We start from the raw sequence: 115,343 nt of genomic DNA, 5'->3' as shown, positions 1-115,343 counted from the left end.
GCAACATCACGGTCCGCAGCCTCACGGTCGGTCAAAGCTCCCAAGAAGCGCTTGCGCGATGTGCCGATGAGAATTGGCAACCCAAGGGCGTGCAATTTCTCGACACGGGCCAGGATCGGAACATCGTGATCAATGGTCGGGGAAAAGCCGAAACCCGGATCGATTGTAACAGCCTCCCGCGAGACGCCTGCTTCGTCAGTTATTTCCAGCGTGCGGTTTAAGAAGCTGATGGCATCTGCGATAAGATCATCATCAACCGCTCTTTCCCGCCGATTGTTCATAACCACCAGTCCCGCGCCCGTATCAGCAGCAACGCGGGCAATATCAGGCTCACGCTGGCAACCCCAGATATCGTTGACGATATGCGCTCCTGCTTCAACAGCAGCTCGTGCCGTCTCGGCACGATAAGTATCCACCGAAATGATGGCATCTGTGTCACGCGCTAACCGTTCAATGATGTGCAGCACGCGCGCGCGCTCGGTCTCTCCATCCACACTCGCTGCGCCCGGCCGTGTGCTTTCGCCGCCTATGTCGATAATGGTCGCACCCTCAGCCATCATCGTCCTAGCGCGGGCAAGCGCATCATCCACCGCAACGAAGTCGCCACCGTCTGAAAATGAGTCGGGCGTCACGTTCAACACACCCATGATAATGGCGCTTGGCCCCAGTATCAGGCTCCTGCCATTGGCAAGCGGCCAACGGCGCGGCGCAAACCAGTCTGCGTTCACGCCTTACGGTCCCGAAACTTGTTGGTGATCGGATAGCGCCGCTCTCGACCGAAAGCACGGCGGGTTATTTTCACCCCCGGTGCTGCCTGACGGCGCTTGTATTCCGCAATGTAAAGCAAATGCTCCATCCGCTCGACGGTCTCCCGCGCAAATCCGTGCTTCTCGACGATCTCATCGACTGACATTTCGTTTTCCACGAGACCTTCCAAAATGGCATCCAGAACCGGATATTCCGGCAATGAATCCTGATCGGTTTGGTTTTCGCGCAATTCAGCCGTGGGGGCTTTATCGATGATGTTTTGCGGGATCACCTCGCCCGATGGCCCAAGACAATCCGGCGGTACATTCCCGTTGCGCCAAGCGGAAAGGCCGTAAACCTGCATCTTGTAAAGATCTTTGATCGGATTGAACCCGCCATTCATATCGCCATAGATCGTGGCATAGCCGACCGACATTTCAGACTTGTTGCCGGTGGTAACGACCATCGAGCCGAACTTGTTGGAAATCGCCATCAGCAAAGTGCCCCGTGTGCGGCTTTGCAGGTTTTCTTCCGTGACGCCCTCTTTGGTGTCTTCAAATGTGGTCGACAAGGCGGACAGGAAACCCTCCACCGGCTCGGAAATCGGCACGATTTCATAGCGCACGCCCAGCGCACGAGCGCAGTCTTCGGCGTCCTTGAGCGATTCCTTCGACGTATAGCGATACGGCATCATCACACAGCGCACCCGCTCTTCGCCCAGCGCATCGACAGCAAGCGCCGCGCAAATGGCGGAATCGATGCCGCCGGACAAGCCCAGCACCACATTCGAAAAGCCGTTCTTGTTCACGTAGTCGCGCAGGCCCAAAACGCAGGCGCGCCAATCGGCTTCCTGGACGTCCGGCAAGCGCGTTCGCACGCCCTCGTCACAGGCCCAGCCATCATCCCCACGTCGCCATGTCGTCAACGTCACCGATGTTTCAAACTGGTTCATCTGAATGGGGATCGTTTTGTCCGCGTTCACGACAAAAGACGCGCCGTCGAACACGAGTTCGTCCTGCCCGCCCATCTGATTGATATACAGCATCGGCAGGCCGCTGGAGATCACCTCTTTCAGCGCAACTTGGTGCCGCACGTCCATCTTGTTGCGATAATAGGGTGAACCGTTGGGAACGATGAGCATTTCCGCGCCGCTTTCAGCCAGCGTTTCACAAACATCCAGATCGCCCCAAATATCCTCACAAATCGGAATGCCAAGGCGAACACCGCGATAATTCACCGGACCGGGCATCGGCCCTGCATCAAACACCCGCTTTTCGTCAAAAACGCCATAATTCGGCAGATCGACCTTCAATCTTGTAGTGCTGATTTCACCGCCATCGAGCACCGCCACCGCGTTGTACAAACCTGCTTGATTGCCCTTTTCGATGCGCCAAGGCGTGCCGATAATGACGCCGGGGCCATCATCAGCGGTGTCCTTGGCCAGTTCTTCGATGGCAGCCATGCACGACGCCACAAAAGCGGGCTTGAGCACCAGATCTTCCGGCGAATAGCCTGAGATGAACAGTTCCGTGAAAACGACAAGATCGGCACCTTGGCGCGCAGCATCGCGCCTTGCTTCGCGGGCAAGCGCAAGATTGCCTTTCACGTCACCAACGGTGGGATTGAGTTGCGCGGCCGCGATGCGCAGCGTGTCGGGAGTTTTGGTCATTTGCAGGGTTTAGCTTGCGCCAAAGCGCGGAGCAATCGCCTTTGCTGTCACAGTGAAAGGGGCGCTTTAGTCTGCTTGCGGAAATTGATCCAGACCATCGACGATTTCGTAATAATCGCCTTTGTCGGCGCAAAAAATGTGACGCTCCAGCTTGACCCCGCCCGTGTCGTCCAAAGTGCCAGCAAGGATTGAGGTTTCCGTTCCGCCATCGCGGCGCCAGAACAGTGCTGAACCGCAGACGCCACAAAACCCTCGTTTGGCGAAGTCGGACGCTTCATACCATTTGAGCGTTTCATCCGTGATCAGCTCAAGATCATCGCTGCTGCACGATGTGGCCGCGAAGAAATGCCCGCTTTGCTTGCGGCACTGCTGGCAATGGCAAGCTACAACCGGCCGCATTGGCCCTTTGACCTTATAACGAACACCACCACAAAGGCAGGAACCTGCCCCGCCCTTGCCAGCTGGTTCCAGCCGTCCGCTCACGCAGCTTTTTCGCTGTTTGAGGCAGTTGCCGACTTGTTGGCTTTCAAACGTTCCGCAACCAGGAAGGCCAGTTCGATAGATTGGTCAGCGTTAAGTCGCGGGTCGCAATGTGTGTGGTAGCGCGATGCCAAATCGTCGTCGGAGATAGCCCGCGCGCCGCCAGTGCATTCGGTCACGTCCTTGCCCGTCATTTCCACATGAACACCACCGGGATAGGTGCCTTCAGCATCATGAACATCGAAAAACGCACTCACTTCACCCATCACTCGGTCAAACGGCCGTGTTTTATAGCCACCGGCAGAAACTGTGTTGCCGTGCATGGGGTCACAAGACCAAACCACATTTTTGCCCTCGCGCTGCACTGCACGAATGAGCTTCGGCAGGTGCTCGCCCACTTTGTCGTGGCCGAAACGGGCGATCAGCGTTAAACGACCGGCCTCATTTTCAGGCGACAGAATATCGATGAGTTCCAGCAATCCATCTTCGGTGGTCGACGGGCCGCATTTCAAGCCAATCGGGTTTTTCACGCCACGGCAATATTCAACATGGGCATGGTCGGGCTGGCGGGTACGGTCACCAATCCAGATCATGTGGCCAGACGTTGCATAAGGCTCGCCCGTGATCGAATCTTCGCGCGTCAACGCTTCTTCGTATCCCAACAACAGCGCCTCATGGGACGTATAAAAATCAGTCTCGCGAAGGCTGGAATTGCGCTCACCGTCAATGCCGATGGCTTTCATGAAGCCCAGCGTCTCGCTAATGCGGTCCGCCAATTCCTGATAGCGCTCCCCCTGCGGCGAATTCTCGACGAAACCCAGCATCCATTCATGAACGTGGTTGAGGTTGGCATAGCCGCCCTGCGCGAAGGCACGAAGCAGGTTCAGCGTAGCAGCAGACTGGCGGTAAGCCATGATTTGCCGCTCCGGGTCAGGAATGCGCGCCTCAGAGTTGAATTCGATGCCGTTGACCACGTCACCGCGGTAAGATGGCAATTCCACGTCGCCTTGGCTTTCCATATCGGAAGAGCGCGGCTTGGCGAATTGTCCGGCAATGCGCCCCACTTTGACCACAGGCTTAGACGCGCCAAAGGTCAGAACAACCGCCATTTGCAGGAACACACGGAAGAAGTCACGAATGTTGTCGGCGCCATGCTCGGCAAAACTCTCGGCGCAATCGCCACCCTGCATCAAGAAGGCTTCGCCACGGCAAACGCGGGCAAGCTCGTCTTTCAGCGCGCGTGCTTCGCCAGCGAAGACCAGAGGCGGAAACGATGCCAAACGCTCTTCAGTGGCCTTCAGAAAGGCTGCATCGGGATAGTTCGGCATCTGCAGTGCCGGTTTGCTACGCCACGAAGATTTCGACCAATTCTGTGCCATTTTCGGCTCCCTTCGGGCTTTAAGCAGGCCCATTCAAACTCAAAACCGTTTTAGGTCCGCTCAAAGCCAAGTGCAACACCGAAGCTACCGGGCATTAAAGCCCAGCGCACTCGCGGTTAACGGCGAACTGTGATGATTCTGCTTTTGGGACGCCAGCCACAATGCACACGGTCACGGGTGTTTCCGCCACAAACCTTCACTTTGTTGCCTTTCACCGCCGTAGCCACTGCAACATGACGGCCCGAACGTGAATAACCGCTGCGAAAAACAATGACATCGCCGCGGCGGATGGAGCTTTTGGAGACGCGGCGGCCCCAGCTTTCCCAAGAACGAGCGGCTGCGTAATGCTTGGCTGGCTTTTTGCCAGCCTTTTGAACTGCATATTTCACAGCATGGCCGCACCACGGCACCCGCCGCGTGTTGACGCCCATCAAACGATTGGCGCGGCGCGTACCTTCTTTCAAACCTTCCAATCGCTCCAACGCTCGTGCAGCACCGGCGCCAGCATGGCTTTGATCAATCGTGGAAAATGTAAAAAGCGCACAAGCGCCAATAACGGCCAAAGCCGCTGGGAAAATCGATTTCATTTGAAATAGCCTTTTTGGGGCTGCCAGCCACACTCCCCGCCTTGGGAGGGCAAAACAACCTTCGATACACAAACTGGTTGGCAATAGACCAACGACAAAAGCGACCCGTGACAGATCGCTCCGCGTAACTGATTTAGGATAACGTCAAAATTGGGGCAAGTCGGCGCATCTGCATGGAATTGAAACGCTAAATTCGCGTGATGTGCCAAATGCCACAGATGGGCGCGTCTGGAAACATTAAACAAAACTATCGGCATTATGCTGAGAGGAAGATACAATGTTCGAGACACTTACCGGCCCAGCCATTTTCGTTCACCTAGCTGCCATTATGTATGTCATTGCCATGCTGATAAGGGAGCAGTTGATCCTTCGATTGTTCATTCTGGCGGGCACTGGCCTCTACATCGTCTACTATTTCACCATCGGAGACGTGCCGCTTTGGGAGGCAATCTTTTGGTCCGTGATGATCGGCCTCACGAACATTTATAGCATTATCGTGATGTCGCTAGAGCGTACGACGTTCAATATGACTGATGAGGAAAAGGTCATTCTGGGCAAGTTCTCATCTCTCAATCCTGGTCAGTTTAGAAAACTGATGAAGGTTGGCCAAGCACAGGATGCCAACGCAGAAACGCTCATGACAATTGAGGGCAAGCACTCAGATTATCTCTATTTTCTCGTATCCGGCACCTGCCGGGCAAAGCGCGGCGATGTCACCTTTGACATCAACGAAAGCTGCTTCATTGGCGAAATTTCAATGCTGCTCAACATTCCAGCGACAGCAACGACACTTTTGGAAACTGGCGGCCGCTATATCGTGTGGTCGAAAGAAGACATCGAAAAACTACAGCGCAAAAACCCCAATATCGGCATTGCACTCTCATCAATTATGAAACTGGATTTGGCCGAAAAGGTTTCCAAGAGCGTCCGCGTGGCATGAACGCCTAGACCAGCCTGCTCTGCTCTTTTGCGGCTGCGATGAAACTTGCAAACAGCGGGTGAGGTTCAAACGGGCGCGATTTCAGTTCAGGGTGATACTGAACCCCGATAAACCACGGATGCTCATCGCGGGGATACTCCACCGTCTCAGGCAACAGACCGTCCGGCGACATGCCGGAGAACACCAGCCCCGCTTCTTCCAGCCGATCCTTGTAGTCTATGTTCACTTCGTAACGGTGACGATGGCGTTCGCTCACCTCGTTCGAACCGTAAATTTCCGCTATGTGGCTGCCCTCTTTGAGCGGATGCGGATAGGCACCCAGCCGCATCGTACCGCCCAAATCGCCAGCCGCCTCGCGCTTTTCAAGCTGATTGCCCTTTAGCCATTCGGTCATCAGGCCAACGACATGGTTTTTCGACGTATTCTTTTCGTCGAGTTCGCTTGACGTAGCGTCAGCTATACCTGCGAGGTTGCGGGCAGCATCCAGCACGGCCATCTGCATGCCGAAGCAAATGCCGAAATACGGTATTTTGTGCTCCCGGGCATAGGTTGCCGCCACGATTTTGCCCTCAGAGCCCCGCTCGCCGAAGCCGCCGGGAACCAAAATCGCGTCCACATCGCTCAAGTGATCTTCCGGTTGATCGTTTTCCAGATCAGAACTGTCGATCCATTTCAGGTTCACGCGCACGCCATTGGCCAGACCGCCATGAACCAGCGCTTCCATAAGGCTTTTATAAGCGTCTTTCAGAACCGTATATTTCCCCACAATGGCAACCGACACTTCGCCTTCGGGATTGTGCAGACGGCGGGAAATATCTTCCCAAACCTGCATTTGCGGCTTTGGAGCAGGGTCAATGCCAAACGCATCGAGAACCTGCTGGTCCAGTCCTTCACGGTGATAGGCCATAGGAACGTCGTAGATCGATTTTGCATCCAGCGCCTGAATGACAGCCTCCGGGCGCACATTGCAAAATAGAGCCAGCTTGCGCCGCTCTTCCAAGGGAATTTCGCGATCAGCCCGCACGAGTAAAATATCCGGCTGAATGCCGATAGAGCGCAGCTCTTTCACCGAATGCTGCGTCGGCTTCGTCTTCAACTCTCCAGCAGCGGCAATATAGGGCATGTAGGAGAGATGTAGGTAGATCGCCCCGCCCTTTGGCAAATCGTTGCCCAATTGACGGATGGATTCAAAGAACGGCAGGCCTTCAATGTCGCCCACCGTGCCGCCGATTTCCATCAACACGAAGTCGTAGTCATCGTTCCCGTCCAGAACGAATTCCTTGATGGCATTGGTGACGTGGGGAATGACCTGAACCGTTGCGCCCAAATAGTCACCACGGCGTTCCTTCGCCAGAATGTCGGAATAGATACGGCCCGTTGTGATGTTATCGCTCTGGTTCGCGGGTCGCCCAGTAAAACGTTCATAATGGCCGAGATCGAGATCAGTCTCCGCTCCGTCGTCAGTCACAAAGCATTCGCCGTGCTGATAGGGTGACATCGTGCCGGGGTCGACGTTCAAATAAGGGTCGAGCTTGCGCAGACGCACCTTATAGCCACGCGCCTGCAGCAGCGCACCGAGTGCTGCCGAAGCCAAACCTTTTCCGAGCGAGGAGACCACGCCGCCAGTGATAAAAACATATCGCGCCATGGGAGCAGACGGCTAACACCGATTCTGCGATTCCCAAAACAAAAAGTTCATCGCGCGGGAACATTTGTGGGGAGAAAGCTCATCCAAGGTTCCTGACCAGCACCTCAAACAAAAAAGGCGGCTGAAAATAGCCGCCTTCTCCAAAAGCACTGCTGGCCGGATTAGTTGCCGGTCGGCACGCCTGTGCTTGGGGCGTTGCCCTGGCCTTCGCGCTGCAGGCCTTCCAGCAAGTTGCCGCCGCCAGCAGGCTGATCTCCGCCTTCTGTTGGTACACCGGTACTTTGGTTTTGCTCGGCACGATCAATGATTGAGTTGGTGCCAGCACCCTGATTGGCTGATACACCCAGCAAGATGGATGTCGCAAAAAATGCGGCTGCAACAATCGAGGTGGTTTTTGTCAGAGCATTGGCCGCGCCGCGTGCCGACATAAAGCCACCACCGCCGCCGCCTCCACCGCCGCCGATGCCAAGTGCACCGCCTTCGGATTTCTGAAGAAGAACGAGGACAATAAGCGTCAGCACAAGCATGATGTGAACGACGATGAGAATGGTATCGAAAACTTCCGACATGGTGACAATCCAGCTGGTTTGCGCGGATACGCATATGAGTTAGCGGCCTTCTAAACGAAGCATTCGCGAATGAAAAGTCTCCCCCACAGCGCCCATCTGGCGGCGTTAGAGACTGCGATAGACTTCGCATATGGCGAGGAAGTCCTGCGCCTTCAAGCTCGCGCCACCAACAAGTGCACCATCAACGTTCACGACCGACATCAATTCAGCAGCATTGTCAGGCTTGACGGAGCCGCCATACAAGATCGCCATACGTTCACCCGGCCCGCCAAAGCGCTCCACCAGCCGGTCGCGCAAGAAAGCGTGGATGTTTGCAACATCGTCCGGGCTGGGTGTCTTACCCGTGCCAATGGCCCAAACGGGTTCGTATGCGATCACTGTGGTGTTTTCGTTTGCCCCATCCGGCACGCTTTCCATCAATTGACGCCCCAGCACAGCTTCGGCCTCACCCGCATCGTATTGCGTCTCGGTTTCACCGATACAAACGATGGCCGTCAACTCTGCCCGCCAGCACGCTTCCACCTTGGCGCGGATGGTCGCATCGCTTTCTCCATGCTCGGTGCGCCGTTCGCTATGGCCCACAATACAAAACTCCGCTTCGCAATCCGCAATCATTTCCGCAGAAATATCGCCGGTATGAGCGCCCTTCTCTTGCGCATGGCAATTCTGGGCGCCGACCAGCAAGTTGGTATCTTCCACCAACGTGGTCGTTACGTAAGTGAGTGTCGCCGGTGGGCACAGCGCAACATCAACACGCTCGGACAGATCGTCGTCCAACCCCCGGGCTGTTAGTGCCAATTGGTCCAGCATCGAACGGTCACCGTTCATTTTCCAGTTCCCAACGACGAGCGGCTTGATATCCGGTGTCATATGCATCTCCAATTTGCGGCTGTCAGTCAGGCCTATCGTGCGCAGTGTTACAAATCAACGCGATTGGATCACCAGCCGCTTGCCGCCAAGGGTCTGCATCCATATGTTGCGCATTCAGCGGCCTGATTTGCGGCCAAACAACCATGTTATGAATGGGTGACACGTGCTTGCTTCCCTGCGCAATTTTGTTGGCGGCTGGACCGCTAAAATCCTGCTTGTTCTTTTGGTGGCATCGTTCGCCGTCTGGGGAATTTCCGGCTCCATCTTGGGCGATGCAAATTCAAACACCGTGGCATCCGTCGGCGATACCGATGTGCCAGTGGCCGACTATGTGGCAACCTATAACCGCAACCTGAACCTGACGTCCCGCCAAATCGGCCGCGCGCTGACACAAGAGCAGGCACGAATGTTCGGCGTGGAGCAGCGTACACTAACCGACGTCATAACCGCCGCGACACTGGACGAATTTTCCCGCGAGATGAACATGTCGCTTTCCGATGACATGCTGGCGAAAATGCTGGCGGAAAACGAAGCCTTCCAGTCCGCCGACGGCCGCTTCGACCGTTTCGCTTTCCAAAACGCAGTGCGCCAAGCTGGATTGCGTGAGGCAGACTATATTCGCCTGCAAAACGGCAACGCCATTCGCTCGCAAGTTATGGCAGGCATCGCAGAAGGCCAATTGTTGCCCAAAGTCTTCGCCAACGCACTCGCTGCCTATGCGGAGGAAGAGCGAAAGTTCAACTACATCGAAATCACATCGGCACTGGCTGGCGAGCCAGCCGCCCCCACCGACGCGCAGATTGAAGAATATTTCACCGCAAACAAAAGCAACTACGCAGCACCGGAATACCGCAAAATCGCGATTTTGCCGCTGGAGCCTCAAAGCATAACGGACGAGGCGGCCATTACCGATGAACAGATCAAGGCTGACTACGAAGCGCGTATTGCGGCTTACTCAACGCCCGAAAAGCGTCGGGTTCAGCAAATTGTGTTGAGCCAAGAGAAAGCCGAGGAAGCCAAGAAGTCGCTCGGTGAAGGAGCAACCTTTGAGACGGTATTGGCAGACAACAACGTCAAACCAGAAGACGCGGATCTGGGTTTGGTGGAGAAAGCGACACTGCCTCAGGCTTTCCAAGACATCGCCTTTTCGCTGGAGCCAAATGAAGTGAGCGACATAATTGCTGGCCCATTCGGCCCCAGCCTGCTACGGGTAACAGAAATCCAAAAGGCAAACACGCGCCCGTTGGAAGAAGTCTCCGCAGATATAAGAAAAGAACTCGCGCTGAGTGCGGCTGCGGACCGCGTGGTGCAAGTCCAGACGGAAATGGAAGACATACGCGCTGGAGGCGCAACACTGGAAGAGGCAGCAAACCAACTGCAATTGACCTTCCGCGTTGTTGAAACCGTTGACGCTCGCGGACGCGATGGCGACGGCAACCTCATCAGCGATTTGCCAATCTCAAGCCAGTTGCTGCGCCGTTCGTTCAGCACGGAAGTCGGCGAACAAACAAGCCCTCTGGAATACAAGGACATCGGTTCGGTTTGGTATGACGTTCTGGAAATCACCCCCGCCCGCGACCGCACGCTGGATGAAGTGAAGGATCGGGTACGCAACGACTGGCTTGCTGTGGAGCGCTCGAAACAAGCCCAAACCAAGGCTGATAGCCTGAAAGCACGCCTGGAAGGCGGCGCTACAATGGCGGACTTGGCAGCAGAGCTTGGCACGGAAGCCAAAACGACCGCTTTCCTGAAGCGCTTGGGCAAAGAACCCAGTTTTCCCGAAGCCGCAACAATCGCTGGATTTAGCGGCGACGATAAAACCATCGCCATAGCTGATGGCGTTGCCGAAGGATCAAAAATCCTGTTGCAGGTAGCAAGTGTAAAACGTCCTGAAGCGCAGATCAGCCAGCCGATCCAAAACGAAGTCGAACAAGCCAATTTGGGCGCTGCAAACGATCTGTTGGAGCAGTTGATCGCCAACCTTCAAACCAGTTACACCGTCACCTTCAACCCCGAACTGATGCAGCGTGCACTAACTCAGCGCTGATCATTAGGGACAAAAGCCGAGCAAGGGGACGCTACGGGTCGATGAACGCTTTCAAACACTATATTGCGCTCGCAGCCTCTGGCACGCCGCTCACCCGCGAAGAAGCGACAGCTGCATTCGACATCATGATGTCCGGCGAAGCAACGCCGAGCCAGATCGGCGGCTTTCTGATGGCCCTGCGCACCCGCGGCGAGACGATTGATGAAATCACCGGCGCTGTCACCACAATGCGCAACAAGATGACGCCCGCCAAAGCGCCAGCCGACGCCATCGATATCGTGGGCACGGGCGGCGACCAATCCGGCTCCTATAACATCTCGACCGCCTCTGCCATCGTAGCTGCCGCCGCTGGCGCAACAATCGCCAAACACGGCAACCGCGGGCTGTCGTCGAAAAGCGGCACAGCCGACACGCTGGAAGTCTTAGGCGTCAATCTGGGCGCAGACGTCGCCACCATTGAGCGCTGTATCGAAGAAGTCGGGCTGGGCTTCATGTTCGCCCCTGCCCACCATTCCGCCATGCGCCATGTCGGCCCAACACGCTCTGAACTCGGCACACGCACGATTTATAACCTGCTTGGCCCCCTTTCCAACCCGGCAGGCGTCAAGCGCCAGACCACCGGCGTATTTGCGCAACAGTGGGTGGAACCGCTGGCCCACGCGCTGAAGGACTTGGGCTCTGATCACGTATGGATTTTACACGGCGATGGTATGGATGAAATCACTGTAACGGGCCCAACGACCGTCGCGGAGTTGAAAGACGGCCAAGTGACCACATTCGAAATCTCGCCCTCTGACGGCGGTGTCTCCGAACACAAGATGGAAGCCATTCTGGGCGGCGATTCACACTACAACGCAGCCGCTCTCACCCGTCTGCTTGACGGCGAAGAAGGCGGATACCGCGATATGGTTCGCCTCAATGCAGGCGCTGGCCTGCTGGTAGCCGGATTGGCGGACACCCTGCTTCGGGCTTCTGAAATGGCAGCAGGGGCCATCGACAGCGGCAAAGCCAAGCAAACCCTCGCCCACCTCGTTGAAGTCTCCAATTCCAGTGCGAAGGTTGCCAAGGCATGAGCGATATTCTGGCGAAAATCGAAGCCTATAAGCGCGAAGAAATCGCAGCCGCAAAAGCTGCTATCCCGCTGGTTGAACTTAAGGCAAAAGCGGCAGATGCAGACACCCCACGCGGCTTTGAAACAGCGTTGCGGGCCAAATTGTCGGCAGGCGATTACGCGCTCATTGCAGAAATCAAAAAAGCCAGCCCGTCCAAAGGTATGATCCGGGAAGACTTCGACCCGCCAAGCCTCGCCAAAGCCTACGAGCAAGGCGGTGCAGCCTGTTTGTCAGTGCTTACCGACACGCCTTCTTTCCAAGGTGCGCCGGAATACCTGATGCAAGCCCGAAAGACGACGTCCCTGCCCTGTCTGCGCAAAGATTTCCTCTACGAGCCATACCAAGTCTATGAAGCCCGCGCGTGGAACGCTGATTGCATTCTCATCATCATGGCCGCACTAGCCGACGACGAAGCCAAGGCGATTGAAGAGACGGCATTCGAGCTTGGCATGGATGTGCTGCTGGAAGTGCACAACCGCGAGGAATTGGACCGGGCGCTGAATCTCACATCCCCCCTGCTCGGCATAAACAACCGCAACCTCAAGACCTTTGATGTAAGCCTGACAACGACCGAAACGCTGGCCCCGCTGGTGCCGGAAGACCGCATAATTGTTGGCGAAAGCGGCCTGTTTACGCCCGTCGATCTCACCCGAATGGCTGCATGCGGCGTGGAAACGTTCCTCATCGGGGAAAGCCTGATGCGCCAAAACGACGTAGCCGCAGCCACAAAGGCCCTGCTTGATCGTAAAGCCAGTCGCACGGACGCGGCCTGACCCGATGACCGACCTCACCCACCTCAATCAGGAAGGGGAAGCTCATATGGTTGATGTGGGCGACAAAGCCCATAGCAGCCGCACCGCGATTGCAGAAAGCTGCATCAAAATGCTGCCCGCGACGCTTGAAATGATCCTCTCTGGCGACGCCAAAAAGGGCGACGTGATCGGCACCGCAAGGTTGGCCGGAATAATGGCGGCAAAGAAAACGTCTGACCTCATTCCCCTGTGCCACCCGCTGGCTCTGACCAAGGTTGAAATCAGGCTGGAAGCGGACGCAGCTTTGCCGGGCATTCGCATACAGGCTCTGGCGAAGGTCAATGGTCAAACGGGCGTAGAAATGGAAGCGCTCACCGCTGCATCCGTTGCGGCACTCACGATTTACGACATGGCGAAAGCCGTTGACCGCGCTATGGAAATTGGCCCCACCCGCTTGCTCAAAAAGAGCGGCGGCAAATCGGGCGAGTGGAGCGCGTCGTGAGCGCTTTGATGCCGGTTGCCGATGCCTTGGCGGCCATTCTTAAAACCAGTGAAGTTTTGGCATCTGAAGATGTAGCGCTGCGTCAGGCTGCTGGCCGCGTGTTGGCACAAAATATAAGCGCGCTGCGCACACAACCGCCCTTTCCTGCCTCTGCAATGGATGGCTATGCGGTTCGGGCGGATGATATTGCCTCTGCGCCTGCAAACCTCACATTGGTTGGCGAAAGCGCGGCTGGCCACCCCTTCCACGGCTCCATCAGCACGAACGAATGCGTGCGCATTTTCACAGGCGCGCCCGTGCCAGAGGGCGCAGATACGATACTGATCCAAGAAAACGCGCAGACAACCGGCGACTCCGTCACCGCATTGCAAGCTGAAGAAAGAGGCCGGTATGTCCGGCCAGCTGCACTGGATTTCGCCGAAGGTGATGAATTGCTGTCAGCGGGTGAAATTCTCGACGCCGGCAGCCTTTCCCTCGCCGCAGCCATGAACCACCCGGCCCTGCCCGTGCGCCGCAGGCCGCTGGTAGCAATCATCGCCACGGGTGACGAATTGCGCGTGCCAGGATCGAAGCTGGAGCCGGGGCAGATTATCGCGTCCAACACGTTTGGTGTGGCCGCTTTGGTGGAGAAAGCCGGTGGCAAGGTTCTCGATCTGGGTATCGCATCCGACACGATGAAATCGCTGGAGGAAAAATTCAAAGCAGCACAAGGCGCAGACATAGTGGTTACACTTGGCGGCGCGTCCGTGGGCGATCACGATCTGGTGCAGGATGCGCTGGAAACACGCGGTGTCACGCTGGATTTCTGGAAGCTCGCCATGCGCCCCGGCAAGCCTGTAACTTTCGGAACCGCGCCCTCAGGACAGCGCTATCTCGGGCTGCCCGGCAACCCCGTATCATCGCTCGTTTGCACCACCATTTTCCTCGCCCCGCTGATAAAATCCATGCTCGGGCTGCCCGCACAAACGCATCACCAAACCGCACGCTTGGCTGTGGATCTGCCACAGAACAATGAGCGCGAGGAGTATGCCCGGGCGACATACGAATTAATGGACGGCGATTGGTGGGTAACACCGGCTGCTAGCCAGGACTCGTCGATAATCCGGCTCTACCACCAATCAAATTGCCTGCTCATTCGGCCTGCCAACGCACCCGCTCTGAAGCGTGGCGCAACATGCCATGTGGTCCCTCTTTAGATCAGTCTTTGCAAACAGGGTTGCAGAACGAAGAAAGAACATGTAACGATGTTCACGCTTTGTATTTTCTGAATCGCGCATGTCAGTTCAGCTGATGTCCGCGCAGACGGCCAGCACGAAAGGCCCACACCATGCTTACGCGCAAACAGCACGAATTGTTGATGTTCATCCACAACCGTCTCCAGGAAGACGGTGTTCCCCCGTCTTTTGACGAGATGAAGGATGCGCTGGAATTGAAATCCAAATCCGGCATCCACCGCCTGATTACCGCTCTGGAAGAACGCGGGTTTATCCGGCGCCTTGCAAACCGCGCGCGCGCCTTGGAAGTTTTGAAGATGCCGGAAGGTTTTGCACCTGTTTCCGCTGATGCCGAAAAGGCTAAATCATTTATGCCAAGCGTTATCGAAGGCGGCTTAAGCAAAGCTGCGGCGTCGGTTTCTGAATCGAGCACGGTTCCTGTCATGGGCCGCATTGCTGCCGGCACGCCGATCTCGGCAATCCAGGAGCATACCCACGATATAGCAGTGTCCCCCGACATGCTCGGCATGGGCGAACACTACGCTTTGGAAGTGAACGGAGACTCGATGATCGAAGCCGGTATTTTTGATGGCGACACGGTCGTCATCCGCCATGCCAACTCGGCCGAACCCGGTGATATCGTCGTCGCTCTTGTTGATGACGAAGAAGCAACGTTGAAAACATTCCGAAGAGAGAATGGGCAAATTGCTCTGGTCGCAGCCAACCCCGCCTATGAAACGCGGCTGCTCGATGCCAATCGGGTGAATGTTCAAGGCAAACTCGTCGGACTGATCAGGCGCTATCACTGATAACGTCTGCGCTTAATCCACAGCAAAGCGGTGCCGCGTCCAAAGTCGCGGCGCGGCGCTGAAAGATTTTTCGACGCGCAATTTTATAGCTCGCGTCGAACCTTTTGATGCTGAATTTGCAGAACCACCGATGTGCAGAGCATGAGCACCATGTCGACGCAGGTTTTTTTGGTCGATGATCAAGGGGCGCTCAATTTCAGCCATATCAGAACACAATCCATCGGCAGCAAACGGCACGATCAAAATATCCGCCATATGACAATCATCGCCCAATCCGTGACGTGCTGAAATGTGGGCAATCACGAGCCCCTGCGTCTCGAATGAACACCCGCCCAGATCACAGGCAAAACGCTCTGCAACCTCGTTGCCCCCAGAAAACGGATAGGCACGTTGCCAGATTCCGACTGAAAACTTCTCCGCCCTTGGACGCAACAGTGCCATGTTCCCTTGGCTGCCAAACACCGCTACCTGCCGGCCATTCTCCAAAATTAAAACGTCAGGCCGAGCGCTTTTCCCCGCCATAAGCCCAGCCAGAATGAAGAATCCGACGCCGATCAGACGCAGGCGTGTCTTTAACAAGCACAACACCAACAACCCTAGTGTTGCGAAAATCAAAGTGGATACCGTCAAACGTCCAGTAGCTCCGCTCGGGCCGTGCTCCGCAACCCATTTTGCGACACCCACAACCCCTTCCACCCCCATAGCCATCACCCAAAGCGGGTAAGATTCGAGCCCGAATGGCATCGCCAAAACAGATATCAAAGCCAGCGGCATCACAATCACTGAAACCAACGGCATCGCTGCCAGATTGGCGATCAAACCAAGCGCTGCAACCCTGTGGAAATGATAGGCAGCAAACAACCCGGTAGCGAGCCCCGCGACCAAGCTCGTCATCGCCAGTCCGCCAACATCGCGCACGATAAACCGGCGCAATACTGAATGTCGCTGCCATTGCGATGCTTTGCGTTTCTCGCGGGTGCGTTTGGTTAGCACCTCATAACTCGCCACCAAGGCGGCAACCGCTGCAAAAGACATCTGAAACCCGGGCATCAAGACGGCTTCCGGCGTTATCAGCAAAACGATCAAAGCGGCAATCGCCACATTACGCATCGTGAGCGCACGCTGGTCCAACATCACCGCCACCAACATGATTGCCACCATGATCCAAGCTCTTTGGGTTGCAACGCTACCACCCGACAGAACGAGATAGATCGTCGCTGCGAGCAACGCTGTCGCAGCCGCCCACTTTTTCACAGGTCGCGTCAGCGCAACCGAGGGCGCGCAGGCAAACCCAACCCGCATGAGCGCGATTACAGTTGCTGATAAAAGCGCCATGTGTAGACCGGAAATTGCGAGAATGTGGGCCAATCCCGATAACCGCAATGCCTCCGCCGTTTCCTCGTCTATGCCGCTCCTGTCGCCCACAATGAGAGCGGAAGCCAAGGCACCGCTTTGCCCAGGAAGCGCTGTGCGAATAACGCTGACAATCGACTCGCGCACCCCGTTGACGCTCGGCCAGCCGCCATCTTCAGCGCTTCCCAATCGCTGAGGCTTGCCCAAGAAAAAGCCAGAGGCTCCAATGCCGTCAAACCAGGATTGAAACGCAAACGAATAACCGCCCGGATAAGAAGGCCCGGATGGCGGCGCCAGCCGTGCTTTGCCCGCAATGCGTTCACCAGTCGCTATATTTGGCCCTCCCTTGCGTGCGGTAACACGAACGAGCGCGTTGAAGTTTTCCGGCAGAGCGCCGCGCCCTCCTGCCGAAGCATCTGGCAAGACGGTATAGCGCACACGTCCGTCGCTGCGCCGCTCGACACGCTCCACCGTCCCCTTCAGGTCAATCACATATGCACGCGAAAGCATGGTTGTGTTCAGGCTCGCCGTGCGCCAATGCGCCGCACTCGCACCGAGCGCAAATATGCACAGCGCCAATGCCCCACCACGCAACAAGCTGCGTCCCCGGCTGTGCAAAGCCGGGCCGCCACGCAGTGTATACGTGGAAAACGCGCAGATCAGAGCCAAAACCGGAAAGGCAAATGCCAGCGGTTCGCGGGGAACGTTGAAATATGTGATACAGCCGATCGCGAAAAACACTGGCGACCACAAAAAGAACACACCGGCCGCCTGCTCTCGCGTCAAAGCATTGCTCAGATCGTCCAAAACAGTTCGCGTAACCTGCGCAAGCCGCAATTTCAGCCTTTGCGGCGCTGCGGCAGGTAGATGAAACTGCTCGGGAAGCGCGGGGCTCGCATCGCTCCACAGAGCCGTTGGCAGCAGCGCATCCTCCCCAGGCTCGTGCACATCGAAGCTAACCGAAGGATCGGCGTAGAGGTCCACAGCCTCGGTTACCGGCAGCCACTCTTCTTGTCTATTTGACCGCCGCTCCGACACGCAAAACCACTCTGATACAACACCACAAACCTGCGCGCCGACGGCCAGCAAAAGCCAAAGCGCACCTTGCATGATTGCAACACTGTGCTAGAGGGGCAACGTCTCCTTTTGTTCTCATTCACCAATGCCCCGCTGCCTTTCGGGCGTGGCCCAAAAGCGGCCAAGGAAAATTGATATGTCTGATCTCGTCGTCACCCGCTTTGCCCCTTCGCCAACCGGCTTTCTGCATATCGGCGGCGCACGCACAGCATTGTTTAACTGGCTCTATGCCCGCGCCAATGGTGGTAAAATGCTGTTGCGCATTGAAGACACCGACCGCGAACGCAGCACGCAAGAAGCGGTCGATGCCATAATCGACGGCCTCACCTGGCTTGGTATCGAATGGGAATGCGACCCGGTGTCACAAGCCTCTCGCGTTGAACGTCACCGTGAGGCAGTTGAGCAACTGTTGGAAACAGGCCACGCCTATCGCTGCTACGCTTCTCAGGAAGAGCTGGAAGAGATGCGTGAAAAGGCCCGCGCTGAGAAGCGCCCGCCGCGCTACGATGGGCGATGGCGTGACCGTGATGCGTCGGAAGCACCGGAGGGCATCGCCCCCGTCATCCGCATAAAATCTCCGCAAGAAGGCGAGACAGTAATCCACGATGCCATTCAGGGCGAGGTTCGTTTTCCCAACAAAGACCTCGATGACCTTGTTCTACTGCGTTCCGACGGCACGCCAACCTACATGCTGGCCGTTGTGGTGGACGATCACGACATGGGCATCACCGACATTATTCGGGGCGACGATCACCTGACAAACGCCGCACGGCAGAAGATCATCTACGAAGCGCTGGGCTGGCCAGTGCCGAAAATGGCTCATATTCCGCTCATCCATGGCGCAGACGGCGCAAAACTATCCAAGCGCCACGGTGCACTTGGTGCAGAAGCATATCGCGCAATGGGCTATCTGCCGGAAGCGTTGCGCAACTATTTGCTGCGCTTGGGTTGGGCGCACGGCGATGAAGAATATTTCAACACCGAAGAACTCAACGCCGTGTTTGGCCTCTCAGGCATGGGAAAAAGTCCATCCCGGTTCGATTTTGCGAAACTCGAAAATATGAACGGCCATTACATACGCGCAGCAGATAACGCTTATCTCGTCTCGCGCATGAAAGATCTGCTCGTTGAGATGGAGAACGGCGCTTGGTTTCAAGAACGCTGGAACGAGACGATAGAACGACAATTGGTTGACGCTATGCCCGGCCTGAAGGAACGCGCCAAAACGCTGCTGGAACTGTTCGACGGCGCACGCTTCCTGTTCGACGCCCGTCCTCTTCCCATGGAAGACAAAGCAAAAGCCATTCTCGACGCCGACGATGGCGCAGGACGGACCGTACTGGCAGAATTAGCACAGAAACTCGACGAAATTCCGCTTTGGTCGCTGGAGGAAATCGAACAGACCGTTCGCGCTTTCACCGATGCCAAAGAGCTGAAGCTGGGCAAGGTTGCCCAACCGCTTCGTGCCGCGATGACAGGACGCACAACATCGCCCGGCATTTTCGATGTTGTTTGGGTTTTGGGCAAAGAAGAAGCGTTGGCCCGTATCCACGATCAAGCTGTCTGATACCGCTTGCGCCCATTAGACCAATTGCCCAGCCGGAACAGCGAGCAAGAAACGCTCGCTAGCTTGTGGCACAACGGCAAATCGACTAACACACACTCACGTTATTTTGCGCCATTTCAACGGGTGGGCGATGCGGGGCGACTGGCATCTGCAAGCACAGGCAAATTGATTTAAGCCTGTCTAATTTCCGTTGGAAAACGCGCGTTCGGCAAGTCTGAGCCTAACAGCTCCGAGTTGCCCGAAAGCACCAACGAAAAGGGAGCCACACATGGCAGACGACAAGGCAACACTCACAATCGGCAGCGAAACCTACGACTTGCCCATTCACAAAGCCTCTGTCGGACCGGACGTGATTGATATCGGTGCGCTGTACAAACACAGCGACCGCTTCACCTACGATCCAGGCTTCACTTCAACCGCCGCTTGTGAAAGCGCGATCACGTATATCGATGGCGATGCCGGCGTGCTTTTGCATCGCGGCTATCCTATCGACCAACTCGCCGAAAAAGGCGACTTTCTGGAAACTTGCTATCTGCTGCTGTATGGCGAATTGCCGACAGCAGAGCAAAAAGCGAAATTTGACCGCGACGTAACCTATCACACCATGCTGCACGATCAGATGGCGAAGCTGTTTACCGGCTTCCGCCGCGACGCGCATCCAATGGCGGTTATGGTCGGCGTCGTCGGCGCATTGTCGGCTTTTTATCACGATTCTACCGACATCACTGACCCCAACCAACGCATGATCGCCTCCATGCGCATGATCGCCAAGATGCCAACAATCGCAGCAATGGCTTATAAATACACGGTTGGTCAGCCCTTCGTGTATCCGCGCAACGATCTCGACTACGCAGCAAACTTTCTCAACATGTGCTTTGCCGTACCAACGGAAGAATACGAAGTGAACCCGGTTCTTGCCCGTGCGATGGACCGCATCTTCACCCTGCACGCAGACCACGAGCAGAATGCCTCGACATCGACTGTGCGTCTGGCCGGTTCGTCCGGCGCCAACCCCTTCGCATGTGTTGCCGCTGGTATTGCCTGCCTCTGGGGCCCTGCTCACGGCGGCGCGAACGAAGCCGCGCTGAATATGCTCACGCAGATCGGCACGCCTGACCGGATCCCCGAATTCATCGCACGCGCAAAAGACAAGGAAGACCCCTTCCGCCTCATGGGCTTTGGCCACCGCGTTTACAAAAACTACGATCCGCGCGCCAAGATCATGCAGAAGACCACGCACGAAGTTTTGGCCGAACTGGGTATCACGGATGATCCGGTTTTGGATGTGGCAATGGAACTGGAAAAAATCGCTCTTGAGGACGAGTATTTCAAGGAGCGCGGTCTCTACCCGAACATCGACTTCTATTCTGGCATTACGCTGAAGGCTCTCGGCTTCCCGCCGGAAATGTTCACCGTGCTGTTCGCTCTCGCTCGTACAGTCGGCTGGATTGCTCAATGGAAAGAGATGATCGAGGATCCAAAACAAAAAATTGGTCGCCCAAGACAGCTTTATCTCGGCCAGACGCATCGGGATTACAAGCCGATGGACAAGCGCTAGATTGCTTCAATCCCAAACGAACTCAACGATCAAACCCCGGTCAGCAGACCGGGGTTTTTCGTTTCTATCACAGAAAAAATAGCTTTCGCCGCGGCTTGCGCGGTGGGAGTATCCGTTTCCAGCTTCTCCGCAACGACATCAAAACCCGCCAGTTGCGCAGCCCGCTCCGGCGTATCAGTGAGCAGCCGCTCCAACTCACGCGACAGTTTTTCTGCGTTCACATAGCCGTTGTAATATTCGCTCACCAAGGGCCATCCGGCGATAAGGTTCGGTAGCGCCGCAGACCATGCTTTGACCAAATAAAGCAGACGGGTCGCTAAAGGGTCGAGCTTGTAGCACGAGATCATCGGCACCCTGTTGAGCGCCAATTGCAGCAGCACCGTGCCAGATGCGGCAAGCGCGGCATGGGCGGTTTGAAAGGTTTCGGAATTGTCCGCGCTGTCCACGATCTGTGGCTGAACCGTCCAATCGGCAATCCCGTCGCGTATTTGATCGCGAAGGTGCGGCACGGCGGGCAGAACTGCGTTAAATTCAATGCCCCGCTTGGCCAGTAAATCGAGTGTCTGTCCAAATACGGGCAACATCCGCTTCACTTCGCTGCCGCGCGATCCAGGCAACACCAACAGGGTTGCAGGCGTATTAGAACCTTTAGGAAGCTCATTGGACCGTGCTGCGATATTGGAGGCCAAAGGGTGACCAACATAGGTCGCCTCCGGCCCTCCAAGCTCGTGCAGCACGCTTGGCTCGAAGGGCAAAATCGTCAGAACATGATCTATAAATGCAGCCATCTTAAGCGCTCGACCAGGCCGCCAAGCCCAGACGCTTGGGCAAACATATTTGATAATCGGAACATCCGGCATTTTCGCCCGCACACGTTTGCCAACCGCATGGGTGAAATCGGGACTATCGACCAGCACAATGACATCGGGTCTAGCAGTCACAGCATCATCGACGGTGCGATGGATACGATTGATGATGCTGGGTAGGCGAGCAAGCACCGCCGAAATTCCCATCACCGCAATATCTGAAATATCAAAAAGGCTTGTTACACCAAGCGCCGAAAGCTTCGGCCCCGCCAGACCGGATGCTTGCACCTCAATGCCACGGTTTTCAGCCTCATTGCGCAAGCCGATCAGCAAATCGGCGGCTAGAGCGTCACCAGACTCTTCACCCAAGACAAAATACACTTTTAGCTGCTTGCCGCTCACGGAACCACTCCGTCCAGGCCATAGACGAAAACACCAAGATCGCGTGCGCGTTTCAAAGTGCGTTCACGTTCCACGATGAGAGAATACCCAGCATCTATGCCGATGCCGTCCAGCCCTGCAGCATGTACGTTCACAATCGTCGTCGGTCCGATTGTCGGCAAATCAACCCGTGCTTCCTGACCCGGCTTGAAGCACTTCACCAACACGCCGCCAGCCTTGGGCAAACGGCCAATAGTGCGCAAATGCGCGACGCGCTCCAACATAGCGTCAGTTCCTTCCGCCCCCTCAATCGCCACCACCCGCTCACCGACAGCAACTACACTTTGACCAATATCGAAGGGCCCCAAACTGTGCGCAACGTCTGCCGCATGTTTCAAACTCGCAATGTCCCGGTTTCTCGGCCTTGCCGCAGAATTATCACCAAGCTGCGCGAGGAACTCTGGCAAAACCTCGCGGAAACCAACTACGGTTAGGCCTCGTTTTTCCAACAGGCTAACAACATTGGATAGCGCGGAATTATCGCCGACCAACGCAGAAGCTAAAATGTCTGGAAGCCGCCTGATCGTGGCCCAATCAGGTCGCCCGATGGATTTCAAATCAGGCTTTCTTGCAATACCACCAGCCAACAGGACGGTGTTTATCCCGCGTTGCTCAATCGTTGCAAACAGCTGCCCCACCTGCCCCCAACGCAAACGCACCGTATCGAACTTGTCCAATTCGGCGTCCGCCTCGCCCTCAATACCAAGCACAAGCACTTTGTAGCCCTTGTCGATGAGCGTCGAAGCCGCCTCTATCGGCAGCGCACCGTTGCCAGCAATTATGGCGATGCTCGGCGCCGTGGTCATCGGTTTATGCCGGTGTGCAAAGGGCGCGGTCTGCCGACGCTGTCACAAATTCTAGAATGTCCAACACCAATGGGTCGTCATTCTTGGCTTTCAACGCTTCGGCCCGTTCTTGAACAACGCCTTGCGACGAGAACAATTCCTTATAAATGGCACGAACGGCGTGGATCGAAGCACGTTCAATGCCGGCACGCTTCATGCCGACCAAGTTCAAACCAGCAAGATTTGCCCGATTACCGATCGCCATACCGAATGGAATGATGTCCCCTTCAATGCCAGACAATCCGCCAACGAAGGCATGATGCCCGATCCGACAGAACTGATGTGCCGCTGAGCCGCCGCCAAAAATCACGTGATCCCCAACAATGCAGTGGCCGGCCAACATAACGTTGTTGGAAAAGATGACGTTGTTGCCAACAATACAGTCGTGAGCAACATGAGAACTGGCAAGGAACGTGCAATTGTTGCCAACCCGCGTGATGTGTCCACCACCCGCCGTTCCGGGATTCATTGTGACATGCTCGCGGATGAGGCAGCCTTCACCGATTTCAAGACTGACAGATTCACCTGCAAACTTGAGATCCTGAGGCTCACTGCCAATCGAAGCGAATGGAAAAATGCGGCTGCGGGCACCAATCTTGGTTTGCCCTTGAACGGACACGTGGCCCTTCAATTCAACACCATCGCCGAGCACAACCTCAGGGCCGACATGGCAGAAAGGACCGATTTTAACGTCACTACCCAATTGAGCACCGTCTTCAATGACGGAGGATGTGTGTACTTGCGCCATCTTAGCCTGCAAATCCCGGGCCATGCATCATCGCCCCAATTTCGGCTTCTGCAACAACAGCTCCCTCAACCTCAGCCACACAAGCATATTTAAATATGTTCCGGCGCTGTTTCAGTTTGTTGATCTTGTAATGAACGACGTCACCCGGCTCGACGGTCTTGCGAAATTTGCATTTATCAATCGTCATAAAAAAAACGGTGTTGGCCTCACCAGTGAAATACTTCTCAGCGCAAATTGCCCCGGCAGTTTGGGCCATACCCTCAACGATCAATACGCCGGGCATAATCGGATTGCCGGGAAAATGACCTGTAAAATGCGGTTCATTCATCGTGACATTCTTAATGCCGGTTGCGCTGATATCTTCATTGATATCAATGATTTTATCAACCAGGAGGAAAGGATAGCGATGGGGCAAAAGCTCCATCAAACGCCTGATTTCAATTGCCTTGAGCTCACTCATCCCGGTTGCCCTCTTTGCTTTTCCTGTCGCCTTCTGCGGCCCGCGCTTCGCGCTTAAGCCTGGCGATTTCCCGCATCCAAATTTTAATCGGTCGAGCAGGAACTCCGCCAAGCTGCATACCGGGCGCTACATTTTCCGACACGCCAGAAAGCCCTGCAATCTGAGCACCTGATCCGATCTTCACATGACCGTTCACAGCGCATTTTCCGCCCAAAACCACGTAGTCACCCAACTCAGCACTGCCAGCAATCCCGCTTTGCGCTACGATGACACAATGCCTACCGATTTGCACGTTGTGGCCAATCATCACCTGATTGTCGATTTTCGTGCCTTCGCCTATGATCGTATCCCGGTTTGCACCCCGATCGATGGTTGTGTTGGCACCGATTTCCACATCATCTTGAACGACGACCCGGCCAATCTGGGGAATCTTCAAGTGACCGCCTGCCCCCATAGAGAAGCCAAATCCATCGCAACCAAGGCGTGCCCCGTTATGAACGATTACACGGTCTCCGATGATGGAATGAACCACGCTAACGCCACCACAGATTGAGGAATTGCGGCCAATATGAACGTTTGGACCGACAATCGCTGTTGGTCCAATGAGGCTTCCTGCACCAATGCGAGCCTTGGCTCCAATAACTGCGCCAGCCTCGATTATGGCACCATCTTCAATCTCCGCAGTAGGGTCTACATGCGCTTGAGGGGAAACACCCGCCTTTGTCGAAAACGGTTGCGGCCGCATTCCCGACGGGAACATCAAACCCACAGCACGTGCGAAGGACCGATAAGGATCATCGGATATCAGTACGCTTACTGTAGCGGATACGCGTTCGGCGTGAGACGCGCTGCATATGACAGCGCTGGCACCGGTATCATTCAGCGACGCGATGTATTTAGCATTGCTCAAAAATGTGAGCGCACCAGCCGCAGCAGCTTCGATCGGCGCGACAGAGAGGACGGAAACACCGGAAATATCATCGCTTGCCAACGTGCAACCGATTAAGGGTGCCAATTCGCCCAGAGTTATTGGCGCTGGGGCATCGAAAAAGGAAATGCCTTCAGCCAATCTGACCTCACACTATTGTCTGCGTACACTTCAGGAAATGGTCTTAGAAGCGGGTGCTAACACCAAAGCGGAAGAACTGCGTGTCGTCGTAATCTTCTTTAGCAATCGCGTGCGAGAAGTCGCCACGCAGCGGGCCAAACGGCGAATCCCAAATAATGGATGCACCGACCGAGGCACGAAGTTCAGCGTCATCTTCAATTGTCGCGCTGGAACCGAATGCGTTATCCGTCAAGATACCAGCATCAGCGAAGAGGGCAGCACGCACGCCATAGCTGCGAGAAAGCAGTGGCAATGGAAATTGAACTTCGGCAGTCGCGTTGGCATAGGTTGTGCCGCCAATGGATTCACCTGTGTCGGTGTCGCGAGGACCAAAGCCACGACTGTCGAAACCGCGGATGGTCTCACCGCCTTGGAAAAAGGTATCAATGATACGCAAATCATCGCCCCAGGACGTTACATTACCTGCTCCAAGCGAACCGAGCACGACAACGTCACGATCCTCGGACAACAAGTAGTACCCTGTGATGCGGGCCTCAGTGCGGACGTATTGAGCGTCACCACCGATGCCTGCAAATTCTTGCTCGAACTTCGCTTTGACGCCCTCACGCGGATTGCGCGTATTGTCCAGATTGTTGAAGTCAAAGGCATAACCAACAGACGAAGTTACATATGGGCTTTGATCAACCGACTGCTGTGTCGCGGGAGACAAATCTATATTATTCGTCAAAGTATCAGGATCCGCGGGGTCGTCATCTTCGTTAACCGGAACGGACAATTCCTCACGCTTGAACTGGTAGTAAGCGCCAAAACGCAGCCCTTCGGCCAGTTCAACGCCCGCACGCAGACGCGCGGTCGTGATGGTGTTGTCGAAGAACACCGTATCGGAAGATTCGGCAGTTTCGTGGGTTACATCAAAGCCAGCTGCAATCCGTTGACCCAAGAAATACGGCTCGGTGAACGACAGCGTGTACTTAGTTGTCTCTTCCCCAAATCCGCCAGACACTTTCAGGAACTGCCCGCGGCCAAGGAAGTTTTTCTCACTGATCGAAACCTGACCAATCGCGCCGTCGTTGGTAGAGAAGCCACCACCGAAGGAAAGCTCACCCGTTGGCTTGTCCACCACCTGCACCACAACGACCACACGGTCGGGCGATGAGCCAGGACGGGTGGAAATACGGACCGATTCGAAGAAGCCAAGACCTTCGAGACGGCGCTTGGCCTTGTTGACCAGCACGCTGTTGTAAGCGTCGCCTTCAGAAATATCGAATTCGCGACGGATTACGTATCCACGTGTGCGGGTGTTACCGGAAATCTCGATGCGTTCAATATACGTGCGCGGACCTTCATCAACGAAGAAAGTGAGATCAATCGTGCGGGCGTCGAAATTGCGCTCACCGCGCGGGGTGATTTCGGCAAACGCATAGCCGGTCTCAGCGATATAAGTCGTCATCGCGAGTAGAGTTTTCTCGACGTTGCGCGCGCTGTAGACGTCTCCGGTCTCGATCAACAGCTCGTTTTGCAGTTCTTCGGCAGTGACTGCAGTGATGCCATTATCGATGGTGATGTTACCGAAGGAGTAGCGGTCGCCCTCCTCCACCGTAAACGTGATCGTGTACTCGTTTTCGGCTTGGTCAAGCTGCGCATCAGCAGAAACAACCCGGAAGTCGGCATAACCACGGTTATAATAGAATGTGCGCAAACGCTCTTCATCGGCACGCAAGCGATCTTCGTCGAAAATGTCGTCTCGACGTATCCAGCTCAAAAAGTTCGATTCGTTGTGCGAAATGACTTCTATGAGGCGGCGGTCGCCAAAAGCGTTGTTACCGACGAAATCGATTCGGGAAATTTTGGTGCGCCCGCCCTCGTTGATAACGAAAACGATGTTGACCCGATTGTTCTCCAATTGGTCAACGCGCGTCGTCACCTCAGCGCTGTTGCGGCCAGAGCGACGGATTGCTTCGCGAACACGCTCACGATCACTTTCAAGCTGGTCTGCATTGAAGATCGAAAGGCTTTGAAGCTGCGGGATTGTCTTCAATCGGTCGTCCGAAACATCATCATTACCTTCAAACAACACGAGATTGACGGTCGGATTTTCTTCAACGCTCACGATAAGCGTACGGCCGCTCTGCGTGATATTTACGTCTGAAAACAAGCCGGTAGCGAAAAGCTGGCGCAAGCTCTCATCCGTGTCGAATGTCGAGAAACTGCGGCCCGGTTCAATCGTCAGGTATGAACGGATTGTATCGGCATCCACGCGTTGATTGCCACGCACTTGGATGGAACTAACCACCGCAGCCTGCGCTTGCACAGCCGTGGTGGCCGCCACAATCGTCGTTGTGCCAAAGGCCGCAACTGCAAGAACGAAAGCCATTGCCGAGCGGATAAAAAACATTTTGATGTGTGCCGTAGAATACATCGTCGTCTTCTTTTGTTTACGCATTACGCTGACCATATTCTCACCCCGAGAGGACATGCGGAATCCGTTTGAATTTTAACTGTTTGTATAGTCTTTTTTTAGGGTTGCAACCGCTCTACCGGCTCCTTTGCCCCGTTTCGCTTTCACCGATACAAAAACGCAACAGACACTGATCTGAAGGTTAATCAAAGGTTAATTTCCGTTCCATTTCAACCCATCTCCTATCCACCTGGCAGCAATCGCCCGATATCGTTTGTAGTGGCAAACAACATCATGAACAACAAACACCCAAGTCCGACCTTAAATGACCATTCCATTACGGCAGGCGAAACCGCTTTGCCGCGCACAGCTTCAATGGCGTAAAACACCAAATGTCCGCCATCCAGCATCGGTATTGGAAACAGGTTCAGCAGACCAATGGAGACGGAAATAACTGCCGCCAACGACATAAGCTCGGCAAAACCAAGCGTTGCCACTTGAGACGTCACCTGCCCGATTCCTAGGGGGCCGCGCAGTTCTGTGGCGCTTTGCTTGCCCAAAATCATCTCGCGCAGAAAGTTGAACGTGCCTTTGACAACCAGCCCTGTGCTGCCAACGGCCTTATTAAACGCATCGACTGGCCCGAGGCTCGTGACGCGAAGGTATTCCTCGCCCGTCTTCGAGCGCACACCGATTTGCGCGACTTTGAATGAATTGCCGAAACGGTCTTCCTGATCGACCAGCCGGGGTGTCGCGACCAGCTCAATTCGCTCGCCAGCTCTTTCCACAACGAAATTCATCGCCTCACCGGAGTTCAACATCGTGGCTTCCGAAATCTGGCGAAAACTTGTAATCGCGTCCCCGTTCAATTCAACAATAAGGTCTTCAGGCTGGAAACCGGCTTCCTGCGCAGGTGATCCAGCGGCGATTTCGCCAACAACCGGCACACGCTGCACATCGTCGTGCACCATGAAAAGTGCTGTGTAGATAACGATAGCAAGAATGAAATTAGCAATTGGGCCAGCAGCAACGATAAGTGCACGGCGCCACAGAGCGGCTCCTTCCAATGTGCCTTCGCGTTCGCTTTGGCTCATTTGCTCCAGCGCATCGGGGTCTGGCTGGCTGGCGACGTTTCCATCGCCTGCAAACTTCACATAACCCCCAAGTGGCACAGCACAGAATTTCCATCGGGTGTTGTAGCGGTCAGTAAAACCGAACAATTCCGGGCCGAAACCCACCGCAAACACTTCGGCTTTTACCTTATTCCACCGCCCCACGAGAAAATGGCCGAGTTCGTGGAAGAATACGACAATCGTGAGCACGAACAGGAATGGCAGAAGTTTCCAAACCAGAAAATCGAACAGCACCAGCGGCAGAGACGTCAAATCCATAAAGTTTTCCCGTTTGCCCCGTTGGCGTAGCGCGTGTTCTGGCCAAGGCCGAACGATGACGCGCAAACCGCACCTGTCTCAATCACTTTTAGACCCAGCCATCATACGGCCGAGTGCACTGAAGGATTATCTGTTCCCACTAGCGAGAGCAATGCGACACAAGCAAGGCAATTATCGTCACAAAGTGTAACACTTCCTTGCTGCCGGGCGCGCTGCACGCTCACGTGGTTAACACAACGTAAACCAGCATCGGGATTGAAGCGCCCAATAAACCGTCCACACGGTCAAGAAATCCACCGTGGCCGGGAATCAACTGGCTGGAATCCTTTACGTTGAACCGCCGCTTCATGCCGCTCTCAAACAAATCACCAGCTTGCGAAAAGACCGCAAGCACCGCAGCACCGACAGCGGCGGTCATCACGGTAACCTGAGGAACAATTGCTGCATAAACTGATGCCACCACAACAGCACCGACCAAGCCACCCAACGCACCGGAAATCGTTTTATTCGGCGAGACCGATGGCATGAGCTTGGGGCCACCAATCGCGCGGCCCGAGAAATACGCAAAGACGTCTGAGGCGATAACAGCGAGAAACAGCAAAATCAGAAGAAACAAACCATCCGGCAAGAGCGCATCACGAATGATCGGCAGCGTGAACGTCAGACCACAATAGGCCAGACCGAGAGCCGCGATAGATGCCCCTGCTCCGGCGGTCATCAACCGCCATTCGTATAAACACAGAGCAAAAAGCGCAGCCGCCATAATCCAGGTTGCGATGCCCCCAAGCCAAATCAATGGCAGCGCAATGCCAACGAGCACAAGTGCAGACACAATCCGCTGGGTGAGTTCAGAGTGCTCGCGCAGTTTCCTGCGGGGCGGCTTGCCGGATGGCGTTTCGACGGAAGTGGGTTTCATGAAATCGCGCGCCTATTGCGCAGCTTGCACAACGACACCGCCAAAACGTCGATCACGGGCTGAAAATTCAGCCAAAGCCGCTTGCAAATGGGTTTTATCAAAATCCGGCCAGAGCACATCAAGAAACACCAATTCGGAATAAGCAGCCTGCCAGAGCAAAAAGTTAGACAAGCGTTGCTCGCCAGATGTCCGGATAATCAATTCTGGGTCCGACCAGTCGCTGGTATCCAGCGCCGCATCAATTGCCTCTACGCTGATGTCAGAGGGAGCCAGTTCGCCAGCCGCCACCTGCGCTGCCAATTTTTGCGTGGCCCGCACAATCTCATCACGCGCTCCGTAGTTGAAGGCGATAACAAGACGTTGAGCGGTATTGTGGAATGTCAGTTTTTCCGCTTCTTCAATCAGCGGGAGAATATCAGCGGGGACGTTTGTGCGCGACCCAATCACGCAAACCTTCACGCCCTCCTTGTGCAGATCAGCAAGGTCGCGACGGATGAACATTTTCAGCAATCCCATAAGATCGTTGACCTCGCCCGCCGGGCGCGACCAATTTTCTGATGAGAACGAGAACAGTGTCACCGTTTCCACGCCGAGTTCGCCACAAGCACGAATTGCGCGGCGCACGGCGTCAACGCCTTTGCGATGTCCGGCACTGCGAGTCAGCCCTCGCGCCTGCGCCCAACGCCCGTTTCCATCCATGATAATGCCGATATGGCGCGGCACAGAGGCTGCGATATTCGGAGATTTCATGTCGGGCAAGATGTTCATGGGCAACAGCGCATGCGGAAGCTAAGGCTGTCAGCCCTAGACCTGCATGATTTCCTCTTCCTTTTGAGCTAGGATTTTCTCTACTTCCGATACCATTTCATCCGTCTGCTTCTGAATTTTCTCGCCGTCAGAGCGTGCTTCGTCCTGGCCGATCTCTTTATCCTTCTCGGCCTTCTTCAAGGCCTCCATCCCATCGCGGCGCACGTGGCGGATAGCGACCTTTGCATTCTCTGCGTAGTCTTTTGCAATCTTCACCAGTTCGCGACGCCGCTCTTCGTTCAAGTCCGGCAGCGGAATACGCAAATTTTGGCCATCCACAACAGGGTTCAGCCCCAAGCCGGCTTCACGCACGGCCTTGTCTACGGGGCCAACCAAACTCTTGTCCCAAATCTGCACTGTAATCAGCTTCGGCTCCGGCGCGTTAACGTTTGCTACTTGTGTAAGCGGCGTTTTAGCGCCGTAAGCGTCAACCATCACCGGATCAAGCAAGGCTGCCGATGCCCGCCCGGTGCGCAAACCGCCCAAATCGCTTTTAAAAGCGGCAACAGCGCCCTCCATCCGGCGTTTAATGTCGTTGTGATCGGCTCCGGCCATCGTGTCTAAGTCCCCGTAATTTTAGCTGCGTCATTCACTGGAAGAAACGCGAGAAAATGTGCCTTGCCCGCAAATCACGCGGGCCAACTCGCCCTTCTGGTGGATTGAAAACACCACCACGTCAATATCGTTGTCCCGAGCCAGCGCCACGGCAGAGGCGTCCATGATGCCCAATCCCTCTTCCAGCACCCGATCGTGGGTAAGCGTTTCATAACGCTTCGCGTTTTTGTCTTTTTTGGGATCAGCGCTATAAATTCCGTCAACTTGCGTGCCTTTGACGATGGCTTGTGCCCCAAATTCCGCAGCCCGCAAGGCTGCTGCCGTATCCGATGTGAAGTAAGGGCTGCCGGTACCGCCGGCAAATATCAACACGTGGCCCGCATCCCGCGCCTCGATCATGGCGCGTTGTGTGAAAGGGGCGCAGACCTGTGGAACAGCCAAGCCTGACAACACGGTCGCAGCCACGCCTCGCTTGTCGAATTCCATGCGAATCGCAAGCGCATTCATGATGATCGCCAGCATTCCCATATGGTCGCCTGTGACGCGGTCGGCACCACCAGCTGCCAACGACACCCCGCGAAACAGATTTCCTCCGCCAACCACCAGCGCAATTGATGTGCCAAGAGAAGAAGCGTGCGCGACATCGTCAACCACCTGCTCCACCATCATTGGGTCTATGCCAAAATCTTTGGAGCCCATCAGCGCTTCGCCGGAAATTTTATACAGAATGCGCGAATAAACCGGTTTCATGACAATGCCTGCCGCCATTGGTGGCGCTTCGAAATGGGTGTCACAATCGGTATACAAAGCCGCCCCCCTTGTCACCACGGCTGACCCCGGTTGTCCCAACACAATTACACCATCAAGACAAAGAAAAAGGCCGGTTCGTTTCCAAACCGGCCTTTCTCAAAGATTTGGAAAAGAACTTAGCCCTTTGCCATCGAAGCGACTTCGGCAGCGAAGTCATCTTCTTCTTTTTCAATACCTTCACCAAGCTGAAAGCGGACAAAGCCCTTCATCGCAATCGGTGCGCCGACATCAGCTTCAGCGTTCTTCAATGCCTGCTCAACGCTGTTTTCGCCATCAATCACGAAGGTTTGCGACATCAGCACGTTCTCTTCGTAGAATTTGCGAATACGGCCTTCGACCATTTTCTCGATGATGTTGTCCGGCTTGCCGGATTCACGGGCCGTTTCGGTGAAAATTTTCTTTTCACGCTCGACAACTTCCTGATCCATATCATCTTTCGTGGCAGCCAGCGGGTTGGTGGCAGCAACGTGCATGGCAACCTGGCGACCAATCGCCTCCAAGGCAGCTTTGTCGCCAGTCGATTCCAGCGCGACCAGAACACCGATCTTGCCCAAGCCATCTGCGATCGCATTGTGGACATAGGACGCAACCACACCATCAGAGACTTCCATTACGGAAGCCCGGCGCAGGTTCATATTCTCGCCAATCGTCGCAATGGCTTTGGTGATGGCGTCGGCAACAGTTTGGCCGCCCATGTCGGCAGACGTGATCGCATCGACCGAGCCGTCCGTTGAAATCGCAACATCTGCGATCCCACGGGCAAGTGCCTGAAAGTCATCGTTGCGCGAGACAAAGTCGGTCTCGGCGTTGACCTCAACCACAGCCGACTTCGTTCCCTCGCCTTTGACAGCGACAAGACCTTCGGCGGCGGTGCGGGCAGACTTTTTATCAGCCTTTGCAATGCCTTTGGTGCGCAGCCAATCCATAGCCGCTTCCATATCACCGTCGTTTTCGTTCAACGCGGTTTTGCAATCCATCATGCCTGCGCCGGATTTGTCGCGCAGCTCTTTAACCTGTGCAGCTGTAATAGCCATCGGTCTAACCCTTTCGGTGTCTATAAAAGCCCCTAGCGGGCGGTTTCGCCAACGCATGTGGGGTGGAATAAGTGTAAATCAACGAAGCCCGCCAAGCAGGCTCCGTTGCATATTTTGCATGGCTTATAGGCGTGGTGCCTTAGCCCTTGGCGAGTTCAGCCGCCTGCGCTTTCCAATCGACGATCTGCGCACTGGAGAACGGCATGTAATCATCGACCTTCTGCACTTCATCATCGGTCAGAGCCGCGATTTGCGCATAGGTGGTGATGCCCTGCTCGTTCAACTGCTTTTCTGCAACCGGGCCAATGCCGTTGATCTTTTTCAGATCATCGCCATCCCCTGCAGGTGCTGTGAAAAGCGGGCCGGAAAGCGGCTCTTTGACAGCTTCGACAGCCGCTTCAGCAACTTCTGCCACTTTCTCAACCACAGCAGTCGCAGCGTCAGCAACGGCGGCAGGTGCAGCCGCGACAGCTTCAACCACTGGCTCGGCCACAGCTTCAACAAGCGTTGGCTCTTCCGGCGCAACTTCTTGCGCGCCGAGATCAACGCCGGAGGAACCCTGCTGGCGGGCAATGCCGTCAATCGCAGCTTTAGCGATCAGATCGCAATACAGAGCGATTGCGCGGGCAGCGTCATCGTTGCCGGGGATCGGGAAATCAACGCCGTCGGGGTCGCAGTTGGAATCGAGCAGCGCACAGACCGGAATCTTCAGCTTGCGGGCTTCTTGAATAGCAATCGCTTCTTTGTTCGTGTCGATCACGAAAATCATGTCCGGCGTGCCGCCCATGTCTTTGATGCCACCGAGCGCACGCTCCAGCTTGTCGCGTTCGCGGGTCAGGTTCAAAAGCTCTTTTTTGGTAAAACCGGAACCGTCGCCAGAAAGCAGGTCTTCCAGTTCGCGCAAGCGTTTGATCGAGTTGGAAATCGTTTTCCAGTTCGTCAGCATGCCGCCGAGCCAGCGTGCGTTGACGTAATACTGAGCTGAGCGACGTGCAGCATCAGCAACGATTTCGGACGCCTGACGCTTCGTGCCCACGAACAGAATACGGCCGCCTTTGGCGACAACGTCGGAGACTTCTTTCAAAGCCGTGTGCAGAAGCGGCACGGACTGTGAAAGGTCTAAAATGTGGATGTTGTTACGTTTGCCGAAAATATATCGGCCCATTTTGGGGTTCCAGCGGTGTGTCTGGTGCCCAAAGTGAACGCCTGCTTCCAAAAGCTGGCGCATGGAAAAATCTGGCAGAGCCATAGCTCGCATCTCCTAATTTACCGGTTGAACCTAGCGCGGATAAGAACGACGAGGGATCTCGCCGCACCGGAAGTGCTGGTCGGTGCCATGTTATCGCTAACTCGGGGCTGAAGGCGCACCTTCAAGAAAGGTAAGTCCGTGACCAACACGCTTCCGCGTGTGGAATGAGCGCCCTTATAGAGCCTTTTGCGCCGCTGGCAAGAGGGATCGGTTTCCGTTTTGGGCGCTGCCGCTTAAGCCGATGGCCGGGACGGCACAACAGGCATCTTCGCCCGCCCTTCCCTCAGCGCCAGCGTGATGCCGCAGGCAATGATGATTAAGCCACCGGCAAAGCTGAGCGGCGCCGGAACAGTGCCAAACAGGGCCGCATCGTAAACCGTTGCCCAAACCAATGTCGCATAGGAGAACGGAAGGATAAAACCCGCCTCCCCAAGCCGCAGCGCGTTGGTGAAGAGGATTTGAGCGCAAACCATTGTTGTGCCGACGCCGATCATCAACAGCCACTGCGTCAGCGAAGGAGCCTGCCAGAAAAAGCCAACGACGGTGCAGGAAAGCGCAGCACCCGTCATGTTCGCAATCAGGACCACCTGCATGGTGCGCTCTTTGCCCGCCAGCATTTTTAAAAAGATCACTTCAAAGCCGAACAACAATGCAGCCAACAGAGCAACCAAAGCCACCGGCTGAAACCCGGCAACTCCAGGCCGGATCAACAGCAACGCACCAACCATAGCACCCACTGCGCATGCAACACGGACGCGCCCAATGCGCTCACCCAACAGCGGCACGGCAATCACCATGGCGATGATCGGATTGGTGAAGGAAATAGCAGTCACATCCCCCAAAGGCATGGATGCAGCGGCGGTGAACATGCACGTCACCCCGAGCCATCCGCAGCCGACGCGACCCATGTGCAACGGCCAACGCGGATGATCCAGTTTTACACCACGGGCCAATAGGAGAATCAGACACAGCCCAAAAACGTAGCGGCCCCATGTCACTTGGATGGGCGAGAGTGGGTCATCTCCTGCACCCAACGCTTTAGCAAACAAAGTGGAAGCGGCGATCAACATGGTGGCGAGCACCATCAATCCGGCCCCGCGAAGCTGTCCACTCATGGCAATAGTTTCTTCGCGAAAATCAAAAATTGATTGTTCGCGGGCATCGCCACATCCGCCTCCAATTCCATACCATTGGCCCGCGCCAGATCGCGCACGCGCTCAAAATCTCGAATGCCACCACCGGGATAAGTCTCGCCAAGAAAGTCGTTGAACTGTTCATTGCTGGGCGTGGTGAAAGCGCCACCGTATTTATACGGCCCATAAAGCATCATCTTGCCGCCCGCCTTCAGGCTTTTCCCACAGCCTTCAACATAGGGCGCAAGCAGGTCCTCCGGCACGATATGAAGGCAATTGGCGCTGAAAACCGCATCGAATTTGGGGCGCAAGTTCGGCCAGTGGGCAATATCGAGCAAAATGGGCTGGGCGATGTTCGGTAAACCGGCCTGAGCCAGCCGCGGCAGCAGGTCCATGCCTTCCAGCGATACATCGCTTGGCTGCCACGTCACGTCGGGCATATTGGCTGCGAAATGCACAGCATGTTGCCCCGTTCCGCTGGCGATTTCCAAAACACGAGCGCTGGCAGGCAAATGCATGCGCAACTGCTCCAAGATAATCGCCTTGTTGTTTTCAGCCGATCCGCTGACCCGAAGCGCCTCGTCTTTCATTGTTCACGATCCAGTTATGTCTCACATTGAAAGACCAGAAATCAGGCCGCGCATCAAGCCGCGCAAAGAGCATGTCGCCTGCTTGTGAACACCAGCCTGAAAGTCTATCGCTGGCGCATGAATTCAATGACCGACCCGAGCAGCATTCTCATCATCAGCATGGCCTTTGTTTTCGGCGGCTTCGTCAAAGGGGCAGCCGGGTTGGGCATGCCTGTGATAACCGTTGCGATCCTGGCTTTCGTGTTCAACTTGCCATCTGCGATGGCGCTGATGCTCATTCCCGGCCTTGCCACAAACGCCATTCAGGCGGTTGCTGGGCCGGATTGGCGCGGGATGCTTAAACGCATCGCACCGTTTCTCATCCCGTCGCTTTTCACGATCTGGTTTGGCACCGGGCTATTGGTTACCATCGATAACTCAATCCTCATCATTATGCTTGGCGTGATATTGCTGATCTATGCCGTGATCGGCCTTGCGGGTTTCACAATGCAGATACCGCCTGTGCGGGAACTTTGGATCGGGCCGGTCTTCGGCGCCGTCAACGGCGTATTCACCGGGCTGACGGGCGTTACTTCCACGCCCAGCGTGATCTATCTCAACGGCCTTGGCCTTGCCCGCGAACACATGGTGCAAGCTATGGGTCTTTTGTTCCTCATTTCCTACATCGTGCTGACCGCTTGTCTGTTCATCCGCGGGCTGGTCACACCGACCGTGGGCGCGATGTCGGCCTTCGCCATGCTGCCGGCGCTTGTGGGCCTCGGCATCGGCACGTTCATGCGCAAACGCATGTCGGAAAAGCGCTTCAAGAAAGTATTTTACGTCGTGCTGATTGGCCTCGGCCTTTATCTCATCACGAGAGGCTTCACCGGCTAGACGAGCTCTACATCCACCACGCCGGGCACAGCCTTGATCGCGCCTGCAATCTGCGGCGAGACGAGACGACGCCCCGGCACACCGACCTCAACTTCGCGTCCGCCACCTTCTTGCAGGACCACCAGTGACACGCTGCCCTCGCCTGACTTGGAAACAAGCGATGGAATCGTCGAAAGCGGCGCTTCATCGCGCACAAAGATGCGAAGGTGCTTTTGCACCCGGCTCGCCTCTTCTTCCAGCGATTTGACCGAATTGATGCGAAGCGACATGCCTTCAGGACGGTCCTCGCCTTCCACCAGCAGCACAACAGATTGGCCGGGCTCCAGCATGTCGCCAAACTGCTCCAGCGTTTCTGAAAACAGCACGGCCTCGAACTGACCAGTCGGATCGGAAAACTGCACAATGCCCATACGGTTGCCCTTGCGGGTCTTGCGGATTTGCTTGTTGGCAACCGTGCCAGCGAGCCGCCCGGCTGTTGCGCCCGCTTTCACGGCGCGGCTGAAATCGGCAAAATTCTGCACGCGCCTGTCCGCAAGAACATCGACATATTCATCCAAGGGATGCGCAGAGAGATAAAAGCCGACCGATTGAAACTCGCGGAACAGTTTTTCAGCTGGCAGCCAAGCGTTTGCCAGCGGCAATTGCACCTGCGTCTCGCCTGTGTCACCGCCAAACATATCCGTCATGCCAATGGCCGTGTTGTCGGCAACACGGTTGGCATGACCAATGAGACGGTCCAACCCCGCAATCATCTGTTCGCGGGTATGGCTGAAACCGTCAAATGCGCCAGCACAGATGAGGTTTTCCAGCATCTTGCGGTTCACCTGTCGTGGGTCGATGCGGGAGAAGAAATTGGTGAGGCTTTCAAACGGCCCCCCTTCGTTGCGCACGTCCACGATGTGCTGAACTGCCTGTGCACCAACGCCCTTGATGGCAGCGAGCGCATAAAACAGCTTGCCGTCGCGCACCGCAAACCGCACGTCAGAAGTGTTCACCGACGGAGCCACCACATCAATTTCAGCGCGCCGCGCCTCGCGGTAGAAGTCCGACAACTTATCAGTATTGCCCATATCAAGCGTCATCAGCGCGGCCAGAAATTCAACCGGATAATTCGCTTTCAGATAGGCGGTTTGGTAGGAAACCAGCGCATAGGCTGCCGCGTGAGACTTGTTGAAGCCGTAATCAGCAAATTTCGCCAACACGTCGAAAATCATGTTCGCCTGTGGCTTTTTCAGGCTGCTCGTCTCGGCAGCGCCGGAAACAAAGCCCTCGCGCTGCTTTTCCATCTCTTCGCGGATCTTCTTGCCCATCGCACGGCGCAGCATGTCGGCTTGGCCAAGCGAATAGCCCGACAGGATTTGCGCAATCTGCATCACCTGTTCCTGATAGATGATGACGCCGTGGGTCTCTTTCAGCACCGGCTCAATTAGCTCGTGATAATAATCCGGATCTTCCTCGCCGTGCTTGCGGGCGTTGTAGACGGGAATATTCTCCATCGGGCCCGGGCGATAAAGCGCAACCAGTGCGATAATGTCCTCAAAGCGGTCCGGCTTCATGCCGATCAGCGCCTTGCGCATTCCCATCGATTCCAGCTGGAAGACGCCGACAGTTTCGCCCCGCTGGAGCATTTCAAACGTGCGTTCGTCATCCAGCGGCAAGTGATCGATGTCCACCTCGATGCCTCGCAGCCGCAGATAGTCTTGCGCGGCACGGATCACGGTCAGCGTCTTCAGGCCAAGAAAGTCGAACTTCACCAGCCCCGCCTGCTCCACCCATTTCATGTTGAACTGCGTCACTGGCATGTCCGAGCGCGGGTCGCGGTAAAGCGGCACAAGCTGGTCAAGCGGCCGGTCGCCGATCACGATGCCGGCAGCGTGGGTCGATGCGTGGCGATAGAGCCCCTCCAACTTCAAAGCGATGGTGATGAGCTTGTCGACAATCTCTTCCTCGGCGCGCGCCGCAGCAAGGGTCGCCTCGCTCTCCAGCGCCTGCGCCAGCGTTGTTGGATTGGCGGGATTGTTCGGCACCATTTTGCACAGTCGGTCCACCTGACCATAGGGCATTTGCAACACCCGCCCCACATCGCGCAGCACGGCGCGGGCTTGCAGGGTTCCGAACGTGATGATTTGCGCCACCTGTTCGCGGCCATACTTCTCCTGCACGTAGCGGATGACCTCATCGCGGCGGTCCTGGCAGAAGTCGATGTCAAAGTCAGGCATCGAGACGCGTTCGGGGTTCAAAAACCGTTCGAACAGCAGCGAAAAGCGCATCGGGTCAAGATCGGTAATCGTCAGCGCCCATGCGACTAGCGAGCCCGCGCCGGAACCACGCCCCGGCCCCACCGGAATATCCTGCGCCTTCGCCCACTTGATAAAGTCGGCAACGATAAGGAAATAGCCGGGATATTTCATGCCCTCGATCACATCGAGTTCAAAGGCCAGCCGCGCGTCGTATTCCTCTCGCGTGTGGTCTTCTGCGAGCGGGTTTTGCTCCAGTCGCTTCTCCAGCCCCTCAATCGCCTGACGGCGCAACTCGTCCGATTCCTGCTTGATCGGGTCTTCGGCATTGGGATCGGCAGCGAAGAAAGGCAGGATCGGGTCGATTTCCGGCACTTTGAACGCGCAGCGTTTGGCTATTTCGACGGTGTTTTCGATCGCCTCCGGCAAATCGGTAAACAACACTTCCATCTCTCGCGCCGACTTCATGTAGTGATCGGGCGTCAGCTTGCGGCGGTCGTCCTCAGCCACCACACAGCCCTGTGCAATGCAGATGAGCGCATCGTGGGCCTCATAGTCTTCACGCGAGGGGAAATAGGCCTCGTTGGTAGCGACCAGCGGCAAATCATGGGCATAGGCCAATTCGACCAGCGCGTCTTCAATGCGCCGCTCAAAACCCTCGTGGCGCTGTAATTCGACGTAGAGCCGGTCGGCATACAGCTTTTGCAAAAGCGCAAGGCGGCCCTGCACCAGATCGGGCTGATTGTCGTGAAGCGCCATGTTGAGCGGCCCGCTGGGGCCGCCGGTCAAAACGATCAGCCCTTCGGCATGGGCCTCCAACTGGGCGCGTGTAACGTGCGGGCGTGCGGTGCTTTCGGTATCGAGAAACGCGAAGGACACCAGTTTGGCCAGATTGCGGTAGCCAGCCTCCGTGCTGCACAGCAACACCAATTGCGGCTTCTCGCGCATCGCCTCTTGGCTGCTGCCGCGACGAACCAAGGCCTCAACGCCGTCAGCCGCTTCAGCGTCCTCCAGCGCCACTTCCAAGGTGCAACCGATGATCGGCTGCAACCCTGCCCCAACCGCTTTCTTGGAAAATTCCAGAGCGCCGAACAGATTGCTTCGGTCCGTCAGCGCCAACGCCGGTTGTCCGTCGGCAGAGGCGATATCGATGACCTTGCCAACCGGCAGAGCACCTTCCAACAGCGAATAGGCGGAACGCACATGCAGATGAACGAATGGCTGGCTCGCCTGTTCAACCGGCCCTGCCGCAAGTTCTGCGGCGAGCGTTGCGTTCATGTCGTTCGATTTGCTGCTCATGGCTGGTGGCGCGCGCGGTCAAAGGAGAATCTCTCTCCGATCTTGCGGCGTCAGCCCGACGACAACAAGCCCCTTCAGCCCACCAGGTGAAGTCCGACGATCACCGTGAACAGAAAAAGGCTCATCGACAGGGCAGAAACGATGTTGTGAACGAATGCAGGCATGAAACTCTCCTTTGCGACCGTTACACAAAACCAAGTGGTCGCGTAGATGTTCCTATTATGTTCTCATTCGCCTGTCAACAAATGTTTTTGCTTTGTTCTCATTCATCAATGGTCCAAAGCAACATCACATCTGTTTAATTTTGCCACCCTCAATCGTCACGATCCTGTCCATCTGCGCTGCAAGGTCATGGTTGTGCGTGGCAATCAGCGCCGCCAGTCCAGTGCTGCGAACGAGGTCGGTCAATGCGTCGAATACCAATTCAGACGTCGATGGATCGAGGTTGCCCGTGGGCTCATCGGCCAGCAAAAGCCGCGGCTTGTTGGCAACCGCACGCGCAATTGCGACCCGCTGCTGTTCGCCGCCAGAAAGCTCGGAAGGCCGGTGGGTCGCGCGTGGGCCGATGCCTAAATGATCCAGCAGATAATCGGCCCGTTCATTGGCTTGCGCAGTGCTGCCACCAGCTACAAGTTGCGGCAGTGCAATGTTTTCCCGCGCGGTCAGTTCCGGCAAGAGGTGGTGAAACTGATACACAAAACCGATCTGCAAGCGCCGCATCCGCGTGCGCTTGTCGTCGTTGAGGCTGTTGCATTCAACACCACCAACACGAAGCGTTCCTTGATCGGGCTTTTCCAGCAATCCAGCCAAGTGCAACAACGTCGACTTGCCTGCCCCCGATGGTGCAACAAGCGCCACCAGTTCACCGGGCATGATGGAAAGCTGCGCGCCCTCCAGCACGGTCAACGCAGAGCGCCCCTTGCCATAGGTGCGGCCGATGCCCTCCATCGCCAGCGCGGCCTCACTCATAACGAAGCGCCTCGACAGGATCGAGCCGCGCGGCGCGCCATGCGGGAAAAAGGGTTGCCAAGAACGAAAGCCCCATCGCCATGGCGATAACCAAGGCGGTCTCCCCCACATCCAGTTTAGCCGGAATTTCGCTCAGGAAGCGAATGGTCGGATCCCAAAGGTTCACGCCGGTCATCGAATCAAGAAACCGTTGGATGCCCCCAATATTGGTGCAGATCAGCAATCCAAGCGCTGCCCCGGCTAGGGTGCCAAACACGCCGATGCTGGACCCGGTGATGAAGAATATCCGCAAAATCGCACCCCGCGTCGCGCCCATCGTGCGCAGAATGGCGATATCGCGGCCCTTGTCTTTCACCAGCATAAAGAGGCCTGAAATGATGTTCAGCGCCGCCACCAAGATAATCAGCGTCAAAATGAGGAACATGACGTTGCGCTCAACCTCCAGCGCCTGAAAGAACGTCTGATTGCGCTGCTGCCAATCCTGCAAGCCGATTGGCCGCGCCGCCGCTTCTTCAACGAGCGGGCGCAATTCATCGACCCTGTCGGCATCGTCCACAAAGGCCTCAATCACCGTCGCCGCGCCTTCGCTGTTGAAGAACAGCTGCGCTTCCTCCATCGGCATAAAAACGAACGTGTTGTCGTATTCGCTCATCCCCATCTGGAAAATTGCTTTAACCGGATAGGCCTTCGTTCGCGGCGCGGTGCCGAAGGCGGAGACCTCTCCCTCAGGGGCAATCAAGGTAATGTTGTCTCCAAGGCCGAGGCCGAGACTTGTCGCCATGCGCGAGCCGATTGCGACGCCGACCAACGGCCCGGCGGGCGGAGCGAGCGTTGCGTCTTCGACGATATCAAACGTGCCATCATCGTTTTGAATGACAGTTTCCGCCGGTTCGATGGGTTCAATGGGTGCCACATCGAAATTGTCGAGGGAGCCTTCGATTATGTTGTCGCCCACGATGGTAAGCCTGCGGATATCGGCTTCACGCATACCGCGCACCAACGCGCCCTGACCGCCGGAACCGCCCGATGCCAGCACTTGGCCTTCGATCAGTGGCAGCGCCATAATGACGCCATCGACCGTCTCAATGCGCTTTGCCACTGCATCGTAGTCGGTCAGCGAGTATTGCGCGGGCTGGACGATGAAATGGCCGTTAATGCCCAAAATACGGTCCAGCAATTCCGTACGGAAACCGTTCATCACCGCCATCACGATGATGAGCGTCGCAACGCCCAACATGATGCCGACGAACGAGATGATGGAGATGACCGAGATGAAAGTCTCTTTACGCTTCGAACCAAGGTAGCGGCGCGCAAGCATCCACTCGAACCCGGCGAAGGCGCGGGTCGATCCGGTCAGTTCCGGGCTTTGCGATGCATCAGCCACCGAAACGCGCTTTCATTTCGCCGTGCCAAGCGGTCAGCTTGTTCATCGCCGCTTCCAACGACAGCTCTTCCCGCTCGCCGGTGGCACGCTCTTTCAGCTCAACCTTGCCTTCTTTGAGACCGCGCGGACCGACGATCAACTGCCACGGCAGGCCGATAAGATCGGCCAGCGCGAACTTACCGCCTGCGCGATTGTCAGTGTCATCGTAAAGCGCATCCAGCCCGGCATTCGTGAGTTGCGTGTACAGATCAGCGCAAGCCGCGTCAGTCGCCTCATCGCCGGAGCGCAAATTGATTAGCCCGACATCAAACGGGGCCACGGAAGCAGGCCAGATAATGCCCGCTTCGTCGTGGCCAGCCTCAATTAGAGCGGCCACAACACGGCTCGGCCCAATACCATACGACCCCATATGAACGTTGTGGTCCTGCCCGTCCGGCCCCGCCACTTTGGCGCCCATCGGCGTTGAGTACTTTTGGCCGAAATGGAAAATGTGCCCCACTTCAATACCACGGGCGTTCATTTTGTCGACCTCAGGCACTTCGTTCCACAAATCCTCATCGTGCAGCTCGTCCGTGCGGGCATATGCGCCGGTCCAGTCGTCCACGATGGCTTTGATCGCATCATTATCGCCGTAATCCAGCCCGGCGCCAGGAACGGCCATTTCCATGTAAGCGCGGTGGCAGAAGACTTCGCTTTCGCCGGTATCGGCCAGTATGAGAAATTCGTGGGAAAGATCGCCACCAATTGGGCCAGTATCGGCGCGCATGGGAATGGCCTTCACGCCCAAACGGTCAAACGTGCGTAGATAGGATACGAACATTCTATAATAAGCAGCACGCGAACTCGCCTCGTCCAAATCGAACGAATAGGCGTCTTTCATCAGAAATTCGCGCCCCCGCATCACCCCAAAGCGCGGCCGCACCTCGTCGCGGAACTTCCACTGGATGTGATAGAGATTGAGCGGTAAATCCTTGTAGCTCTTCACGTATGAGCGGAAGATGTCGGTGATCATTTCCTCGTTCGTCGGCCCAAACAGCATGTCGCGACCGTGGCGGTCTTCAATGCGCAGCATTTCTTTGCCGTAGTCGTCATACCGCCCGCTCTCGCGCCACAGATCGGCGCTCTGGATCGTCGGCATGAGCACCTCGACGGCGCCGGCACGGTTTTGTTCCTCGCGCACGATCTGCTCAACCTTGCGCAAGACTTTCAAGCCGAGCGGCAGCCACGAATAAATGCCAGCAGATTGCTGACGGATCATGCCAGCACGGAGCATCAATTGATGCGAGGCAATTTCAGCCTCACGCGGCGCTTCTTTAAGAACTGGAAGGAAATATTTCGACAAATGCATAGACGGACCACAATGAAAACGGCAGATTCGCTGCCTGAAATGTGAATACACTCACAAACCGCAATTGCCTTGCCAATACAAGTGGGCAGCACTGCGGCGCAACCAAAGGCAGAGCGACCATGAACCAGCCCTTAAACACCGCAATGGACTGGAGCACTCTGCCCGCGCCGGAAGATGATGGCGCAGCAGCTCATTTGACCGGCGCTGCAATGCCAAATCTGTCGCTGCCAGCAACGGATGGTTCGACCGTTGATTTGTCGTCGCTTAAAGGCACGAGCGTGGTCTTCGTCTATCCGATGACCGGACGCCCTGACCGCGATTTGCCAGAAAATTGGGATATGATCCCGGGCGCACGCGGCTGCACCCCGCAAGCCTGTTCGTTTCGGGATTTATCGCAAGATTTGAAAGCTGCAGGAGCGGACCGCCTGTTCGGACTTTCGGTGCAAGCCACAGACTACCAGCGCGAAGCGGCTGAACGCCTGCACCTGCCGTTTGCGCTCTTGTCAGATGCCAGTGCAGACCTGCGAAAGGCATTGCACCTGCCAGTGATGACGGTTGAGGGCACCGAATTGCTCAAACGTATGGCGTTGATAATCGAAGACGGCGTGATAGCGCAGACGTTCTATCCGGTGTTCCCGCCAGACCGAAACGCCCAAGACGTGCTTGATTGGCTGCAAAAGCGGGGCTGAACCGTTACGAAACGCCGAGGAAATCCGGCAGGTCGTTCAAGGTGAAGCCAAGCTGGTAGAAAAACAGCCAGTACAGGCCGAACACCATGCCAGCCACCACTGTGTTCCACAGCATGCGCTTCAACAATTGCGGATTGGCCGGTGCAGCGGGCTCCGTTCCTTCTGTCACTTCGCCCTCGCTCACCTGCGAGCGCATGCCGAAGGGCAGTGTGATGAACAGGGTTGTCCACCAGACCACAAAATAAATGGCAATGCCCGTACCGATACCCATCAGACCTGCTCCAATTCCACCAATGTGCCGTTGAAATCCTTCGGGTGCAGGAAAAGCACCGGCTTTCCATGCGCGCCGATTTTCGGCTCTCCATCGCCCAAGACCCGCGCACCCTGCTCACTCAAGCGGTCGCGGGCGGCGATAATGTCGTCCACCTCGTAACAAACGTGGTGCATGCCACCGGAAGGATTGCTGTCCAGATATTTCGCAATCGGAGACCCTTCACCCAAAGGTTCAAGAAGCTCCACCTTCGTATTGGGGAGATTGACGAAAACGACCGTCACACCATGTTCGGGCAACGTTTGCGGCTCGCTCACATCACCGCCAAGCGTATCGCGGTAGAGCGCGGTAGCCGCCGCCAGATCGGGCACGGCAATCGCTATATGGTTCAACCTTCCGATCATGCCTCAAACCTTCGTCACAATCACATTCACAAGCGGCTTCTTGCCCCAAACGTCACGAACCTCAGCACGGATGGCTTTTTCCATCGCCTGCTCGATGCGGCCCGTGTCTTTCCTGTGCTTGGCTGCAATGCTCTCATAAGCGCCCAGCGCCGCGTCGTAGAGGATGTCTTCAAACGTATCGCGCTCGTCTGCCATACGCGGCAGGCCTTCGCAGACGATCTCGGGGTCAGCCATCAACTCGCCGCGCTTGTCGACAACCACCGACAGCACCACATGCCCGACCCAGGAAAGAACACGGCGGCGCTTGATGCCAAGAGCATCTTCGTCGCCAATCATCTTCCCGTCTTTATACACGCGCCCGGAAGGCGCTTCGCCGATGATTTCGGCAGGTCCGGGCGCGAGGCGCAAAATATCGCCGTTGCGAACGGGTGCCACGTCCGGGATTCCGCATTCGCCCATCAAAGCCGCGTGCGCCATCAGGTGACGGGCTTCACCGTGAACGGGAACGCCAATCGTCGGACGCACCCATTCGTACATCTTCTTCAACTCATTCCGGCGCGGATGGCCGGAAACGTGAACCAGTGCGTGTTCGCCATCCAGCACGATATCTACGCCCTGCTCCACCAGCGCGTTTTGAATGTCAATCACCTCGCGCTCATTTCCGGGAATGGTGCGCGAGGAGAAAATCACCATGTCACCGGCGGCCACAGAGGCATTGCGATGGTCGTCACGCGATAACTTGCCGAGTGCCGCACGGGATTCACCTTGCGACCCCGTGAGAATGACCACCAATTCCTTGCGTGGAACCGACTGGAAGTCATTTTCTTCAAGGAACGGCGCGATGCCATCGAGATAACCCAGATCGCGCGACACATCGCACACCCGCAGCAGCGAGCGCCCAAGGATCATGACCTTGCGGCCAGCCGCTTCCGCAGCAACCGCGATGGAGCGAATACGACCAACGTTCGATGAGAAAGTGGTGACAAGCACCCTGCCCGGCGCATCGGTGATGATTTTCGCCAGACTTTCCGAAACTTCGACTTCGCTGGGGCTTTCGCCATCGCGCATCGCATTTGTGGAATCACAAATCAGCGCCAGCACGCCTTCGTCGCCCAAGCGGGAGAAGTGATCGCCATCGGTCTTGTTGCCCAATGTCGGCGCGTGATCGATTTTCCAGTCGCCCGTGTGAATGACGTTACCCAAAGGTGTGCGGATCATCAGCGAGCAAGGCTCCGGGATCGAGTGGGTCACGTGGACCGCTTCAATCTCAAATTCACCGACTTTGAACGTCTCGCCAGCGCGGAAAATATTGAGTTTTATCTGCGGCGCGTCCGGCTCTGACATCTGCTTGGATTCAAGCATGCCCGCCGTAAACGGCGTGCAGTAAACCGGCGCGCGCAGCATAGGCCACAGCGCAATCAATGCGCCGTAATGGTCTTCGTGAGCGTGGGTCAGAATGATCGCGTCGATCTTCTTCTTGCGCACTTCCGCAAACGTGATGTCCGGCAGCACAAGGTCTGCACCCGGAAGATCATCGCCGGGAAAGGTCACGCCCACATCCACAACAATCCACCGGCGGTCGCCCTTGGGGCCGAAGCCGTACATTGCGAAGTTCATTCCGATTTCGCCAACGCCGCCAAGCGGCACAAAGACGAGTTCGTCTGTTTTCTTATTTTTAGCCATGCGCCCTTATGCCTTTAAGTGTTGGATATGCCAAAGAATATATCTGCTGCCGCAATGCGGTGTTCTGTCCCGCCGCTATCGACAAGAACCAATTGCCCATCTTCGTCGAGTGCGTGGAAGGTGCCGGAAATCTCATGCGTTGGAAACCGAGCTGTTATGGGCTCGCCGATGCCCTTGCAGACCTGAAGCCACCGCTGACGAATGGAAGCGAGGCCGCTGCCGCGGTTCCATTCGTCCAGAGCCTGCGCCAATGCTTTTGCGTAAACCGGAAAAAGCTGTTCAGGCGCAATGTCGGCGCCCTCAGCCGCGAGCGACGTCGCCGGATACAAGCTGTCATCAGGGAAGTGACGGCAATTGATCCCACAGCCTATCACAACCGCCTGCCGACCGCCCGAAAGCTGCGCCGCCTCCAGCAAAATGCCAGACGTCTTCTTGCCGCCGATCAACAGATCGTTGGGCCATTTGATCGCCGCCTGCTGCCGCAAAAGCGGCGCGATGGTGGTGACGGCATCGTGCAATGCCACCGACACAACCAACGGAAGCGACGCCAAAGCCACGGGTTCTGCCGGTTCAATGAGAAGAAGCGATGAATACAGATTGCCGGGCTTGGACACCCAAGAGCGGCCGCGCCGCGCCTTGCCGGTGATCTGCTCGGTGGCGGTAATCCAAAGATTGCCCACGTCGCCCGCGCGCGCCCTCTCCATCGCCTCAACGTTGGTAGAGCCGACACTGGTCAGCGACAGATGCCGGTAGCCGTCAAGGCCGTCGATGGACTGGTAGGTTTCACCCTGCACGTGAGACGACCCCACAGCTGATGATTGGCTTTAGAAAAATGTTTTGGCCGCCGCATTGGCAATGTCGGACATAGGCCCGGCAACAAGCACATACAGCAAAGTAAACAGTCCCGTGACGCCGAGCACGATGCGAAGTTCGCCTGCCATCGGCTCAAAGCCCTGATCACTCTCGTCAAACCACATCACCTTGATGACCCGCAGATAGTAGAAACAGCCGACCACGCTCGCCAACACACCGATCACTGCAAGGAAATAGAGCTTCGCCTCAATGGCCGCGACGAACACGAAATACTTGCCCCAGAACCCTGCCAGCGGGGGAATGCCAGCCAGCGAAAACATAAGCACCGTCAGCATCAAGGCCATCATGGGGTTGGTCTTGGAAATACCCGCAAGGTCGGTGATCTCCTCCACCATGCCATCGCTGCGCCGCATGGCTAGGATGCAGGCAAACGTGCCCAGCGTCATGGCCATGTAGATGATCATGTAGAGAACCACGCCCGATACACCGGCTTCGGACCCCGCCGCCAAACCAACGAGCGCAAAGCCCATATGACCGATGGAAGAATAGGCCATCATGCGCTTGATGTTGTTCTGCCCAATCGCAGCAAAAGCGCCAAGCACCATCGAGGCGATGGCAACGAAAGTGATGATCTGCTGCCAGTCGTTCGTCGCCGGCTCAAATGCGCTCTGCACCACGCGGATAAGCATGGCCATAGCGGCCACTTTTGGCGCGGCTGCAAAGAATGCTGTAACAGGCGTTGGCGCGCCTTCATAAACGTCCGGCGTCCACATGTGGAACGGAACGGCTGAAATCTTGAACGAGATGCCTGCCAGCACGAACACGATGCCGAAAATCAGGCCAAGCGAACGCTCCTCGCCCATGGCTGCTGCAATGCCTTCAAAGGACGTGTGGCCAGTAAAGCCGTAAATCAGCGACATGCCGTAGAGCAACATGCCCGATGAGAGGGCACCAAGGACGAAATATTTAAGGCCAGCTTCGGTGGAACGCAGGCTTTCGCGGTTGATCGCGGCAATGACGTAGAGCGCCAGCGCCTGCATTTCCAGCGCCAGATAAAGGGAGATCATATCGTTGGCAGACACCATCAGCATCATGCCCACGGTGGCCAGAACAATCAGGATTGGATATTCAAAACGGTCGAAATTCTCCTGCCGCGCAAAGCCAACAGACATGGCAATCGCCACAGCAGAACCAATCAGCACCAACAGCTTCATCAGCTTGGCGAACGGGTCCATGATGAATGCGCCCTGGAACGCTTGGCCCTCAACGGGGAACCAGATCATCCAGAAACCGGCGACAATCAACAGCGCCACGGAAAGGCCGGTCACCTGCCGAGACGAACTCTCGCCAACGAACGCGCCGATCATCAACAGCACCATTGCACCGACGGCGAGGATCAACTCCGGCGCAACAGCAGCTAGGTTTGTGAGGGCCATGAAGTCTTGCATGTCGTTTCCTGACCTTTCGCCTATCGGGCCGCAAGCGCGGCTTGATAATTGGCGATGAGCGCATCAACTGAAGCCTGCGTCGCATCGAATACCGGCATCGGATGGACACCGTAGAAGATCACCAGCACGACGAGCGGATAGAGTATCCATTTTTCACGGGTCGAAAGATCGAGAATCGATTTCAAGGACTCTTTATCGAGCGAACCCAGCACCACGCGGCGATACAACCAAAGCGCATACGCCGCAGATAAAATGACACCCGTGGTCGCTCCAAGGGCTACCCATGTATTGACGCGGAATACGCCAAGCAGCGTGAGGAACTCACCAACGAAACCGGACGTGCCGGGCAGCCCCACATTGGCCATCGTGAAGATAAGGAACGCGACCGCATACTTCGGCATGCGGTTGACGAGGCCACCATAGGCAGCAATTTCGCGCGTGTGCATCCGGTCATAGACAACGCCCACGCACAGGAACAGTGCGCCGGAAATCAGACCGTGGGACAACATCTGGAAGATCGCACCCTGAATGCCCTGTTCGTTGGCGGCAAAAATACCCATGGTCACAAAGCCCATATGGGCGACGGAGGAATAAGCGATCAGCTTTTTGATATCTTCCTGCACGAGCGCAACCAGCGATGTGTAGATGATGGCAATGACCGACAGCGTGAACACGATCCAGGCCAGGTCAGCGCTAGCGAGCGGGAACATTGGCAGAGAGAAGCGCAGGAAGCCGTAGCCGCCCATTTTGAGCAAAATGCCTGCCAGAATGACGGAACCCGCAGTCGGCGCTTCAACGTGGGCATCCGGCAGCCACGTGTGGACGGGCCACATCGGCATTTTCACCGCAAACGATGCGAAGAAAGCAAGCCACAGCCAGAACTGCATGTTCTCAGGGAAATCATAGGCCAGAAGTGCCGGAATATCCGTTGTTCCTGCCTGCCAGTACATCGCCATGATGGCCAGCAGCATCAGCACCGAGCCGAGCAGTGTGTAGAGGAAGAATTTCAAGCTCGCATAAACGCGCCGCTTGCCGCCCCAAATGCCGATGATGAGGAACATCGGAATGAGGCCCGCTTCGAAGAAAACGTAAAACAGGACGATATCCAGCGCGCAGAAAACGCCGATCATCAGTGTTTCCAGCACCAGAAACGCGATCATGTATTCGCGCACGCGGGTTTGAACGCTTTCCCACGAAGCCAAGATGCAAAACGGCATCAGGAATGTCGTGAGAATGACGAACAGCATCGAAATGCCGTCGACACCCATGTGGTAGGAAATCGAAGCGCCGATCCAGTCGGCCTTCTCCACCATCTGGAATCCGGCTTGGGCGTTGTCGAAATCGTACCAGATCTTCAGCGAGACGAGGAACGTCACGACCGTTGTGAACAGCGCCACATAGCGCACGTTGCGGCGCGCAATTTCCGTGTCTTCCCAGATCAGGAAAATCATCGCCGCGCCAACAAGCGGCAAAAACGTGACTATTGAGAGAATTGGCAGATCGGCCATGTCTTGAGCGCCCCTCTTACTGGCCTGATGCAAACATCATGTAGGTGACGAGCGCAGCCGCACCGATCAACATGGCGAACGCGTAGTGATACAGATACCCGCTCTGCAAACGCGTCACACCTCGGGTGATATCCTGAACCCGTGCGGCAACCCCATCGGGGCCAAGCCCATCAATGATGCGCCCATCGCCCTGCTTCCAGAACAGCCGTCCAAGGGCGGACGCAGGACGCACAAAGATGAGATCGTATAGCTCGTCGAAATACCACTTGTTCAGCAGGAATTTATACAATCCCTCGTGCTGGCGGGCCAGTTCAGCTGGCAGACCCGGCGAGCGGATATAGAACCAATAGGCCAGAAGGAAACCGGGGATCATCACGATGGTAGCCGCCCACTTCACCAGTTTTGGCACATTATGGAACAGCTCGAGTATCTTGTTCTCAGCCGACAGGAACAGCGCCCCATTCCAGAATTCCAGATAATGCGGATCAAGCGCGCCCTCTTCGTGGTGAGCGCCGATAAAGCCGGAATAGAAAGCGATGCCGGCGAACAGCGCGCCGAAAGCGAGCAGATAAAGCGGCACCAACATCACGTTGGAGCTTTCATGCACATGGCTCATCACGTCAGCGGAAGCGCGCGGCTTGCCGTGGAAGGTCATAAAGATCAAACGCCAGGAATAGAAGCTGGTGAAGAACGCGGCGGTGGTCAGCATCCAAAACGCGTAACCAGCATACATGTTGGAGCCGACGAAAACGCTCTCCAAGATCGCATCTTTGGAGAAGAAACCAGCCGTGCCGATCAACGTGCCGGGAATACCTACACCCGTAATAGCCACCGTGCCGATGATCATCATCCAGTAGGTCTTTGGAATTTGCTTCCGCAGCCCGCCCATTTTGCGCATGTCTTGCTCATTGGACACAGCATGGATGACCGAACCGGCACAGAGGAACAGCAACGCCTTGAAGAACGCGTGGGTGAACAGGTGAAAAATACCAGCGCCATACGCGCCCACACCAAGCGCGGCGAACATATACCCCAGTTGTGAACAGGTTGAATATGCGATCACACGTTTGATGTCGTTTTGCACCAGCGCGACAGTCGCCGCGAAGAAAGCTGTGGTTGCGCCGATGAAGGTCACAAACGTCAATGCCGTGGTCGACAGTTCAAAGATCGGAGACATGCGCGCCACGAGGAACACGCCAGCCGTCACCATGGTTGCCGCGTGAATGAGCGCGGAGACGGGCGTTGGGCCTTCCATCGCGTCCGGCAGCCAGGTGTGCAGCAGGAACTGCGCCGACTTACCCATCGCACCCATGAACAACAGCAGGCAGACGACAGTGATCGCCGTATCACCTGTTAGCTGATAGCCGAGGAATTCAAACGCCGTCCGACTTCCGTCGAAGCTCGCGGCATTGCCAAAGATGGTGGTGAAGTTGACGCTGTCAAACAGCACAAACACGCCGAAAATGCCCAGCGCATAGCCGAAGTCACCCACTCGGTTGACCACGAATGCCTTTATCGCAGCCGCATTGGCCGAAGGTTTTTTATACCAAAAACCAATCAACAGATAGGACGCGAGGCCCACACCCTCCCAGCCGAAGAACATCTGGATGAGGTTGTCGGACGTTACCAGCATCAACATCGCAAAGGTGAAGAGCGACAGATACGCAAAGAAACGTGGACGGTGCGGATCGTGGCTCATATAGCCCATCGAGTAGATGTGAACGAGCGCGGATACCGAGTTCACAACCACCAGCATAACCTGCGTCAGGCGATCCAGCCGGAACGCCCAATCAACCGAAAACGTGCCGGACTGCATCCACTGCGCCACCTGAACGGTTGTCGCTTCGCCGCTGTAGGAGAAGAACACATACCAGCTTAGCGCCGCAGCAATGACCAGAAAGCCGGAGGTGATGATTTCGCAAGCCTTTGCGCCAATCTGGCGGCCAAAAAGGCCAGCGATCAGGAAACCGGCAAGCGGCAAAAATACGATGAGATGAAGCATGTGTCAGACGGCGTTTTTCGCCTTACCCTTTCATCATGTTCACGTCTTCCACGGCGATGGAGCCGCGGTTTCGGAAAAAGACCACAAGAATTGCAAGCCCGATAGCCGCTTCAGCAGCCGCGACAGTGAGCACCAACAGGGCGAAAATTTGCCCCATCAGGTCACCATTGGCCTGGGCAAAGGCCACGAAATTGAGGTTCACCGACAGCAAGATCAGTTCGACCGACATGAGAATGACGATCACGTTCTTGCGGTTGATGAAAATGCCGAAAACGCCAATCGTGAACAGGATAGCGCCGACGGTCAGATAATGCGGAAGAAGATCAAAGCCCATGATTAGCGTATCCCCTGCCCTGGTTTCACGTCTTCCAGGCGCACGGCAGCTTTCGCATCGCGGTTGACCTGTTCGGATACGTTCTGGCGTTTCACGTTGGGCTTGTGGTTCAGCGTCAGCACGATGGCGCCGATCATGGCGACCAGCAGTATGAGGCCGGCAAGCTGAAAGAAGAAGATGTAGCGCGTGTAAAGCAGGTTGCCGATGGCCTCGATGTTCGACACCTGGCCCATATCGGGAATCGGCTGCACGGCTGTGGCTGCCGCTTCCGGCGCGATGATAGTGGCACCCAGCACAGCGACCAGTTCAACCGCCAAGATCAAGCCGATGATTGCGCCAATCGGCAGATATTCCATGAAGCCTTCGCGAAGTTCCGCAAAATCAACGTCCAGCATCATTACGACGAACAGGAACAAGACCGCCACCGCGCCCACATAGACAACGATGAGAATAAGCGCGAGGAATTCAGCGCCCGCAATCATGAACAGCCCGGCAGCGTTGAAGAACGCCAGGATCAGGAACAGCACGGAATGCACAGGATTGCGCGCCACGACCACCATGATCGCAGAGGCAATTGTGATGCCGGCAAAGACATAGAAAAACAGGGCAACGACGCTCATCGCGGCATGCTCATCCTTGGTTTGGGAAACCAGCCCTGCGCACAAGCAAAAGATTGGCCCCTTTGATCGTCTGCCTTTCGGCATCCCTTCTAGACCGTCGCTCTGCCCGTCTGGCAAATCGGTCCGGTCTGCGACAATTGCGCCGTCTTAGCGCCTCCCCCGCGTTCGGTCCACCCGGCTTTGGGAGTATTGAAAAACTTTCTCGCCTTTGTTGCGATTAATCAGCGATAGGGCGCGTCAATGGCCTGATTTCTGGCCAGTTCACGCTCCCAACGGTTGCCGTTTTCGAGCAATTTTTCTTTATCATAGTAAAGCTCTTCGCGAGTCTCTGTTGCGAATTCAAAATTCGGGCCTTCAACAATGGCATCAACTGGGCAAGCCTCCTGACAGAAGCCACAATAGATGCACTTCACCATGTCGATATCGTAGCGCACCGTGCGGCGGGTGCCGTCATTGCGGCGTGGACCGGCCTCAATGGTGATCGCTTGTGCGGGACAAACCGCTTCGCACAATTTGCAGGCGATACAGCGCTCTTCGCCGTTGGGATAGCGGCGAAGGGCGTGTTCGCCGCGAAAGCGGGCTGAAACTTGCCCCTTCTCGAACGGATAGTTGATCGTAGCCTTCGGCGCGACCAGATATTTCAGCCCCAAGCCAAAGGCTTTGAGGAATTCCATCAGAAAGAGTGATTTACCGACTTGAGCGAAGGACGCCATACTATGCCCATCCCATGAATTGCAGCACGAAGGCTGTGATGAAGACCATTGCGATGGAGATCGGCAGGAAGACTTTCCAGCCCAGACGCATCAACTGGTCGTAACGGTAGCGAGGCACGATGGAACGCACCATCGCCATGCAGAAGAAGACAAACAGACCCTTCAACACGAACCAGACGAAACCCGGTATCCAGTTGAACGGCGCGATATCGATAATTGGCAACCAGCCGCCCATGAAAAGGATGACGGTCATCGCGCACATCAGGCAGATGGCGACGAATTCACCGAGATAAAACAGCAGGAACGGCGTGGAGGAATATTCCACCATATGACCGGCCACGAGTTCCGATTCAGCTTCCTGCAAATCGAACGGCGGGCGGTTGGTCTCCGCAATCGCCGAGACGAAGAAGATGATGAACATCGGGAACAGGCCCAGCCAGTGCCAGTCAAGAATTGAATTCGGCAGGCCAAGGCCCGTGCCAAATCCATCCTGCTGCGACAGCACAATTTCCGACAGGTTCAGCGAGCCAACGCACAGCAGCACAGTGATCAACACGAAGCCGATAGACACCTCATAGGACACCATTTGCGCCGACACGCGCAGCGCCGCCATGAACGGATATTTCGAATTCGACGCCCAACCGGCCATAATAATGCCGAAGACTTCCAGCGAGGAAATCGCAAAGACGAACAGCAAGCCCAGATTCGGATCAGCCACGACCCAGCCATCGGCCACGGGCACCACGGCCCAGGCGGAAAGCGCCAGAACGCCCGTCACCAGAGGCGCAAGCAGGAAAATACCCTTGTTCGCGCCCGACGGGATAATCGGCTCTTTGATGACGAATTTTATGAGGTCAGCGAATGTCTGTAACAGCCCCCAGGGACCAACCACGTTCGGCCCACGGCGCATCTGCACGGCAGCGAATATCTTGCGGTCGGCATAAAGCACGTAAGCCACGACCACCAACAGAATCACCAGCAGCAATGTGCTTTGAAACAGCGGGACCAGAACCGGCCAGACATATGTGTTGAAAAAAGTGTCTTCCATAACCCCTACTCCGCCGCTTCGGCAAGTCTTGCAATGGGGTTAGAACTCTTTGCAAATTCGGCGCAAAAACGTCCACTCCCCAATTTTTCAAACTCCGCTTTAGCTCTTTCAAGACCAGACTGCATCGCTGCCGCGGTCTTTTCGGCAGAGATCTTGGAAGCACTTCCGACTGTCTTGCGTTGTTGAATGATCGAAGTGCTAGCTTGTCCACTACATACTTCAGACGCAAAGAGCCCATATCCAATTTCAGACAGCTCTCTCTCGGCGCTAGAATTTTGATTGCAGCCTGCAACCAAGAACGGGACCAAAGAAACACATCCAACTCTTAAAGCGACTGTGACCATTACTCAGCAGCCTCCAGAACTACACCCTTTGCCCGCGCCGAACATTCGGCCATCACGGCGGACGCGCGCGCAATCGGGTTTGTCAGATAAAAATCTTCCACGCCGGAGACAAAAGCAGCCTTGGTCAGGCGGCCGCCCTTACGTTTGGCAAGCCCCTCAACGCCGGAAAGGTCGCTTTCGGCAACGTCGTCAATCTCTGCGAAATGCGGATACGCTTCGTAAAGCGCCGCGCGCAATTGCGCGAGAGAATCAAACGGTAGTTTGTGGCCGAGCGCATCGGAAAGCGCCCGCAGGATGGCCCAGTCTTCGCGCGCTTCACCCGGCGCAAAGCCAGCGCGAGCGCCCATCTGAACGCGGCCTTCGGTGTTCACCCAGGTGCCGGATTTTTCCGTGTAAGCAGCACCCGGCAGAATCACATCCGCGTGGTGCGCACCCACGTCGCCGTGGCTGCCGATATAGACGGTAAAGCCCGAGCGGCGTTTCATCATGTCCAATTCGTCGGCACCAAGCAGGAACAGCACTTCGGCATTTTCGAGCATTTCGCCCGTTGCCATGCCGCCTTCGCCCGGCACGAAGCCAAGATCAAGACCGCCAACGCGGGCCGCTGCCGTATGGAGAATGTTGAAGCCGTTCCAGTCATCGCGCGCGATGCCGTGGCGCACGGCCATATCGGCCAGTTTCTGCAAGACAGCGGCGCCGTCTTTGCGGTTAGCAACCGCCTCACCGATGATGAACATCGCGTTTTGCGCGCTTTTGGGCTTGTGGTCGATGACCGACAGGCTGTCGGGACCGGAACCCACATGCGTGGTGTCATAGGTCAGATCGACGTCTTCGCCCAGCACCGCAACCCGCGCCTCGCCTGTGCGCCAGCGCTTGCGGATGCGACTGTTGAGAACCGCAGCTTCCTTACGCGGGTTCGTGCCGATCAACATGATCGCGTCCGCGTCTTCAATACCTTCAATCGTCGTGTTGAACAGGTAAGACGAGCGACCCAAGGCCGGATCCAGCGCGGAGCCTTCCGGGCGGCAATCCATGTTGGCTGAGCCCATTGCGCCCAGCAATTCGCGCAAGGCGTAAATTTCTTCGACACTCGACAGATCGCCTGCAATTGCGCCGATCTTCGATGGGTCCGTCGCTTTCACTTTCTCGGCAACCACGTCAAACGCTTCCGTCCAGCTTGCGGACGTCAGCTTGCCGTTCTTACGAATGTAGGGACGGTCAAGCCGTTGCGTGCGCAGGCCATCCCACACGAAACGCGTCTTGTCGGAAATCCATTCTTCGTTCACCGCCTCGTTCACCCGCGGCATGATGCGCATGACTTCTGCGCCGCGCGTATCGACGCGGATAGCCGAACCAACGGCATCCATCACGTCGATTGTCTCGGTCTTCGTAAGTTCCCAAGGCCGTGCCTGAAACGCGTAAGGCTTCGAAGTCAGCGCACCCACCGGACACAGATCGATCACATTGCCCTGAAGCTCGCTCGTCATGGCCTGTTCGAGATACGTCGTGATTTCAGCATCTTCGCCACGGCCCAAAAGGCCCAGTTCCGAAACACCGGCCACTTCCGTCGTAAACCGAACGCAACGCGTACAGTGGATGCAGCGGGTCATGATGGTTTTCACCAGCGGGCCGATATATTTGTCCTCAACAGCACGCTTGTTTTCCTGATAGCGCGACGCGTCCATGCCAAAGGCCATGGCTTGGTCCTGCAAATCGCATTCGCCGCCCTGATCGCAGATCGGACAATCGAGTGGATGGTTGATGAGCAAAAACTCCATCACGCCTTCGCGGGCCTTTTTGACCATCGGCGTGTTGGTAAAAATCTCCGGCGCTTCGCCGTTTGGCCCGGGGCGCAGATCTTTGACACCCATCGCGCAAGACGCGGCAGGCTTCGGTGGTCCACCCTTCACTTCGACGAGGCACATGCGGCAATTGCCAGCAATCGACAGCCGTTCGTGAAAACAGAAACGCGGAATCTCGGCACCTGCCTCTTCCGCAGCCTGGAGCAGCGTGTAGTGGTCGGGAACCTCAATCTCTGTGCCGTCTACTTTAATCTTGGCCATCAGGCTTTCTCTTTCAGTCTGTTCATCATCCGCACTGCTGTGTTTGCCACAGCTTTACATGCGGAAGGTGCGCCCAGTTGAACGCGAAATCTGTGTTGCCATGAGCATCAAGATAATCAAGCCGCTCCTTGGCTTCGTCTAATGTAGGCTGATGCCCCTCTTCAACCCACCACATGACAAAATGGTGTGACGACATCGCGTCGAACCACTCATGTTTGCGGTTGTAAAACTGCTTGTGCACCGTGTTCCAAACAAAATGCTCCAAATGCTCCGGCGTTTCCCAAACCGAAACATTGGCGGCAGCATCCGGCCAAGGTGTCGGCATATCCATCGCATGCCCGCTCTCGTCCATGTGAAACCAAACGAAACCTGGCATGGTAAAACCCAGTTCATTGATCCGATTCAAGTTATCAATGAACCCAGCGAAGCGCGGATCATCATTGGCAAATTTCGGTTTCGCGATGTTGAGTTCAGCTAAGTGCATCTTATCGACCAACGCTCCACTCAAAGGAGAAGTCCTTAAAGGGGAAGTCCTTATATGGTGAATCAAATACGCAAGTGCCCGTGCCATCGGCCTTCAAAACACATTTCTGTTTTAGGGTTGGCCGAACAACCATTCGATCCCGATCCATCTCGAAAACCTTGAAATCACCGAGTAACCTGTTCGGCTTATCGAAGACCCAACGTGTTCGGAGTGGCGAACCAGCCATTCTCTCATCCACGGTCACGATCTGACCATCGAACAGAAACGTCTCGGTGTCTGGCGCAAAATAGAAATAAGCAGCCATCAACGCACCGAGAAGCATAACAACAGCAAAGCGAATTTCGATGAATTCAAAAATCATGCCAGCGCCTCCTGCAGGCGGTCGCACGCTCGTCTGGCATCTGGTCGCAGTTTCGAGATCTTGAGGCAAACTATAATCATTCGGTTACGGCCACGAACCGCAAGTTGATGCGTTTATCTCCATCCAATCTCCCAGGAGAAGCAAAAACGCTGTGGCAACGACCAGAATTGCTGGGTGAATGGGGAGTGAAGGAAGCGAAACAGGCAGCCTGAATCCGTGGATGTCCACGTCGTCGATCCAACGTAGAAGCAACCGCCCAAAGAAGAAGGCTGCGAACGCAGCACAAGCAATGGCCAAAAAATACAAGACGACTTGATTCACGAAAAACGTCACCAAAAGCACGGCCACGATCACAAGCCCGAAAGGAATGAAGATCACACAGTTCTCGCCGCCGAACACGTAATAGTCCGTCAGTGCGAAGAGCGTGAATGCAACCCACAGTGCGATATGGAGCCAATGGTGCCATTTCACTCAGCAGCCTCCAACACGCGCCCGTCTTTGTCACTCCGATACGTGTAATCATCAATCCGCTTCTCAATCACCGGCCTAAAGTGCGTAATCAGCCCCTGAATAGGCCAAGCCGCAGCATCACCCAGAGCACAAATCGTGTGTCCCTCGATCTGCTTGGTCACTTCAAACAGCATGTCGATTTCGCGCTTTTCGGCGCGGCCTTCGACCATGCGTTCCATCACGCGCCACATCCAGCCGGTGCCTTCGCGGCAGGGCGTGCACTGGCCGCAGGACTCGTGCTTGTAGAACGCAGCCAAACGCGCAATCGCTTTGATGATGTCGGTCGATTGATCCATCACGATCACCGCCGCCGTGCCAAGGCCGGATTTCAGCGCGGAGAGCGAATCGAAATCCATTGGCGTGTCGATGATCTGCTCCGCAGGCACCATCCGCACGGATGAACCGCCGGGAATGACCGCCAGCAGATTATCCCAACCACCGCGCACCCCGCCACAATGGCGCTCAATCAATTCGCGAAACGGAATCGACATTTCCTCTTCCACCGTGCAAGGCCGTTCGACGTGGCCGGAAATACAAAACAGCTTCGTGCCGCGGTTGTTTTCCTTGCCGAACGAGGCAAACCAGTCCGGTCCACGGCGCAAGATCGTCGGCACAACGGCAACCGATTCCACGTTGTTCACGGTGGTCGGGCAGCCATAGAGGCCCATATTCGCAGGGAACGGCGGCTTCAGGCGGGGTTGGCCCTTCTTGCCTTCAAGAGATTCCAGCAAAGCCGTTTCCTCGCCGCAGATATAGGCACCCGCGCCGTGGTGGACGTAAATTTCGTAGTCCCAGCCGTGCTTGTTGTTCTTGCCTAAAAGCCCCGCGTCGTAACACTCTTGAATGGCCGCCTCGAGCGCCTCACGCTCGCGGATATATTCGCCGCGTACATAGATGTAGCAAACGTGCGCGCGCATGGCGAAACCGGCGATTAGGCAGCCTTCGATCAGCGTGTGCGGATCGTGGCGCATGATATCGCGGTCTTTGCACGTGCCGGGCTCGGATTCGTCCGCGTTGATGACGAGATAGGACGGTCGCTCGTCGGCCTTCGGCATGAACGACCATTTCAGACCCGTCGGGAACCCTGCCCCGCCGCGCCCGCGCAGGCCGGAAGCCTTGACCTGATCGATCACCCAATCATGCCCCTTGTCGATGAAACCCTTGGTCCCCGACCAAGCCCCACGCGACATCGCGCCCTTCAGGCTCTTGTCCTTCAGGCCGTAAATATTGGTGAAAATCCTGTCTTTATCTTGCAGCATTGTTATCTCGGCTCCTTGCCAAACACGCGCACATATTCATCGCGGCCGCCTTTGGCCAAAGCCTTGGCTTGTTTGGTCCATTCATCGCGCTCAATGCGACCGGAGAAGCGCAAATAGCCATCCACCCATTCGCGCTCGGCTTTTTTCCACTTGACGATCTGTTCAAACTTATAGACGCCAAGCTCGTTCAAAATGCCTTCGATCTTCGGGCCAACGCCTGCAATCAATTTCAGATCATCGGGCTGTTTGGGCTTTTTCATCGCTGGCGGCTTGCCGGCGTCGGCTGCTTTCGCGGCAGCCTTCTTCGGCGAAGGCGTTGCGGCCTTGGCGCGCGCTGTTGATTTTTTGGCCACCGCCTTTTTGGAAGCCGCTTTGCCAACCGGCGTTTCGACGGCCGGGCTGGTCGTTGCGACATGGCTTGCAGGACGCGCGGCCTTCGTAGCAGCAGGCTTTTCGGCCTTGGCGTTGGTCGCCTTGCGCTTGGTCGGCTTTGCGTCGGCCTCTGTCAGCGAGGTCAGCCCGCCAATCGGTGCAGAATAAATCCGGTCGATCTGCGGCCCCGGCTTGACGCTATCGCCTTTGCCAGCCTCGAAATCATCGATGATCTCTTCCAGCCGTTCGGGCGTCAGATCTTCGTAAGTGTCCTTAAAAATCATCACCATCGGCGCGTTCACACAGGCGCCCTGGCATTCCACCTCTTCCCACGAAAGCGTTCCCTCAGCGTTCAGTTCAAACGGGTTGGGTGCAATCTTCTTCTTGCAAACCTTCATCAGGTCTTCCGACCCGCGAAGCATGCACGGTGTCGTACCGCACACCTGAATGTGGGCCTTCGTGCCCACGGGCGCGAGCTGGAACTGCGTGTAGAAAGTCGCGACTTCCAGCACGCGGATCATCGGCATCTCAAGCATTTCCGCAATGTGCTCGATGGCCGCTTTGGTCACCCAGCCATCCTGCTCTTGCGCGCGCATCAGCAGCGGGATAACGCCAGACGCTTTGCGCTCCTTTGGATAGTCTTTCAGCTTCTTCTTGGCCCAAGCCGCATTATCGCGGTTGAACGAAAAGGCCTGTGGCTGAACTTCAGCCTCTGCGAGACGACGAACGGACATCTAGCGGTCCACCTCCCCAAACACGATATCGAGTGAGCCAAGCACGGCGGAGACATCCGCCAGCATGTGCCCCCTGCAAAGAAAATCCATGGCTTGCAGATGCGCAAAGCCGGGTGCGCGCAGTTTCACGCGGTAAGGCTTGTTGGAGCCATCGGAGACGAGATACACGCCGAATTCACCCTTGGGTGCTTCAACCGCACAATAAACCTCGCCCTCTGGGACTTTGAAGCCTTCAGTATAGAGCTTGAAATGGTGGATGAGCGCCTCCATCGAGCGCTTCATCTCGCCGCGCTTGGGCGGCACAACCTTGCCATCAACGGAAGCGACGGGGCCAGAACCTTCTGGCTGCGATAGCTTCTCGCAGCACTGCTTCATGATCCGCGTCGACTGGCGCATCTCTTCCATACGGATGAGATAGCGGTCGTAATTATCGCAATTCTTGCCGACCGGGATTTCAAAATCCATCTCGTCGTAGCACTCGTAGGGCTGTGCACGGCGCAAATCCCAAGCAGCGCCTGACCCGCGAACCATCACGCCGGAAAAACCCCACGCCCAAGCGTCTTCAAGGCTTACGATGCCGATATCCACATTGCGCTGTTTGAAAATGCGGTTGTCAGTCAGCAGCGTATCGATATCGTCGATCATTTTCGGGAATTCATCGCACCATGTCGAAATATCATCGACCAGCTTTTGCGGAATATCCTGATGAACCCCGCCGGGGCGGAAATAGGCCGAGTGCATCCGCGCACCAGAGGCACGCTCGTAGAACACCATTAGCTTTTCGCGCTCTTCAAAGCCCCAAAGCGGCGGCGTCAACGCGCCCACATCCATCGCCTGCGTCGTAATGTTGAGCAGATGAGAAAGAATGCGGCCGATCTCGCAATACAGAACACGTATCAACTGCGCCCGACGGGGAACTTCAATGTCGACAAGCTTCTCAATAGCCAGACACCAAGCGTGTTCCTGATTCATTGGCGAGACGTAATCCAGCCGGTCAAAATATGGCATGGCTTGCAGATAGGTCTTAGTCTCGATCAGCTTTTCGGTGCCGCGGTGCAGCAGGCCAATGTGCGGATCGACGCGCTCAACCACCTCGCCGTCCAGCTCCAGCACAAGGCGCAAAACGCCGTGCGCTGCCGGATGCTGCGGGCCAAAGTTGATGTTGAAATTGCGAATATCGACTTCTGGCATCTTCAGTTCGCCTTCGTCTCTTTTTCATCGCCTGGCAGCACGTATTCCGTGCCTTCCCATGGCGAAAGGAAATCAAAATTGCGGAATTCCTGACGAAGCTGAACAGGCTCGTAGATCACCCTCTTCTGCTCGTCGTCGTAGCGCACCTCGGAAAAGCCCGTCAGCGGGAAGTCCTTGCGCAGCGGATAGCCTTCAAAACCGTAGTCGGTCAGCAAACGACGCAGATCGGGATGGCCGGTGAACAAAACGCCATACATGTCGTAGGCTTCACGTTCGAACCAATCAGCACCGGGATAGATTTCCACACAACTCGGAACAGTCGTTTGGGAATCAACCGCCAGCTTCACCCGCACTCGGGTGTTCTGGCGCGGGCTGAGCAGATGATAAACGATCTCAAAACGCGCCTTGCGCTCGGGGTAATCGACACCGCAAATGTCAATGAAGCAAATAAATTGCATCTGGGTGTCATCGCGCAAGAAACGAAGCACAGACAGAATGTTGTCCGGCCCCGTCATTACCGTCATCTCGCCATGTGCGATATCAACGCCGTCAATCTTGCCTTCCAGCTTGGCAGCCAGAATATCCCGCATTTCGGTCAGTGATTGAATGTCCATATCAGCCCCTTAGCGCTCAATCGTGCCAGTGCGGCGAATTTTCTTTTGCAGCAGCAATACGCCGTAGAGCAAAGCTTCGGCGGTCGGAGGACAACCAGGCACATAAATATCAACGGGCACCACACGGTCACAACCGCGAACCACCGAGTAGGAATAGTGATAATATCCACCACCATTGGCGCACGAGCCCATAGAGATCACGTAGCGCGGCTCTGGCATCTGATCGTAGACCTTGCGAAGCGCAGGAGCCATTTTATTGGTCAGCGTGCCAGCAATGATCATCACATCGGATTGGCGTGGTGAGGCGCGCGGAGCGAAGCCGAAACGCTCGGCATCATAGCGCGGCATGGACATCTGCATCATTTCGACGGCGCAGCATGCCAACCCAAACGTCATCCACATCAACGAACCTTGGCGGGCCCACTGAATCAGTTCGTCAGTCGATGTGACGAGAAAGCCTTTGTCCGCCAACTCGTTATTGATATCGCCGAAATAGGCATCGTCGGAACCGATGGGCTTGCCCGTATTCGGATCAATAACGCCTTTGGGTGTCGGCGCGATGAGGGTCGAAGTTGCGTCTTGCGCGGCCATCAGATGAACCTGTCTATCGTGTTGAAACACTCATGGGGAACGCTTGGGAAAGCGATTAGTCCCACTCCAGAGCGCCTTTTTTCCATTCGTAGATAAAGCCAATGGTCAAAACGCCCAGAAACGTCATCATCGACCAGAAACCAAACCATCCCAATTCCCCGAAACTAACAGCCCACGGGAACAGGAAGGCAACTTCCAGATCGAAAATAATGAACAAGATCGCCACGAGATAAAACCGCACATCAAACTTCATTCGCGCATCGTCAAACGCGTTAAAGCCACACTCATAGGCTGACAGTTTCTCGTCATTCGGCGCTTTGTAGGCGAGGATGAATGGTGCGATCAAAAGGGCGAGGCCAATCGCGAGCGCCACTCCCATAAAAATCAGCACGGGCAGATAAGACAGCAGCAATTCGTTCATAACAGGCTCCCTAGGCTTGTGGTCCAACGACTACTCCCATCGTGTGGCCGACGCAAGGCGATCAGGGCGAAATGTGACGCTTGGCCCTGCCCTTTTTTGCCAACTTTCGTTGCATCGACACGTGCAAGAGTGGCTCGTTGCTGAAGATTGTAAACCTTGTCGCAAATCTGTTGCATTTTCTGCAAATGTGTCGCTTGACTTCCCTTCCGCTGCTGCCTATTGCCTGTCCGACCGCGCTTGAACATATTGTCCTTGCGCAGCACCACGCGGGTGTAGCTCAGTTGGTTAGAGTGCCGGCCTGTCACGCCGGAGGTCGCGGGTTCGAGTCCCGTCACTCGCGCCACTTACCTTTCGATTTGGAAGGAAGGTGGATACCGGTTCGCCGGAAGATATGCCGCATGATGCGCGGGCGATTAGCTCAGTTGGTAGAGCATCTCGTTTACACCGAGAGGGTCGGCAGTTCGAGCCTGTCATCGCCCACCATGCGGTTCGAAAACCTCCGCATTGAAAAATTCCACAGTGCCAGCCTCTACCCCTTGGGCAGACCGGCGTTTTCGATGCCGCTGCGCAAAACCGCCCAAAGCTCTGCGTTCGCATTGCCAATCTCGGTATTTTTCGCCAGCGCCTGCGGTTCAGTGATCGCGTAATCGGTCCACGAACTGGGATTGCTGTTGATGTTTTGCACAACCGGGCAGACACGGTCCAAAGCCTTGGCATAAACCGCTTCGGGTGAAGCTCGTTCTTCAAATTCAATCCACAAGCTGTGAAACTCGCTTGCGAGAGGCTCCGGCAGCATACCGAACAAACGTTCAGCTGCCTCACGCTCAACCGCTTCCGCCTGCTGACGCGCCACTTCGTCATAGACGAAGACATCACCCGCATCGATTTCGACGATATCGTGAATCAGCAGCATTTTCAGAACCCTCAGCGCATCCAGCCCTTCCGGCATGAACAACAGCGCCGCAAGCGTCGTCTGCCACGAATGTTCAGCTGTGTTTTCATAGCGGGCAAGACCCACGGGACGGGTTTTGCGCAGCACGGCCTTCAGCTTTTCCATTTCCAAAATGAAGGCAATTTTCTTGTCGGTATCGGTCATGCACGCAGATTTCCCATCGAGTTTCCAAAAAGCAAGAACCCCGCATCTTGCGATACGGGGTTCTTCAATGATTTTGGCTGAAAGAGGCTCTTAGTTGAGTTTGTCTTTCAAGCCTTTACCGGCCTTGAACTTGGGCACGTTTGCGGCCTTGATTTCAACCGGTGCGCCAGTTTGTGGGTTGCGACCCATTTTGGCAGGACGGTGCGTGGCAGAAAAGTTGCCAAAGCCAAGAAGGCGAACTTCGTTGCCGCCTTTCATAGCATCAGTGATAGCGTCAAGCGTGGCTTCCAGCGCGGAACCTGCCTGCTCTTTGGTCAGGCCGGAACGGCCGGCAATGTCAGAAATGAGCTCGTTCTTGTTCATGAGATAAATCCTTATTCCTCGAAAACCTTGCAACGCGCGACTCACCAAGGTTGTGCATTTGTCCCGTTTTTCGCCTGCGGGTGCAACCAAAACCCGCATAGAACAAGGGATTGATGCCAAATTAACCCCCAATATATCCCGAAATTGCAACCTTAACGCGAAACGGACGCTTTCCAACCTCCGAGTGTTCGACTTTCCTTGCAAAATAAGGGGTTTGGACGAATCAGCACTTGTGGACACACGCCAAACAAAAAGGGCGTCGAAATTCTTCGACGCCCCTCTGGAAGTGTGTGTTTAGCCAACAGCCCTCAATGGGCCAACCGCGCCTCGGCTTCCTTGCTTGATGCAAGAGCAGCAGCCGCTTCCGCTTCCTCGTCCCACTCCACCGCTTCCGGCATGTGGGCGAGTGCATGGGGAAGAACATCGTCAAGATGGCTGACAGGTATGATTTCCAAAGCGTTTTTCACGTTCTCTGGAATGTCGGCCAAATCCTTCGCATTCTCCTCAGGAATAAGCACCTTCTTGATTCCACCACGCAGTGCCGCCAAGAGCTTCTCTTTCAAGCCCCCAATTGGCAACACGCGGCCACGAAGCGTGATTTCGCCAGTCATCGCAATGTCAGCGCGAACCGGAATGCCAGTCAGTGTAGAAACGATGGCGGTCGCCATAGCTGTGCCAGCCGACGGACCATCCTTCGGTGTCGCACCTTCTGGCACGTGAACGTGGATATCGCGCTTCTCGAACAATGGCGGTTTGATACCGAAATCGAGCGAACGTGACCGTACATAGGAGGCTGCGGCGGAGATGGATTCCTTCATCACATCGCGCAGATTGCCCGTAACGGTCATCTTGCCTTTACCCGGCATCATGATGCCTTCAATGGTCAGCAATTCGCCACCCACTTCCGTCCATGCCAGGCCGGTGACAACACCAACTTGGTCATCGGCATCAGCCTTCCCATAACGGAAGCGTGGCACACCCAGCATGTCTGAAAGGTTCTTTTCAGTTACCTTCACAGACTTCTTCTTGGTCTTCAGAATTTCCGTCACAGCCTTACGGGCCAACGTGGCAATTTCGCGCTCAAGGTTACGAACACCGGCTTCGCGTGTGTACAGGCGGATAACACTGCGCAACGCGTCGTCAGTGATCGAAAACTCTTTCGGTTCCAGAGCGTGATTTTTCACTGCCTTGTCAATCAGGTGACGTTTGGCGATTTCCACCTTTTCGTCTTCCGTGTAACCAGCGATGCGGATGATCTCCATCCGGTCCAACAGCGGGCCTGGAATGTTGAGCGAGTTGGCGGTCGTCACGAACATCACATTCGACAAATCGTAATCGACTTCCAAATAGTGATCGCCAAAGGCGTTGTTCTGTTCGGGATCAAGCACCTCCAAAAGTGCAGACGAAGGATCGCCCCGGAAATCCTGCCCCATCTTGTCGATCTCATCGAGCAAAAACAGCGGGTTGGTCTTTTTCGCCTTCTTCATGGACTGAATGACCTTACCGGGCATCGAGCCGATATAAGTGCGGCGGTGACCACGGATTTCCGCCTCATCGCGCACGCCGCCCAGCGACATACGAACAAATTCGCGGCCTGTCGCTTTAGCAATTGACTTGCCGAGCGAGGTCTTACCAACACCGGGAGGGCCAACGAGACACAGAATCGGGCCGCGGATCTTGTCAGAGCGCGTTTGCACCGCCAGATATTCGACAATCCGCTCTTTCACTTTTTCAAGACCGTAATGGTCGGTATCGAGCACTTTTTCTGCGGCATTGAGGTCTTTTTTGACCTTGGATTTCTTGCCCCACGGGATGCCTAACACCCAATCCAGATAGTTGCGCACGACTGTCGCTTCCGCGCTCATTGGGCTCATCTGCTTGAGCTTGCGCAGTTCAGCTTCAACCTTTTCCTGAGCTTCCTTGGAAAGTTTGGTCTTGGTGATTTTCTCTTCCAGCTCAGCCATCTCGTCGCGGCCGTCTTCGCCGTCGCCAAGCTCCTTCTGGATCGCCTTCATTTGCTCGTTGAGGTAATACTCGCGCTGGGTTTTCTCCATCTGACGCTTCACGCGGCCACGGATGCGCTTCTCTACCTGAAGAACGGAAATCTCGCTTTCCATCATGCCGAGCACTTTCTCAAGCCGCTCCTTCACAGAGAGAAGTGCCAACACTTCCTGTTTCGCAGAAATCTTCACGGCAAGATGGGATGCAATGGTATCAGCCAGCTTGGCGTAGTCTTCGATCTTGGTAACAGCCGATACGACTTCGGGCGAAACCTTCTTGTTCAGCTTCACATAGTTCTCGAACTCGGCAATCGTTGAACGCGCAAGCGCTTCAATCTGCACTTCGTCTTCTTCCGCATCCGGCGCGGCTACGGCATAGGCTTCGTAATAGTCTTCCCTATCTGTGAAACGCGAAATCGCAGCACGCTCATAGCCTTCCACCAACACTTTGACCGTGCCATCAGGCAGTTTTAGCAATTGCAGCACCGTCGCCAGAGTGCCGATGTCATACAGCGCCGACGGCGCTGGATCATCGTCAGAAGGATTTTTCTGCGTGACGAGCAAAATCTGTTTGTCGTTCTGCATCACCTCTTCAAGCGCAGTGATGGATTTCTCGCGGCCAACAAACAGCGGCACGATCATGTGTGGGAACACAACAATATCCCGCAGAGTCAGGACGGGGAAAATCCCGCCATTGGCGTCCAGGTCGATCTTATTTTTGTTATCGTCAGCCATATCAGCGCGATCCTTTTCTAATTCGGTCGTTCAAATCCGCCCTTCCGGCGCGGCTCTAAATCCGATTCTTCGTCATACAGCATATAGACTTACCCACGCCCTGCCCACAAAGACGCAGCACAGGAGGCAATTTGTCTTGATCGACACATTCCCCAAGAGTTGGATAAGTTTTCACTGCCTGCCGATGATGTGGGGTAGCGAAAAGTGGTTTCAAGGCACAAAAAAGCCCACCGGAAGGGCGGGCTGATTTGTCTCGAAAATACAAAAGGCACTTACGCGCTTTCGGCTTCTTTCGGTTCTTCTTCCTTGTCCGCATAGATATACAGCGGCTGCGTGTTGCCGTTGACGACTTCCTCGGAAATCACAACCTCTTCAACACCTTCCATAGCGGGCAGGTCGAACATCGTGTCCAGCAAAATGCCTTCGATGATGGAGCGAAGCCCGCGAGCACCCGTCTTGCGCTTGATTGCCCGCTGAGCGATGGCTTTCAACGCGTCTTCTTGGAAGTTGAGCTTCACATTCTCCATGTCAAAAAGACGCTGATACTGCTTCACAAGCGCGTTTTTCGGCTCAGACAAAATCTTCACCAACGCCTCTTCGTCCAGATCTTCCAAAGTCGCCAAAACCGGGATACGGCCAACGAATTCAGGGATCAGGCCGAAGCGCAACAGGTCTTCGGGCTCAAGTTCTTTGAACAATTCACCCGTTTTGCGATCTTCCGGGCTTTCAACGGCAGCGCCAAAACCGATGCCAGTGTTGCGACCACGGTCTGAAATGATCTTGTCGAGGCCGGCAAATGCGCCGCCTGCGATGAACAGGATGTTGGTGGTATCAACCTGCAGAAACTCCTGCTGCGGATGCTTGCGCCCGCCCTGCGGCGGCACGGAGGCGACTGTGCCTTCCATGATCTTCAGCAAAGCCTGTTGCACGCCCTCGCCCGATACATCGCGGGTGATCGACGGGTTGTCCGACTTTCGGGAAATCTTGTCGACTTCATCAATGTAAACAATGCCGCGCTGAGCGCGTTCAACGTTGTAGTCGGCGCTTTGCAGCAACTTCAAAATGATGTTTTCAACGTCTTCGCCCACATAACCTGCTTCCGTCAGCGTCGTGGCGTCAGCCATGGTGAAAGGCACGTCCAAGATGCGGGCCAGCGTCTGCGCCAGCAGTGTCTTGCCGCAACCTGTCGGGCCAATAAGCATGATGTTGGACTTGGAAAGCTCGACTTCCTGGTTGTCGGCCATGTGTGCAAGGCGCTTGTAGTGGTTATGAACGGCAACCGACAGCACACGCTTGGCGCGGGGCTGGCCGATCACATAGTCGTTCAACACGTCCATGATTTCTTGCGGGGTTGGCGTGCCTTCTTGAGACTTCACCATGGAGGATTTGTTTTCCTCTCGGATGATGTCCATGCACAACTCAACGCATTCATCGCAGATGAAAACGGTCGGGCCCGCGATCAACTTACGCACTTCATGCTGGCTCTTGCCGCAGAAAGAACAGTAAAGCGTGTTCTTGGAGTCGCTGCTGCCGGATACTTTGCTCATTACCCACCTATAGCGAGGTTGAGTGCCCCCAACCTCTTTTTTGTTGCGTGGCTGGAGTGATCGTTACACTGCCAAGCCACAAGTCAACCCTGCGCCCCTACTGGAAAGGCCGGGATTCGGCGATCTGCCCATGAAATTGGGGCAAATCCGGTCACGCAGCCCACTGCGTGGGACATTTGGTAACATGCCGGGGCTGAACGCGCCCTTAACAGCGCATCAACCGAACATGAACCATATGCGCAAGTTACGCGTCGTCGCCGGAAGAGGTTTCCATGTCGTCACGTGACGTAATCACGGTATCGACAACCCCAAACTCCTTCGACTCTTCCGCGGTCATGAAATGGTCGCGGTCGAGCGTCGCCTCAATCGTATCGTAATCCTTGCCCGTATGGGTCACATAAATCTCGTTCAAACGACGCTTGATCTTGATAATATCAGCCGCGTGGCGCTCAATGTCCGAAGCCTGCCCCTGAAAGCCGCCTGATGGCTGGTGCAGCATCACTCGGGCATTGGGCAGTATAAACCGCATATCTTTCGCACCGCCGCAAAGCAGCAGCGAGCCCATCGAAGCCGCCTGCCCCATGCAGAGCGTGGCAACCGGCGGTTTGATGAACTGCATCGTGTCATAAATCGACATGCCAGACGTCACCACGCCACCGGGCGAGTTGATGTACAGAGCGATCTCTTTCTTCGGGTTCTCCGCTTCCAAGAACAAAAGCTGCGCACAAACCAGCACAGCCATCTGATCTTCGATCGGGCCGGTAATGAAAATAATGCGCTCTTTCAGCAGGCGGGAGAAAATATCATAAGCGCGCTCACCACGGTTGGTTTGCTCCACAACCATGGGAACAAGAGCGGCGGCAGTTTCAATCGGATCCTTCATCGGATGCCTTTCGGTATTTTAGAATCGCTTTGTTCTAGCAGACAGCGCCAACGGTAAACGCTTTCTTAATCGCGGGAACAAAGTGACAGATTTAAGGGGGTTGTAGAGAATCGTGTTGAGGCAAAGATAGGTTATGGCGAAAGCGAATTAAAGGGGCGCAGCGCCACAGGGGCTGAGCACTTTCAATAATGGACAAGTATCAACTTCGCAGCGATGGTCCAGCAAATTCCAAGCCAGAGCTAAATCCACATGCCAACACCTGAAAACACCAAGAAAACAAAGCAGCCAGACTGGGTCCGCGTTGTTATGCAGCGTGAAACCCGAGCTTGGATTGATGGGCTTGAGCCGGATACGCTCGATGCTTTTGAAATTTCAGGTCACGAATGGGGTCGGCGCCCTTTCAAGACCTATTCGAACGCCTTCTATCCCGATTTCGACATTTGTGCCGGCGCTCCCGATGGCAAGTTTGACCTCATTATCGCGGAACAGGTTTGGGAACACCTGCGCTATCCCCACCGCGCGGCCCAAAATGTGCTGAGCGCCCTGCGACCGGGCGGATATTTCCTTATCACCGTGCCCTGCCTCATCCGCGTTCATCCAACGCCGGACGATTGCAGTCGCTGGACTGCCCAGGGATTGCGGTACTTTCTGGAGGAAGCCGGTTTCGACCCCGCCGCCATCCGCACCGACCAATGGGGCAACAAACAATGCGTCATCGAAAATCTGGAAAAATGGCCGCGCTACAATGCGCAAGAGCACAGCCTGGAAAACGATCCCCTCTATCCCGTCGTCGCATGGGCTTTGGCCCGAAGGCCGGTGAATTAAAGCTGCTGAACGACGGCAGCGAGGGAGAGATCTCTTTCAATTCCCCTGCAAGAGCACCGGCACCGCACCCCAATTCGTCATCCCGGAGCCGCCGGAGGCGGAGTCCGGGATCCAGTGCTAAGAGGGGCACCCACACGGCGCTGGGTTCTGGGTTCTGGCAATGCCAGCCCCGGAATGACGGTGGTGGAGTGAGGGGAAATCGAAAAAGACTTATTCACGCTTCCTCACCGTCCCNCCGGTATGTAACTGGGGGCGATGACCGGATCGTCTCCCAAAGTGCACGTCACCCAGTTTCCAGCGCCATTCGGTTAAAGCCCGAAGGTCACGCGGTCGTTGCTCCCATGGGCTGAAAAGGTCCATGCAAACGCAGTCGGAAGGGTAGTCGTAAAAATACCGGGTGGAGCGGGCGGCGGCCTGCCACACAAACACACAACAGACACGGCGGACTTCCGCCCGCTCCATCAGTTCTGCCCGAAGGGTGGAAAGCAGACATCCTCTCGCGGACGGTTCGTCCGGCGGAGATGCAAACTCATGCCTTCAATCAACAATTCGTCATCAGGAGCCGCGAGATGCGGAACGACGGCGGGTGGGTCGCAGCGCCCATCAACAGCAGTCTTAAGGCGTGTTGACGCGGCGTTGGGCGGCGCGCTCCAGGCCCAGTTGGCGTTCGCGGTAGATAATGATCAAGCCCGCGCAGATCACCAGCGCGACTCCTGCAAGAACCGTTTGCGTCGGCACTTCGTCAAACAGCCAATAGCCAACCACAACCGCCAGCAGGATCGACGTGTATTCAAACGGGGCAATCACCGCCGTCTCGGCATAGCGATAGGAGGAGGTGAGAAATATCTGCCCCACACCGCCCAGCAGGCCCGACAGCACCATCAAGCCGAATTCCGTCCAGCCGGGCACAACCCAACCGAAAGGCAACGTAACCAACGACAAAACTGCGGCCGAGACAGAGAAATAAAACACGATGGCAGGCGTCTTTTCCGTATCCACCAGCTTGCGCACCAAAACCTGTGCCAGCGCCATAAACACAGCACTGGTAAGCATCATGACAGCACCCAACGCCTCCAGCGCGTCGCCCGTGCCCTCCCGCAAGGTTGTCAGCCGCGGCGCAAGGATAATCACCACGCCAACAAGACCCAAAATGACCGCCGACATGCGAAACGCCCGAATGCGCTCGCCCAGAAACATAGCTGCGAAAATCACGGTCAAAACGGGGGCCGCATACCCAATGGCCGTCACTTCCGGTAACGGCAGCAGGGCGAGCGCGGCAAAGCTCAGCATCATGGCCGTGGAACCCACCAAACCCCGCCAAAAATGGCCCAGCGGGTTTTGCGTCTTCAACCCATCGCGCAAATCGTGGGAAAACCAAAGCCAGACCAGAATCACCGGAATGGCGAAAAAGGCGCGGAAAAACACCGTCTCACCGGGCGGCACCGTTTCCGCCGCCGCCTTGATACAGGTCGCCATCGCCACAAAAATCGTGACGGACATGACCTTAAGCGCAATGCCGGTGAGCGGGTTCATACCGGCCTATGCCAGGCCCGCGATGCGCTCCAACGCTTCGGCCACCTTTTCCCGCTTGCCTGTCGCATCAGACAAGCGATCCCGATTTTCCTGCACCACCGCATCGGGCGCGTTGGCGACAAATTTCTCGTTGGCGAGCTTGCCGCTGATCTGCTTGATGTCTTTGTCGAGCCCGGCCAGTTCTTTTTCAAGCCGTGCTTTCTCTGCAGCGAAATCAACAACTCCGTCCAGCGGCAGGCACAGCGTGGCTTCACCGACGACGATCTGCGCGGCTCCCTGCGGCGCGGCATCGGCGAGCGCGACAGTTTCCAACCGCGCAAGGCGCTTGATGGCACCGTCATTGCGCGCCAGCCGTGCCTTGGTTTCTTCGCTCGCATTCACGACTTCCAACTGCATTTGCAGGCTCGGCTTGATGTTCATTTCGGAACGAACGGAACGCACCTGGCTGACCAGATCGATCAGCCAATTGATCTCGTCCGCCGCCGCATCGTCGCGCAGTTCCGCGCTCGGCCAATCGGCATGGCACAGCAGGCTATCGCGGCTTGCAGTAGAGGCCCACAATTCCTCCGTCATGAAAGGCATGAACGGATGAAGCAGTTTGTAAATCCCGTCGAGAACGTGCGCGGCAACAGCCTGCGATTCCGCCTTTGCGGCTTCGTCTTCACCGCCAAACACAGGCTTCAGCAGTTCCAGATACCAGTCGCAGAACGTGTTCCAAGTAAAGCGGTAAGCGGCAGCGGCGGCATCGTTAAAGCGCAGTTTTTCAATCGCTTCCGTTACCTCGTCAACGGCCTTGCCAAACTCGGTCAAAATCCAGCGGTTAAGCTGTTGCTTGGACTCGCGAACATCAAAATCCGTCCACGCCGCCTCGTTCATCTGCGCGAAGCGGGTGGCGTTCCAAAGCTTGGTTCCGAAATTGCGGTAGCCCGCAATCCGCGCCGTATCCAGCCGCACGTCCCTGCCCTGCGCGGCCATGATGGCCAGCGTAAAGCGCAGCGCATCCGTGCCGTATTCGTCCATCAGGTCGAGCGGGTCGATGACATTACCTTTGGACTTAGACATTTTCTGCCCATCCTTGTCCCGCACAAGCGCGTGAACATAGACCGTGTGAAACGGCTCGATAGGCTTGCCGTCCGCATCCTTCATAAAATGATCGCCCATCATCATCATCCGCGCGACCCAGAAAAAGATGATGTCAAAGCCTGTGACGAGAACGTCAGTCTGATAGTATTTGGCAAGTTCCGGCGTTTGCTCGGGCCATCCCAGCGTCGAAAACGGCCAAAGCGCGGACGAGAACCACGTGTCGAGGACGTCAGGATCGCGTTCAAGCTCAACTGCTGCTCCAGCAATTTTCTGTGCCTCGTCTTCGCTCTTAGCAACGAAGATATTCCCGTCTTGATCAAACCACGCGGGTATCCGATGCCCCCACCAAAGCTGGCGGGAGATACACCAAGGCTGGATGTTTTCCATCCAGTTGTAATACGTATTTTCCCACGTCTTCGGCACGAAGTTCGTGCGCCCCTCTTTGACCGAAGCCAAAGCAGGCTGGGCCAAAGTTTCGGCGTCGCAGAACCATTGGTCCGTCAACATTGGCTCGATGACGACCTTGGAGCGGTCGCCATAGGGAGCCTGAAGTTTGTTGTTTTCGACGAGCGGGACTTGGTTCCCTTCTTCGTCCAGCACCATGACGGCCAAGCCTTCAGCCGTTATATCGGCCACAACCTTTTCGCGGGCATCATAACGATCAAGCCCGCGATATTCTTCCGGCACGAGGTTGATGGCATCGACATAGTTTTCGTCAGGCTCACCGCCCTGAGAAACCAGCGCGTTGGCTTTCGCTGCTTCCTCGGCATAAGGCGCACCATCGGCGCGCATCGCGGCCTTCGTGTCCATCAGCCGATACATCGGAATGTTGTTTCGCTTGGCAACTTGGTAGTCGTTGAAATCGTGCGCGCCTGTGATCTTCACTGCGCCGGAACCGAATTCAGGATCGGGGTATTCGTCCGTGATGATCGGAATCAGTCGGCGGTGCTCTTTCGGGCCGACGGGAATTTCGCACAATTTGCCAACAATCGGCGCATAGCGTTCGTCGGACGGATGAACGGCAACAGCGCCATCGCCAAGCATGGTTTCCGGACGTGTGGTGGCGATGGAAATATAGTCCCGCGTCTCGCGCAGGGTCACATTCCCGTCTTCATCTTTCTCGACATATTCATAGGTAGCACCGTCCGCGAGCGGATATTTGAAGTGCCACATATGGCCATCGACTTCGATGTTCTCGACCTCAAGATCGGAAATCGCCGTCTCGAAATGCGGATCCCAGTTGACCAGCCGCTTGCCGCGATAGATGAGACCCTCGTTGTAGAGTTTGACGAAAACCTCCAGCACCGCTTCCGACAGACCCTCATCCATCGTGAAGCGTTCACGCGACCAGTCACAGCTCGCGCCGAGGCGTTTCAACTGGTTAAAGATCGTGCCGCCAGATTCCTCTTTCCACTCCCAGACCTTTTCGACAAAAGCCTCCCGTCCCATTTCGCGACGGCCGGGTTGCTGACGTTCCATAAGTTGACGCTCAACCACCATCTGCGTTGCAATACCCGCATGGTCCATGCCCGGTTGCCAAAGCACGTCCTTGCCCCGCATCCGCTCAAAACGGCACAGAATGTCCTGCAACGTGTTGTTGAGCGCATGGCCCATATGCAGCGAGCCGGTAACATTCGGGGGCGGAATGACGATGCAAAACGGTTCAGCGCCCGGCTTTGCACCAGCACCAGCGGCAAAGGCGTTTGCCTCGTCCCATTTCTTCGCAATGCGCGGTTCAACGCTTGCGGCATCATAGATTTTTTCAAGCATGAGTTAGTCTGGTCCGACACGCGAAAAACATTGCACCGTGTAAAGACAACGGACGCAACACTGTCAACAAATGGAAGCGAAAGGGGCGCTAGCCCAGTTTGCGACCGCGTGATACGCGCTCAATCTCTTCGCGCACGAGCCGCTCAACGATGCCGGAGAGGTTGTCGGACAACCACTGACGGACAACGGGGCGCATGATTTCAGTCAGGTCGGAACTGATGGTTGCGCCGCTGGCATTCATCAAAGCCTCCGCCACTGCCTGCGGTGTCACCGAAGTATCAACAGCAGAAGGAATGGCTTTTTCTACACGCTCCTGCGCACCCAAAACTGATTTGCGCAGTGCCTCGCGCTCCGCTTCGTTCTTCTTCCGCAATTCTTCGCTGCGCATGGCCGTCGTGCGGTATTTCTCCAAGCGTTGCTCAAGCGTCAGGCCTTTATCATCAACCGCAGAAAGTGGCGGTTGTGGTGGCGTTGCGTGCACACGGTTTTGGATGGAAGCCGCAGCAACCGCAGCCGCAGCGCCCAATGCAGGCTTCATCGGAATTGGCGGTGCATCAGCAACAGGCGCTTCCATTTGCGAGGCGACTTCTTCTTTGACCACCGTTTCCATCTCGCGCTGCATCGCGGCCATCAGGTCTGGCTCGGACTGGCTGCTGGAGACAGGGTCGTTCACGTTGGATGGATTTGTTGGGTGGGTATAGCGATCACGCTCGGAAACGCTGTCACCGCTCGCTTGCTCATCTTCAGCGATAATCTGACGGATGGACGCCATGATATCATCCATCGACGGTTCTTCGACCGTCTCGTTCATATCCTGCTGGGGCGCGGCGTTGCCTGGATTTGCCATAATGCTGTTCCTGAAACCCTGATTTCACTGACCGCATCTCGATTGAGACCGGTCCACCCAAATTGTTGAACCCTGTGTCGCCCACTCAGCGGCGCCGTGCACCACCTATGATTCGTTTTCCACGACTATACAGATGACGATGGTAAACAGCACCCGCTACATGCAAACACATGCTTCAGGTGGAATGCTCAACATCAAAATTGTGAAAAGTGGTCCCGCTGCCTAGCGACCGCTGGGCGTGCGAAGTCCAAACCAGCGGTCTTCAACCTGCTTGGCGTGTTCTTTCGGCGAATAATGCGCGACCTGAAGGTTTAATCGACGACTGTTCAGCCGACCGATAGCAGCGACTAATTGGTAGCCAGCAATCACGCGGTCGCGCCGCGCGTTCAACAAAAGCTCTTGTGCCTGGAGCAGAGTGGTCTGGGAATTCAGAACATCAAGCTGAGTGCGTTGCCCCACATTGCGCTCCTCAACAACGCCTTCGAGCGCCAAGCGCGCCGCGCGAACCTGTGCGCGGTTTGCATCAAGGTTAGCTCGCGCGGCTTGCAGTTGCGTCCATGCCGACACGACTTGTGCTCTCACCTGATCGCGGGCCTGGTCAACAAGGATGCGTTGCTCGCCCAAAGTTTGCTTGCCCTGACGAACGGCGGAATATTCCGCTCCACCTTGATAGATGGGAACTTGCACATTCACCGTGGCCTCAACCGAAGAATTGCGGCTTCCTTGGGTGGTTTGGTTGAAGCTTTTGTTGGCCCCACCGTTCAACGTAACAGTTGGAAGCAATGCGCCTTCAGCCACTTTCACATTAAATGCCTGTGCGTCCACCAGGTGTTGCGAAGCGCGGATGGCAGGATGTTCCGCCATCGCGATTGCAATACCTTGGGACTGCGAGCGAGGATACAGGCGTGCCGGGCCGCTGGGCCATTTCAGATTGGTCGGCTCGCGTCCTGTCAATTGGCGATAATTGGCGCGACTTGCCTGCAATTGAGCTTGTGCCGCTTGCAGTTGCGCCTGTGCACGGGACAATTGCGCTCGGCTTTGTTCCAGATCTGTGCGCGTGCCTTCGCCCACATCAAGCCGCGCTTGTGAAGAACGCACCTGCTCCCGCAAGAAAGCTAAGCTCTGCTTACGAATCGACACCAGTTCGCCCGACTGCAAGACGTTGGCGTATGCAATAGCGGTGTTGAGCAGAACGTTCTGCTCAACATTGCGCAGCGTCTCACGCGACGCGCGGATACCGGCTTTTGCAGCCTGCACGGAATTTACGGTTCTGAAGCCGGAAAACAGAGCTTGTGAAATCTGAATGCCATAGCCGTAAGGGGTCGTGTTGGTTACACCACCGATATTGCTGTCGGACTGTCTCAACCCAGCGCTGGCGTTGGCCGAGATGGTTGGACGGTACCCGGCTTGGGCCTGAGGCAGATTCTCGTCGTTGGCGCGTGTTGCCGCCCGCTGGGCATTCAATTCCGGATTTGAATCATAAGCACTGGCGAGCGCTGAACGGATCGACTCCGCGCTTGCTGGCTGGGCGAGCAACACCGCCACCAGACTACCGCCAAGAATTTTGGAAACACTCATCGTTACGCAACCCAATCTGAACACCTGAAGAGCCTAACGCACCACGATGAATAAACCTCTACCGCGACAAAGCCACACCGCCTATAGCCCGGCCGCTTCCTCACCAACAATTCTAAAATTGTAAAGGTGAGTTGAGACTGCCTGTCTCACGCGTTTGATTAAAACACGAACTCGCTCGCCCTCGCAAAGCCAGGAAGCGGCCGAACCGCACAATTGAATGCCACACGCCCAGAAAGCACGCCACCTTCTCTCAAGTACAGTTTTGCAACAGCCGAATTGCCTTGGCCCTCAACACAAACCAGTTTGGCACCTTCTTTCAACTGAGAAAGAAAAGCGTCAGGAACATAATCAACGGACCCGCCGATAAAGATTGCATCGTATGGCCCTTCGGACGGATACCCTTTTTCTAGCGGTCCTTCGACAACCACGGCGTTGTCATATCCCAATTCGGTCAAACTGCGGCTAGCCCTTTCGACCAATTCCGAATCGCATTCCAACGCAACAACGGAATTACACAGTCTCGAAAGCACTGCTGTTGAATAGCCAGTAGCGCATCCAACATCGAGGACAATGCAGTCTTTGGTCACGTCGGCCAACTGAACCAAGCGCGCCATCGGCGTTGGTTCCATTAGGTATCGGTCTTCGCCGGCACCGTTGGTGGAAATCGCCAGATCTTCATCGATATAGGCCAGCGGCTTTTGCGCGGCGGTCACAAACATCTCGCGCGGCACTTCGCCAAACGCACGCAGCACATCGTGCGACGTCACGTCATTGGGCCTGATCTGGCAATCCACCATTGTGATACGTGCTTTTTCGAAATCAATCATGTTGCCATCGGCAGCTTCATCTGGGCTTCCTGATACGTGATAAACCCAATGCGCGGGCGTGGGTCAATACACAAGATGGCTATTGGCCGTACACGATTTGCAATTGGTTTGGGTGCGATGGAGGCCTCTGCCGGAATCGAACCGGCGTACACGGATTTGCAGTCCGTTGCGTCACCACTCCGCCAAGAGGCCATCCGTTGCGCATCCCGTGTGGTGAGCGGGACGGCATCGTCTAACAAACGCCCTTGCCCTTGCCAAGCGCCAAATCACAGCGCGTGCTTATCAAGAGCCCGACCCATCATTTCTTTTTACGCTTTGTCCAACGCCAAAACGCCTACCGAAACGCACCAGCAGCTTGCGCCGAAACCGTCTAATTGACGCAAAATCCTGACTCAAAACAAAAAGACCAAGCGGGATCATCCAGAAGCCCAATATGGGCAAGAAGCCCAATATGCCCCCAAGAATCAGCGCCACACCCAGTGCCGTTCGCCCCAAACGTGTTCCCGGCATTGACGATTTCAAATCCATATGCCGAATTTGCCCTTGCGGTTGGCCCAAAACCTTTGCTAAGAGCGCGCATCGCTGAAGGCAAGGCAAATGCTGCCCGACCCTACAACGAAGTTCCCCGGTAGCTCAGTGGTAGAGCAATCGACTGTTAATCGATTGGTCGCTGGTTCGAATCCGGCCCGGGGAGCCAACGCTCTTTCATTCCGAGAAAAATTTTTAGCTCTGAGTAAGCGGCGCGATCTGAATTTCGACGCGGCGGTTGCGCGCCTTGCCCTCTTCGGTGGCATTGGAAGCTATAGGCTGCGCCTCGCCGTAACCGATAACCTGATAGCGGCGCGAATCTGTCCCCTGCTGCACAAGATATTGCGCAACATTAACCGCGCGACGCTCCGACAGCTGCTGGTTGTAGCTATCAGAGCCATCAGAATCAGTGTGGCCATAAACATTCACCAGCGACTGGTCGAATTCCTTTAAAACAAGCGCGACGGAATTGAGCGTGCGGAAAAACTCACTGCGAATGTCCGCCTGATCGGTAGCAAAGGTGATATTACTGGGCATGTTGAGGATAATCACATCACCTTGACGCGTAACGCTTACGCCTGTGTTAGCCAATTCTTCGCGCAGCTTCGCCTCTTGGCGATCTTGATACAGACCAACACCGCCACCGGTAAGAGCGCCGATGCCCGCGCCAATCAATACAGATTTTCGCGTGCTTGCATTTGTCGTTTTACCAACGATAAGCCCGCCCAAAGCACCCACTGCAGCGCCAGCACCGGCACCAATCGCAGTTCTGGAGACCTTTTGCTGGCCTGTATACGGGTCGGTTGTGCAGGCAGTCAGCGTGAGTGCGGCAATTGAGCCGATAATGATCTTGCGCATTTTGGAAGCCTTCGAGAGGTGATATTGACAAACTCTGAGCGGGCTATGCCTAAAATTGAGTAAAATTGCGGCGAGATCGTTGATAAAACCGTTCACTTTCCGCAACGCACGTTTATATCGAGGGGCCAAGCCATGACGGAAGCATCCGCACCAACCCTCATGTGGTTTCGTCAGGATTTGCGGTTGTTGGACAACCCGGCCGTGTGTCATGCAGCCGAAGCTGGTCGCCCTGTCGTTGCCGTCTATATCCACGACGAACAAACATCCGGCATCCGTCCGCTGGGCGCAGCTCAAAAGTGGTGGCTGAATCAATCGCTAAAAAAACTGAATCAAGCCGTTGAAAAAAAGGGCAATCACCTGATTTTTCGCAGCGGCCCTGCAGATCGTGTAATTGATGAACTGGTGAAGGAAACGGGCGCGGCTTCAGTAGTCTGGAATCGTCGGTACGGAGAAAGCGAAGAAAAGCTGGATGCAAGCATCAAGTCAGCACTAACCGACCGTGGAATCGAAGCTAAGAGCTTCAAGGCATTGCTCATGCACGAACCAGCGCTGGTTCGCACCAAGACAGGCAACCCCTACAAGGTTTACACCCCGTTTTGGAAAACATTTCGCGCTGAAGCCGATGTGCGCCAGCCACTTCCTGCGCCGGGAGAACTAAAAGCACCTGATTCTTACCCTAAAAGCGACGATCTCGCTTCTTGGGGCTTGCACCCCTCAAAACCCGATTGGTCCGGGACGATTGCGGATAAATGGACTCCGGGAGAAGATGCGGCACAGGAACAGATGGAGCACTTTCTTGCCGACGATTTGCGCGTGTATGATGAAGCCCGCGACCACCCCGGACCAGACCGGACTTCGCGCCTTTCCCCTTACTTGCGTTTTGGTGAAATCAGCCCGTTCCAATTGTGGCATGCAGCCCACGACCAGCGCCGCACTGCTGGAGACAGCGCCCGTGAGACCTGGGTTAAAGAGTTGGTTTGGCGAGAGTTTTCGTACCACCTGCTCCATAATTTTCAGTCACTACACGAGAAAAATTTCAACGAAAAGTTCGACGCTTTTCCTTGGGCGAACAACGCGTCCTTTCTCACCGCATGGCAAACGGGTAAGACGGGATACCCTATTGTTGATGCCGGTATGCGACAGCTTTATCAGACGGGCTGGATGCACAATCGAGTGCGCATGATCGTCGGATCTTTTCTCGTTAAGCATCTGTTGATTGACTGGCGAGAGGGCGAACGCTGGTTTTGGGATTGTCTTGTGGATGGCGACCCAGCCTCGAACCCTGCGCAGTGGCAATGGGTGGCAGGTTCCGGCGCCGATGCAGCACCATACTTCCGCATCTTCAACCCGATGATGCAAAGCGAGAAGTTCGACAAAAAAGGCGAATATATTCGTCAATATATCCCGGAATTGGCTCAACTGCCCGACAAACACATCCATATGCCTTGGGAAGCGCCGCTGACCGTGCTGCGCGACGCCGGGGTAAAATTAGGAGATACCTACCCTATGCCAATTGTCGATCACAAAACGGCCCGCGAAAAAGCACTTGCAGCCCTCAACGAAACCAAAGGGTGAAACACCCCGTTTAAGGTATGCTCGATGACCTCGCTTGACCGCTTGTGGATCGGACGCCAATAATCGCATCGGACGGGCTGGTTCGGCGTCCACAAAGGACAAAGCGCGAAGCGTGCTTGTGAAATAAACAATGACACAAAACGGGACCCTGATGCGCCAAGACGACGTAATTGACCTGAACAATGAGAATTTGAGCGAAGCGCTGGCCGATTTGCCGCGTCGCGTCGCTTTCGTCATGCGCAATCTCACATTGATGAAATACGGCTCGGTTCAGGTCACCGTTCCTGGTGGAAAAACGTTTCGTTTCAAAGGCCCAAATCCGGGCCATCACGGAGAGGCAGTGTTGCATACATGGGGCTTGGTGCGCCGTGTGCTGACCGCCGGTTCGATGGGCGCTGCCGAAAGCTACATAGAGGGCGAGTGGGACAGCCCCGATGTGACCCAATTCCTTGAGCTCTTCCTCGAGAATTCGCGCGGACACGGTGCCGACGGCTTTTTTCAGAAGAACTTTCTGGTCAATTTCGTAACATCGTTGCGCCACTGGATGAACCGCAATTCCAAACGCGGCTCAAAACGCAACATCGCCGCCCATTACGACCTTGGCAACACCTTCTACGCGCAGTGGCTTGATCCAAGCATGACATACTCTTCAGGCATATTCCGTGACGGCGCTAACTCACTGGAGGAAAGCCAGGATGCGAAATACAAATCCCTCGCAGAACGCACCGGCATCGAAAAGCATCATCACGTTCTAGAGATTGGCTGTGGCTGGGGCGGTTTTGCCGAATACGTCGCAAAAAATATCGGCTGTAAAGTTACTTGCCTGACGATCAGCCAAGAGCAGTACGATTTTGCAAAAGCACGAATGCAAAAAGCTGGCTTGTCCGATCTTGTGACCATCAAATTCCAAGACTACCGAGATGAAACAGGCCTCTACGACCGCATCGCTTCAATCGAGATGTTCGAAGCGGTAGGTGAACAGTACTGGGACAGTTATTTCTCCCAAGTGAAAACCTGCCTGAAACCGGGTGGCAGAGCAGGCGTCCAAATCATTACGATCAAGGATGAGGACTTTGAGGGCTATCGCAAATCACCGGATTTCATTCAGAAGTATATTTTCCCTGGCGGAATGCTACCGACAGCCAAAATTCTCACGGACCTCGGCGCGAAATTCGATCTGAAACAAGTCTCCACCCGTGCCTTCGGCTATGACTACGCCGAAACTCTGGAGGAATGGCGTCACCGCTTTTGGAAGGCGTGGCCGACAATCGAACCATTGGGCTTCGACACCCGCTTCAAACGCATGTGGGAGTTTTATTTCCACTACTGTGAGGCTGGCTTCAAATCTGACACGATTGATGTGCGTCAGATCGTTTATGAGCGCGTCTGAAGCGATGCGGCACTGGCCGCACGCTAATGAGAACGCGGCCAATCAATGACCCTAAACCTTCCTCGCCTCATAGCATACGGCCTTCCAGCGATATCGCTGGCTGCTCTCACGCTGCCGCTGTACGTGGTCGTGCCCACCTTCTATGCGGAGAGCCTCAAACTGCCGGTCGAGGCAATTGGTCTAACGTTGCTGTTCGTGCGGCTGTTCGATGCGGTCAATGACCCGTTGATCGGTTGGCTATCGGACCGTTGGCGCCCGGCTTGGGGCAGACGCAAGGTATGGTTCACAGCCTTCGTTCCAATCGCCCTGCTGGGCGCTTGGAACCTGTTTTGGCCCCCTGCCGATGCTGGCCTCTGGCATCTTGGAGTTTGGTCGCTCGTCCTCTCGTTGGGCTATACCGGCGCCATTCTTCCCTACACAGCATGGGGCGCTGAACTGGACACATCCTATGAAGGCCGCTCTCGTGTTGCCGCTGTGCGCGAAGGCTTAATTCTCGTAGGAACACTGGTCGCCATCGCTGTGCCGTTCACCTTGGGGTGGAGCGACCCTGCTGCCTTTCACGGGCTCGCATTGCTGGCAGTCGGTATCGCACTCACGCTACCAGTATTCGTGACTATCACCCTGTTCTTTGTGCCTGAACCCCGCGAACGCAGCCGAACGCGCGTTAATCTGAGTGATGGTTTGGGTCACATGATCCGCAACGCCCCATTCGTACGGCTTGTCAGCGCCTTTTTGTTGAACGGTCTTGGGAATGCTATCGCCGCCACTCTGTTCCTACTTTACGTCTCCGAACGCTTGGGTCTTGGCGACCAACGCGGCGCATTTCTGTTCGTCTACTTCCTCGCTGGCGTCATCGGAGTGCCGTTCTGGAATTGGTTGGCAAAGCGTACGTCGAAGCACCGCGCATGGTGTATCGCGATGATCTTTGCCATTGTCGTGTTCTCCCCTGCACCCTTCTTACCGGAAGGCTCCATCTACGGCTTTGGCGCAATATGCGTGCTATCGGGTCTCGCTTTGGGCGCAGATCTGACGCTGCCACCAGCCATCCAAGCCGACGTTATTGACGTTGATACTGCCCGTTCAGGTGAACAACGTTCCGGCACCTATTTTGCGGCGTGGAGCCTAACAACAAAGCTGGCGCTGGCGCTGGCCGTCGGCATTGCCTTCCCAGTGCTCGGAGTCTTTGGGTTCGACCCGGCACAAGATGCGCAGTCAACGGCAATCGGCATCACCCTGCTTGGCTTCTTTTACGGTTGGGGACCAATCGCCCTTAAAATTCCGGCAGTCGCAATGATGTGGAATTTTCCGCTCACGCGCGAGGATGTTGACCGCCTTAGCGATGAAATCGATGCCGCACAAAGGGCCGTTTGAGCAAGATTTCCCCGGCTCCTGCCAATTGGACGAACACCATTCCTTGCTCCATCATCAGCACAGCGCTAAATCTCATTTCACCATTCACCGGCTGATCAATCCATGTCCGTTTTTCCTGACGTCATCGCCGCCATCGGCAACACACCGCTCATCCGACTGAACAAGGTTTCAGACGAGACCGGCTGCGAAATTCTCGGTAAGGCCGAGTTTCTCAACCCCGGCCAATCAGTCAAAGACCGCGCAGCTTTATCGATTATACGCCATGCAGAACAAGCTGGCGCCATCCGCAAAGGCGGACTGATCGTGGAAGGAACTGCTGGCAATACCGGCATTGGTCTTGCAATGGTGGGGAATGCACTTGGCTACCGCTCGGTGATCGTCATCCCCAACAGCCAGAGCCAGGAAAAGAAAGACGCGATCAAGGCGTTCGGCGCAGAACTGATTGAAGTTCCGCCCGCCCCCTACTCCAACCCGAACAACTTCGTCCGTCTGTCGGAGCGCCTTGCCAAACAGTTGAATGAAACCCATCCGCAAGGAGCCATTTGGGCCAACCAATTCGATAATGTGGCCAACAAACAAGCTCATATCGACACAACTGGCCCTGAAATCTGGCGCGATACCGATGGCAAGGTTGATGCCTTCATCTGCGCGGTTGGTTCCGGCGGAACCTTGGCAGGAACGGCAGACTTCCTGCGCTCCAAAAACCCGAAGGTAAAAATTGGTCTTGCCGACCCGGGCGGTGCGAACCTCTACCACTATTACAAGGATGGTGAGTTGCGCTCTGAAGGAGGCTCGATCACAGAGGGAATCGGCCAAGCGCGCATCACTAAAAACCTTGAAGGATTGGAAGTTGATTTCCCTTATATGATTCCCGATAGCGAGGCGCTGCCGATCGTCTTCGACCTTATGGAACATGAGGGGCTGGTGCTGGGCGGTTCCTCTGGCATCAACATCGCTGGCGCAATGCGTCTGGCCCGCGATCTCGGCCCAGGCCATACAATCGTGACCATTCTGTGCGACTATGGCACCCGCTATCAGGCCAAGCTGTTCAACCCAGAATTCCTCCGCTCCAAAGAACTGCCTGTGCCTGACTGGATGGAGCGCCATTCCAACATCGACATTCCGTTTGAAGAGGTCGAAACGTGACACGCCAACTGTTCGCAGAAGACGCCTACCTGAGCACATACGAGGCAAAGGTTGTAGACGTGAGCGCACGCGGTGGAATCATCCTTGATGCGACCAACTTTTACGCAACATCTGGCGGACAGCCTGGCGACACCGGGTTCCTCGAACGGGCTGATGGCACCAAGGTTCAAATCGCCACAACCGTTTACGACGAGGGCGGCAAGGAAACGATCATTCATATTCCAGCGGAGGGCGAAGTCGTTCCGGAAATCGGGGAACCTCTTGTGGCTCATATCGACTGGGACCGCCGCTACCGCTTGATGCAAATGCATACCGCTTGCCATCTACTCTCTGTCATCTGTCCGCTGCCAATTACAGGCGCATCGGTGAGTGAAGCCGACAGCCGCATTGACTTCGATATGACGGACACCGCTGACAAGGCGGAACTGACCGAGCGGATGATGGAACTCATTTCGGCCAATCATCCGGTCTTCACGCGCTGGATCACGGAAGCGGAACTTGATGCCAACCCCGATCTGGTGAAATCCAAAAACGTGAAGCCACCACGCGGTGTTGGCAAAATTCGCCTTGTCTGCATCGGCGAGGATGCGGCGATAGACAGCCAGCCTTGCGGCGGGACCCACGTTTCGGAAACGGGCGAACTGGGTGCCATGCATATCGGCAAAATCGAAAAGAAGGGACGCGAAAACCGCCGGATGCGGATTCGGTTCGGTAAGCTTCCACAGGGATAAAGTTATGAAACGACAAGCCATAATTGTTGCCATAGCGAGCGCGATTAATGTCTCGCCAGCATTTGCAGGCAAAGCCAACGACGCTTTGGAAGCCCAATCCGAAGGCAAACGCTCGACGTTGTTTACCGCAGCAATAGGCAAGTCCGGCTTCAATTGTGGTCAGGTAACGACGTATCTTTTCATGGGTGAAAAAGCGGGGGCCGACTGGTTTTCGCTGCGCTGCCGCAACGGCCAGGACTTCGCCCTTCGTATTATGAATGTCGAAGACCTGCCGACCCGCGCACTGCCCTGCAAAGCGCTGGAAGCAGCCGGTGCGGCCTGCTGGACCAAACTCGACTGAAAGAGCACCCCATGAAAAGTCCTTTTGTCGTAGACACCGATTGGCTGTTTGTGCGCCTCGACGATCCAACCGTTTCGATTGTGGACGCGTCTTGGTATCTGCCAACAATGGGCCGCAACGGACGGGCCGAATTCGACGCGATGCACATTCCAGGAGCCGTCTATTTCGATATCGACGCTTTCAGCGAACCAGAAGCCGCCTTGCCTCACACGCTTGCATCGCCCGAACACTTTGCCCGTGAAGCAGGCAAACTGGGCATCTCGCACACCGATACAATCGTCGTTTACGATGGTTCAGGCTTGTTTTCAGCCGCCCGCGCATGGTGGAATTTCCGCATTATGGGCGCGGCCAAAGTGGTGATTTTGGATGGCGGGTTGCCGGAATGGATAGAGCATCGCCTGCCTGTGGAGGCCGGAACAGCACCGATCTACCCCAAACTGTTCGTGCCGAATTTCGACGCAAAGGCCGTGATTGGATTTGAGGAAATGGGCCAGACAATTGAAGACGGCGCGGCCAAAGTTGCCGATGCCCGACCAGCCGGACGGTTTTCCGGAGTGGAACCCGAACCGCGTGCTGGGATGCGATCTGGCCACATGCCGGGGGCAAAAAACCTACCAGCAACCACCCTTTCCGAAAACGGAAAGCTGCTCAATATTTCTGATTTAAGGGCCAAAATCGATGCCGCTGGCATAAACCGTGACGAAGAGGTGATAACCACTTGCGGTTCAGGCGTCACCGCAGCGATCATCTCGTTGGCCTTGGAAAGCACCGGTCATTCAAACCACCGTCTCTACGACGGATCATGGAGCGAATGGGGTGGCAGAGATGATACGCCGATTGTGACCGACCAAGCCTAGCGGCTGCTTTCCTGCACAAGATTTTGTGCAACCTGCGTGCGAACTTGAACAGACGCCTTACGGTTCACCCGGTCATACAGATCAATCACATCTTGGTTGATCATACGGAAACATCCACTCGACGCGGCCTTGCCAATGGAAAACGGTTTGTCGGTGCCATGAATGCGATAGAGCGTATCTTTGCCGTTCTTGAACAGATACATGGCACGCGCACCCAGCGGATTTGCAGGACTGCCCTTCAACCCTTCGGCATATTTAGCAAGCTCAGGCTTGCGCTCAATCATTTCCTTCGGGGGGGTCCAAGTGGGCCATTTCTGTTTCCATTGCAGAACAGAATTTCCCGTCCAACCGTATCCCTCTTTGCCCACGGCAATTCCGTAGCGCATGGCCATACCGTTGCGCTCAACCAGATAGAGATGCTTTCGCTTAGCATCAATTACGATTGTTCCAGGCCGCTCCGGACCAAAGTAGCGCACTTGTTGGCGAAGGTAGCGCGGTGACATTTTTGTATAGTCGAACGCCGAAATCTGAATGCCATCGTCGTTTTTAGCAGCATAAATGGACGGATAGTCAAACGTCTGAGGCTCTGGCCTAGCGGCATACGCTTGATCACGAGCGACGAAACTCGCGTGATCCGCCTTGCCAGCATGGACGGCAGCAGTCCGCATGACCGAAGGTGACGTAGGCGGAGCGTAAGCGCTGGTTAGCGTTTGGCTACTTGAGCAGGCTTGAAGAACCACAACGCCCGAAAGAACGAAAATCGAAGCAGCCGTTCGGGAGAGATCCAAACCACGACCAATTCTAAAAAAGCCCAACTTACTCATGAAACACCCACCCTGCGCTGTTCAAACGACTGTTCGTCGTCCTCATTCTGCGCCCCTATCGGGAAGCCTACTGTGAGCAATGTCACACGGCAAGAAACAAAAAGGCCGCCGAAGGGTTCCCTCGGCGGCCTTACATTTTATCGTTAACGGACAAAGTGGCTATTCAGCCGCCTCTGTTCCCTCACTCTGGTCCTCAAGAAGCGCAGCTTCCGCCTCGTGAATTTTGCGTTGTTCGTCAATGATCAGATCATCACGCGCATTTGCGATACGACGCACCTGGCTCATTACGCCGCCCGTGCCGGCCGGGATCAAGCGACCAACAATAACGTTCTCTTTCAGGCCTTCCAGCGTATCGGACTTGCCGGCAACAGCCGCTTCCGTCAACACACGGGTCGTTTCCTGGAACGATGCGGCCGAGATGAACGAACGGGTCTGCAACGACGCTTTCGTGATGCCCAGCAGAACAGGCTCGCCTTCGGCTGGCTTGCGCCCTTCCTCAGCCAGCTTTTCGTTCATCAGGTCCATCTCGATACGGTCCATCTGCTCGCCGCGCACAAGGCCCGACTCACCAGGGTCAGTCAATTCGACCTTCTGGAGCATCTGACGAACAATCACTTCGATGTGCTTGTCGTTAATGCCCACGCCCTGCAAACGGTAGACTTCCTGCACTTCATCAACGAGGTAAGACGCAAGCGCCTCCACACCTTTGACTGCAAGAATGTCGTGCGGCGCAGGGTTGCCATCCAGAATATAATCACCCTTCTCGATCGGATCGCCATCCTGATAGTGGAACGGCTTGCCTTTCGCGATCAGGTATTCTGCTGGTTCCGCTTCTGGATCCGCAGGCTCAATGTGGATGCGACGCTTGTTCTTGTAGTCGCGGCCAAATCGGATCGTGCCGTCGATTTCCGCAATCACAGCCGCATCCTTTGGACGCCGCGCTTCGAAAAGCTCCGCCACCCGTGGCAGACCACCCGTGATGTCTTTCGTTTTGGCGCTTTCCAGCGGCACACGCGCGATCACGTCACCAGCTTTGACTTCAGCACCTGGCTCGACTGACAGAATAGCGTCGACCGAAAGCAGGAAGCGAGCTTCGCCACCCTGCTCGGAGACCATGACATTACCCTTCTTGTCTTTCACCACCAGCGCAGGCTTCAAATCAGCACCGCGCGGATTTGTACGCCAATCAATGATTGTGCGTTTGGTGATGCCGGTGTTCTCATCCGCAGATTCGGTCACAGACACGCCTTCCAGCAGGTCTTCGAATTCCACGATGCCAGTTTCCGGCGTCAAGATTGGGCGCGTGTACGGATCCCACTCGGCGATACGCTCGCCTTGTTTGACCTTGTCACCATCATCAACATGCAGGCGCGAACCGTAGGTGACGCGGTGGACAGCCAATTCACCGCCCTTCTCGTCAAGAATTTCCACGGCCATATTGCGGCCCATCACCATCAAGCGTCCTTCCGAGTCCCGCACCACGTTGCGGTTACGGATTTTCACTTCGCCTTCGTAAGAAGCCTCAATGAACGAGGAATCCACTACGTTTGCCGTGCCACCAATGTGGAAGGTACGCATGGTAAGCTGCGTGCCTGGCTCACCGATAGACTGAGCGGCGATAACGCCGACAGCCTCACCCATGTTAACGGGCGTGCCACGCGCAAGGTCACGGCCATAGCAGGTGCCGCAAATGCCTGTGCGCGTTTCACACGTCAGCGCAGAACGGATTTTCACCTGCTGGATGCCAGCCTCTTCAATGCGCTCAGCATCTGTCTCTTCAATCGACTGACCAGCAGCAACGATCACATCACCGCTTTCTGGATCGACAACATCTTCAGCCGCTGCGCGGCCTGAAATGCGCTGCGCCAAGGACGCTACCATTTGGCCAGCATCAACAATTGCCTGCATGGTCAAACCATTCGACGTGCCGCAATCGGTTTCGTTGATGATGCAATCCTGGGCAACATCAACAAGACGACGTGTCAGATAACCGGAGTTAGCCGTTTTCAAAGCCGTGTCTGCCAGACCCTTACGGGCACCGTGGGTGGAGTTGAAGTACTCCATCACGGTCAGACCTTCTTTAAAGTTCGAGATGATCGGCGTCTCGATGATCTCGCCAGAAGGCTTGGCCATCAGACCGCGCATACCAGCCAGCTGCTTCATCTGCGCTGGCGAACCACGCGCACCGGAGCGGCTCATCATGTAGACCGAGTTCATCTGTTTCTGGCGGCCGTTTTCGTCAAACTGAGTAGCCTGAATGCCGTCCATCATTTCATCGGCAACTCTGTCACCACACTTCGCCCAAGCATCAACAACCTTGTTGTACTTTTCGCCCTGCGTGATCAGACCGTCATTGTATTGCTGCTCGAATTCCTTGGTCAGCGCCTGCGTATCGGCAACCATGCCAACCTTTGTATCCGGAATCACCATATCGTCCTTACCGAACGAAATGCCAGCTTTACAAGCATGGGTGAAGCCAAGCTTCATGATCTGGTCCGCGAAGATCACCGTGTCCTTCTGCCCGCAATTCCGGTAAACCTTGTCGATCATCGCGGAGATGTTCTTCTTGGTCATTTCCTGATTGCAGATATCAAAGGTGATGCCCGGACGCTTCGGCAGAAGCTCACCAATCAACATGCGGCCCGGCGTTGTGTCGTGCAGTTCAGCAATCTCGTTGCCTTCATCATCAACACGGGTAAACCGGCCCTTGATTTTGGTGTGCATAGTCACAATGCCATTGTCCAGCGCGTGCTGCATCTCACCGGCATCGGCAAATGCCATGCCCTGGCCGGGCTCATTCTCTGCCTCAATCGACAGATAGTAGAGCCCCAAAACGATGTCCTGCGACGGCACGATGATCGGCTGACCGTTGGCCGGGTGCAGAATGTTGTTGGTCGACATCATCAGCACACGTGCTTCAAGCTGAGCTTCCAGCGACAACGGCACGTGAACGGCCATCTGGTCACCGTCAAAGTCAGCGTTAAACGCCGCACAGACGAGCGGGTGAAGCTGGATGGCTTTACCTTCGATGAGCGTGGGTTCAAACGCTTGAATACCAAGGCGGTGAAGCGTCGGCGCACGGTTCAACAGAACCGGATGCTCGCGGATAACCTCGTCGAGGATATCCCAAACTTCGGGCTTTTCTTTTTCGACCAGCTTTTTGGCTTGCTTGACCGTGGACGAATAGCCCTTGGCGTCAAGGCGCGCATAGATGAACGGCTTGAAGAGTTCGAGCGCCATTTTCTTGGGCAAGCCGCACTGGTGCAGTTTCAGTTCCGGACCAACCACGATGACCGAACGACCGGAATAGTCGACCCGTTTGCCGAGCAAGTTCTGGCGGAAGCGGCCCTGCTTGCCCTTGAGCATGTCAGACAGCGATTTCAGCGGGCGCTTGTTGGCGCCCGTGATCGTGCGGCCGCGGCGACCGTTATCGAACAGAGCGTCGACAGACTCCTGCAACATGCGCTTTTCGTTGCGGATGATGATATCCGGCGCACGAAGTTCCATCAGGCGCTTCAAACGGTTGTTACGGTTGATCACCCGGCGGTACAGATCGTTCAGATCAGACGTTGCAAAACGGCCACCATCCAGTGGCACCAGCGGACGCAGGTCCGGTGGAATTACCGGGATCGTCTTCATAATCATCCATTCCGGGCGGTTGCCGGAATCAAGGAAGGCCTCAGCCGTTTTTAGACGCTTGGAGAGTTTCTTGTACTTCAGTTCAGAGGTTGTCTCTGCAATCTCAACACGCAAGTCATTGACGAGCTTTTCAAGATCGATGTTTGAGAGCATTTCGCGGATCGCTTCAGCGCCGATCATGGCGGTGAAGTTCTCCTCGCCATACTCTTCCTGAGCGATCATATGCTCTTCTTCGGACAGAAGCTGGAACTCTTTGAGCGGCGTCATGCCGGGTTCAATCACAACAAAGTTTTCGAAGTACAGAACGCGCTCAAGGTCTTTAAGCGTAAGATCCAGCAGAAGACCGATGCGCGAAGGCAGAGACTTCAGGAACCAAATGTGAGCGACTGGCGAAGCGAGGTCGATGTGCCCCATACGCTCGCGCCGCACGCGCGACAGCGTAACTTCAACGCCGCACTTTTCACAGATAATGCCTTTGTATTTCATGCGCTTGTATTTGCCGCACAGGCATTCGTAGTCTTTGATCGGGCCAAAGATACGCGCGCAGAAAAGACCATCGCGTTCAGGCTTGAACGTGCGGTAGTTGATGGTTTCCGGCTTTTTGATCTCACCAAACGACCATGACAGGATTTTCTCCTGGCTGGCGATGGAAATGCGGATGCTGTCGAAAGTTTCGGTCTGCACCTGCGGGTTGAAGAGATTCATGACTTCGGAGTTCATGTGTCCAGCTCCTTTGGGGCTTTGCCCCGATGCGGCTTCTTTCTGGAAGCCTCAAAATTCGTAAACGTGGGTCGGCGGAGAATGCGGCTTATTCAGCCGCATCCGGCAAATACTCGCCGTCCCCGTCATCGTTGTCGGCTTCCAGTTCGATCTTGGAATTCTCAAGTTCAACCGACAGGCCGAGTGAGCGCATTTCCTTGACCAGAACGTTGAAGCTTTCCGGAATACCGCTTTCGAACGTATCGTCGCCACGCACGATGCTTTCATACACTTTCGTGCGGCCAGCAACGTCATCCGACTTCACGGTCAGCATTTCCTGCAAAGTATAAGCGGCACCATAGGCTTCAAGAGCCCAGACTTCCATCTCGCCGAAGCGCTGGCCGCCGAACTGCGCCTTACCACCCAGCGGTTGCTGCGTGACGAGCGAGTACGGACCAATCGAACGGGCGTGGATTTTATCGTCCACAAGGTGGTGCAGTTTGAGCATGTAGATATAGCCCATCGTCACCGGACGGTCGAAAGCTTCGCCAGTACGGCCATCATAGAGCGTTGACTGCCCGGAACCGTCGAGACCGGCCTGTTCCAGCATGTCCACAACATCCGGCTCATGAGCGCCGTCAAACACCGGCGTTGCAATGCGCACACCCGACTTCAACTGCGATGCCAGCCGCACGACGGAATCATCATCATAGTCGCGCACGGGCTCGTTGCGGTCATTGTTCGGGTAGACAGCCTCAAGCTCTTTACGCAGAGGCTTGATGTTGCCGCCTTTCTCATAGGCTTCCAGAAGATCACCGATCTTGTGACCCATCCCTGCGCATGCCCAGCCAAGGTGAGTTTCCAAAATCTGACCAACGTTCATGCGCGAGGGCACGCCGAGCGGGTTCAGCACGATGTCAGCATGGGTTCCGTTTTCAAGGAACGGCATGTCTTCAATTGGCAAAATGCGCGAAACCACACCCTTGTTGCCGTGACGGCCAGCCATTTTATCGCCGGGCTGAAGCTTGCGCTTGATCGCCACGAAGACCTTGACCATTTTCATCACGCCTGGCGGCAGTTCGTCACCGCGCTGCAGCTTCTCGACCTTGTCCATAAAGCGGCCTTCCAGCAGCTTTTTGGAATCGTCGTATTGCGCACGCAGCGCTTCAATCTGGCCTTGCAGCTTTTCGTTATCGACGGCAAACATCCACCACTGGCTGCGCGGGAATTCTTCCATCACTTCAGCATTGAGTTTGGTGCCTTTCTTGAAGCCTTTCGGCCCCGCAATGGCTTCCTTGCCTTTCAGCATATCGATAAGACGACCGTAGACGTTGCGGTCCAAAATGGCCTGCTCGTCATCGCGGTCTTTCGCCAGCGTCTCAATTTCCTCGCGCTCGATAGCCATCGCGCGCTCGTCTTTTTCGATGCCATGACGGTTGAACACACGCACTTCAACAACCGTGCCGAAGGCACCGGGCGACATGCGAAGTGACGTATCGCGAACATCAGAGGCCTTCTCACCGAAGATTGCACGCAGGAGCTTTTCTTCCGGCGTCATCGGGCTTTCGCCTTTCGGCGTTATCTTACCAACGAGAATATCGCCGGGGCCGACCTCAGCACCAATATAGGTGATGCCCGCCTCGTCGAGGTTTTTAAGAGCCTCTTCCGACACGTTTGGAATATCGCGGGTGATTTCTTCCGGCCCAAGCTTTGTATCACGCGCCATCACTTCGAATTCTTCGATGTGAATGGAGGTGAACACATCGTCACGCACAATGCGCTCGGACAGCAGGATGGAGTCTTCAAAATTGTAGCCATTCCAAGGCATGAACGCGACGAGCACGTTTCGGCCAAGCGCCAGATCGCCGAGATCGGTCGAAGGACCGTCCGCGATGATGTCGCCCTTGTTCAAAACATCACCAACCTGAACCAGCGGACGCTGGTTGATACAGGTGGACTGGTTTGAACGCTGGAACTTCTGCAGGCGGTAAATATCGACGCCGGGCTTGGATGGGTCGAGATCTTCTGTGGCGCGAACAACGATACGTGTTGCGTCCACCTGATCGACCACGCCGCCGCGCTTAGCGCCAATAGCAGCACCGGAATCGCGGGCCACAATGGCCTCCATGCCTGTGCCAACAAACGGCGCTTCCGCACGCACCAGAGGCACGGCCTGACGCATCATGTTGGAGCCCATCAGAGCACGGTTGGCGTCGTCGTTTTCAAGGAACGGAATAAGCGCCGCAGCAACCGAAACCAATTGTTTCGGCGACACGTCCATCAGGTCTACCTGATCGGCGGCCACCATCGTCACATCGCCATTGTGGCGCGATACCACGAATTCGTTCACGAACTTATTGTTCTTGTCCAACTCCGCGTTGGCCTGAGCGACGGTGTACTTGGCCTCTTCCATGGCGGAGAGATACACCACCTCGGACGTCACCTGCCCTTTTTCAACCTTACGGTACGGGCTTTCAATAAAGCCATATTTGTTGATGCGAGCAAAGGTTGCAAGCGAGTTGATCAGACCAATGTTCGGGCCTTCCGGCGTTTCGATTGGGCAAATACGGCCATAATGGGTTGGGTGAACGTCGCGGACTTCAAAGCCAGCACGCTCGCGTGTCAAACCACCGGGCCCAAGCGCCGAGAGACGGCGTTTGTGGGTAATCTCAGAAAGCGGGTTGGTCTGGTCCATAAACTGCGACAGCTGCGAAGAACCGAAGAATTCACGCACGGCAGCAGCGGCAGGCTTCGCGTTAATCAAATCCTGCGGCATGACCGTGTCGATTTCGATGGACGACATGCGCTCTTTAATAGCGCGCTCCATGCGCAGCAAACCGACGCGATACTGGTTCTCCATCAACTCACCGACAGAGCGAACACGGCGGTTGCCGAGGTTGTCGATATCGTCAATGTCGCCCACGCCATCGCGCAAATCGATCAGACACTTAACGACTGCCAGAATGTCTTCTTTGCGGAGAATACGGACCGTATCCTCAGCATCCAGATCAAGGCGCATGTTCATTTTTACGCGACCAACTGCCGACAGGTCATAGCGCTCACGATCAAAGAACAGTGACTGGAACATGGCTTCTGCCGTTTCCATCGTCGGCGGTTCACCAGGACGCATCACGCGATAAATGTCGAAGAGTGCTTCTTGGCGCGAATGGTTTTTGTCCGCAGCAAGCGTGTTGCGCAGATATGCACCGATAGTAACGTGGTCCACGTCCAGAACGTTAAGTTCAGTGTGGCCCATCTCCATGAGATCAACCAACGTGCCAGTGATTTTGCCTGACTTCTCGTCCACTTCGTAAGTCAGCTCTTCACCAGCTTCGAAATAGATTTCACCTGTCTCCAAGTTGATAATATCTTCAGCGAGGTAGGAACCAGCGACCTGTTCCATCGGAACGCGGATAGCGCTAATTTTTTTCGCTTCCAGCTCTTTGATGGTACGAGCAGTAACCTTCTTGCCAGCCTCAATGATCACTTCGCCAGATTTCGCGTCGATCACGTCTTCTGTAGGCTTCGTGCCTTTCAAGCGCTCACCGTTGAACGGCATGGTCCACACGCCCGTCTCGTCGGATTTCTTGCCTTTTACCATCTTCAGCGTGATGGAGTTGTAGAAATGCTGGAGAATATCTTCCCCATCCATACCCAATGCCATGAGCAGCGATGTCGCTGGAATTTTGCGGCGACGGTCAATACGGGCGTAGACGATGTCCTTGGCGTCAAATTCAATATCGAGCCATGAACCGCGATACGGGATCACGCGCGATGCAAACAGCAGCTTGCCAGAGGAGTGCGTTTTGCCTTTGTCGTGATCGAAGAACACGCCCGGCGAACGGTGCATCTGCGAAACGATAACGCGCTCGGTGCCGTTAATGATGAACGTGCCGTTGTCGGTCATCAAAGGCATGTCGCCCATGAAAACTTCTTGCTCTTTAATGTCTTTAACAGACTTCGCACCCGTATCTTCGTCGATATCAAACACGATGAGGCGCAACGTCACTTTAAGCGGTGCGGAATAAGTCATGTCGCGTTGGCGGCATTCTTCAGTGTCATATTTCGGCGCTTCGAAATCATAGCGCACAAAATCAAGCTGAGCCTGACCCGAAAAATCGCGAATCGGGAAAACGGAGTTAAACACCGCCTGAAGACCTTCGTCGCCGCGCCCCTCTTCCGGTTCTTCAACCATGAGGAAATGATCGTAAGACGACATTTGAACTTCGATGAGGTTCGGCATGTCGATCACTTCGGTGATGTTGCCGTAAACCTTGCGAACGCGCTTGCGACCGTTGAAGACGTGGGTCTGTTCAGCCATAGGGAAGAGCTCCTGGACGTTAAAACTGTTGCCGCTGCGTCAATTTGGCCTTGCTAAAAAGCCGATAAGCAGCGCCAAAGATGGCTGCGGACGCCGGTTCAGCCCGCAAAATAACCGGTTTCGCTGCCATGAATGCCGTGCAAATGCACACCGCAAAGACCATTGAAACGGCGAAAATGACCGTGCCACACCCATCCGTTCGGTGCAGCCGGCCTGAAATACTCAAGAATACAAACGCGGAACCCATCCAATCGGCTCGACACGTCCTGCGTCTACCTAGAACATCATTGCAACGAATAAAAGGCCCAACATCAATTTTTGCGCGTGAAAACAAAACGGGCGGGACTTTCGCAAGACCCGCCCGTTGCGCAGATAGATTTTGTTGAGCGTCAGGCGGCTTCTGTTTCTGCCTGTTTGATCTTCAGCTCTTTGCCCTTGCGCATAGAAACCTGACCTGGCCGACCATGCAAATAGCCCTGCTGGATGGTGCAACCCATATCGAAGAGCGCCTTGGCCTGCTGTGGAGTCTCAACGCCTTCTGACACCACATCCATATCAAAGGTTTCGGCAAGACCGATAATGGCTTCAATAATGTCAGGAGATTGCAAGCCACTGGCCCCTTCCGCAGATATAAATGCGCGATCAATCTTGATGCGATCAATGTTGAACTTCGATAGATAGGACAACGAAGAATAGCCGGTGCCAAAATCATCCAGCGCAGTGCGAACACCCAGATTGCGCAATCGCTGAACAACTTCCACCACGAGATCAGTATCGAGGATCATCGCGCTCTCAGTGATTTCGATTTCCAATCGCTGCGCAGACAGGCCCGAGTGAGCCAAAGCGGACAGCACCGAAGGCACGAAATCCGGCGACTGAATCTGACGCGCTGATACGTTCACACTGACCAAAACGCTGTCGTTCCAGTTAGACGCATCCTCACAGGCCTTGCGCAAAACGTATTGGCCAATTTTGAGAACCATATCGGTTTCTTCTGCAAGCGGAATGAAGACCGCTGGCGAAATTGCACCATGAACGGGGTGATCCCACCGAATGAGCGCTTCGCGAGAGACGGTTTTCGTCGAGCCGTCCTCAGCTACTTTTACGATAGGCTGATAAGCAATTGAAAAATCACCGTTTTGAATAGCAAGGCGCATATCAGCCACCAAGGCACGCTCTTTGCGATGCGTTTCGTCCATCTCGCTTGTGAAACGACGCCATGTACCGCGGCCCTCCTCCTTTGCGCGGTAGAGCGCAATATCGGCTTGCTTTGACAATTCGCTCAGATCGCCTGTGTCGAGCATGCCAACGCTGAAGCCGACCGATGCGCCGATATCCACCGTCTGCCCGGCAATCTGGAACGGTTGGCACAGCAAATCGACGATATTTTGCGAAACATCTTCTGCCACACGCTCCAGTACCTGTGCACCCACATTGCTGCGGCGGTCTTCGACAATTCCAACGGCGAACTCATCACCGCCAAAGCGCGCGATGCTGCGGCAATCAGGGTCATTCACCCCTGCCCGGTCCAACGCCTTTTCAATGCGCTGGGCCACTGCCACCAACAAATCATCGCCAACGCCGTGCCCAAATGTATCGTTGACCTGTTTGAAGCGGTCGAGATCAATCAGAATTTCAGCAAATTGGCGCTCGGATTTGAGCCAGCCGCGCTTGCGTTCGGACGCCGTATGGCGGTTTTCAAGCCCCGTAAGGCCATCGTGGTGTGCCATAAAGTGAATTTGCTTGCGCGCTTCAGCGGTTGCAGTCGCATCCGCGCAGATGCCGCGATAGCCAGCCAACACGCCATCTTCAAACTTCGGCAACCCACGCACCATGATCCACTTCGTTGTATCGTCAGTGGTATCGCGGATGGACAAAATGATATCCGTAAACTCTTTGTCTTCCTTCAAGCACTCCATCAACCGTTGCAGATCGGCCCTGCACTCATCCGTCACATACATCTGGACAAGTTCAGACAGCGGGATATCAGCAGTAGCCTCCATATCAATGCCCAGCATATCGTAAACCTGATGCGGCGCACGCATGATACGGCCATCAGCGTCTGTTTCCCAAAGCCATTCACTCGACTGATTTTCATAGTCTTTGAGCAAGAGGTTGATGACTTCGTTTTTCTCCGCGAGTTGCAAGCGGCCACCAAATTGCTCACGCAGGGTGATGTCGCTCTGACGAACCGCCAAAACCAAACCAGCTGTCGCAACAGCGGAAAAGATGGCAAGCGTCAGATCACCAAAGGCTTGGCTCACCGCAAACGATACCAATGTCACAACAGTGTGGACCATACCGGCAATGAAGAGCCATAGGTAGGCCGCAATTGGCACCCGCGAGAGCGAAGCGGCACCGGCAGCCAGAATGCCTGCCATAATGGCCGCGATCACGCCGCGTTCGACGCTGTCCGTCAGCGCATAGAAAACGATAATGGGTGCGCACCAAAGAGCCGATAAAAAGGCCGAGTTGCGAGCAAGAACAACAATGCCGTTGCGTGAACCAGAGGGTTTTGTGCCAGCCCGGCGGCGCTGGCGCGCATGATAAAGCATCATCAATGAAAGGCCGCACAGCAGCCCACACCAGATCAACGCAATAGCATTTAACAGCAGGCCATTGCCGAGCAGATTGATCGTGAGCAGCGGGGCAAACACAAGGTTGCCCACCATCATAGCGCCAGTCATCGAATAAACCGATGTCAGCCGCTCAGCACGAAACATGCGAGCGTTTTGTTCGCCAAATTCGTGCTCGCTCGAAACTGCGAGGCCAAGCCAAGCTCTGAACCGCTTGCGCAGTCCACTAACATAGTTACGCATATAGCCATCCCCTGCTTGCGTTTGAGGGTCTGGTGTAGCGCGGCATTTGATGCCGCAAGGTAAACACGGCAGTGCAAGTTGGAGTGAGGGTAAAGAAAGGGTTTCACGACAGAACCCAATAGGAACAAAAAAAACCCCGTCCGGTTTCCCGAACAGGGTTTTAAGTCAGTGCGGAGCATGAACCCCGCAGCAGCAGCAGAACTTACTTGAGTTCGACCGTTGCGCCAGCTTCTTCGAGCTGCTTTTTGATTTCTTCGGCTTCGCCTTTGGAAATGCCTTCCTTGACGGCCTTCGGTGCGCCTTCGACGAGGTCTTTGGCTTCTTTCAGGCCAAGACCCGTGATGCCGCGGACTTCTTTAATGACGTTGATTTTCTTGTCGCCAGCAGCGGTCAGAACAACGTCGAATTCGTCTTTTTCTTCTGCAGCTTCAGCAGGTGCGCCGCCAGCAGCGGCAACAGCCACAGGAGCAGCGGCAGAAACGCCCCAATGCTCTTCCAGCATTTTTGAAAGTTCAGCAGCTTCCAGCACGGTCAGCGCGGAAAGGTCGTCAACGATCTTTTGAAGATCAGCCATGATAATATTCCTTGTTCAGTTCGAACGATTTGTTCGCAAATATGAGATTGGTTGAGCCGCTTACGCAGCTTCCTTTGAGGAGTATGCTCCGATAACCCGTGCCACCTGGCCCGCTGGGGCTTTGGTGATCATGGCGATGCGCTGTGCTGGTGTTGTGATCATACCGATCAACTTACCGCGCAGTTCATCCAGGCTTGGCAGTGTGGCAAGAGCCTTCACGCCGGCCTGATCGAGGCTGGTTGCGCCCATAGCACCCCCAAGCAGAACGAGCTTATCGTTCTTCTTGGCGAATTCTGCAGCCGCTTTCGGTGCCGCCACAGGATCTTCCGCATATGCAATCAGGGTTTGGCCCTGAAACAGCGGAGCCATGTGTTCAGCTTCCGTACCCTCAAGAGCAAGCTTGACGAGGCGGTTTTTTGCCACTTTGACGGTTCCGCCAGCGTCGCGCATTGCGGAGCGAAGCTCCGTCATGTCGGCAACTGTCAGACCGGCATAGTGTGCCACAACGATGGAACCAGCGCCCGTAAGCTCCGATTTAATCGCGGTGACAAATTCAGCTTTTTCCGCTCTATCCAATTTGTCTCTCCAGTTTGCCCTCTTGCCATTTTCGCAACGTGCAAAGCACACGCGAAAACGCACAGGGGGCGGTTCAAGTTTGTCGCGGGCCGAAGCCAACAACGCTCAAATCCTGCCCCCTCGCAAACCGCAGGTTTTTGAGGCGAACTGTTCGAACTGGATCGCGCAAAGCGAACCCAATTCTCTCAACCGTCTATACGGGAAATTAAGAGGGAAACCCTCACCCGCAGTCTCGGACAGGAATGCACACCGAAATGCGCGAGCGGGATATGGCAGAGGTTGGCGGGGATGGCAAGGGGAAGATTGGGGAACCCCGCAACCAAGGTTTGCAAAGCTGTGCCAGCTTGCTTACCGCTACGGCATATCTGTCACGCAAAGCGCAAAAATGAAGCCATGATCACCTACCGAACCACCGCAACACTGGCGACTTTTGCAGCTTTTGGCTTGTTCATCATGTTCGCCTTCCTGCCGTTCATCGCAAACTACATTTACGGCATTGACGGCGACGCTGAATCAAACTTCGTCCTTCGCCGCGCCGCCTTCCTGCTTTTGGGACTGGGAATCATGGCCTGGCTAACCCGAAGCGAACCGCCTTCTCGCGTCAGAAACGCATTGGCGCTTGGCTTCGGTGTAGACGTGCTGGGCATCATGGTGACAGGCATATACGACTGGGCCACCGGCTTCGCTGGCAACACCATTTGGCTGCTCACAGCGGTGGAAGCGTTCTTTGGCGGACTGTTTGTCTATCACTCGCGGGAGAGGGTTGAGGGATAGTTCGGTAGGAATTGAAGCTTTAGCTACGGGCAACAACTGCTTTTTGAACCAAAAGCGGAAATAGATGAAATCTTAGCGACATGAGCTGTGTCGATTTCCATCGGGCATTTGCGGCTGATCTTCTGGTTCAACCGACAACCGTTTAATAGCCGCCCAGAAAAGGCGCTACGCATCCAATGGCACAACCCCAAAGATCATTTGACGGCTGTGGAATGGCGTGAGGCTGTTAGATGGCCAGGAAGCAGAGATTTGCTTCTATGGTTAGACAACAGCATCTGATCAAGCAGCCCCACCTTGGCGCAGCCACGGTTCGCGACCGCCCTCCCCAAGGCGGGTGCGACGCTCCTACCAGGTTGATCGCGAACCTACGAAGATCGAACGGCTGCTTTGAGCCCGTATTGACCGACGCGTCTGTTTCCTCAAGGGTCCGGTTTTTGACAGTTCGAATGTTCAAGAACTCGCAGGCGGGTCGCCACTTGGAGCACGTTCGGGCGGTCTTTAGTTCGAGGAAAGCTCATGACCTCTGGCGATTTCGGTAAACCTGAGATTCCTGATGATCTATTTGAATGCGCACTGTTTTTGAGAAACAACATCATTGGCCTGACGACCGAGGGCGGGTCGGAGGCGGCTTACAAATTGGCCAGAAGAAAGTTAATGGACGACCCAACGAGCAAGCGGCTTATGCCGACTTTCGCGCGATTCTCAAACGATGCGGCTTCTGTGCGGTCCGAATTGTCGAGCGTTGCAAGTGGTTCAGGTTCTTGGTCCATTCGCCGAGGCCACGTAAATAACGCCTTCGTCCCGCTATTGAACTTCTTAGAGTCTGGTGGCGGTGCGGCAGATTCTGCTATCACAGACGGTCTTGATGCTTACGATGCTCCTGCAGTCCACGCTTTTTGGGCAAAGGCTTTAGAAAGACGCACAATTGACCCAGACGGCGCCGTTACCGCCGCAAGTACGCTTCTTGAAGAGGTCTGCAAGCACATAATTGAGGACAGCGGAAATAAATGGCAAGCGAAATGGAATGTCCCAAAACTCTATTCTGAAGCCGCAAAAATTTTAAAGCTCGCGCTGTCACAGCACCAAGAAGAGGTATTCAAGACAATTTTGGGAAATTGTCAGAGCGTCGTTCAGAGCATTGGCTCTTTGCGCAACAATGGTGGTGATGCACATGCTGGAGGGCGCTCACGAGTCCCATTCAAACCGCGTCATGCCGCTTTGACGGTTAATCTTGCAGGTTCCATGGCACTGTTTCTGATCGAAACTTGGCCAGCGAGAGTTGAGGAGAAGCGGATCGGCGACCGCTAGCCTCGCAAAAATCCTGACGCAGCCGTTGGCGCATATGTTCCGAATTGGTGCTCTGTCCGCTCAACGGCCATTTCTCCAGCGAACAAATCAAACTTCACCCAAAATCAATACTGGCGGCGGCTCAGCAAGCATCAGCTTTGACCCTCAAAACCAAAAAACCCCGGCGTTTCCGCCGGGGCTTTTTTAATTCTCACACTGCCTCCAGCACTTAGCCTTCAGACAGAACCGAAGCCGTCTCAACCTTAACGCCCGGACCCATCGTGGATGTGATCGCAACACGCTTTAAGTATGTACCTTTTGCGCCTGCTGGTTTGGCTTTCATCACGGCGTCGACGAATGCCTTGATATTACCTTCCAGAGCGTCTGCGGTGAAGGACGCCTTGCCGACACCGGCGTGGATCACACCGGCTTTCTCGACACGGAACTCAACCGAACCGCCCTTGGCGTCTTTAACAGCCTGAGCAACGTCTGGCGTTACAGTGCCAACGCGCGGGTTTGGCATCAGGCCACGGGGACCAAGAACCTTACCCAACCGACCGACAAGCGCCATCATATCCGGCGTTGCGATCACGCGATCGTAGTTCAAATCACCGCCCTGCATCGATTCCATAAGGTCTTCAGCGCCAACAACATCAGCACCCGCGGCCTTGGCTTCATCAGCCTTCGCATCGCGTGCAAACACGGCTACGCGCATGTCGCGGCCTGTACCGTTGGGCAAAGTCACCACGCCGCGAACCATCTGGTCTGCGTGACGAGGATCAACGCCAAGATTCATCGCAATTTCGACGGTTTCGTCGAATTTCGCATTGGCATTGTCTTTGACCAAAGCCACAGCTTCGCTGATAGCGTAGTTCTTTTTGTTATCAATTGCTTCGTGAGCAGCTTTCAAGCGTTTTCCTAGCTTTGCCATATCCGTTAGCCCTTCACTTCCAGGCCCATGGAGCGGGCAGAGCCTTCGATGATCAGCATAGCCTGATCGATATCGTTGGCGTTCAAATCTTTCATCTTGGTTTCAGCGATTTCCTGAACCTGTGCCCGTGTTACCGAGCCAGCGACTGACCGACCAGGCTCTTTCGAACCGCTGTTCAAGCCAGCTGCCTTCTTCAAAAGGAAGGACGCTGGCGGCGTCTTCATTTTGAAGGTGAACGACTTGTCTGCAAAGATGGTGATGGTCACAGGGATTGGCATCCCTTTTTCCATTTCCTGCGTCGCAGCGTTGAACGCCTTACAGAATTCCATGATGTTCAGCCCGCGCTGACCCAATGCTGGGCCGATGGGCGGGGATGGCGAGGCGTTGCCTGCCGGCACCTGAAGTTTCAGGTAGCCATCAATTTTCTTGGCCATTTTTCTGCCTTTGGTTTGGCCGTCGAAAAAGACAGCCGGTTTTCAAAAGGTGCGTGGTGCGGTTATCAAGCATCGGCCAGATGCCCTTCCCCTCCCACGCGCTTGTGAGCTTACGCTCGTACGCTCAGACCTTTTCGACCTGACCGTATTCCAGATCCACGGGCGTTGCGCGCCCGAAGATCGAAACTTCAACTTTGAGACGCGCACGCTCCTCGTCAACTTCCTGCACCTGGCCGGAGAAAGACGCGAACGGACCATCGGAAACACGCACGTTCTCGCCAATTTCGAACGAAACAGATGGCTTTGGACGGTCGACGCCCTCTTGCACCTGGTTGAGAATGTGATCGGCTTCTTTGTCGGAGATCGGCAGCGGCTTGTTATCCGATCCCAAAAAGCCGGTCACTTTCGGCGTATTCTTGATCAGATGATAGGCATCATCCGTCATTTCCATGCGGGCAAGCACGTAGCCGGGGAAAAATTTGCGCTCGGCATCAACCTTGCGGCCGCGGCGTACTTCCACAACCTTCTCAACCGGCACAAGAATTTGCTCAAACAAATGCTCAAGCCCTTTCTGTCGGGCCGTTTCCTCGATCGATTCAGCCACCTTCTTTTCGAAGTTGGAATAGGCGTGAATGATATACCAACGCATAGCCATGTGAGCGCCGCGCTCCCGTTAAAAATCTAACCGAACAGCAGGCCCGTGATGTAACTCAGGCCTTGATCGATGATGAAGAAAAATACTGCTGTGATGAAAACGAGAATGAGCGTCATAATCGTTGTAATGACTGTTTCACGTCGTGTCGGCCAAACGACTTTCGCCACTTCCGCACGCACTTGCTGCAAAAAGGTGAATGGATTCGTCTTTGCCACTGTGAACATCCTGTCTAGGAGCTATGTTGAACACCAACACAAATCCCTGTTTCCAAACAACAATCGGGCGCGGATTGCCAACCTGTCAGCACTCCGCGCCTCGCGATGACTGTTAGATAGAGATTGAGGCGTATTTTGGCAAGTGGTTTGGCTCAGTATCAGCACTCAATCGGCCGACGTCACCCCGTCCAAGCGATCAACTTCTGCATTGAGAATGCTCAAAGCCTCATCAATTTCCCCGGCAGCAGAATCTGCGCCGGAAACTTCCAAAATATCAGGCTTAAGGTCGACGATACCGCCAGCCACCATAATGTAGATATCAGGCCGCGCCAGCCGTAAAGCGATAATAATCCTCGTGAGCGAAACCAGCACATCCGAATTGCAAGACGACACGCCGATAACCACGTGTCCTGTGCTCATGCACGCATTCAAAAGAGCCGAATGACTGAGACCAACCTTGAGATCTATCGTCCAACCGCTTTTGCGAAACATATCGGCCGCCATAATGACGCCCAGCGTATGCTGCTGGTCGGGTAACGAGGCAAAAACGGCCTCGCGGGATGCCCGTTTCTCGGAAACCTCAAACAGGGGCGCTAGTCCTCGCATAATGGCGTATATGGCGCCCGTGGCCATAGAGACTTCAAGAAACGATATTCTGTCATCGTCCCACCGCCGCCCCAGTTCCTCTGCGGCACCAGCCAGAAGGCCGCAATACAGCCTGTCGAGAGGAAGACCATCGCTGAGCTTGTGCTGGATATAAGTCTTCGCCTCATCAGCATCCTGTCGCAAAAGAACGTCGACCAGTTCATTTATTTGATCTGCCGACAAAGCCTCACGAATACTCGCCTCGGTGCCCCGACGCTCTGCCAGCCGCGCTACAATCTCTTTTGCGAGTTTTTCAATGGCATTCGATGGAAGCGTTTGCTCCAATGTATTCATTTTTTTGCGAATTAGCTGAAAGTCAGACTCGTTAAAGGCTGCACCTTCACGCGATTTCACACGCATGGTGTTCACTTGCATCAAGACGGCTCCCTACTGTCTCGTCGGCTTGACACACTGTCGCGCCAAATTGACAAAACCTCAAGGGAACAGAGCCACTTTCTCGAAAACCGCGATTAGGTCGCAGCAAAAACGCGCCTAATTCAGCTTCAAAGGCAGGCTAAGCGGTCCGCGGAAACCGAAACCCCAAAACTTCACATCACCAGCCAATTCCATGTTCGGAAACCGCTCCAGCATTTTCGGCATAATGATGTTAGCAATCATGCGTCGTGCGATATGGGTACCCAAGCAAAAATGGGGGCCATTGCCGAACGCCTGATGGGGTTTGCGTGTTCTGGTCATGTCAAACACATGGGGGTTTTCCCAATGCTCTTCGTCGTGGTTTGCCGACGCCTGCACGGTCATTACGACCTCGCCTTGCGCGATATCAATCCCCCTGATTTGCGTATCCTCCACAGCCCTGCGCGATGATACTTGAATGGGCGCAACCCAGCGAATGGCCTCCTCAAAAGCGGCTGTGCATAAACTCGGATCCGCCTTTAGTGCTTCAAATTGATCGGGACTGGTCAAAAGACCATAAAACACGGTGCAAAGCGCATCGCGAGGCTCGTTGATTCCCCCACCAATAGCGATTTTGATATTGGAGCGGATAACGTCTATCGGCATTGGCTCATTCAAATTCAGCATAGCAGAAATCGCATTGGGCTGATGATCTGCCTTATGACCTTCGATAGTTGCGTCAATCGCAGCATTGATTTCGATATTGGCAGCGTCGCACAAGGCGAAAGGCTCATCCAGCCACGCGAAGTTTCCTGCCCCGTCAATTAAAGTCTGCGACCATCGACAAAGATCGGCGTCGCTGGCATTTGTCAAACCCAACAGATGCGCCAAACAACGTGCCGAAATCGGCGCGGCGAGGTCAGCAAAAAGATCAATCACCTCACCTTTTGGCAATCGGTCAAGATATTCGTCGGCAATCGTTTCATACAGCGGCAACCAAACACGCTTGATATTGCCAGGCGCGAACGCTTCCGCCATCGCGTTTCGCTCACGGGAATGCTCCGCTCCATCCTTCCGCATGAGAGTATGGGCCTGAAAAGCAGGCTTCATCGGCGTGCCAGGGTCGTCAGACGAAAACAGTTCCCAATTGTCTTTGACCGCCTTCGTGTCTTCAAACCGCGTCAGCATCGTGCGGTTGATCGCCGGAACACGACAAACGGGCGTGTCAGCCCTCAGACGACGGTAAATCGCGTACGGATCTGACAACAAGTCGGGCACGACTATGGTTTCGTCTACTGGTGCAGTTGGCATGACGGCGATCCTCCCAAATCATCTCGCACAACTATTGCTGACCGAAGACCAAAAGAAAACGTCCCAAATCTCAAGGCCAAAAAACCCATCGCAGTGATGGTTAGACGCCAAATATGCTTGAATTTTAGACTTCTTGGTTCCTAATGTGACAAGAATCCGTAGCCGCACACCAAACAGAAGAACAACCTATGGCTAGGCCGAGAGAGTTTGATCTGAATGAAGCCATAGAGCGCGCGATGGATTTATTCTGGACCCACGGTTATTCGTCGACTTCCCTGCCTGATCTATTGGAAGGCATGGCGATAACGCGCGGCTCATTCTACAAGGCATTCATTTCAAAAAAGGAACTCTTCCTCAAAGCACTCCAACGCTATGAGAACACAGTTCTCGAACCGGCTTTGACGCGTCTGCACGATGAAAACATCGCCGGAACGACGCGCCTCCAGTCAATCTTCACAGGCGCTGTTAACGCGGCCAAGAACGGCGAAACGCGTGGGTGCCTTTTGTGCACCACATCGGCGGGTGCAGCATTGAACGACGCCGAGATCGCAGAGCGGGTCAACAACCAGTTGGAACGTCTCACCCAAGGCTTAGCCAAGGCCCTTGCTGATGCGGGCAATGCAACGCCAGAGCAGACTGCACGCTCACTCACGCTTTCCTATATTGGACTGCGCATTGCCACACGCGGTCAAATGTCGGCGGAACGGTTGGAAATTGCAGCCAATCAAGCGCTGGCTCAGGTTTCATAAACGCAGAAAGGCCGCCCACGTTTTCGCAGGCGACCTTGTCGTTGAACAGTGTCGGATTATCCGAATTGGTTCATTGTATTGTCCTCGCCAGCCGCTTTCAACGCGGCTTCGCCAGCAAAGTATTCCTTGTGATCATCGCCAATGTCGGAACCGGCCATGTTCTGGTGTCTCACACAAGCGATACCCTGACGGATTTCGCGACGCTGAACACCTTCGACATATCCGAGCATACCTTGGTCGCCGAAATACTCTTTCGCCAGATTGTCCGTCGACAAAGCGGCCGTGTGGTAGGTTGGCAGCGTAATGAGGTGGTGGAAAATACCGGCTTCGCGTGATGAATCCGCTTGGAAAGTACGAATGCGCTCGTCAGCCTCTGCAGCAAGATCGGTCTCGTCGTAATCAACGCTCATAAGGTTAGCGCGGTCATAGGCAGAGACATCTTTGCCAGCCTCTTCCCAAGCATCGAACACTTGCTGGCGGAAATTCAGCGTCCAGTTGAACGACGGCGAGTTGTTGTAGACTAGTTTAGCATTCGGAACGACTTCCCGAACGCGATCCATCATGGCTTTGATCTGGCCAATGTGTGGTTTCTCCGTCTCGATCCACAACAGATCTGCACCCGCTTGAAGCGATGTGATCGAATCGAGCACGCAACGGTCTTGGCCAGTGCCTTCGCGGAACTGATAAAGGTTCGATGGCAGACGCTTGGGACGCATCAGCTTGCCGTCGCGCTTAATGACAACATCCGAAGATGTCAGATCATCGAGCGAAACCTCTTCGCAATCTAGGAAGGAATTGTACTGGTCACCCAAATCCCCGGGCTCTTTGGAGTAAGCGATTTGCTTGGTCAGGCCTGCGCCGAGCGAGTCCGTGCGCGTAACGATGACGCCATCTTCCACGCCAAGTTCCATAAAGGCGTAGCGGCAGGCGCGGATTTTTGCGAGAAAGTCCTCATGTGGAACAGTGACTTTGCCATCTTGGTGGCCACACTGCTTCTCGTCAGACACCTGGTTTTCGATTTGCAGAGCACAAGCGCCTGCTTCGATCATTTTCTTCGCAAGCAAATATGTCGCTTCGGCGTTGCCGAAACCCGCATCAATGTCTGCAATGATAGGCACGACGTGCGTTTCGTGCTTGTCGATTGCCACTTCAATGCGCTTGGCTTCCAACTCATTTCCGCTTTTGCGCGCGGCGTCCAAATCGCGGAACATCATACCGAGCTCGCGCTGGTCTGCTTGACGCAGAAATGTGTAAAGCTCTTCAATTAGTGCAGGCACAGAGGTTTTCTCGTGCATGGACTGATCGGGCAGCGGGCCAAACTCGGAACGCAGTGCGGCGACCATCCAACCGGAAAGGTAAAGGTAGCTACGTTTTGTAGTACCGAAGTGCTTCTTGATCGAAATCATCTTTTGCTGACCAATGAAACCGTGCCAGCAACCCAGTGACTGCGTATATTTTGACGGGTCTGCATCATAAGCGCTCATATCTTCGCGCATGATCGCTGCGGTGTATTTTGCAATGTCTAGCCCGGTCTGAAACCGATTTTGCACCCGCATGCGCGCCACGGCTTCAGCATCAATGCTCGCCCAAGGCGCACCGAATTGCGATTTAGTCGCTTCAGCGGCGGCGATTTCTTCCAGATAAGTCATGGCGTATCTCCATTTGTTATTTGCTATCGGCAGAAGTGAAGTTTGTCACAATTGTCGATTTACAGGCCAAATGGCAGCGCCATCGGCATCTGGAGCTAAACTGCGCTCACACCCGTCGAAAAACGAGGCAATTCATCGTAAGCAAGAGGTGTTTCGTGTTACCGTGTTAAGGTTGCGACAAAAATCATCTGTCGTTTTGTAAAATTTTTACAAAAGATCAGCACACAAAAAGAGCGATAGGGGCATTTCGCATCCATCGACCCTGAATTCCGCTTGAATTGATCGCAAAGCCCGCTTACAAACTCCATCGCACCGCAGAGTGCGCATAGGGGTATAGCTCAGTTGGTAGAGCGACGGTCTCCAAAACCGTAGGTCCCGGGTTCAAATCCTGGTGCCCCTGCCAAGCGCAAGACAAGCGCTCACTCATCACGTCATACAAAGGCGCAATACTTCATACAAAGGCGCAATCGCTTGATTGCAGAAAAGCTATGCGCCACGGTTGCTTTAGCAATCGGGAGACCAACCCTATGAATTTTGACGCAATTATCGTTGGCGCAGGTTTGGCTGGCCTTGTCGCTGCCTGCGAGTTGGCGGCCCGTGGCAAGACAGTTGGAATTGTCGATCAAGAGGGAGAGCAAAATCTTGGCGGTCAGGCATTCTGGTCTTTGGGAGGCTTGCTCATGGTCGACACTCCAGAACAGCGACGAATGGGAATTAAAGACTCGCGCGAATTGCTGACGAATGATTGGATGGGTTCCGCCCAATTCGACCGCGAAGAAGATCATTATCCAAGAAAGTGGGCCGAAGCCTACATCGACTTTGCTTGCACCGAAATGCGCCCTTGGCTGCATGATCTGGGAATGCGCTGGTTCCCCGTCGTTGGATGGGCAGAACGCGGCGGTTCGTTTGCAGACGGACACGGCAATTCCGTGCCCCGCTTCCACATCACATGGGGAACTGGTCCCGGCACGATTGAACCTTTTGAGAAGCGCGCTCGCGCTTTTGAGACGGACGGTAAGATCAAATTCTATTTCCGCCACCGCGTAACCAAACTCGAAACGAAATCCGGTGCTGTTACGGGTGTCATCGGCGAAGTGCTAGCACCAACGCAGGTAGAACGCGGTGCGCAAAGCAGTCGCGATGTGGTCGGCGATTTCACTCTCTCGTCTGATGCGGTGATTGTGACTTCTGGCGGCATCGGCGGAAACCATGATCTGGTGCGGGCCAATTGGCCCACGGAACGTCTCGGCGCGGTGCCCAAGACTATGATTTCCGGCGTCCCCCACCATGTTGATGGCGCGATGCTCGGCATCACTGAGCAAGCGGGCGGCGAGCTAATCAACACAGACCGCATGTGGCACTATGTGGAGGGCGTGAACAATTGGAATTCAATTTGGCCAAAACACGGTATCCGCGTTCTGCCCGGTCCGTCTTCCATGTGGTTTGATGCACAGGGCAACCGCTTCAAGCCGCCTGCCCTTCCTGGCTTCGATACGCTTGGCACGCTGAAGGAAATTCTAGCGACCGGCTACGACTATTCGTGGTTCGTGCTGACGCAGAAAGTGATCGAGAAAGAGTTCGCACTTTCAGGTTCGGAACAGAATCCCGATTTCACATCCAAAAGCTGGAAAGAAGTTCTCAAAGCCCGTTTGGGCCAAGGTGCAACCGGCCCGGTCGAGGCTTTCAAGGAAAAGGGTGAGGATTTTGTAGTCGCCAACAATCTCGATGATCTGATCGCTGGCATGAACCAACGGGGCGGCAATCTGATTGATGCCGCTAAGTTGCGAGCGCAAATCGAAGCCCGCGACAGCCAGATTGACAATTCTTTCGCAAAAGATGCTCAGGTTATGGCAATCCATGCCGCACGAAATTATCGTGGCGACCGGCTGATCCGCACCGCCAAACCCCACAAATTTCTCGACCCGAAAAACGGCCCTCTCATTGCGGTCAAGCTGCACATCCTGACCCGCAAATCGCTTGGCGGCATTCACACCGATATGAACGGGCAAGTGCTCGACGCCGATGGGTCTGCAATTGCCGGCCTCTATGCCGCCGGTGAAGCGGCGGGATTCGGTGGCGGCGGATACCACGGATACAACTCTCTGGAGGGCACCTTCCTTGGAGGCTGCATCTTCTCAGGCCGCGTCGCCGGGCGAGCCGCTCTCACGTAACGCTTTGCGTGCAGCGCGTTCTTCGGCCAATGCCGTGTTGAATTCAGCGCCGTAAAGGATCACGGCTGCAAGGCAGTAAAGATAGACGATCGCGATCATCATACCGGCCAAACCCGCGTAGAGCGCGGTGTAGTTGGCGATTGTTTTCAGATACAGGCCAAAGGCCCAAGAGCCCGCGAAGATGATGACAATCGTCAGAAGAATGCCCCACAAAATGTGGCGTTTGCGCTGCCTGCGGTTGGGCAAAAACCGGTGAAACGCGAACAGCACCAGACCAAGTATCAGAAACGCCAAGCCGTATTTTGCGACGGAAAAGGCGACCGAATAAGGAGGTAAAATCGGCAATCGTGCGGAGAGAAAGCTCCATGCCAGGGGGGCGCCGACAAGCAGGAAAGTTGCGAAGATAAGCGCCATCGCCCCTAACAGCACGAACGCCGTTGCCTGCAAGCGCCTCCAGAAAAACGACCGCGTTTCGTCCAGCTTGTAAGCACGGTTCAGCCCGTCACGGGCATTTTCCACGCCATTCGTCGCCAGGATCAACGCCACGATGGTTGAGATCGAAAAGAACTCGCCCGCAGGCTCTGAAAGCAGCACTTGGATTTGTTCTGCGATTGGCTTCGCAGCATCGCCGGGCCAGTGCCCCAAGACCAGTTCCACAACCGCATCGGCGAGCGTTGGATCACCATACAGACGCACCAAGGCTGCGATCAGCATGAGGAACGGAAACAGCGACAGCAAAAGCGACAAAGCGACATTGGAGGCAATTGCCAAACCGCCATCGTAAGCTAGACGTTCGGCAGCGCGGTAGAGTATACGAAAATAAAAAATACAATTCGACCTGCGGCGCTGGAGGTTTGAGTTAAGTGTTTCCCCATTGCGGCTTATCAACCTGGCAATAAGAAAGTCAACCTAGCGAATGCGCCTAGCAACGCGCCTAGCCTTGCTTCTGATCAAAGCTAGACAGCTTGCATCACTCTTTCTGGCAGAGCCACGAATAGTTTTCACCACCATACCATAAGCGACTTTCTGCGCTTGGTGACTAAGCTTCGTTAAAACAGAACCGGCAACTCGACTCAATCCACCGACACCCAGCTCGGCCGCTATTGCCGCACAATCAACCCTTCGAGAAGTGTCTCGAAAAATTCGATCTTGTTTCTTTGATGCCCGACTGTTTAGCCTTTGCATCTCGATCCGAACACATAATTCAGTACGCCTACGATCTCGATATCGACGCTTGCAGGCATTATAAATTCTGCGAGAATTGAACTGGATAGTATGATGAAGCGTCACCATCGAAGGCGGTGAAAATATGGAAAAAGTGCGCGCATCAGCTTGAGAAACAATTGAGAAAATAAGGGCGAGAGAGAAAGTGGCAATTTTATTCACAACTAGCCTAAGGAAAGAGCGTTTTGCCTTATCTTTCAACATTATCTAAAGAAAGTAAAGCAGCCTTCGATCGCGACACATTACTTAAATCTTAAATGGATGAAAACAGGAATTGATTGAACGCTTTGGGCACAATGTTTGAAATATCTGAAATATAAGTCTTTTTTGCGCCTACGGAAACACCGCGAGAAATTAGCGGCCTAGTTGCGGGCGCGCCATGTTGAGTTAAGAGCACAGCAAATCGAACACACGTTGGAAATAACTCTACTTTAGTTTTCGACAATACGTGGGGAGCGAGAACGAAGAAGCTGTCGCGCCCGCCCCCACGCATGGCTTAGTCCAAAATCTCGGCAACGATGCCGGCGCCGACGGTGCGGCCGCCTTCGCGGATCGCGAAGCGCAGGCGGTCTTCCATGGCGATCGGCACGATAAGCTCAACCGTCATTTCAACGTTGTCGCCCGGCATAACCATTTCCGTGCCTTCAGGAAGGGCGCAAATACCCGTCACGTCGGTCGTGCGGAAGTAGAACTGAGGACGGTAGTTGGTGAAGAACGGCGTGTGACGGCCACCCTCTTCCTTCGTCAAAATGTAGGCTTCCGCACGGAACTTCGTGTGCGGCTTAACCGAACCAGGCTTACACAGAACCTGACCGCGCTCGACGTTTTCACGGTCGATACCACGGATCAGTGCGCCGATGTTGTCGCCTGCTTCCCCACGGTCGAGGAGC

General features: G+C 55.3%; 100 protein-coding genes and 5 tRNA genes (1 of these 105 running past the window's edge). 27 read left to right on the top strand and 78 right to left on the bottom strand.

Features of this window, described 5'->3' with window-relative positions; translation table 11 throughout:
- The 5 genes from folP to ACFQ14_RS14035 form a co-directional block, all read right to left on the bottom strand.
- A protein-coding gene (gene folP / locus ACFQ14_RS14055; RefSeq protein WP_377213387.1) for a dihydropteroate synthase crosses the window boundary here: on the bottom strand, window positions 1-728 show its 5' portion. It extends 127 nt beyond the left edge of the window; 728 of the gene's 855 nt are visible here — the first part of the coding sequence; it begins with the start codon at window positions 726-728; the stop codon falls past the left edge of the window.
- On the bottom strand, window positions 725-2,416 hold the full coding sequence (locus ACFQ14_RS14050; protein ID WP_377213386.1) for an NAD+ synthase: 1,692 nt from the start codon (window positions 2,414-2,416) through the stop codon (window positions 725-727). The genes folP and ACFQ14_RS14050 overlap by 4 nt, the downstream gene beginning before the upstream one ends.
- 66 nt (window positions 2,417-2,482) lie before the next feature.
- Complete coding sequence (locus ACFQ14_RS14045) at window positions 2,483-2,899, bottom strand: GFA family protein (RefSeq protein WP_449301306.1); 417 nt, start codon at window positions 2,897-2,899, stop codon at window positions 2,483-2,485.
- A complete protein-coding gene (locus tag ACFQ14_RS14040) occupies window positions 2,896-4,275 on the bottom strand; it encodes a class II 3-deoxy-7-phosphoheptulonate synthase (RefSeq protein ID WP_377213385.1) in 1,380 nt (459 codons plus the stop codon). Before ACFQ14_RS14040 ends, ACFQ14_RS14045 begins: the two co-directional genes overlap by 4 nt.
- Window positions 4,276-4,391: 116 nt before the next feature.
- Window positions 4,392-4,862 carry a CHAP domain-containing protein gene (locus ACFQ14_RS14035; protein WP_377213384.1) on the bottom strand — a complete coding sequence of 157 codons (471 nt, stop codon included), beginning with the start codon at window positions 4,860-4,862 and terminating at the stop codon, window positions 4,392-4,394.
- Window positions 4,863-5,139: 277 nt separating this feature from the next.
- Here ACFQ14_RS14035 and ACFQ14_RS14030 point away from each other — a divergent pair, with 277 nt between their 5' ends.
- Window positions 5,140-5,802, top strand: a complete 663-nt coding sequence (locus ACFQ14_RS14030) for a hypothetical protein (protein ID WP_377213383.1) — start codon at window positions 5,140-5,142, stop codon at window positions 5,800-5,802.
- Between the two features lie 4 nt (window positions 5,803-5,806).
- On the opposite strand, the gene ACFQ14_RS14025 is transcribed toward ACFQ14_RS14030, so the two are convergent.
- The 3 genes from ACFQ14_RS14025 to tpiA all read right to left on the bottom strand — a co-directional run bounded on the left by ACFQ14_RS14025 (window position 5,807) and on the right by tpiA (window position 8,889).
- Window positions 5,807-7,450 carry a CTP synthase gene (locus ACFQ14_RS14025; RefSeq protein ID WP_377213382.1) on the bottom strand — a complete coding sequence of 548 codons (1,644 nt, stop codon included), beginning with the start codon at window positions 7,448-7,450 and terminating at the stop codon, window positions 5,807-5,809.
- Window positions 7,451-7,611: 161 nt separating this feature from the next.
- Window positions 7,612-8,019 (bottom strand): preprotein translocase subunit SecG, encoded by a 408-nt coding sequence (gene secG / locus ACFQ14_RS14020; RefSeq protein WP_377213381.1) that lies wholly within the window; start codon window positions 8,017-8,019, stop codon window positions 7,612-7,614.
- A gap of 105 nt (window positions 8,020-8,124) precedes the next feature.
- The gene (gene tpiA / locus ACFQ14_RS14015; protein ID WP_377213380.1) at window positions 8,125-8,889 is read right to left on the bottom strand and encodes a triose-phosphate isomerase; all 765 of its coding nucleotides are present in this window, start codon (window positions 8,887-8,889) and stop codon (window positions 8,125-8,127) included.
- A 163-nt stretch (window positions 8,890-9,052) separates the two neighbouring features.
- Here tpiA and ACFQ14_RS14010 point away from each other — a divergent pair, with 163 nt between their 5' ends.
- The 6 genes from ACFQ14_RS14010 to lexA all read left to right on the top strand — a co-directional run bounded on the left by ACFQ14_RS14010 (window position 9,053) and on the right by lexA (window position 15,325).
- Window positions 9,053-10,936 (top strand): SurA N-terminal domain-containing protein, encoded by a 1,884-nt coding sequence (locus ACFQ14_RS14010; RefSeq protein ID WP_377213379.1) that lies wholly within the window; start codon window positions 9,053-9,055, stop codon window positions 10,934-10,936.
- A gap of 41 nt (window positions 10,937-10,977) precedes the next feature.
- Window positions 10,978-12,009, top strand: a complete 1,032-nt coding sequence (trpD, locus tag ACFQ14_RS14005; protein ID WP_377213378.1) for an anthranilate phosphoribosyltransferase — start codon at window positions 10,978-10,980, stop codon at window positions 12,007-12,009.
- Window positions 12,006-12,821, top strand: a complete 816-nt coding sequence (gene trpC, locus ACFQ14_RS14000; RefSeq protein ID WP_377213377.1) for an indole-3-glycerol phosphate synthase TrpC — start codon at window positions 12,006-12,008, stop codon at window positions 12,819-12,821. Before trpD ends, trpC begins: the two co-directional genes overlap by 4 nt.
- A gap of 4 nt (window positions 12,822-12,825) precedes the next feature.
- Complete coding sequence (gene moaC, locus ACFQ14_RS13995) at window positions 12,826-13,302, top strand: cyclic pyranopterin monophosphate synthase MoaC (protein ID WP_377213376.1); 477 nt, start codon at window positions 12,826-12,828, stop codon at window positions 13,300-13,302.
- Complete coding sequence (locus tag ACFQ14_RS13990) at window positions 13,299-14,498, top strand: molybdopterin molybdotransferase MoeA (RefSeq protein ID WP_377213375.1); 1,200 nt, start codon at window positions 13,299-13,301, stop codon at window positions 14,496-14,498. The genes moaC and ACFQ14_RS13990 overlap by 4 nt, the downstream gene beginning before the upstream one ends.
- A gap of 131 nt (window positions 14,499-14,629) precedes the next feature.
- On the top strand, window positions 14,630-15,325 hold the full coding sequence (gene lexA / locus ACFQ14_RS13985; protein ID WP_377213374.1) for a transcriptional repressor LexA: 696 nt from the start codon (window positions 14,630-14,632) through the stop codon (window positions 15,323-15,325).
- Window positions 15,326-15,337: 12 nt separating this feature from the next.
- Here lexA and ACFQ14_RS13980 read toward each other — a convergent pair whose 3' ends face one another.
- A complete protein-coding gene (locus tag ACFQ14_RS13980; protein WP_377213373.1) occupies window positions 15,338-17,788 on the bottom strand; it encodes a ComEC/Rec2 family competence protein in 2,451 nt (816 codons plus the stop codon).
- A 103-nt stretch (window positions 17,789-17,891) separates the two neighbouring features.
- Here ACFQ14_RS13980 and gltX point away from each other — a divergent pair, with 103 nt between their 5' ends.
- Both gltX and gltA read left to right on the top strand, forming a co-directional pair.
- Window positions 17,892-19,322: a glutamate--tRNA ligase gene (gene gltX, locus ACFQ14_RS13975; RefSeq protein WP_377213372.1), complete on the top strand. Its 1,431-nt coding sequence runs from the start codon at window positions 17,892-17,894 to the stop codon at window positions 19,320-19,322.
- A gap of 268 nt (window positions 19,323-19,590) precedes the next feature.
- Window positions 19,591-20,880 carry a citrate synthase gene (gltA, locus tag ACFQ14_RS13970; protein WP_377213371.1) on the top strand — a complete coding sequence of 430 codons (1,290 nt, stop codon included), beginning with the start codon at window positions 19,591-19,593 and terminating at the stop codon, window positions 20,878-20,880.
- A 29-nt stretch (window positions 20,881-20,909) separates the two neighbouring features.
- On the opposite strand, the gene ACFQ14_RS13965 is transcribed toward gltA, so the two are convergent.
- The 15 genes from ACFQ14_RS13965 to ACFQ14_RS13895 form a co-directional block, all read right to left on the bottom strand.
- Entirely contained in the window at window positions 20,910-22,088 is a 1,179-nt protein-coding gene (locus tag ACFQ14_RS13965; RefSeq protein WP_377213370.1) for a lipid-A-disaccharide synthase, read from the bottom strand.
- Window positions 22,085-22,933, bottom strand: a complete 849-nt coding sequence (locus tag ACFQ14_RS13960) for an LpxI family protein (RefSeq protein ID WP_377213369.1) — start codon at window positions 22,931-22,933, stop codon at window positions 22,085-22,087. Before ACFQ14_RS13960 ends, ACFQ14_RS13965 begins: the two co-directional genes overlap by 4 nt.
- Window positions 22,934-22,937: 4 nt before the next feature.
- A complete protein-coding gene (gene lpxA / locus ACFQ14_RS13955; protein ID WP_377213368.1) occupies window positions 22,938-23,720 on the bottom strand; it encodes an acyl-ACP--UDP-N-acetylglucosamine O-acyltransferase in 783 nt (260 codons plus the stop codon).
- 1 nt (window position 23,721) lies between these two features.
- Window positions 23,722-24,180 carry a 3-hydroxyacyl-ACP dehydratase FabZ gene (fabZ, locus tag ACFQ14_RS13950; RefSeq protein ID WP_377213367.1) on the bottom strand — a complete coding sequence of 153 codons (459 nt, stop codon included), beginning with the start codon at window positions 24,178-24,180 and terminating at the stop codon, window positions 23,722-23,724.
- Window positions 24,173-25,249, bottom strand: coding sequence for a UDP-3-O-(3-hydroxymyristoyl)glucosamine N-acyltransferase (lpxD, locus tag ACFQ14_RS13945; RefSeq protein ID WP_377213366.1), 1,077 nt, complete (start codon window positions 25,247-25,249; stop codon window positions 24,173-24,175). The genes fabZ and lpxD overlap by 8 nt, the downstream gene beginning before the upstream one ends.
- Before the next feature lie 43 nt (window positions 25,250-25,292).
- Entirely contained in the window at window positions 25,293-27,668 is a 2,376-nt protein-coding gene (gene bamA, locus ACFQ14_RS13940; RefSeq protein ID WP_377213365.1) for an outer membrane protein assembly factor BamA, read from the bottom strand.
- 221 nt (window positions 27,669-27,889) lie between these two features.
- Window positions 27,890-29,038, bottom strand: coding sequence for an RIP metalloprotease RseP (gene rseP / locus ACFQ14_RS13935; protein ID WP_377213364.1), 1,149 nt, complete (start codon window positions 29,036-29,038; stop codon window positions 27,890-27,892).
- Between the two features lie 220 nt (window positions 29,039-29,258).
- Window positions 29,259-29,954 (bottom strand): phosphatidate cytidylyltransferase, encoded by a 696-nt coding sequence (locus ACFQ14_RS13930; protein WP_377213363.1) that lies wholly within the window; start codon window positions 29,952-29,954, stop codon window positions 29,259-29,261.
- 12 nt (window positions 29,955-29,966) lie between these two features.
- A complete protein-coding gene (locus ACFQ14_RS13925) occupies window positions 29,967-30,722 on the bottom strand; it encodes an isoprenyl transferase (protein ID WP_377213362.1) in 756 nt (251 codons plus the stop codon).
- Window positions 30,723-30,758: 36 nt separating this feature from the next.
- The gene (frr, locus tag ACFQ14_RS13920; protein WP_377213361.1) at window positions 30,759-31,316 is read right to left on the bottom strand and encodes a ribosome recycling factor; all 558 of its coding nucleotides are present in this window, start codon (window positions 31,314-31,316) and stop codon (window positions 30,759-30,761) included.
- A 30-nt stretch (window positions 31,317-31,346) separates the two neighbouring features.
- Window positions 31,347-32,066 carry a UMP kinase gene (gene pyrH, locus ACFQ14_RS13915; protein ID WP_377213440.1) on the bottom strand — a complete coding sequence of 240 codons (720 nt, stop codon included), beginning with the start codon at window positions 32,064-32,066 and terminating at the stop codon, window positions 31,347-31,349.
- A 176-nt stretch (window positions 32,067-32,242) separates the two neighbouring features.
- Entirely contained in the window at window positions 32,243-33,160 is a 918-nt protein-coding gene (gene tsf, locus ACFQ14_RS13910; protein ID WP_377213360.1) for a translation elongation factor Ts, read from the bottom strand.
- A gap of 139 nt (window positions 33,161-33,299) precedes the next feature.
- Window positions 33,300-34,409, bottom strand: a complete 1,110-nt coding sequence (gene rpsB / locus ACFQ14_RS13905) for a 30S ribosomal protein S2 (RefSeq protein WP_377213359.1) — start codon at window positions 34,407-34,409, stop codon at window positions 33,300-33,302.
- A 233-nt stretch (window positions 34,410-34,642) separates the two neighbouring features.
- Entirely contained in the window at window positions 34,643-35,524 is an 882-nt protein-coding gene (locus ACFQ14_RS13900; protein ID WP_377213358.1) for a DMT family transporter, read from the bottom strand.
- A complete protein-coding gene (locus ACFQ14_RS13895; RefSeq protein WP_377213357.1) occupies window positions 35,521-36,132 on the bottom strand; it encodes a DUF938 domain-containing protein in 612 nt (203 codons plus the stop codon). Before ACFQ14_RS13895 ends, ACFQ14_RS13900 begins: the two co-directional genes overlap by 4 nt.
- 126 nt (window positions 36,133-36,258) lie before the next feature.
- Here ACFQ14_RS13895 and ACFQ14_RS13890 point away from each other — a divergent pair, with 126 nt between their 5' ends.
- Window positions 36,259-37,005 carry a sulfite exporter TauE/SafE family protein gene (locus tag ACFQ14_RS13890; protein WP_377213356.1) on the top strand — a complete coding sequence of 249 codons (747 nt, stop codon included), beginning with the start codon at window positions 36,259-36,261 and terminating at the stop codon, window positions 37,003-37,005.
- Here the strand turns inward: ACFQ14_RS13890 and dnaE are convergent.
- From dnaE to proS, 4 genes are all read right to left on the bottom strand, one after another.
- Complete coding sequence (gene dnaE / locus ACFQ14_RS13885) at window positions 37,002-40,520, bottom strand: DNA polymerase III subunit alpha (protein ID WP_377213439.1); 3,519 nt, start codon at window positions 40,518-40,520, stop codon at window positions 37,002-37,004. The genes ACFQ14_RS13890 and dnaE overlap by 4 nt on opposite strands.
- Before the next feature lie 309 nt (window positions 40,521-40,829).
- On the bottom strand, window positions 40,830-41,510 hold the full coding sequence (locus ACFQ14_RS13880; RefSeq protein WP_377213355.1) for an ABC transporter ATP-binding protein: 681 nt from the start codon (window positions 41,508-41,510) through the stop codon (window positions 40,830-40,832).
- Entirely contained in the window at window positions 41,503-42,828 is a 1,326-nt protein-coding gene (locus ACFQ14_RS13875) for an ABC transporter permease (RefSeq protein ID WP_377213438.1), read from the bottom strand. Before ACFQ14_RS13875 ends, ACFQ14_RS13880 begins: the two co-directional genes overlap by 8 nt.
- Window positions 42,829-42,886: 58 nt before the next feature.
- Window positions 42,887-44,242: a proline--tRNA ligase gene (gene proS, locus ACFQ14_RS13870; RefSeq protein ID WP_377213354.1), complete on the bottom strand. Its 1,356-nt coding sequence runs from the start codon at window positions 44,240-44,242 to the stop codon at window positions 42,887-42,889.
- A gap of 119 nt (window positions 44,243-44,361) precedes the next feature.
- Between proS and ACFQ14_RS13865 the strand changes: the two genes are divergently transcribed.
- Window positions 44,362-44,931 carry a peroxiredoxin gene (locus ACFQ14_RS13865; protein ID WP_377213353.1) on the top strand — a complete coding sequence of 190 codons (570 nt, stop codon included), beginning with the start codon at window positions 44,362-44,364 and terminating at the stop codon, window positions 44,929-44,931.
- A 4-nt stretch (window positions 44,932-44,935) separates the two neighbouring features.
- On the opposite strand, the gene ACFQ14_RS13860 is transcribed toward ACFQ14_RS13865, so the two are convergent.
- The 22 genes from ACFQ14_RS13860 to ACFQ14_RS13755 all read right to left on the bottom strand — a co-directional run bounded on the left by ACFQ14_RS13860 (window position 44,936) and on the right by ACFQ14_RS13755 (window position 64,719).
- A complete protein-coding gene (locus tag ACFQ14_RS13860) occupies window positions 44,936-45,202 on the bottom strand; it encodes a DUF1467 family protein (protein ID WP_377213352.1) in 267 nt (88 codons plus the stop codon).
- Window positions 45,202-45,606, bottom strand: coding sequence for a methylmalonyl-CoA epimerase (gene mce, locus ACFQ14_RS13855; RefSeq protein ID WP_377213351.1), 405 nt, complete (start codon window positions 45,604-45,606; stop codon window positions 45,202-45,204). The genes ACFQ14_RS13860 and mce overlap by 1 nt, the downstream gene beginning before the upstream one ends.
- A 3-nt stretch (window positions 45,607-45,609) precedes the next feature.
- Entirely contained in the window at window positions 45,610-47,289 is a 1,680-nt protein-coding gene (locus tag ACFQ14_RS13850) for a ribonuclease J (RefSeq protein WP_377213350.1), read from the bottom strand.
- A gap of 14 nt (window positions 47,290-47,303) precedes the next feature.
- Window positions 47,304-48,083 (bottom strand): biotin--[acetyl-CoA-carboxylase] ligase, encoded by a 780-nt coding sequence (locus ACFQ14_RS13845; RefSeq protein WP_377213349.1) that lies wholly within the window; start codon window positions 48,081-48,083, stop codon window positions 47,304-47,306.
- 30 nt (window positions 48,084-48,113) lie between these two features.
- Complete coding sequence (gene nuoN, locus ACFQ14_RS13840) at window positions 48,114-49,550, bottom strand: NADH-quinone oxidoreductase subunit NuoN (protein WP_377213348.1); 1,437 nt, start codon at window positions 49,548-49,550, stop codon at window positions 48,114-48,116.
- Window positions 49,551-49,570: 20 nt separating this feature from the next.
- Complete coding sequence (locus ACFQ14_RS13835; protein WP_377213347.1) at window positions 49,571-51,058, bottom strand: NADH-quinone oxidoreductase subunit M; 1,488 nt, start codon at window positions 51,056-51,058, stop codon at window positions 49,571-49,573.
- 16 nt (window positions 51,059-51,074) lie between these two features.
- The gene (gene nuoL / locus ACFQ14_RS13830) at window positions 51,075-53,060 is read right to left on the bottom strand and encodes an NADH-quinone oxidoreductase subunit L (protein WP_377213346.1); all 1,986 of its coding nucleotides are present in this window, start codon (window positions 53,058-53,060) and stop codon (window positions 51,075-51,077) included.
- A 22-nt stretch (window positions 53,061-53,082) separates the two neighbouring features.
- A complete protein-coding gene (gene nuoK / locus ACFQ14_RS13825) occupies window positions 53,083-53,394 on the bottom strand; it encodes an NADH-quinone oxidoreductase subunit NuoK (protein ID WP_377213345.1) in 312 nt (103 codons plus the stop codon).
- A gap of 2 nt (window positions 53,395-53,396) precedes the next feature.
- The gene (locus tag ACFQ14_RS13820) at window positions 53,397-54,014 is read right to left on the bottom strand and encodes an NADH-quinone oxidoreductase subunit J (RefSeq protein WP_377213344.1); all 618 of its coding nucleotides are present in this window, start codon (window positions 54,012-54,014) and stop codon (window positions 53,397-53,399) included.
- Between the two features lie 221 nt (window positions 54,015-54,235).
- The gene (nuoI, locus tag ACFQ14_RS13815; RefSeq protein WP_377213343.1) at window positions 54,236-54,727 is read right to left on the bottom strand and encodes an NADH-quinone oxidoreductase subunit NuoI; all 492 of its coding nucleotides are present in this window, start codon (window positions 54,725-54,727) and stop codon (window positions 54,236-54,238) included.
- A 1-nt stretch (window position 54,728) separates the two neighbouring features.
- A complete protein-coding gene (gene nuoH / locus ACFQ14_RS13810; protein ID WP_377213342.1) occupies window positions 54,729-55,775 on the bottom strand; it encodes an NADH-quinone oxidoreductase subunit NuoH in 1,047 nt (348 codons plus the stop codon).
- Window positions 55,776-55,780: 5 nt separating this feature from the next.
- The gene (locus ACFQ14_RS13805; protein WP_377213341.1) at window positions 55,781-56,119 is read right to left on the bottom strand and encodes a hypothetical protein; all 339 of its coding nucleotides are present in this window, start codon (window positions 56,117-56,119) and stop codon (window positions 55,781-55,783) included.
- The gene (nuoG, locus tag ACFQ14_RS13800) at window positions 56,119-58,182 is read right to left on the bottom strand and encodes an NADH-quinone oxidoreductase subunit NuoG (RefSeq protein WP_377213340.1); all 2,064 of its coding nucleotides are present in this window, start codon (window positions 58,180-58,182) and stop codon (window positions 56,119-56,121) included. Before nuoG ends, ACFQ14_RS13805 begins: the two co-directional genes overlap by 1 nt.
- A 25-nt stretch (window positions 58,183-58,207) precedes the next feature.
- The gene (locus tag ACFQ14_RS13795; RefSeq protein ID WP_377213339.1) at window positions 58,208-58,753 is read right to left on the bottom strand and encodes a DUF3291 domain-containing protein; all 546 of its coding nucleotides are present in this window, start codon (window positions 58,751-58,753) and stop codon (window positions 58,208-58,210) included.
- Entirely contained in the window at window positions 58,668-59,027 is a 360-nt protein-coding gene (locus ACFQ14_RS13790) for a hypothetical protein (protein ID WP_377213338.1), read from the bottom strand. The genes ACFQ14_RS13795 and ACFQ14_RS13790 overlap by 86 nt, the downstream gene beginning before the upstream one ends.
- Window positions 59,028-59,111: 84 nt before the next feature.
- Window positions 59,112-59,498 carry a hypothetical protein gene (locus ACFQ14_RS13785; protein ID WP_377213337.1) on the bottom strand — a complete coding sequence of 129 codons (387 nt, stop codon included), beginning with the start codon at window positions 59,496-59,498 and terminating at the stop codon, window positions 59,112-59,114.
- Complete coding sequence (nuoF, locus tag ACFQ14_RS13780; protein ID WP_377213336.1) at window positions 59,495-60,796, bottom strand: NADH-quinone oxidoreductase subunit NuoF; 1,302 nt, start codon at window positions 60,794-60,796, stop codon at window positions 59,495-59,497. Before nuoF ends, ACFQ14_RS13785 begins: the two co-directional genes overlap by 4 nt.
- Before the next feature lie 2 nt (window positions 60,797-60,798).
- A complete protein-coding gene (gene nuoE, locus ACFQ14_RS13775) occupies window positions 60,799-61,902 on the bottom strand; it encodes an NADH-quinone oxidoreductase subunit NuoE (RefSeq protein ID WP_377213335.1) in 1,104 nt (367 codons plus the stop codon).
- Window positions 61,903-63,093, bottom strand: coding sequence for an NADH-quinone oxidoreductase subunit D (locus tag ACFQ14_RS13770; RefSeq protein ID WP_377213334.1), 1,191 nt, complete (start codon window positions 63,091-63,093; stop codon window positions 61,903-61,905).
- A gap of 2 nt (window positions 63,094-63,095) precedes the next feature.
- On the bottom strand, window positions 63,096-63,707 hold the full coding sequence (locus ACFQ14_RS13765; RefSeq protein ID WP_377213333.1) for an NADH-quinone oxidoreductase subunit C: 612 nt from the start codon (window positions 63,705-63,707) through the stop codon (window positions 63,096-63,098).
- Window positions 63,708-63,716: 9 nt separating this feature from the next.
- On the bottom strand, window positions 63,717-64,298 hold the full coding sequence (locus ACFQ14_RS13760) for a NuoB/complex I 20 kDa subunit family protein (RefSeq protein WP_377213332.1): 582 nt from the start codon (window positions 64,296-64,298) through the stop codon (window positions 63,717-63,719).
- Between the two features lie 55 nt (window positions 64,299-64,353).
- Window positions 64,354-64,719: an NADH-quinone oxidoreductase subunit A gene (locus ACFQ14_RS13755; protein ID WP_377213331.1), complete on the bottom strand. Its 366-nt coding sequence runs from the start codon at window positions 64,717-64,719 to the stop codon at window positions 64,354-64,356.
- A gap of 266 nt (window positions 64,720-64,985) precedes the next feature.
- Between ACFQ14_RS13755 and ACFQ14_RS13750 the strand changes: the two genes are divergently transcribed.
- Window positions 64,986-65,062: transfer RNA gene (locus ACFQ14_RS13750), tRNA-Asp, on the top strand.
- Between the two features lie 64 nt (window positions 65,063-65,126).
- Window positions 65,127-65,202 (top strand) — tRNA-Val (locus ACFQ14_RS13745).
- A gap of 46 nt (window positions 65,203-65,248) precedes the next feature.
- Here the strand turns inward: ACFQ14_RS13745 and ACFQ14_RS13740 are convergent.
- The 5 genes from ACFQ14_RS13740 to ACFQ14_RS13720 all read right to left on the bottom strand — a co-directional run bounded on the left by ACFQ14_RS13740 (window position 65,249) and on the right by ACFQ14_RS13720 (window position 71,343).
- The gene (locus tag ACFQ14_RS13740; protein ID WP_377213330.1) at window positions 65,249-65,815 is read right to left on the bottom strand and encodes an HD domain-containing protein; all 567 of its coding nucleotides are present in this window, start codon (window positions 65,813-65,815) and stop codon (window positions 65,249-65,251) included.
- A gap of 90 nt (window positions 65,816-65,905) precedes the next feature.
- Window positions 65,906-66,178, bottom strand: coding sequence for an HU family DNA-binding protein (locus tag ACFQ14_RS13735; RefSeq protein ID WP_377213329.1), 273 nt, complete (start codon window positions 66,176-66,178; stop codon window positions 65,906-65,908).
- A 308-nt stretch (window positions 66,179-66,486) separates the two neighbouring features.
- On the bottom strand, window positions 66,487-68,913 hold the full coding sequence (lon, locus tag ACFQ14_RS13730) for an endopeptidase La (RefSeq protein ID WP_377213328.1): 2,427 nt from the start codon (window positions 68,911-68,913) through the stop codon (window positions 66,487-66,489).
- Window positions 68,914-69,185: 272 nt separating this feature from the next.
- Window positions 69,186-70,460: an ATP-dependent Clp protease ATP-binding subunit ClpX gene (gene clpX / locus ACFQ14_RS13725; protein WP_377213327.1), complete on the bottom strand. Its 1,275-nt coding sequence runs from the start codon at window positions 70,458-70,460 to the stop codon at window positions 69,186-69,188.
- A gap of 244 nt (window positions 70,461-70,704) precedes the next feature.
- Entirely contained in the window at window positions 70,705-71,343 is a 639-nt protein-coding gene (locus ACFQ14_RS13720) for an ATP-dependent Clp protease proteolytic subunit (RefSeq protein ID WP_377213326.1), read from the bottom strand.
- Window positions 71,344-71,592: 249 nt separating this feature from the next.
- Here ACFQ14_RS13720 and ACFQ14_RS13715 point away from each other — a divergent pair, with 249 nt between their 5' ends.
- Complete coding sequence (locus ACFQ14_RS13715) at window positions 71,593-72,168, top strand: methyltransferase domain-containing protein (protein WP_377213325.1); 576 nt, start codon at window positions 71,593-71,595, stop codon at window positions 72,166-72,168.
- Between the two features lie 615 nt (window positions 72,169-72,783).
- On the opposite strand, the gene ACFQ14_RS13710 is transcribed toward ACFQ14_RS13715, so the two are convergent.
- The 7 genes from ACFQ14_RS13710 to ACFQ14_RS13680 all read right to left on the bottom strand — a co-directional run bounded on the left by ACFQ14_RS13710 (window position 72,784) and on the right by ACFQ14_RS13680 (window position 80,334).
- Window positions 72,784-73,701 carry a DMT family transporter gene (locus ACFQ14_RS13710; protein ID WP_377213324.1) on the bottom strand — a complete coding sequence of 306 codons (918 nt, stop codon included), beginning with the start codon at window positions 73,699-73,701 and terminating at the stop codon, window positions 72,784-72,786.
- Between the two features lie 6 nt (window positions 73,702-73,707).
- Window positions 73,708-76,554 carry a valine--tRNA ligase gene (locus ACFQ14_RS13705; RefSeq protein WP_377213323.1) on the bottom strand — a complete coding sequence of 949 codons (2,847 nt, stop codon included), beginning with the start codon at window positions 76,552-76,554 and terminating at the stop codon, window positions 73,708-73,710.
- Window positions 76,555-76,642: 88 nt separating this feature from the next.
- On the bottom strand, window positions 76,643-77,401 hold the full coding sequence (locus ACFQ14_RS13700; protein ID WP_377213322.1) for a PopZ family protein: 759 nt from the start codon (window positions 77,399-77,401) through the stop codon (window positions 76,643-76,645).
- A 222-nt stretch (window positions 77,402-77,623) separates the two neighbouring features.
- Window positions 77,624-78,979 (bottom strand): TolC family outer membrane protein, encoded by a 1,356-nt coding sequence (locus tag ACFQ14_RS13695; protein ID WP_377213321.1) that lies wholly within the window; start codon window positions 78,977-78,979, stop codon window positions 77,624-77,626.
- Window positions 78,980-79,137: 158 nt separating this feature from the next.
- The gene (locus ACFQ14_RS13690; RefSeq protein WP_377213320.1) at window positions 79,138-79,806 is read right to left on the bottom strand and encodes a protein-L-isoaspartate O-methyltransferase family protein; all 669 of its coding nucleotides are present in this window, start codon (window positions 79,804-79,806) and stop codon (window positions 79,138-79,140) included.
- A 118-nt stretch (window positions 79,807-79,924) separates the two neighbouring features.
- A tRNA-Cys gene (locus ACFQ14_RS13685) sits at window positions 79,925-79,998 on the bottom strand.
- Window positions 79,999-80,088: 90 nt separating this feature from the next.
- Window positions 80,089-80,334 carry a hypothetical protein gene (locus ACFQ14_RS13680; RefSeq protein ID WP_377213319.1) on the bottom strand — a complete coding sequence of 82 codons (246 nt, stop codon included), beginning with the start codon at window positions 80,332-80,334 and terminating at the stop codon, window positions 80,089-80,091.
- A 94-nt stretch (window positions 80,335-80,428) separates the two neighbouring features.
- Between ACFQ14_RS13680 and ACFQ14_RS13675 the strand changes: the two genes are divergently transcribed.
- Window positions 80,429-80,503, top strand: a tRNA-Asn gene (locus ACFQ14_RS13675).
- A gap of 26 nt (window positions 80,504-80,529) precedes the next feature.
- Here the strand turns inward: ACFQ14_RS13675 and ACFQ14_RS13670 are convergent.
- On the bottom strand, window positions 80,530-81,192 hold the full coding sequence (locus tag ACFQ14_RS13670) for an OmpA family protein (RefSeq protein ID WP_377213318.1): 663 nt from the start codon (window positions 81,190-81,192) through the stop codon (window positions 80,530-80,532).
- 132 nt (window positions 81,193-81,324) lie between these two features.
- Here ACFQ14_RS13670 and ACFQ14_RS13665 point away from each other — a divergent pair, with 132 nt between their 5' ends.
- The 7 genes from ACFQ14_RS13665 (at window position 81,325) to sseA (ending at window position 88,602) form a co-directional block, all read left to right on the top strand.
- Window positions 81,325-82,767, top strand: coding sequence for a cryptochrome/photolyase family protein (locus ACFQ14_RS13665; RefSeq protein ID WP_377213317.1), 1,443 nt, complete (start codon window positions 81,325-81,327; stop codon window positions 82,765-82,767).
- A gap of 130 nt (window positions 82,768-82,897) precedes the next feature.
- Window positions 82,898-84,157, top strand: a complete 1,260-nt coding sequence (locus tag ACFQ14_RS13660) for a class I SAM-dependent methyltransferase (RefSeq protein WP_377213316.1) — start codon at window positions 82,898-82,900, stop codon at window positions 84,155-84,157.
- A 45-nt stretch (window positions 84,158-84,202) separates the two neighbouring features.
- Window positions 84,203-85,528, top strand: coding sequence for an MFS transporter (locus ACFQ14_RS13655; RefSeq protein ID WP_377213315.1), 1,326 nt, complete (start codon window positions 84,203-84,205; stop codon window positions 85,526-85,528).
- Between the two features lie 102 nt (window positions 85,529-85,630).
- Window positions 85,631-86,674, top strand: a complete 1,044-nt coding sequence (locus ACFQ14_RS13650; protein ID WP_377213314.1) for a cysteine synthase A — start codon at window positions 85,631-85,633, stop codon at window positions 86,672-86,674.
- On the top strand, window positions 86,671-87,405 hold the full coding sequence (locus tag ACFQ14_RS13645; protein ID WP_377213313.1) for an alanyl-tRNA editing protein: 735 nt from the start codon (window positions 86,671-86,673) through the stop codon (window positions 87,403-87,405). The genes ACFQ14_RS13650 and ACFQ14_RS13645 overlap by 4 nt, the downstream gene beginning before the upstream one ends.
- Window positions 87,406-87,409: 4 nt before the next feature.
- Entirely contained in the window at window positions 87,410-87,745 is a 336-nt protein-coding gene (locus ACFQ14_RS13640) for a hypothetical protein (RefSeq protein ID WP_377213312.1), read from the top strand.
- 11 nt (window positions 87,746-87,756) lie between these two features.
- Window positions 87,757-88,602 carry a 3-mercaptopyruvate sulfurtransferase gene (sseA, locus tag ACFQ14_RS13635; protein ID WP_377213311.1) on the top strand — a complete coding sequence of 282 codons (846 nt, stop codon included), beginning with the start codon at window positions 87,757-87,759 and terminating at the stop codon, window positions 88,600-88,602.
- Here sseA and ACFQ14_RS13630 read toward each other — a convergent pair.
- The 6 genes from ACFQ14_RS13630 to rplJ all read right to left on the bottom strand — a co-directional run bounded on the left by ACFQ14_RS13630 (window position 88,599) and on the right by rplJ (window position 102,054).
- A complete protein-coding gene (locus tag ACFQ14_RS13630; protein WP_377213310.1) occupies window positions 88,599-89,426 on the bottom strand; it encodes a L,D-transpeptidase in 828 nt (275 codons plus the stop codon). The genes sseA and ACFQ14_RS13630 overlap by 4 nt on opposite strands.
- Before the next feature lie 159 nt (window positions 89,427-89,585).
- Window positions 89,586-93,785, bottom strand: coding sequence for a DNA-directed RNA polymerase subunit beta' (rpoC, locus tag ACFQ14_RS13625; RefSeq protein WP_377213309.1), 4,200 nt, complete (start codon window positions 93,783-93,785; stop codon window positions 89,586-89,588).
- A gap of 88 nt (window positions 93,786-93,873) precedes the next feature.
- Window positions 93,874-98,085 carry a DNA-directed RNA polymerase subunit beta gene (gene rpoB, locus ACFQ14_RS13620; protein WP_377213308.1) on the bottom strand — a complete coding sequence of 1,404 codons (4,212 nt, stop codon included), beginning with the start codon at window positions 98,083-98,085 and terminating at the stop codon, window positions 93,874-93,876.
- Between the two features lie 389 nt (window positions 98,086-98,474).
- Entirely contained in the window at window positions 98,475-100,904 is a 2,430-nt protein-coding gene (locus ACFQ14_RS13615) for an EAL domain-containing protein (RefSeq protein WP_377213307.1), read from the bottom strand.
- A 202-nt stretch (window positions 100,905-101,106) separates the two neighbouring features.
- The gene (gene rplL, locus ACFQ14_RS13610; RefSeq protein ID WP_377213306.1) at window positions 101,107-101,478 is read right to left on the bottom strand and encodes a 50S ribosomal protein L7/L12; all 372 of its coding nucleotides are present in this window, start codon (window positions 101,476-101,478) and stop codon (window positions 101,107-101,109) included.
- Window positions 101,479-101,538: 60 nt separating this feature from the next.
- A complete protein-coding gene (gene rplJ, locus ACFQ14_RS13605) occupies window positions 101,539-102,054 on the bottom strand; it encodes a 50S ribosomal protein L10 (protein ID WP_377213305.1) in 516 nt (171 codons plus the stop codon).
- A gap of 393 nt (window positions 102,055-102,447) precedes the next feature.
- On the opposite strand from rplJ, the gene ACFQ14_RS13600 reads away from it, so the two are divergent.
- Entirely contained in the window at window positions 102,448-102,828 is a 381-nt protein-coding gene (locus tag ACFQ14_RS13600) for a hypothetical protein (RefSeq protein ID WP_377213304.1), read from the top strand.
- A gap of 516 nt (window positions 102,829-103,344) precedes the next feature.
- A complete protein-coding gene (locus tag ACFQ14_RS13595; protein WP_377213303.1) occupies window positions 103,345-104,136 on the top strand; it encodes an abortive infection family protein in 792 nt (263 codons plus the stop codon).
- A 208-nt stretch (window positions 104,137-104,344) separates the two neighbouring features.
- Here ACFQ14_RS13595 and rplA read toward each other — a convergent pair whose 3' ends face one another.
- The 6 genes from rplA to ACFQ14_RS13565 all read right to left on the bottom strand — a co-directional run bounded on the left by rplA (window position 104,345) and on the right by ACFQ14_RS13565 (window position 108,660).
- The gene (gene rplA, locus ACFQ14_RS13590) at window positions 104,345-105,046 is read right to left on the bottom strand and encodes a 50S ribosomal protein L1 (protein ID WP_377213302.1); all 702 of its coding nucleotides are present in this window, start codon (window positions 105,044-105,046) and stop codon (window positions 104,345-104,347) included.
- 5 nt (window positions 105,047-105,051) lie between these two features.
- Window positions 105,052-105,480, bottom strand: coding sequence for a 50S ribosomal protein L11 (gene rplK / locus ACFQ14_RS13585; RefSeq protein ID WP_377213301.1), 429 nt, complete (start codon window positions 105,478-105,480; stop codon window positions 105,052-105,054).
- 124 nt (window positions 105,481-105,604) lie between these two features.
- Entirely contained in the window at window positions 105,605-106,135 is a 531-nt protein-coding gene (gene nusG / locus ACFQ14_RS13580) for a transcription termination/antitermination protein NusG (RefSeq protein ID WP_377213300.1), read from the bottom strand.
- 26 nt (window positions 106,136-106,161) lie between these two features.
- Entirely contained in the window at window positions 106,162-106,359 is a 198-nt protein-coding gene (gene secE, locus ACFQ14_RS13575; RefSeq protein ID WP_377213299.1) for a preprotein translocase subunit SecE, read from the bottom strand.
- A 156-nt stretch (window positions 106,360-106,515) separates the two neighbouring features.
- Window positions 106,516-107,370, bottom strand: a complete 855-nt coding sequence (locus ACFQ14_RS13570; protein ID WP_377213298.1) for a cobalamin B12-binding domain-containing protein — start codon at window positions 107,368-107,370, stop codon at window positions 106,516-106,518.
- Between the two features lie 117 nt (window positions 107,371-107,487).
- Entirely contained in the window at window positions 107,488-108,660 is a 1,173-nt protein-coding gene (locus ACFQ14_RS13565) for a cytochrome P450 (protein WP_377213297.1), read from the bottom strand.
- A 188-nt stretch (window positions 108,661-108,848) separates the two neighbouring features.
- On the opposite strand from ACFQ14_RS13565, the gene ACFQ14_RS13560 reads away from it, so the two are divergent.
- The gene (locus ACFQ14_RS13560) at window positions 108,849-109,409 is read left to right on the top strand and encodes a TetR/AcrR family transcriptional regulator (RefSeq protein WP_377213296.1); all 561 of its coding nucleotides are present in this window, start codon (window positions 108,849-108,851) and stop codon (window positions 109,407-109,409) included.
- 56 nt (window positions 109,410-109,465) lie between these two features.
- Here ACFQ14_RS13560 and ACFQ14_RS13555 read toward each other — a convergent pair whose 3' ends face one another.
- Window positions 109,466-111,058 (bottom strand): isocitrate lyase, encoded by a 1,593-nt coding sequence (locus tag ACFQ14_RS13555; RefSeq protein ID WP_377213295.1) that lies wholly within the window; start codon window positions 111,056-111,058, stop codon window positions 109,466-109,468.
- Window positions 111,059-111,385: 327 nt separating this feature from the next.
- Here ACFQ14_RS13555 and ACFQ14_RS13550 point away from each other — a divergent pair.
- Both ACFQ14_RS13550 and ACFQ14_RS13545 read left to right on the top strand, forming a co-directional pair.
- Window positions 111,386-111,461: transfer RNA gene (locus ACFQ14_RS13550), tRNA-Trp, on the top strand.
- A 124-nt stretch (window positions 111,462-111,585) separates the two neighbouring features.
- Entirely contained in the window at window positions 111,586-113,229 is a 1,644-nt protein-coding gene (locus ACFQ14_RS13545; protein ID WP_377213294.1) for an FAD-binding dehydrogenase, read from the top strand.
- On the opposite strand, the gene ACFQ14_RS13540 is transcribed toward ACFQ14_RS13545, so the two are convergent.
- The gene (locus tag ACFQ14_RS13540) at window positions 113,194-114,117 is read right to left on the bottom strand and encodes a YihY/virulence factor BrkB family protein (RefSeq protein WP_377213293.1); all 924 of its coding nucleotides are present in this window, start codon (window positions 114,115-114,117) and stop codon (window positions 113,194-113,196) included. The genes ACFQ14_RS13545 and ACFQ14_RS13540 overlap by 36 nt on opposite strands.
- Window positions 114,118-114,949: 832 nt before the next feature.
- Window positions 114,950-115,343 (bottom strand): EF-Tu C-terminal domain-related protein (locus tag ACFQ14_RS13535; RefSeq protein WP_449301305.1); only part of this gene is annotated, 394 nt, incomplete at its 5' end.

The organism is Pseudahrensia aquimaris, assembly GCF_042676045.1.
Lineage (GTDB): Bacteria > Pseudomonadota > Alphaproteobacteria > Rhizobiales > Rhizobiaceae > Pseudahrensia > Pseudahrensia aquimaris.
Note: the sequence above shows the minus strand (reverse complement) of the source record. Positions and strands in the feature narration are given on the sequence as shown.

Coding starts and splice junctions, on each gene's coding strand:
- pyrH (WP_377213440.1), bottom strand. CDS start 32,066: ATGAAACCGGTTTATTCGCGCATTCTGTATAAAATTTCCGGCGAAGCG.
- ACFQ14_RS14035 (WP_377213384.1), bottom strand. CDS start 4,862: ATGAAATCGATTTTCCCAGCGGCTTTGGCCGTTATTGGCGCTTGTGCG.
- ACFQ14_RS13895 (WP_377213357.1), bottom strand. CDS start 36,132: ATGAAAGACGAGGCGCTTCGGGTCAGCGGATCGGCTGAAAACAACAAG.
- fabZ (WP_377213367.1), bottom strand. CDS start 24,180: ATGAGTGAGCTCAAGGCAATTGAAATCAGGCGTTTGATGGAGCTTTTG.
- ACFQ14_RS13565 (WP_377213297.1), bottom strand. CDS start 108,660: ATGCCAACTGCACCAGTAGACGAAACCATAGTCGTGCCCGACTTGTTG.
- ACFQ14_RS13655 (WP_377213315.1), top strand. CDS start 84,203: ATGACCCTAAACCTTCCTCGCCTCATAGCATACGGCCTTCCAGCGATA.
- ACFQ14_RS13615 (WP_377213307.1), bottom strand. CDS start 100,904: ATGCGTAACTATGTTAGTGGACTGCGCAAGCGGTTCAGAGCTTGGCTT.
- ACFQ14_RS13760 (WP_377213332.1), bottom strand. CDS start 64,298: ATGGCCGCGCAAGACGCAACTTCGACCCTCATCGCGCCGACACCCAAA.
- nuoF (WP_377213336.1), bottom strand. CDS start 60,796: ATGCTGCAAGATAAAGACAGGATTTTCACCAATATTTACGGCCTGAAG.
- ACFQ14_RS13720 (WP_377213326.1), bottom strand. CDS start 71,343: ATGAAGGATCCGATTGAAACTGCCGCCGCTCTTGTTCCCATGGTTGTG.
- proS (WP_377213354.1), bottom strand. CDS start 44,242: ATGCATTTGTCGAAATATTTCCTTCCAGTTCTTAAAGAAGCGCCGCGT.
- ACFQ14_RS13715 (WP_377213325.1), top strand. CDS start 71,593: ATGCCAACACCTGAAAACACCAAGAAAACAAAGCAGCCAGACTGGGTC.
- sseA (WP_377213311.1), top strand. CDS start 87,757: ATGAAAAGTCCTTTTGTCGTAGACACCGATTGGCTGTTTGTGCGCCTC.
- ACFQ14_RS13865 (WP_377213353.1), top strand. CDS start 44,362: ATGAACCAGCCCTTAAACACCGCAATGGACTGGAGCACTCTGCCCGCG.
- ACFQ14_RS13660 (WP_377213316.1), top strand. CDS start 82,898: ATGACACAAAACGGGACCCTGATGCGCCAAGACGACGTAATTGACCTG.
- ACFQ14_RS13875 (WP_377213438.1), bottom strand. CDS start 42,828: ATGCTTGCGCGCCGCTACCTTGGTTCGAAGCGTAAAGAGACTTTCATC.
- nuoL (WP_377213346.1), bottom strand. CDS start 53,060: ATGCTTCATCTCATCGTATTTTTGCCGCTTGCCGGTTTCCTGATCGCT.
- rplL (WP_377213306.1), bottom strand. CDS start 101,478: ATGGCTGATCTTCAAAAGATCGTTGACGACCTTTCCGCGCTGACCGTG.
- ACFQ14_RS14030 (WP_377213383.1), top strand. CDS start 5,140: ATGTTCGAGACACTTACCGGCCCAGCCATTTTCGTTCACCTAGCTGCC.
- gltX (WP_377213372.1), top strand. CDS start 17,892: ATGTCTGATCTCGTCGTCACCCGCTTTGCCCCTTCGCCAACCGGCTTT.
- ACFQ14_RS13680 (WP_377213319.1), bottom strand. CDS start 80,334: ATGGATTTGAAATCGTCAATGCCGGGAACACGTTTGGGGCGAACGGCA.
- ACFQ14_RS13555 (WP_377213295.1), bottom strand. CDS start 111,058: ATGACTTATCTGGAAGAAATCGCCGCCGCTGAAGCGACTAAATCGCAA.
- ACFQ14_RS13545 (WP_377213294.1), top strand. CDS start 111,586: ATGAATTTTGACGCAATTATCGTTGGCGCAGGTTTGGCTGGCCTTGTC.
- ACFQ14_RS13755 (WP_377213331.1), bottom strand. CDS start 64,719: ATGAACGAATTGCTGCTGTCTTATCTGCCCGTGCTGATTTTTATGGGA.
- bamA (WP_377213365.1), bottom strand. CDS start 27,668: ATGTATTCTACGGCACACATCAAAATGTTTTTTATCCGCTCGGCAATG.
- lpxA (WP_377213368.1), bottom strand. CDS start 23,720: ATGGCGCAAGTACACACATCCTCCGTCATTGAAGACGGTGCTCAATTG.
- ACFQ14_RS13710 (WP_377213324.1), bottom strand. CDS start 73,701: ATGAACCCGCTCACCGGCATTGCGCTTAAGGTCATGTCCGTCACGATT.
- ACFQ14_RS13650 (WP_377213314.1), top strand. CDS start 85,631: ATGTCCGTTTTTCCTGACGTCATCGCCGCCATCGGCAACACACCGCTC.
- trpC (WP_377213377.1), top strand. CDS start 12,006: ATGAGCGATATTCTGGCGAAAATCGAAGCCTATAAGCGCGAAGAAATC.
- secE (WP_377213299.1), bottom strand. CDS start 106,359: ATGTTCACAGTGGCAAAGACGAATCCATTCACCTTTTTGCAGCAAGTG.
- ACFQ14_RS13925 (WP_377213362.1), bottom strand. CDS start 30,722: ATGAACATCTTGCCCGACATGAAATCTCCGAATATCGCAGCCTCTGTG.
- rplA (WP_377213302.1), bottom strand. CDS start 105,046: ATGGCAAAGCTAGGAAAACGCTTGAAAGCTGCTCACGAAGCAATTGAT.
- ACFQ14_RS13735 (WP_377213329.1), bottom strand. CDS start 66,178: ATGAACAAGAACGAGCTCATTTCTGACATTGCCGGCCGTTCCGGCCTG.
- ACFQ14_RS13880 (WP_377213355.1), bottom strand. CDS start 41,510: ATGAGTGAGGCCGCGCTGGCGATGGAGGGCATCGGCCGCACCTATGGC.
- ACFQ14_RS13600 (WP_377213304.1), top strand. CDS start 102,448: ATGATCACCTACCGAACCACCGCAACACTGGCGACTTTTGCAGCTTTT.
- nuoH (WP_377213342.1), bottom strand. CDS start 55,775: ATGGAAGACACTTTTTTCAACACATATGTCTGGCCGGTTCTGGTCCCG.
- lexA (WP_377213374.1), top strand. CDS start 14,630: ATGCTTACGCGCAAACAGCACGAATTGTTGATGTTCATCCACAACCGT.
- ACFQ14_RS13770 (WP_377213334.1), bottom strand. CDS start 63,093: ATGCCAGAAGTCGATATTCGCAATTTCAACATCAACTTTGGCCCGCAG.
- ACFQ14_RS13820 (WP_377213344.1), bottom strand. CDS start 54,014: ATGAGCGTCGTTGCCCTGTTTTTCTATGTCTTTGCCGGCATCACAATT.
- rpoB (WP_377213308.1), bottom strand. CDS start 98,085: ATGGCTGAACAGACCCACGTCTTCAACGGTCGCAAGCGCGTTCGCAAG.
- ACFQ14_RS13960 (WP_377213369.1), bottom strand. CDS start 22,933: ATGACCACGGCGCCGAGCATCGCCATAATTGCTGGCAACGGTGCGCTG.
- nuoE (WP_377213335.1), bottom strand. CDS start 61,902: ATGTCCGTTCGTCGTCTCGCAGAGGCTGAAGTTCAGCCACAGGCCTTT.
- ACFQ14_RS13980 (WP_377213373.1), bottom strand. CDS start 17,788: ATGCAAGGTGCGCTTTGGCTTTTGCTGGCCGTCGGCGCGCAGGTTTGT.
- nuoG (WP_377213340.1), bottom strand. CDS start 58,182: ATGGCCAAGATTAAAGTAGACGGCACAGAGATTGAGGTTCCCGACCAC.
- ACFQ14_RS13740 (WP_377213330.1), bottom strand. CDS start 65,815: ATGACCGATACCGACAAGAAAATTGCCTTCATTTTGGAAATGGAAAAG.
- ACFQ14_RS13640 (WP_377213312.1), top strand. CDS start 87,410: ATGAAACGACAAGCCATAATTGTTGCCATAGCGAGCGCGATTAATGTC.
- ACFQ14_RS13890 (WP_377213356.1), top strand. CDS start 36,259: ATGACCGACCCGAGCAGCATTCTCATCATCAGCATGGCCTTTGTTTTC.
- ACFQ14_RS13765 (WP_377213333.1), bottom strand. CDS start 63,707: ATGGACATTCAATCACTGACCGAAATGCGGGATATTCTGGCTGCCAAG.
- ACFQ14_RS13930 (WP_377213363.1), bottom strand. CDS start 29,954: ATGAAACCCACTTCCGTCGAAACGCCATCCGGCAAGCCGCCCCGCAGG.
- ACFQ14_RS13670 (WP_377213318.1), bottom strand. CDS start 81,192: ATGCGCAAGATCATTATCGGCTCAATTGCCGCACTCACGCTGACTGCC.
- ACFQ14_RS13695 (WP_377213321.1), bottom strand. CDS start 78,979: ATGAGTGTTTCCAAAATTCTTGGCGGTAGTCTGGTGGCGGTGTTGCTC.
- ACFQ14_RS13595 (WP_377213303.1), top strand. CDS start 103,345: ATGACCTCTGGCGATTTCGGTAAACCTGAGATTCCTGATGATCTATTT.
- ACFQ14_RS14040 (WP_377213385.1), bottom strand. CDS start 4,275: ATGGCACAGAATTGGTCGAAATCTTCGTGGCGTAGCAAACCGGCACTG.
- ACFQ14_RS13630 (WP_377213310.1), bottom strand. CDS start 89,426: ATGAGTAAGTTGGGCTTTTTTAGAATTGGTCGTGGTTTGGATCTCTCC.
- nuoN (WP_377213348.1), bottom strand. CDS start 49,550: ATGCAAGACTTCATGGCCCTCACAAACCTAGCTGCTGTTGCGCCGGAG.
- ACFQ14_RS13665 (WP_377213317.1), top strand. CDS start 81,325: ATGACGGAAGCATCCGCACCAACCCTCATGTGGTTTCGTCAGGATTTG.
- ACFQ14_RS13560 (WP_377213296.1), top strand. CDS start 108,849: ATGGCTAGGCCGAGAGAGTTTGATCTGAATGAAGCCATAGAGCGCGCG.
- frr (WP_377213361.1), bottom strand. CDS start 31,316: ATGGCCGGAGCCGATCACAACGACATTAAACGCCGGATGGAGGGCGCT.
- rseP (WP_377213364.1), bottom strand. CDS start 29,038: ATGGATTTGACGTCTCTGCCGCTGGTGCTGTTCGATTTTCTGGTTTGG.
- ACFQ14_RS13805 (WP_377213341.1), bottom strand. CDS start 56,119: ATGGTCACAGTCGCTTTAAGAGTTGGATGTGTTTCTTTGGTCCCGTTC.
- ACFQ14_RS13850 (WP_377213350.1), bottom strand. CDS start 47,289: ATGGCTAAAAATAAGAAAACAGACGAACTCGTCTTTGTGCCGCTTGGC.
- trpD (WP_377213378.1), top strand. CDS start 10,978: ATGAACGCTTTCAAACACTATATTGCGCTCGCAGCCTCTGGCACGCCG.
- mce (WP_377213351.1), bottom strand. CDS start 45,606: ATGATCGGAAGGTTGAACCATATAGCGATTGCCGTGCCCGATCTGGCG.
- lon (WP_377213328.1), bottom strand. CDS start 68,913: ATGGCTGACGATAACAAAAATAAGATCGACCTGGACGCCAATGGCGGG.
- rpsB (WP_377213359.1), bottom strand. CDS start 34,409: ATGGCTCTGCCAGATTTTTCCATGCGCCAGCTTTTGGAAGCAGGCGTT.
- ACFQ14_RS13700 (WP_377213322.1), bottom strand. CDS start 77,401: ATGGCAAATCCAGGCAACGCCGCGCCCCAGCAGGATATGAACGAGACG.
- tsf (WP_377213360.1), bottom strand. CDS start 33,160: ATGGCTATTACAGCTGCACAGGTTAAAGAGCTGCGCGACAAATCCGGC.
- ACFQ14_RS13835 (WP_377213347.1), bottom strand. CDS start 51,058: ATGGCCGATCTGCCAATTCTCTCAATAGTCACGTTTTTGCCGCTTGTT.
- ACFQ14_RS13690 (WP_377213320.1), bottom strand. CDS start 79,806: ATGATTGATTTCGAAAAAGCACGTATCACAATGGTGGATTGCCAGATC.
- moaC (WP_377213376.1), top strand. CDS start 12,826: ATGACCGACCTCACCCACCTCAATCAGGAAGGGGAAGCTCATATGGTT.
- dnaE (WP_377213439.1), bottom strand. CDS start 40,520: ATGAACGCAACGCTCGCCGCAGAACTTGCGGCAGGGCCGGTTGAACAG.
- ACFQ14_RS13790 (WP_377213338.1), bottom strand. CDS start 59,027: ATGATTTTTGAATTCATCGAAATTCGCTTTGCTGTTGTTATGCTTCTC.
- nuoI (WP_377213343.1), bottom strand. CDS start 54,727: ATGGCGTCCTTCGCTCAAGTCGGTAAATCACTCTTTCTGATGGAATTC.
- gltA (WP_377213371.1), top strand. CDS start 19,591: ATGGCAGACGACAAGGCAACACTCACAATCGGCAGCGAAACCTACGAC.
- ACFQ14_RS14025 (WP_377213382.1), bottom strand. CDS start 7,450: ATGGCGCGATATGTTTTTATCACTGGCGGCGTGGTCTCCTCGCTCGGA.
- rplK (WP_377213301.1), bottom strand. CDS start 105,480: ATGGCCAAGAAAATTGATGGCTACCTGAAACTTCAGGTGCCGGCAGGC.
- ACFQ14_RS14050 (WP_377213386.1), bottom strand. CDS start 2,416: ATGACCAAAACTCCCGACACGCTGCGCATCGCGGCCGCGCAACTCAAT.
- ACFQ14_RS13705 (WP_377213323.1), bottom strand. CDS start 76,554: ATGCTTGAAAAAATCTATGATGCCGCAAGCGTTGAACCGCGCATTGCG.
- secG (WP_377213381.1), bottom strand. CDS start 8,019: ATGTCGGAAGTTTTCGATACCATTCTCATCGTCGTTCACATCATGCTT.
- ACFQ14_RS13860 (WP_377213352.1), bottom strand. CDS start 45,202: ATGGGTATCGGTACGGGCATTGCCATTTATTTTGTGGTCTGGTGGACA.
- clpX (WP_377213327.1), bottom strand. CDS start 70,460: ATGAGCAAAGTATCCGGCAGCAGCGACTCCAAGAACACGCTTTACTGT.
- tpiA (WP_377213380.1), bottom strand. CDS start 8,889: ATGACACCGGATATCAAGCCGCTCGTCGTTGGGAACTGGAAAATGAAC.
- ACFQ14_RS13900 (WP_377213358.1), bottom strand. CDS start 35,524: ATGAGTGGACAGCTTCGCGGGGCCGGATTGATGGTGCTCGCCACCATG.
- nusG (WP_377213300.1), bottom strand. CDS start 106,135: ATGGCTATGCGTTGGTATATCATTCACGCCTATTCCAACTTCGAAAAG.
- rpoC (WP_377213309.1), bottom strand. CDS start 93,785: ATGAACTCCGAAGTCATGAATCTCTTCAACCCGCAGGTGCAGACCGAA.
- ACFQ14_RS13795 (WP_377213339.1), bottom strand. CDS start 58,753: ATGGCACGGGCACTTGCGTATTTGATTCACCATATAAGGACTTCCCCT.
- nuoK (WP_377213345.1), bottom strand. CDS start 53,394: ATGGGCTTTGATCTTCTTCCGCATTATCTGACCGTCGGCGCTATCCTG.
- ACFQ14_RS13570 (WP_377213298.1), bottom strand. CDS start 107,370: ATGCAAGTGAACACCATGCGTGTGAAATCGCGTGAAGGTGCAGCCTTT.